109 protein-coding genes and 1 riboswitch (2 of these 110 running past the window's edge) are annotated in these 112419 nt (G+C 65.9%); of the genes, 55 read left to right on the plus strand and 54 right to left on the minus strand.

Features of this window, described 5'->3' with window-relative positions; all coding sequences use genetic code 11:
- The 5 genes from hflX to B5X78_RS14505 all read left to right on the plus strand — a co-directional run.
- Window positions 1–267 carry the end of a ribosome rescue GTPase HflX gene (gene hflX / locus B5X78_RS14485; protein WP_079725209.1) on the plus strand. It extends 1035 nt beyond the left edge of the window, so 267 of the gene's 1302 nt are visible here — the last part of the coding sequence; the start codon falls outside the window, past its left edge; it ends in the stop codon at window positions 265–267.
- A gap of 142 nt (window positions 268–409) precedes the next feature.
- Window positions 410–1546, plus strand: coding sequence for an FtsH protease activity modulator HflK (gene hflK, locus B5X78_RS14490; protein ID WP_079725210.1), 1137 nt, complete (start codon window positions 410–412; stop codon window positions 1544–1546).
- The gene (gene hflC, locus B5X78_RS14495) at window positions 1543–2406 is read left to right on the plus strand and encodes a protease modulator HflC (protein WP_079725211.1); all 864 of its coding nucleotides are present in this window, start codon (window positions 1543–1545) and stop codon (window positions 2404–2406) included. Before hflK ends, hflC begins: the two co-directional genes overlap by 4 nt.
- A gap of 410 nt (window positions 2407–2816) precedes the next feature.
- Complete coding sequence (locus B5X78_RS14500; protein WP_079726213.1) at window positions 2817–4109, plus strand: adenylosuccinate synthase; 1293 nt, start codon at window positions 2817–2819, stop codon at window positions 4107–4109.
- A gap of 229 nt (window positions 4110–4338) precedes the next feature.
- Entirely contained in the window at window positions 4339–4611 is a 273-nt protein-coding gene (locus B5X78_RS14505; protein ID WP_079725212.1) for a hypothetical protein, read from the plus strand.
- A 31-nt stretch (window positions 4612–4642) separates the two neighbouring features.
- Here the strand turns inward: B5X78_RS14505 and B5X78_RS14510 are convergent, their stop codons facing one another.
- Window positions 4643–4918 (minus strand): hypothetical protein, encoded by a 276-nt coding sequence (locus B5X78_RS14510; RefSeq protein WP_079725213.1) that lies wholly within the window; start codon window positions 4916–4918, stop codon window positions 4643–4645.
- Complete coding sequence (locus tag B5X78_RS14515; RefSeq protein ID WP_079725214.1) at window positions 4915–5217, minus strand: hypothetical protein; 303 nt, start codon at window positions 5215–5217, stop codon at window positions 4915–4917. Before B5X78_RS14515 ends, B5X78_RS14510 begins: the two co-directional genes overlap by 4 nt.
- 300 nt (window positions 5218–5517) lie before the next feature.
- Between B5X78_RS14515 and B5X78_RS14520 the strand changes: the two genes are divergently transcribed.
- The 3 genes from B5X78_RS14520 (at window position 5518) to B5X78_RS14530 (ending at window position 6858) form a co-directional block, all read left to right on the plus strand.
- A complete protein-coding gene (locus B5X78_RS14520; RefSeq protein WP_079725215.1) occupies window positions 5518–5724 on the plus strand; it encodes a DUF3606 domain-containing protein in 207 nt (68 codons plus the stop codon).
- Between the two features lie 103 nt (window positions 5725–5827).
- Window positions 5828–6316, plus strand: coding sequence for a pyridoxamine 5'-phosphate oxidase family protein (locus B5X78_RS14525; RefSeq protein WP_079725216.1), 489 nt, complete (start codon window positions 5828–5830; stop codon window positions 6314–6316).
- Between the two features lie 230 nt (window positions 6317–6546).
- Complete coding sequence (locus tag B5X78_RS14530; protein ID WP_139381576.1) at window positions 6547–6858, plus strand: hypothetical protein; 312 nt, start codon at window positions 6547–6549, stop codon at window positions 6856–6858.
- Window positions 6859–7022: 164 nt separating this feature from the next.
- Here B5X78_RS14530 and gcvP read toward each other — a convergent pair whose 3' ends face one another.
- Window positions 7023–9911 (minus strand): aminomethyl-transferring glycine dehydrogenase, encoded by a 2889-nt coding sequence (gene gcvP / locus B5X78_RS14535; protein ID WP_079725218.1) that lies wholly within the window; start codon window positions 9909–9911, stop codon window positions 7023–7025.
- A 50-nt stretch (window positions 9912–9961) separates the two neighbouring features.
- A riboswitch (glycine riboswitch) is annotated at window positions 9962–10082 on the minus strand.
- A 258-nt stretch (window positions 10083–10340) separates the two neighbouring features.
- On the opposite strand from gcvP, the gene B5X78_RS14540 reads away from it, so the two are divergent.
- Both B5X78_RS14540 and B5X78_RS14545 read left to right on the plus strand, forming a co-directional pair.
- Window positions 10341–11597 (plus strand): multidrug effflux MFS transporter, encoded by a 1257-nt coding sequence (locus B5X78_RS14540; RefSeq protein ID WP_079725219.1) that lies wholly within the window; start codon window positions 10341–10343, stop codon window positions 11595–11597.
- Between the two features lie 17 nt (window positions 11598–11614).
- Complete coding sequence (locus B5X78_RS14545) at window positions 11615–12037, plus strand: hypothetical protein (RefSeq protein ID WP_079725220.1); 423 nt, start codon at window positions 11615–11617, stop codon at window positions 12035–12037.
- Here the strand turns inward: B5X78_RS14545 and B5X78_RS14550 are convergent, their stop codons facing one another.
- The gene (locus B5X78_RS14550) at window positions 12038–12442 is read right to left on the minus strand and encodes a winged helix-turn-helix transcriptional regulator (RefSeq protein ID WP_079725221.1); all 405 of its coding nucleotides are present in this window, start codon (window positions 12440–12442) and stop codon (window positions 12038–12040) included.
- Window positions 12443–12545: 103 nt separating this feature from the next.
- Between B5X78_RS14550 and B5X78_RS14555 the strand changes: the two genes are divergently transcribed.
- Window positions 12546–13427: an SDR family oxidoreductase gene (locus tag B5X78_RS14555; RefSeq protein WP_079725222.1), complete on the plus strand. Its 882-nt coding sequence runs from the start codon at window positions 12546–12548 to the stop codon at window positions 13425–13427.
- Window positions 13428–13567: 140 nt separating this feature from the next.
- Here the strand turns inward: B5X78_RS14555 and B5X78_RS14560 are convergent, their stop codons facing one another.
- The 7 genes from B5X78_RS14560 to B5X78_RS14590 form a co-directional block, all read right to left on the minus strand.
- The gene (locus B5X78_RS14560) at window positions 13568–15559 is read right to left on the minus strand and encodes a M2 family metallopeptidase (protein WP_079725223.1); all 1992 of its coding nucleotides are present in this window, start codon (window positions 15557–15559) and stop codon (window positions 13568–13570) included.
- 42 nt (window positions 15560–15601) lie between these two features.
- Window positions 15602–16234, minus strand: coding sequence for a YrbL family protein (locus B5X78_RS14565; protein WP_176140878.1), 633 nt, complete (start codon window positions 16232–16234; stop codon window positions 15602–15604).
- 60 nt (window positions 16235–16294) lie between these two features.
- Entirely contained in the window at window positions 16295–16807 is a 513-nt protein-coding gene (locus tag B5X78_RS14570) for a hypothetical protein (RefSeq protein ID WP_079725225.1), read from the minus strand.
- A gap of 69 nt (window positions 16808–16876) precedes the next feature.
- On the minus strand, window positions 16877–17131 hold the full coding sequence (gene minE / locus B5X78_RS14575; protein ID WP_079725226.1) for a cell division topological specificity factor MinE: 255 nt from the start codon (window positions 17129–17131) through the stop codon (window positions 16877–16879).
- A 3-nt stretch (window positions 17132–17134) separates the two neighbouring features.
- Window positions 17135–17944: a septum site-determining protein MinD gene (minD, locus tag B5X78_RS14580; protein WP_079725227.1), complete on the minus strand. Its 810-nt coding sequence runs from the start codon at window positions 17942–17944 to the stop codon at window positions 17135–17137.
- Window positions 17945–17987: 43 nt separating this feature from the next.
- Window positions 17988–18824: a septum site-determining protein MinC gene (gene minC / locus B5X78_RS14585; RefSeq protein WP_079725228.1), complete on the minus strand. Its 837-nt coding sequence runs from the start codon at window positions 18822–18824 to the stop codon at window positions 17988–17990.
- Between the two features lie 8 nt (window positions 18825–18832).
- Window positions 18833–19429: a GNAT family N-acetyltransferase gene (locus tag B5X78_RS14590; RefSeq protein WP_079725229.1), complete on the minus strand. Its 597-nt coding sequence runs from the start codon at window positions 19427–19429 to the stop codon at window positions 18833–18835.
- Window positions 19430–19611: 182 nt separating this feature from the next.
- On the opposite strand from B5X78_RS14590, the gene B5X78_RS14595 reads away from it, so the two are divergent.
- The 5 genes from B5X78_RS14595 (at window position 19612) to B5X78_RS14615 (ending at window position 24097) form a co-directional block, all read left to right on the plus strand.
- Window positions 19612–20853, plus strand: coding sequence for a sensor histidine kinase (locus B5X78_RS14595; RefSeq protein ID WP_079725230.1), 1242 nt, complete (start codon window positions 19612–19614; stop codon window positions 20851–20853).
- Window positions 20850–21491 (plus strand): response regulator, encoded by a 642-nt coding sequence (locus B5X78_RS14600; protein WP_079725231.1) that lies wholly within the window; start codon window positions 20850–20852, stop codon window positions 21489–21491. The genes B5X78_RS14595 and B5X78_RS14600 overlap by 4 nt, the downstream gene beginning before the upstream one ends.
- Before the next feature lie 278 nt (window positions 21492–21769).
- The gene (locus B5X78_RS14605; protein WP_079725232.1) at window positions 21770–22921 is read left to right on the plus strand and encodes a polyketide cyclase; all 1152 of its coding nucleotides are present in this window, start codon (window positions 21770–21772) and stop codon (window positions 22919–22921) included.
- A gap of 124 nt (window positions 22922–23045) precedes the next feature.
- Window positions 23046–23414, plus strand: a complete 369-nt coding sequence (locus B5X78_RS14610) for a DUF423 domain-containing protein (protein WP_079725233.1) — start codon at window positions 23046–23048, stop codon at window positions 23412–23414.
- Between the two features lie 8 nt (window positions 23415–23422).
- Complete coding sequence (locus tag B5X78_RS14615; protein WP_079725234.1) at window positions 23423–24097, plus strand: DNA-3-methyladenine glycosylase family protein; 675 nt, start codon at window positions 23423–23425, stop codon at window positions 24095–24097.
- 92 nt (window positions 24098–24189) lie between these two features.
- Here the strand turns inward: B5X78_RS14615 and B5X78_RS14620 are convergent, their stop codons facing one another.
- The 6 genes from B5X78_RS14620 to B5X78_RS14640 all read right to left on the minus strand — a co-directional run bounded on the left by B5X78_RS14620 (window position 24190) and on the right by B5X78_RS14640 (window position 28321).
- Window positions 24190–25647, minus strand: a complete 1458-nt coding sequence (locus B5X78_RS14620) for an FAD-binding oxidoreductase (protein ID WP_079725235.1) — start codon at window positions 25645–25647, stop codon at window positions 24190–24192.
- Window positions 25637–26455: a M15 family metallopeptidase gene (locus B5X78_RS14625; protein ID WP_079725236.1), complete on the minus strand. Its 819-nt coding sequence runs from the start codon at window positions 26453–26455 to the stop codon at window positions 25637–25639. Before B5X78_RS14625 ends, B5X78_RS14620 begins: the two co-directional genes overlap by 11 nt.
- 9 nt (window positions 26456–26464) lie before the next feature.
- Entirely contained in the window at window positions 26465–27004 is a 540-nt protein-coding gene (locus B5X78_RS14630; RefSeq protein ID WP_079725237.1) for a PH domain-containing protein, read from the minus strand.
- A gap of 32 nt (window positions 27005–27036) precedes the next feature.
- Window positions 27037–27132, minus strand: coding sequence for a DUF4177 domain-containing protein (locus tag B5X78_RS18490; RefSeq protein WP_139381577.1), 96 nt, complete (start codon window positions 27130–27132; stop codon window positions 27037–27039).
- Between the two features lie 105 nt (window positions 27133–27237).
- Entirely contained in the window at window positions 27238–27420 is a 183-nt protein-coding gene (locus tag B5X78_RS14635; protein ID WP_079725238.1) for a type II toxin-antitoxin system antitoxin, read from the minus strand.
- Between the two features lie 19 nt (window positions 27421–27439).
- The gene (locus tag B5X78_RS14640; protein ID WP_079725239.1) at window positions 27440–28321 is read right to left on the minus strand and encodes an SPFH domain-containing protein; all 882 of its coding nucleotides are present in this window, start codon (window positions 28319–28321) and stop codon (window positions 27440–27442) included.
- A 192-nt stretch (window positions 28322–28513) separates the two neighbouring features.
- On the opposite strand from B5X78_RS14640, the gene purT reads away from it, so the two are divergent.
- Both purT and B5X78_RS14650 read left to right on the plus strand, forming a co-directional pair.
- Entirely contained in the window at window positions 28514–29698 is a 1185-nt protein-coding gene (gene purT / locus B5X78_RS14645; RefSeq protein ID WP_079725240.1) for a formate-dependent phosphoribosylglycinamide formyltransferase, read from the plus strand.
- Window positions 29699–29708: 10 nt separating this feature from the next.
- Window positions 29709–30002: a hypothetical protein gene (locus B5X78_RS14650; RefSeq protein ID WP_079725241.1), complete on the plus strand. Its 294-nt coding sequence runs from the start codon at window positions 29709–29711 to the stop codon at window positions 30000–30002.
- A 60-nt stretch (window positions 30003–30062) separates the two neighbouring features.
- Here B5X78_RS14650 and B5X78_RS14655 read toward each other — a convergent pair whose 3' ends face one another.
- Together B5X78_RS14655 and B5X78_RS14660 are read right to left on the minus strand one after the other, a co-directional pair.
- Entirely contained in the window at window positions 30063–31271 is a 1209-nt protein-coding gene (locus tag B5X78_RS14655) for an endonuclease/exonuclease/phosphatase family protein (protein WP_079725242.1), read from the minus strand.
- Between the two features lie 41 nt (window positions 31272–31312).
- Window positions 31313–32038, minus strand: coding sequence for an arginyltransferase (locus B5X78_RS14660; RefSeq protein ID WP_079726214.1), 726 nt, complete (start codon window positions 32036–32038; stop codon window positions 31313–31315).
- Between the two features lie 216 nt (window positions 32039–32254).
- On the opposite strand from B5X78_RS14660, the gene B5X78_RS14665 reads away from it, so the two are divergent.
- Window positions 32255–32863, plus strand: a complete 609-nt coding sequence (locus B5X78_RS14665; protein ID WP_079725243.1) for an EF-hand domain-containing protein — start codon at window positions 32255–32257, stop codon at window positions 32861–32863.
- Window positions 32864–32951: 88 nt separating this feature from the next.
- Here the strand turns inward: B5X78_RS14665 and B5X78_RS14670 are convergent, their stop codons facing one another.
- The 5 genes from B5X78_RS14670 to B5X78_RS14690 all read right to left on the minus strand — a co-directional run bounded on the left by B5X78_RS14670 (window position 32952) and on the right by B5X78_RS14690 (window position 37598).
- A complete protein-coding gene (locus B5X78_RS14670) occupies window positions 32952–34097 on the minus strand; it encodes an RNA polymerase sigma factor (RefSeq protein WP_079725244.1) in 1146 nt (381 codons plus the stop codon).
- 65 nt (window positions 34098–34162) lie between these two features.
- Window positions 34163–35410, minus strand: coding sequence for an RNA polymerase sigma factor (locus tag B5X78_RS14675; RefSeq protein ID WP_079725245.1), 1248 nt, complete (start codon window positions 35408–35410; stop codon window positions 34163–34165).
- 67 nt (window positions 35411–35477) lie between these two features.
- Window positions 35478–36038 carry a hypothetical protein gene (locus tag B5X78_RS14680; protein ID WP_079725246.1) on the minus strand — a complete coding sequence of 187 codons (561 nt, stop codon included), beginning with the start codon at window positions 36036–36038 and terminating at the stop codon, window positions 35478–35480.
- 11 nt (window positions 36039–36049) lie between these two features.
- Entirely contained in the window at window positions 36050–36964 is a 915-nt protein-coding gene (gene tesB, locus B5X78_RS14685) for an acyl-CoA thioesterase II (protein WP_079725247.1), read from the minus strand.
- Between the two features lie 52 nt (window positions 36965–37016).
- Window positions 37017–37598, minus strand: a complete 582-nt coding sequence (locus B5X78_RS14690; RefSeq protein ID WP_079725248.1) for an N-acetylmuramoyl-L-alanine amidase — start codon at window positions 37596–37598, stop codon at window positions 37017–37019.
- Window positions 37599–37725: 127 nt separating this feature from the next.
- Between B5X78_RS14690 and B5X78_RS14695 the strand changes: the two genes are divergently transcribed.
- From B5X78_RS14695 to B5X78_RS14710, 4 genes are all read left to right on the plus strand, one after another.
- Complete coding sequence (locus tag B5X78_RS14695; RefSeq protein WP_079725249.1) at window positions 37726–38217, plus strand: MOSC domain-containing protein; 492 nt, start codon at window positions 37726–37728, stop codon at window positions 38215–38217.
- Window positions 38214–38741 carry an alpha/beta fold hydrolase gene (locus tag B5X78_RS14700; protein ID WP_079725250.1) on the plus strand — a complete coding sequence of 176 codons (528 nt, stop codon included), beginning with the start codon at window positions 38214–38216 and terminating at the stop codon, window positions 38739–38741. The genes B5X78_RS14695 and B5X78_RS14700 overlap by 4 nt, the downstream gene beginning before the upstream one ends.
- A gap of 49 nt (window positions 38742–38790) precedes the next feature.
- Entirely contained in the window at window positions 38791–40929 is a 2139-nt protein-coding gene (rlmKL, locus tag B5X78_RS14705) for a bifunctional 23S rRNA (guanine(2069)-N(7))-methyltransferase RlmK/23S rRNA (guanine(2445)-N(2))-methyltransferase RlmL (RefSeq protein ID WP_079725251.1), read from the plus strand.
- 73 nt (window positions 40930–41002) lie between these two features.
- On the plus strand, window positions 41003–41758 hold the full coding sequence (locus B5X78_RS14710; RefSeq protein ID WP_079725252.1) for an energy transducer TonB: 756 nt from the start codon (window positions 41003–41005) through the stop codon (window positions 41756–41758).
- A 27-nt stretch (window positions 41759–41785) separates the two neighbouring features.
- Here B5X78_RS14710 and B5X78_RS14715 read toward each other — a convergent pair whose 3' ends face one another.
- The gene (locus tag B5X78_RS14715; RefSeq protein ID WP_079725253.1) at window positions 41786–42523 is read right to left on the minus strand and encodes a DNA-formamidopyrimidine glycosylase family protein; all 738 of its coding nucleotides are present in this window, start codon (window positions 42521–42523) and stop codon (window positions 41786–41788) included.
- A gap of 158 nt (window positions 42524–42681) precedes the next feature.
- Here B5X78_RS14715 and xth point away from each other — a divergent pair, with 158 nt between their 5' ends.
- Window positions 42682–43512: an exodeoxyribonuclease III gene (gene xth, locus B5X78_RS14720; protein WP_079725254.1), complete on the plus strand. Its 831-nt coding sequence runs from the start codon at window positions 42682–42684 to the stop codon at window positions 43510–43512.
- Between the two features lie 72 nt (window positions 43513–43584).
- Here xth and B5X78_RS14725 read toward each other — a convergent pair whose 3' ends face one another.
- The 3 genes from B5X78_RS14725 to aptA are packed head-to-tail and all read right to left on the minus strand — an operon-like array spanning window position 43585 to window position 47670.
- A complete protein-coding gene (locus B5X78_RS14725; protein WP_079725255.1) occupies window positions 43585–45078 on the minus strand; it encodes a CoA-acylating methylmalonate-semialdehyde dehydrogenase in 1494 nt (497 codons plus the stop codon).
- A gap of 53 nt (window positions 45079–45131) precedes the next feature.
- On the minus strand, window positions 45132–46247 hold the full coding sequence (ald, locus tag B5X78_RS14730; protein ID WP_079725256.1) for an alanine dehydrogenase: 1116 nt from the start codon (window positions 46245–46247) through the stop codon (window positions 45132–45134).
- 46 nt (window positions 46248–46293) lie between these two features.
- Complete coding sequence (aptA, locus tag B5X78_RS14735; protein WP_079725257.1) at window positions 46294–47670, minus strand: omega-aminotransferase AptA; 1377 nt, start codon at window positions 47668–47670, stop codon at window positions 46294–46296.
- A 120-nt stretch (window positions 47671–47790) separates the two neighbouring features.
- Between aptA and B5X78_RS14740 the strand changes: the two genes are divergently transcribed.
- A complete protein-coding gene (locus tag B5X78_RS14740; RefSeq protein ID WP_229730739.1) occupies window positions 47791–48351 on the plus strand; it encodes a cupin domain-containing protein in 561 nt (186 codons plus the stop codon).
- Between the two features lie 87 nt (window positions 48352–48438).
- Window positions 48439–49938, plus strand: coding sequence for an aldehyde dehydrogenase (locus B5X78_RS14745; protein ID WP_079725259.1), 1500 nt, complete (start codon window positions 48439–48441; stop codon window positions 49936–49938).
- A gap of 72 nt (window positions 49939–50010) precedes the next feature.
- On the opposite strand, the gene B5X78_RS14750 is transcribed toward B5X78_RS14745, so the two are convergent.
- Window positions 50011–50982: a TolB-like translocation protein gene (locus B5X78_RS14750; RefSeq protein ID WP_079725260.1), complete on the minus strand. Its 972-nt coding sequence runs from the start codon at window positions 50980–50982 to the stop codon at window positions 50011–50013.
- A 257-nt stretch (window positions 50983–51239) separates the two neighbouring features.
- Here B5X78_RS14750 and B5X78_RS14755 point away from each other — a divergent pair, with 257 nt between their 5' ends.
- From B5X78_RS14755 to B5X78_RS14765, 3 genes are all read left to right on the plus strand, one after another.
- Entirely contained in the window at window positions 51240–51752 is a 513-nt protein-coding gene (locus tag B5X78_RS14755) for an HIT family protein (RefSeq protein WP_079725261.1), read from the plus strand.
- A 128-nt stretch (window positions 51753–51880) separates the two neighbouring features.
- A complete protein-coding gene (locus tag B5X78_RS14760) occupies window positions 51881–52771 on the plus strand; it encodes a hypothetical protein (RefSeq protein WP_217698679.1) in 891 nt (296 codons plus the stop codon).
- Window positions 52772–52856: 85 nt separating this feature from the next.
- Window positions 52857–53870 carry a hypothetical protein gene (locus B5X78_RS14765; RefSeq protein WP_139381580.1) on the plus strand — a complete coding sequence of 338 codons (1014 nt, stop codon included), beginning with the start codon at window positions 52857–52859 and terminating at the stop codon, window positions 53868–53870.
- A gap of 79 nt (window positions 53871–53949) precedes the next feature.
- Here B5X78_RS14765 and mddA read toward each other — a convergent pair whose 3' ends face one another.
- The 5 genes from mddA to B5X78_RS14790 form a co-directional block, all read right to left on the minus strand.
- On the minus strand, window positions 53950–54684 hold the full coding sequence (gene mddA / locus B5X78_RS14770; protein WP_079725264.1) for a methanethiol S-methyltransferase: 735 nt from the start codon (window positions 54682–54684) through the stop codon (window positions 53950–53952).
- Window positions 54685–54700: 16 nt separating this feature from the next.
- Window positions 54701–54973 carry a DUF4242 domain-containing protein gene (locus B5X78_RS14775; protein ID WP_079725265.1) on the minus strand — a complete coding sequence of 91 codons (273 nt, stop codon included), beginning with the start codon at window positions 54971–54973 and terminating at the stop codon, window positions 54701–54703.
- 63 nt (window positions 54974–55036) lie between these two features.
- Window positions 55037–55402 carry a DUF4242 domain-containing protein gene (locus tag B5X78_RS14780; RefSeq protein WP_079725266.1) on the minus strand — a complete coding sequence of 122 codons (366 nt, stop codon included), beginning with the start codon at window positions 55400–55402 and terminating at the stop codon, window positions 55037–55039.
- A 105-nt stretch (window positions 55403–55507) separates the two neighbouring features.
- Entirely contained in the window at window positions 55508–58093 is a 2586-nt protein-coding gene (locus tag B5X78_RS14785; protein ID WP_079725267.1) for an ATP-binding protein, read from the minus strand.
- 116 nt (window positions 58094–58209) lie between these two features.
- Window positions 58210–58482, minus strand: a complete 273-nt coding sequence (locus B5X78_RS14790) for a hypothetical protein (RefSeq protein ID WP_079725268.1) — start codon at window positions 58480–58482, stop codon at window positions 58210–58212.
- 177 nt (window positions 58483–58659) lie between these two features.
- On the opposite strand from B5X78_RS14790, the gene B5X78_RS14795 reads away from it, so the two are divergent.
- Window positions 58660–59943, plus strand: a complete 1284-nt coding sequence (locus B5X78_RS14795; protein ID WP_079725269.1) for an MFS transporter — start codon at window positions 58660–58662, stop codon at window positions 59941–59943.
- A gap of 3 nt (window positions 59944–59946) precedes the next feature.
- On the opposite strand, the gene B5X78_RS14800 is transcribed toward B5X78_RS14795, so the two are convergent.
- The 3 genes from B5X78_RS14800 to B5X78_RS14810 all read right to left on the minus strand — a co-directional run bounded on the left by B5X78_RS14800 (window position 59947) and on the right by B5X78_RS14810 (window position 63212).
- Window positions 59947–60411, minus strand: coding sequence for a bacteriohemerythrin (locus B5X78_RS14800; RefSeq protein WP_079725270.1), 465 nt, complete (start codon window positions 60409–60411; stop codon window positions 59947–59949).
- A 123-nt stretch (window positions 60412–60534) separates the two neighbouring features.
- Window positions 60535–61815 (minus strand): NAD(P)/FAD-dependent oxidoreductase, encoded by a 1281-nt coding sequence (locus tag B5X78_RS14805; RefSeq protein ID WP_079725271.1) that lies wholly within the window; start codon window positions 61813–61815, stop codon window positions 60535–60537.
- A gap of 2 nt (window positions 61816–61817) precedes the next feature.
- Window positions 61818–63212 carry a glutamine synthetase family protein gene (locus B5X78_RS14810; protein WP_079725272.1) on the minus strand — a complete coding sequence of 465 codons (1395 nt, stop codon included), beginning with the start codon at window positions 63210–63212 and terminating at the stop codon, window positions 61818–61820.
- A 212-nt stretch (window positions 63213–63424) separates the two neighbouring features.
- Here B5X78_RS14810 and B5X78_RS14815 point away from each other — a divergent pair, with 212 nt between their 5' ends.
- The 10 genes from B5X78_RS14815 (at window position 63425) to B5X78_RS14860 (ending at window position 75146) form a co-directional block, all read left to right on the plus strand.
- A complete protein-coding gene (locus tag B5X78_RS14815) occupies window positions 63425–64243 on the plus strand; it encodes a gamma-glutamyl-gamma-aminobutyrate hydrolase family protein (protein ID WP_079725273.1) in 819 nt (272 codons plus the stop codon).
- Window positions 64244–64290: 47 nt separating this feature from the next.
- The gene (locus B5X78_RS14820; RefSeq protein WP_079725274.1) at window positions 64291–65679 is read left to right on the plus strand and encodes a glutamine synthetase family protein; all 1389 of its coding nucleotides are present in this window, start codon (window positions 64291–64293) and stop codon (window positions 65677–65679) included.
- Between the two features lie 110 nt (window positions 65680–65789).
- Entirely contained in the window at window positions 65790–67154 is a 1365-nt protein-coding gene (locus tag B5X78_RS14825; RefSeq protein WP_079725275.1) for an aspartate aminotransferase family protein, read from the plus strand.
- Between the two features lie 91 nt (window positions 67155–67245).
- Window positions 67246–68373, plus strand: a complete 1128-nt coding sequence (locus B5X78_RS14830; protein ID WP_079725276.1) for a polyamine ABC transporter substrate-binding protein — start codon at window positions 67246–67248, stop codon at window positions 68371–68373.
- 66 nt (window positions 68374–68439) lie between these two features.
- The gene (locus tag B5X78_RS14835; protein WP_079725277.1) at window positions 68440–69576 is read left to right on the plus strand and encodes a polyamine ABC transporter substrate-binding protein; all 1137 of its coding nucleotides are present in this window, start codon (window positions 68440–68442) and stop codon (window positions 69574–69576) included.
- A gap of 80 nt (window positions 69577–69656) precedes the next feature.
- Window positions 69657–70799, plus strand: coding sequence for an ABC transporter ATP-binding protein (locus B5X78_RS14840; protein ID WP_079725278.1), 1143 nt, complete (start codon window positions 69657–69659; stop codon window positions 70797–70799).
- 26 nt (window positions 70800–70825) lie between these two features.
- The gene (locus B5X78_RS14845; RefSeq protein WP_079726215.1) at window positions 70826–71710 is read left to right on the plus strand and encodes an ABC transporter permease subunit; all 885 of its coding nucleotides are present in this window, start codon (window positions 70826–70828) and stop codon (window positions 71708–71710) included.
- A complete protein-coding gene (locus tag B5X78_RS14850) occupies window positions 71707–72549 on the plus strand; it encodes an ABC transporter permease subunit (protein WP_079725279.1) in 843 nt (280 codons plus the stop codon). The genes B5X78_RS14845 and B5X78_RS14850 overlap by 4 nt, the downstream gene beginning before the upstream one ends.
- 221 nt (window positions 72550–72770) lie before the next feature.
- Window positions 72771–74132 carry an NAD-dependent succinate-semialdehyde dehydrogenase gene (locus B5X78_RS14855; RefSeq protein WP_079725280.1) on the plus strand — a complete coding sequence of 454 codons (1362 nt, stop codon included), beginning with the start codon at window positions 72771–72773 and terminating at the stop codon, window positions 74130–74132.
- 153 nt (window positions 74133–74285) lie between these two features.
- Complete coding sequence (locus B5X78_RS14860) at window positions 74286–75146, plus strand: pirin family protein (RefSeq protein ID WP_079725281.1); 861 nt, start codon at window positions 74286–74288, stop codon at window positions 75144–75146.
- 114 nt (window positions 75147–75260) lie between these two features.
- Here B5X78_RS14860 and aqpZ read toward each other — a convergent pair whose 3' ends face one another.
- The 4 genes from aqpZ to B5X78_RS14880 all read right to left on the minus strand — a co-directional run bounded on the left by aqpZ (window position 75261) and on the right by B5X78_RS14880 (window position 78637).
- Window positions 75261–75980 (minus strand): aquaporin Z, encoded by a 720-nt coding sequence (aqpZ, locus tag B5X78_RS14865; RefSeq protein ID WP_079725282.1) that lies wholly within the window; start codon window positions 75978–75980, stop codon window positions 75261–75263.
- Window positions 75981–76092: 112 nt separating this feature from the next.
- The gene (locus B5X78_RS14870; protein ID WP_079725285.1) at window positions 76093–76953 is read right to left on the minus strand and encodes a pirin family protein; all 861 of its coding nucleotides are present in this window, start codon (window positions 76951–76953) and stop codon (window positions 76093–76095) included.
- Window positions 76954–77037: 84 nt separating this feature from the next.
- Window positions 77038–78000 carry a DNA ligase gene (locus B5X78_RS14875; protein WP_229730740.1) on the minus strand — a complete coding sequence of 321 codons (963 nt, stop codon included), beginning with the start codon at window positions 77998–78000 and terminating at the stop codon, window positions 77038–77040.
- Between the two features lie 115 nt (window positions 78001–78115).
- Entirely contained in the window at window positions 78116–78637 is a 522-nt protein-coding gene (locus B5X78_RS14880) for a SixA phosphatase family protein (RefSeq protein ID WP_176140879.1), read from the minus strand.
- Between the two features lie 112 nt (window positions 78638–78749).
- On the opposite strand from B5X78_RS14880, the gene B5X78_RS14885 reads away from it, so the two are divergent.
- Complete coding sequence (locus B5X78_RS14885; protein ID WP_079725291.1) at window positions 78750–80315, plus strand: phospholipase D family protein; 1566 nt, start codon at window positions 78750–78752, stop codon at window positions 80313–80315.
- Between the two features lie 11 nt (window positions 80316–80326).
- Here B5X78_RS14885 and map read toward each other — a convergent pair whose 3' ends face one another.
- Together map and B5X78_RS14895 are read right to left on the minus strand one after the other, a co-directional pair.
- Window positions 80327–81103 carry a type I methionyl aminopeptidase gene (gene map, locus B5X78_RS14890; protein WP_079725293.1) on the minus strand — a complete coding sequence of 259 codons (777 nt, stop codon included), beginning with the start codon at window positions 81101–81103 and terminating at the stop codon, window positions 80327–80329.
- The gene (locus B5X78_RS14895) at window positions 81100–81312 is read right to left on the minus strand and encodes a ParD-like family protein (protein WP_079725294.1); all 213 of its coding nucleotides are present in this window, start codon (window positions 81310–81312) and stop codon (window positions 81100–81102) included. Before B5X78_RS14895 ends, map begins: the two co-directional genes overlap by 4 nt.
- Before the next feature lie 181 nt (window positions 81313–81493).
- On the opposite strand from B5X78_RS14895, the gene B5X78_RS14900 reads away from it, so the two are divergent.
- Window positions 81494–82783: an amidohydrolase family protein gene (locus tag B5X78_RS14900; protein ID WP_079725296.1), complete on the plus strand. Its 1290-nt coding sequence runs from the start codon at window positions 81494–81496 to the stop codon at window positions 82781–82783.
- Window positions 82784–82880: 97 nt separating this feature from the next.
- Window positions 82881–83546 carry a glutathione S-transferase family protein gene (locus tag B5X78_RS14905; protein ID WP_079725297.1) on the plus strand — a complete coding sequence of 222 codons (666 nt, stop codon included), beginning with the start codon at window positions 82881–82883 and terminating at the stop codon, window positions 83544–83546.
- 248 nt (window positions 83547–83794) lie between these two features.
- Here B5X78_RS14905 and mfd read toward each other — a convergent pair whose 3' ends face one another.
- The 3 genes from mfd to B5X78_RS14920 all read right to left on the minus strand — a co-directional run bounded on the left by mfd (window position 83795) and on the right by B5X78_RS14920 (window position 89225).
- Window positions 83795–87331: a transcription-repair coupling factor gene (gene mfd, locus B5X78_RS14910; protein WP_079725302.1), complete on the minus strand. Its 3537-nt coding sequence runs from the start codon at window positions 87329–87331 to the stop codon at window positions 83795–83797.
- A 187-nt stretch (window positions 87332–87518) separates the two neighbouring features.
- Window positions 87519–88574, minus strand: a complete 1056-nt coding sequence (locus tag B5X78_RS14915; protein ID WP_079725305.1) for a class I SAM-dependent methyltransferase — start codon at window positions 88572–88574, stop codon at window positions 87519–87521.
- 99 nt (window positions 88575–88673) lie between these two features.
- Window positions 88674–89225: a GNAT family N-acetyltransferase gene (locus tag B5X78_RS14920; protein WP_079725307.1), complete on the minus strand. Its 552-nt coding sequence runs from the start codon at window positions 89223–89225 to the stop codon at window positions 88674–88676.
- 113 nt (window positions 89226–89338) lie between these two features.
- Here B5X78_RS14920 and B5X78_RS14925 point away from each other — a divergent pair, with 113 nt between their 5' ends.
- From B5X78_RS14925 to B5X78_RS14935, 3 genes are all read left to right on the plus strand, one after another.
- The gene (locus tag B5X78_RS14925; RefSeq protein ID WP_079725309.1) at window positions 89339–90256 is read left to right on the plus strand and encodes a cation diffusion facilitator family transporter; all 918 of its coding nucleotides are present in this window, start codon (window positions 89339–89341) and stop codon (window positions 90254–90256) included.
- Window positions 90257–90259: 3 nt separating this feature from the next.
- Window positions 90260–90625, plus strand: coding sequence for an MmcQ/YjbR family DNA-binding protein (locus tag B5X78_RS14930; RefSeq protein WP_079725310.1), 366 nt, complete (start codon window positions 90260–90262; stop codon window positions 90623–90625).
- Window positions 90626–91160: 535 nt separating this feature from the next.
- Window positions 91161–94394, plus strand: a complete 3234-nt coding sequence (locus tag B5X78_RS14935) for an autotransporter family protein (protein WP_176140880.1) — start codon at window positions 91161–91163, stop codon at window positions 94392–94394.
- On the opposite strand, the gene B5X78_RS14940 is transcribed toward B5X78_RS14935, so the two are convergent.
- On the minus strand, window positions 94382–95245 hold the full coding sequence (locus tag B5X78_RS14940; protein WP_079725313.1) for a 23S rRNA (adenine(2030)-N(6))-methyltransferase RlmJ: 864 nt from the start codon (window positions 95243–95245) through the stop codon (window positions 94382–94384). The two genes, B5X78_RS14935 and B5X78_RS14940, sit on opposite strands and share 13 nt — an antisense overlap.
- A 21-nt stretch (window positions 95246–95266) precedes the next feature.
- Between B5X78_RS14940 and creB the strand changes: the two genes are divergently transcribed.
- Both creB and creC read left to right on the plus strand, forming a co-directional pair.
- Window positions 95267–95974 (plus strand): two-component system response regulator CreB, encoded by a 708-nt coding sequence (gene creB / locus B5X78_RS14945; protein ID WP_079725315.1) that lies wholly within the window; start codon window positions 95267–95269, stop codon window positions 95972–95974.
- Between the two features lie 3 nt (window positions 95975–95977).
- A complete protein-coding gene (gene creC / locus B5X78_RS14950; protein ID WP_079725316.1) occupies window positions 95978–97408 on the plus strand; it encodes a two-component system sensor histidine kinase CreC in 1431 nt (476 codons plus the stop codon).
- A 50-nt stretch (window positions 97409–97458) separates the two neighbouring features.
- Here creC and B5X78_RS18495 read toward each other — a convergent pair whose 3' ends face one another.
- Entirely contained in the window at window positions 97459–97764 is a 306-nt protein-coding gene (locus B5X78_RS18495) for a hypothetical protein (protein ID WP_139381582.1), read from the minus strand.
- 251 nt (window positions 97765–98015) lie between these two features.
- Here B5X78_RS18495 and B5X78_RS18645 point away from each other — a divergent pair, with 251 nt between their 5' ends.
- From B5X78_RS18645 to B5X78_RS14985, 7 genes are all read left to right on the plus strand, one after another.
- Window positions 98016–98159 carry a hypothetical protein gene (locus tag B5X78_RS18645; protein WP_176140881.1) on the plus strand — a complete coding sequence of 48 codons (144 nt, stop codon included), beginning with the start codon at window positions 98016–98018 and terminating at the stop codon, window positions 98157–98159.
- A 63-nt stretch (window positions 98160–98222) separates the two neighbouring features.
- Window positions 98223–98987, plus strand: a complete 765-nt coding sequence (locus B5X78_RS14955; protein WP_079725318.1) for a hypothetical protein — start codon at window positions 98223–98225, stop codon at window positions 98985–98987.
- A gap of 281 nt (window positions 98988–99268) precedes the next feature.
- A complete protein-coding gene (creD, locus tag B5X78_RS14965) occupies window positions 99269–100663 on the plus strand; it encodes a cell envelope integrity protein CreD (RefSeq protein WP_079726217.1) in 1395 nt (464 codons plus the stop codon).
- Window positions 100664–100670: 7 nt separating this feature from the next.
- The gene (locus B5X78_RS14970) at window positions 100671–101144 is read left to right on the plus strand and encodes a hypothetical protein (protein ID WP_079725321.1); all 474 of its coding nucleotides are present in this window, start codon (window positions 100671–100673) and stop codon (window positions 101142–101144) included.
- Window positions 101078–101713: a GNAT family N-acetyltransferase gene (locus B5X78_RS14975; protein ID WP_079725323.1), complete on the plus strand. Its 636-nt coding sequence runs from the start codon at window positions 101078–101080 to the stop codon at window positions 101711–101713. Before B5X78_RS14970 ends, B5X78_RS14975 begins: the two co-directional genes overlap by 67 nt.
- Window positions 101710–102594, plus strand: a complete 885-nt coding sequence (locus tag B5X78_RS14980; protein WP_079725325.1) for a carbon-nitrogen hydrolase family protein — start codon at window positions 101710–101712, stop codon at window positions 102592–102594. The genes B5X78_RS14975 and B5X78_RS14980 overlap by 4 nt, the downstream gene beginning before the upstream one ends.
- Before the next feature lie 289 nt (window positions 102595–102883).
- A complete protein-coding gene (locus B5X78_RS14985; protein ID WP_229730782.1) occupies window positions 102884–104458 on the plus strand; it encodes a M20/M25/M40 family metallo-hydrolase in 1575 nt (524 codons plus the stop codon).
- Window positions 104459–104509: 51 nt separating this feature from the next.
- Here the strand turns inward: B5X78_RS14985 and B5X78_RS14990 are convergent, their stop codons facing one another.
- The 6 genes from B5X78_RS14990 to ppk1 form a co-directional block, all read right to left on the minus strand.
- Window positions 104510–105061, minus strand: coding sequence for a phosphatase PAP2 family protein (locus B5X78_RS14990; protein WP_079725326.1), 552 nt, complete (start codon window positions 105059–105061; stop codon window positions 104510–104512).
- Complete coding sequence (locus B5X78_RS14995; protein ID WP_079725327.1) at window positions 105039–106181, minus strand: glycosyltransferase family 4 protein; 1143 nt, start codon at window positions 106179–106181, stop codon at window positions 105039–105041. The genes B5X78_RS14990 and B5X78_RS14995 overlap by 23 nt, the downstream gene beginning before the upstream one ends.
- Window positions 106182–106262: 81 nt before the next feature.
- Window positions 106263–107264, minus strand: a complete 1002-nt coding sequence (locus B5X78_RS15000; RefSeq protein ID WP_217698680.1) for an aldo/keto reductase — start codon at window positions 107262–107264, stop codon at window positions 106263–106265.
- Window positions 107265–107288: 24 nt separating this feature from the next.
- Entirely contained in the window at window positions 107289–108542 is a 1254-nt protein-coding gene (locus B5X78_RS15005; RefSeq protein WP_079725331.1) for a sensor domain-containing phosphodiesterase, read from the minus strand.
- Window positions 108543–108740: 198 nt separating this feature from the next.
- The gene (gene ppx, locus B5X78_RS15010) at window positions 108741–110270 is read right to left on the minus strand and encodes an exopolyphosphatase (RefSeq protein ID WP_079725333.1); all 1530 of its coding nucleotides are present in this window, start codon (window positions 110268–110270) and stop codon (window positions 108741–108743) included.
- A gap of 71 nt (window positions 110271–110341) precedes the next feature.
- Window positions 110342–112419 carry the 3' portion of a polyphosphate kinase 1 gene (ppk1, locus tag B5X78_RS15015; protein ID WP_079725334.1) on the minus strand. It continues 13 nt past the right edge of the window, so only the last 2078 of its 2091 coding nucleotides appear in the window; its start codon lies off the right edge, out of view; the stop codon is at window positions 110342–110344.

The following is a 112419-nucleotide window of genomic DNA, read 5'->3' on the forward strand; positions in this document are numbered from 1 at the left end:
GCGAGCGGCCTGGATCTGCTCAAGCTGGCGCTGGCGCAACAGTTGGGTCTGGAACGGATCGTCGGCACGGTGCATCTGGGCGAACATTCGGCGCGTTTGCGCTCGCGCCTGCATGCGCTCGGCGCGATCAGCGCGGAGCGGCATGACGAGACCGGCTGGCATGTCGATGTCGACATGGCGCTGGCCGATGTGCGCCGCCTGGCCACGCAGGCCGGTGGCCACGCGCTCGACAGCCTGCTGCCGGTGGAACCGCAGGAACACTGGTAATCGCGTGGTCCGGCAGGGAAAAATCCTGTCACGGACCTGCATGGGAATGGCCGCTGCCCTTGTCCGGCTCGCCAAAGTCCCTATCTTGTAGAATCTGGAACGCGTCGGCCAAAGCCCACGCATCATTGACGACGGAGTGGGCATGGCCTGGAACACCCCTGGAAGCGGCGGCTCTGGCAGCGGCGGCAACGGCAACAATGACAATCGACGCGGCTGGAATCCCCGCCGTGGCAACGGCGGCGGTGGCCTGAACGATCTGATGGATCGTTTCCGCGGCAGCATGGACGGCAACGGACCGCTGCGCTGGGTCGGCGTGGCGCTGGTGATCCTGGTGCTTTTCAGCAGCTTCCAACTGATCGGCGAACAGGAACGCGGCGTGGTCCTGCGCTTTGGCCAGTTCTCGCGCGTCATGCAGCCGGGTCCCAACTTCAAATGGCCCTGGCCGATTGAAAAGGTCACCAAGCTCAACGCCACCGAGATCAAGAACTTCAGCAACACGGTTCCGGTGCTGACCCGCGACGAAAACATCGTCACGATCTCGCTCAACGTGCAATACCGCATCTCGGATCCGCGCCTGTACCTGTACGGACCGCAGAATGCCGAGGAAGTGCTCAAGCAGGCCGCGCAGAGCGCGGTGCGCGAGCAGGTGGGCCGCTCGGATCTGGATACCGTGCTCGGTGTGCGTGGTCCGCTGGCCACCGCCGCGCGTGAGCGCCTGCAGGCGGCGCTCAACAGCTATCGCACCGGCTTGTCGGTCACCGAATTGAACCTGCCGGACGCGCGTCCGCCGCAGGAAGTGCAGCCGGCCTTCGACGAGGTCAACAGCGCCCAGCAGGTGCGCGAAAGCCTGGTCAACCAGGCCCAGGCCTACGCCGCCCAGGTGGTGCCGGAAGCCCGCGGTACCGCCGCCCAGCTGCGCACCACCGCCGATGGCTACAAGACGGCCAAGATCGCTACCGCCACCGGTGACGCCGCGCGCTTCACCCTGGTGCAGGAGCAGTACAAGAACGCGCCGGATGTGACCCGCAAGCGCCTGTGGCTGGAAACCGTGCAGGACGTGATGTCGAAGAACCGCAAAGTGGTCGGCGGTGACGGCCGCCAGCTGATCTACGTGCCGATGGCGCCGGCGGCAGGTGCCGCCACCACCACGGCGACCGCACCGGCCACCACGGTGCTGCCGACCGACGTGGTGATGCCAACCGTGGAAAGCAACGCAACGCCGCAGCGCAACAGTGAACGCGACCCGCGCCGGACCGGCCGCGAGGAGGATGGCCGATGAGATTCCCCGTTATTGCCGCCGCGCTCGCGGTGCTCCTGCTGATCCTGATGGGTTCGGTCTACATCGTGCCGGAAGGCAAGACCGCGATGGTTCTGAACCTGGGTCGGGTGGCGCGTTCGGACATCAAGCCGGGCCTGCACTTCAAGGTGCCGCTGGTGGAAACCGCGCGCCAGTTTGATCATCGCTTCCGCATTCTCGACACCACGCCCGAGCGCTACCTGACGCTGGAGCGCAAGGACGTCAGCATCGACTTCTTCGCCATCGGCTACATCTCCGACGTGCGCGCGTTCTATCGCGCCACCGGCGGTGAGGAAAAGGTCGCCAATGATCGCCTGGCCCCGATCATCACCGACTCGCTGAAGAACGAAATCAACTCGCGCACCCTGCAGCAGCTGGTATCGGGTGACCGCAATGAAATCGTGGCGCGCCAGTTGCCGGCGATCAACGAGGGCGCCGCCACGCTGGGCATGCGCATCACCGACATCCGCCTGAAGCAGATTGATCTGCCCACCGACAGCGAAGTGATCAAGCAGGTCTACGAGCGTATGCGCGCCCAGCGCATGCAGGTGGCCAGCAAACTGCGCGCCGAGGGTGAAGAGCAGGCCCGTACCATCCGCGCCCAGGCGGATCGCGACCGCACCGTGCTGGTGGCCGAAGCCGACCGCGACGCCAAGCGCCTGCAGGGTGAAGGCGACGCCGAGGCCGCCCGCATCTATGCCGAAGCGGCCAGCCGGGATCCGGGCTTCTATGCCTTCCAGCGCAGCCTGGATGCCTACCGGGCCTCGTTCCGGGACGGCAACAGCGTGATTGTGCTGGACCAGAACGACCCCTTCCTGCAGTACTTGAAGTCGGACCGATAAAGGCTGAGGTTCTCCCGCGCCTCGCGGGAGAACCCCTGCAGACGGCCCAAGCCGTCCCTTCCCCTGCGCCAGCGGGGGAAGGTGCCCGAAGGGCGGATGGGGGCAAGTCGCCGCAACAAGCAGACGGCCCAAGCCGTCCCTTCCCCTGCGCCAGCGGGGGAAGGTGCCCGAAGGGCGGATGGGGGCGGGGCCACCGGTGAGTCCAGGGGTAGCCCCCTTCACCCAAAACCCGGATAATGCACAAAAGCCGGTCGGGCGCTCGCCAGAGCCAACCCCGCCGGCTTTTTCCGTGTCTGGGTCCGACGTGGCGGGCCGCTCCCCGATGGAGCGCGCCGGCATCTGTCTCGATGGCCCCGGGCGCACCCTTTCCAGCGGCCCCGATGGCCGCCATTTCGCAGGAGTCACCCGTCATGGGTCAGTCAGTTGTCGTGCTTGGAGCCCAATGGGGCGATGAAGGCAAAGGCAAGATCGTCGATCTGCTTACCGAGGAAATCGGTGCGGTCGTCCGTTTCCAGGGCGGTCACAACGCCGGCCACACCCTGGTCATCAACGGCAAGAAGACCGTGCTGCACCTGATTCCCTCCGGCATCCTGCGTCCCGACGCGCTGTGCCTGATTGGCAATGGTGTGGTGATCAGCCCGGCCGCGCTGAAGAAGGAAATCGAAGAACTGGAAGTCAGCGGCATCGACGTGCGCTCGCGCCTGAAGATTTCCCCGGCCGCGCCGCTGATCATGCCGTACCACATCGCCCTGGATCAGGCGCGCGAGAAGGCCGCCGGCGGCAAGGCCATCGGCACCACCGGTCGCGGCATCGGCCCGGCCTACGAAGACAAGGTGGCGCGTCGCGGCATCCGCATCGCCGACCTGCATTACCCGGATCAGCTGGCGGAAAAACTGCGCACCGCGCTCGATTACCACAACTTCGTGCTGACCAAGTACCTGGGCGTGGACGCCGTGGACTACCAACAGGTCTACGACGAAGCACTGGCCTTTGGCGACTACGTGCAGCCGATGAAGTCCGATGTGGCCGGCATCCTGCATGACCTGCGCAAGCAGGGTAAGCGCGTGCTGTTTGAAGGCGCGCAGGGCGCGCTGCTGGATATCGACCATGGCACCTATCCCTATGTCACCTCGTCCAACACCACCGTGGGTGGAGCGCTGGCCGGCAGCGGCGTAGGCGCGGACGCGATCGACTATGTGCTGGGCATTGCCAAGGCCTATGCCACCCGCGTGGGTGGCGGTCCGTTCCCGACCGAGCTGGACGACGAAATCGGCCAGGGCATCCGTGACCGTGGCGCCGAGTACGGTGCGTCCACGGGTCGCCCGCGTCGCTGCGGCTGGATGGACATCGTGGCGCTCAAGCGCGCCGTGCAGATCAATGGCATCAGCGGACTGTGCATCACCAAGCTGGACGTGCTCGATGGCATGGAAAAGCTCAAGGTCTGCATCGCCTACGAATACCGCGGCAAGCGCAGCGAGTACGCCCCGCTGGACGCGCAGGGCTGGGAAGAGTGCACCCCCGTGTACCTGGAATTCCCGGGCTGGAGCGAGAACACGCATGGCATCACCAGCTGGGAAGAACTGCCGCCGGCTGCCCGCGCCTATCTGCGCGCACTGGAAGAACTGGCGGGTTGCCCGATCTCCATCGTCAGCACCGGTCCGGATCGCGACCACACCATGGTCCTTCAGGACCCGTTTGCCTGATTCGCGGGGCCGCTTGACCTGAATGGAAAAGCCCCGCGGATGCGGGGCTTTTTTTCTTCAGCCCGGGTCTGGCATGTGCCTTGCATCATGTTTAACGAGCCCGCTGGCCCGCCCCCCAGGCCGCCAGCCAGAGAAGCAGACCAGGGAGGGATGCGTTGCGTGGAGTGTTTCGAGAATGCTGGAACTTCAAAACCAAGGTGTTACCCCTGATTCCCCCGTCGCCTGGGAGATGCCCGCGCGGCCGATCGTGCAGCCGGCGCGTACTCCCGAGCGACGGAAACCTGTCGCAATCGACGCGGCTGTCCAGCGCGCTGGCCTGACCCCGCCGCAGCTGGCCACCTTGCAGACCATGGAGCAATTCCGCTGGTACCTGCACTTTGTCCGTCGCCCGCTGTTCCAGGCCCCCATCCCGGTGTTGTTCAACCAGGATGCCAGCCGCTTCGTGGTGATCCAGGAAGATGGCACGCTGGACGAGCAGCCGACGCTGAAGCTGCGGGGCTGAATCTCCATTGCCCAGCAAGGGCAGGAAGGCGCTAGTCAGCCATCGTGGTGAACGCACCGATGAGACTGGGTGTCGCCAAGCCAAGATGCAGCGCCATGACCGGACTGATGGCGACACCTGACGCCAGGTAAAGCGAAACGACGCCGCCGCCGGCGAGCACGATAGGCAGTGTCGAAAACCAATAGAAGGGCGACCTGATCCAGTCGGGCCGACGCGCGAGCGCGTGTTTGCGATAGCGATACAACGCATGCATCTCGCTGGTCAGTCCGCCTGCGATGCCCAGCCCGAATGCTTCCCAACCATTCAACGCCAGGTTCCGTATTTCAGACTGTTGACGGCGCGAAAGCCCATCCAAAGATCCGCCAGCAGCGAGACCTTCTTTTTTGCCGCGTACCAGTGGATGCCAGTTGGCGTCAGCACGAACGATCGCCTGATGCACGGACTGGATTCAAGGATCTGCTCTACGGCGCGGGGATTGAGTTGCGTGGCCTGCGCGATGCCAGCCACCGTGTGATAGCGCTGGCTGGACTTCGTGACGGTAGAAAGGACACGGCTGCGCGTGGCATTGCAGACTTCGATGTGATGGGCGACGACAGGGAGAAGCATCGGTTCAGACCTCGACTGATGTGGTCATGTACACGGCACGTACTGCCGGGCTCACGACGATGCTAGGAGCGGCTTGACGCCAGCCGCAAAGTGGTATGCCTATAACTCCCGCACGGTTATTGATTCGTTCAAGCGCCGCTGCCGCTACCCGACGCACAGGGACCGCCCCAGGGCGCCGCCAGCGCGGGAAATACCCCGCCAAGTCATTGAGCCGATTGGATTCCGCTCCGTCAAATACCCGTCTTGACGGCGTCACCACACGCCGGATCGTAAGAAGAGTCCGTCATCAGGAGAACTCCCATGTCGGTCGATTCGCTCGTCTCGCCTTTGGACGCGCCGCGGCGCGTCGATCTGAGTGATCCGCAGGACGTCCAGCACTGGGTGACGACGTTCTGCATTTCCGAACGACAACTGCGCACGGCGATCGAGCAGGTCGGCGATTCCGCCGACACCGTCGAGCGTTGGCTGAAAGTGAGCACGGGCTCGTCGCAGCACGTGGCGATGTAATCCACTCATCCGCCGCGCGCGTGACGAATCGGATAACCCGAACTTGACAGGCACATGACGTGACCACGCTTACGGTGAAGCTTCACTCATCGGGAGCGAACCCATGCATACGCCGCAGGAACTGGAAGAAAAATTGTGGAAGGCGCTGAAGTCCGACATGACCGTCATGCTGGGGCTGGACGGTGCCGAAGATGGCCACACGCGGCCGATGACGGCGCAGTTCGAGGAAAAGGGCCATGGGCCCATCTGGTTCTTCACGTCCACCGACAATGCGTTGGTCCAGCGCGTCAGCGCACCTGAGCGTGCCATTGCCGCGTTCGCCTCCAAGGGCCATGACCTGTTCGCAAGCATCAATGGCTCGCTGGTGCAGCACACCGATCGTGCCGTCATCGAGCGCTTGTGGAATCCCTTCATCGCCGCCTGGTACGAAGGCAAGGATGATCCCAAGATCGCGCTGCTGCGCTTTGATCCGGAAAAGGCGGAAGTCTGGCTCAACGAGCATAGCCTGGTAGCCGGGGTGAAGATGCTGTTCGGCGCGGATCCCAAGAAGGACTACAAGGACAAGGTCGCCGAAGTGAACCTGCGGCACTGAGGGCGCACGTCACGCCAACGGGGGCCGGCGCGGCGATCGCCATGCCGGTTCGATGCAATGCGCCCCGGCCTGAACAGGGCGGCTGATTCGTTCAGCCGCCACAATGCCGCATGACTGATGGCAGGGAACCGCGGTGGGGCTGGCCGCTGGCATGCGGCCGCTGCGTGAGAGCAGACAAGCCATCGCGTGACAGGGGCGGATGGCATCCCTCTCAGTGAAGATCGTTGCTCATGCTCATGTATTCGGACGCGCAGATAAAGAATTGCCTCAGTCGCCTGGAGGCCACCGATGCCCGCGCCATCGGCCAGCTCGAAGCCTTGACCGTCTGGCTGGCGGCCATGGTCCAGACCCATCCCGATGGCGAACAGCTGCGCACCGTGGCGCACAAGCTGTCCGCACGCAATCCGTTCCGCAGCGCCTGCAGCTTCCAGGAAGAAGTGGCGGCCTACGACGCGGTGTTCTGCCAGTTCAGTGCACTCAGCGACGACAATTTGCCCGCCGTGCCGGTGGAACTGGAACGCCGTCGTCCCCCGCGCGTGTAGCATGGCGCGGCATGACGACTGACATCGAACTGATCCCGATGACCGAGGCGTACTTTGTGAACACGCTCAAGTCGTTGTAGGTCGCACGCAAATGTAAAGTCGATAAGGCAAAGAAAAGCCCCGCATTCGCGGGGCTCGTCTTACGCACGCCGAAACGGCCATGCTTACATCACGTTGGGTTCGCTGAAGGCTTCAATTTCGCCGGCGAACGCTTCCACCGGAATGCAGCTGCAGAACACGTTCTTGTCGCCGTGCACGTTGTCCACGCGCGCCACCGGCGGCCAGTACTTCTGCTGCTTCAGGCTGGGCAGCGGGAAGGCCGCCAGCTCACGCGGATAGGCGTGGGTCCATTCGCTGGCGCTGACCTGCATCGCGGTGTGCGGTGCGTGCTTGAGCGGATTGTCCTCGCGATCCAGGCGACCGTCTTCGACCGCGCGGATTTCCTCGCGGATCTGGATCATCGCGTCGATGAAGCGATCCAGCTCATGCAGCGACTCGCTCTCGGTCGGTTCGACCATCAGCGTGCCGGCCACCGGGAAGCTCAACGTGGGCGCGTGGAAGCCGAAATCGATCAGGCGCTTGGCCACGTCCTCGGCGCTGATGCCGGTGACGTCCTTGATCGGGCGCAGGTCCAGGATGCACTCGTGCGCCACCAGACCGTTGCGGCCGGTGTAGAGCGTCTCGTAATGCGGCGCCAGGCGCTTGGCCACGTAGTTGGCATTGAGCAGCGCCACCTGGGTGGCCTTGCGCAGGCCGGTGGCGCCCATCAGGGTGATGTACATCCAGCTGATCGGCAGGATGCTGGCGCTGCCGAAGCTCGCCGCCGAAACCATGCCCACGTCACCTTCGGCACCGTAGGTGCGCGGCAGGAACGGCGCCAGGTGCGACTTGACCGCGCACGGGCCGACGCCGGGACCACCGCCGCCATGCGGAATGCAGAAGGTCTTGTGCAGGTTGAGGTGCGAAACGTCCGAACCCCAATGACCTGGCTTGGCCACGCCGACCAGGGCATTCATGTTGGCGCCGTCCGTGTACACCTGGCCACCATGCTGATGGACGATCTTGCAGATCTCCACCACGTCCTCTTCGAACACGCCATGCGTGGACGGGTAGGTGATCATGATCGCGGCCAGGCGATCGCTGTACTTCTCGGCGGCGCGGCGGATGTCTTCCACGTCCACGTTGCCGTTGCTGTCGCACTTGGTCACCACCACCTGCATGCCGCACAACTGCGCGCTGGCCGGGTTGGTACCGTGGGCGGATTCGGGAATCAGGCAGATGTCGCGCTGCGGCTCGTTGCGCGCGCGGTGGTAGGCGCGGATGGCCAGCAGGCCGGCGTACTCGCCCTGAGCGCCGGAGTTGGGCTGCAGGCTGACCGCGTCATAGCCGGTGCACTCCACCAGCATGGCTTCCAGGCCTTCGATCAGCTCCTTGTAGCCCAGCGCCTGATCGGCCGGCGCCAGCGGGTGCAGGTTGCCGAACTCCGGCCAGGTCACCGGAATCATCTCGGCGGTGGCGTTGAGCTTCATGGTGCAGCTGCCCAGCGGGATCATCGTGCGATCCATCGCCAGATCCTTGTCGGCCAGCGAGCGCATGTAGCGCAGCAGTTCGTGTTCGCTGTGGTGGGTGTTGAACACCGGGTGCGACAGGAAGCTGCTGGTACGCAGCAGGGAGGCGGGCAGGGCGTCGGCGGTGCTGGCATCCAGTGCGTCGATGTCGTCGATGCGGGCGCCGAACACGGCGGCCAGCGCGATCACGTCGGCGCGGGTGGTGGTTTCGTCCAGGCTGATGCTGACGCGGCCGGCGTCGATGGCGCGCAGGTTGATGCCGGCGGCCTGGGCCCTGGCGTGGATGGCGGCGGCATCGATGCCGCTGACATGCAGGGTGTCGAAGAAATCAGCGTCCACCTGGACGTTGGCGTTGCGCAGCACGCTGGCCAGGATCGCGGCCAGGCGATGGGTGCGGCGGGCGATGCGGGTCAGGCCTTCCGGACCGTGGTACACGGCGTACATCGAGGCCATTACCGCCAGCAGCACCTGCGCGGTACAGATGTTGGACGTGGCCTTCTCGCGGCGGATGTGCTGCTCGCGGGTCTGCAGGGTCAGACGGTACGCCGGCTTGCCATCGGCATCGATCGACACGCCGATCAAACGGCCCGGCATCGAGCGCTTGTAGGCGTCGCGGCAGGCCATGTAGGCCGCATGCGGGCCGCCAAAGCCATACGGCACGCCGAAGCGCTGGGTGTTGCCGACCACGATGTCGGCGCCCCATTCACCGGGGGCGGCGATCAAGGTCAGCGCGAGCAGATCCGCGGCCACGGCCACCAGGCCCTGGCGTGCATGCACGGCATCGGCCAGCGCGCGGTGATCGGCCACGTGACCAAAGCTGTCCGGGTACTGGATCAACACGCCGAAGCTGTCGGTATTCAGTGCTTCTTCGGCGCTGCCCACCTGCACGGTCAGGTTGAGCGGCTCGGCGCGGGTGCGCAGCACTTCCAGCGTCTGCGGATGCACGCCGTCGAGCACGAAGAACACATTGGACTTGGATTTGGCCGAACGCTTGGCCAGGGTCATCGCCTCGGCCGCGGCGGTGGCTTCGTCCAGCAGCGAGGCGTTGGCGATTTCCATGCCGGTCAAATCCGACACCAGGGTCTGGAAGTTGATCAGCGCTTCCATGCGACCCTGCGAGATCTCCGCCTGGTACGGCGTGTAGGCGGTGTACCAAGCCGGATTTTCCAGGATGTTGCGCAGGATCACCTTGGGCGTATGCGTGCCGTAGTAGCCCTGGCCGATGAAGCTGCGGAAGACCTGGTTGCGGTCGGCCACGCTGCGGATCTTGGCCAGCGCTTCTTCTTCGCTGATGGCCTCGGGCAGGGCGAGCTGGGCGGCGGACTTGATGCTGGCCGGCACGATCGCATCGGTCATGGCCTCCAGCGAATCATGGCCAACGATGCGCAGCATGTGCGCGATCTCGGCGTCGTTGGGACCGATGTGGCGCTCGATGAAAGCGTCGTGGTGCTCGAGGGCGCGAAGCGAAGACGGAGTCTGAGACATGGGCAGGGGCGTCCGGAAAAGGCATGAAGCCGGGCGTGCGGATGCACGTGGGGCGCCCCTCTGTCCTTTTGCCTGAGAGTTTGGAAGCGGCGGACGAGGTCGCCTGCTTCGTGCCCCTTCGGCGCCGGCGCGCCCGCTTGCGCGGTGGCCGATCTCTCCAGAGTGTTTGTAGCTGCGGTGGTATCGAGCCTGAGCGATTACGGGCGTTTGCGCCTTCGGCAGCGGGTTGCCCCGCTTCTCCCACCAGTTGCGGGAGCGATTATAGCGATTGCCCGCTGGGGGCGGGCGCGCTTTTGCCCTAACATGGCGCCCTTCGACCCTGTTCATCCCCCGCTGCGGCCCGTCAGCGCGCGCGCCGGGCCGTTTTGCCGCTCCAACAGGGCCTCGCCGCCGCCGCGGCCCTTGCCAGCCATCCGAATCGACCCGCCCATGACCGCGCCCAGCAAGCCGCTCTCGCACCGCCGCCTCGCCCTGTTGCTGGGGGGATTGGCGATGTTCGGGCCGTTCTCGATCGACACCATCTTCCCGGCTTTCCCGGCGATGGGCGCCCAGCTGGGCGTGGACAAGCTGGCCATGCAGCAGGTCATCAGCGTGTACCTGCTGACCTACGCGGTGATGAGCCTGGTGCATGGGCCGTTGTCGGACGCGTTCGGGCGGCGTCGGGTGATCCTGGGCGGCCTGGGCGTGTTCCTGCTGGCCTCGGTGGGCTGCGCCCTGGCCACCGACATGACCACGCTGTTGCTGTTCCGCGCGCTACAGGGATTTTCCGCCGGCGTGGGTTTCATTGTCGGACGCGCGGTCATTCGCGATGTCCTGCATGGCGACGATGCGCAGCGGTTGATGAGCCAGGTGTCGATGATCTTCGGCATCGCCCCGGCCATCGCGCCGATCATCGGCGGCTGGATCCTGGGCTACAGCGCCTGGCCGGTGATTTTCTGGTTCCTGGCGGCGTTCTCGCTGTTGCTGCTGGTAACGGTGGGCGTGTGGCTGCCGGAAACCCATCCGCCGCAGGTGCGCGCGCGGGTGGCGCCGAAACATCTGCTGCGCGATTACTTCGCCATCGCGCTGAATCCGCGTTTCCAACGCCTGGCATTGGCCGGCTCGTTGAGTTTTGGCGCGCTGTTCCTGTACATCGCCTCGGCGCCGGCCTTCGTGATGGATTTGCTGCACCTCAACGAACAGCAATTCGCCTGGTTGTTCCTGCCGACCATTGGCGGCATGACCCTGGGCGCGTTCGTGTCCGGCCGCGCGGCGGGGCGCATCAGCGGCAACCAGCTGACCCGGATTGGCTTCATCTGCATCGGCCTGTCCAGCGTGGGCAATGTGGCCTACAACGCCTGGGTCGGTGATGCGATCAGCATTCCCTGGGCGGTCTTGCCGATGTGCCTGTCGGCATTTGGCGTGGCGCTGATCTTCCCGATCCTGACCCTGGCGATCCTGGACATGTATCCGCGCCAGCGTGGTGCGGCATCGTCGCTGCAAGCCTTCAGCAACCTCGTGGTAAATACCATCCTGGCGGGCGTGGTCTCGGCCCTGCTGAGCCACCATGGCCTGCACCTGGCCCTCGGCGCGGCCGTATTGAGCGCTGCCGGCTGGGCCATGTGGCGGTGGGAGATGAGCATGAGCAAACGCGCCGTGCCATGTCCGGAACAACCGGCCGCGCTGGAACCGACCGACCAGATTTGATTGAACAGGTAACCCTCATGTCCACGAATTCGAAAGCCCGCCGCGACGCCAAGAAGCGCAGGGCCATCAAGGAACGCAATGCCGCCCGCGCCGATGCCCCGGCGATCGAGCCGCACGCCGAACTGCGCAATCCTGCCGGGGAGCTGCTGGCCGGCATCGTCCGCCAGGCGGGCGTGTGGGTGCTGGGCATGGATGGCCGCATCGTCGGCAGCTCCGACAGCGCCGCCGAAGTGTTTGCGATGATCAAGCGCGCCGCCGCCCTGCACGAGGCCAAGGGTCAGCCGGTGCGGTTGATGTTCTCCGATGAGCTGCGCGATACCGCGGTGATCGAAGCGGCGGCGCAGGGCATGAGCCTGGAAGAGTTTGACAAGAAGCAGGCTGAGGACATGTCAGCCAAAGCCAGCGAAGACGACGCGCCAGCCATTTCGCCGCTGCACTGACTACGCCGCCGCGGCAGTATCAAACTGCCGCCGCGCGGCATGGATGCGCGCATGGTTGGCTTCAGCCCAGCGCAACAATCCGGCCAGTGGTTCCAGCAAATCCTCGGCCAGCGGCGCCAGCGTGTACTCCACGCTGGGCGGCTTGGTCGGATAGACCTCGCGCACGATCATCCCGTTGCGTTCCAGGTTGCGCAGCGTCTGCGTCAGCATGCGCTTGGACACATCGGGCACGGCGCGCTGGATGGCGCTGAATCGGCGTGGCTGGCCCACCAGCGAGAGCAGGATCAACACGGTCCACTTGTCGCCAATCTGATCGAGCACGTCACGCACCGGGCACAGGTTGGAATCGAACTCGGCCTGTTGCCATTCGGCAAAACGGGCGGCCAGCAGGGTGTGGGCGTTCATGAGGTTCCTTGCAGGTAACCAAGGGTGGAAAAACTGCCTCCTTGTGGATTTGGAGGAGGTCTCAATAATAGACCATGCCTTTATCTGAGACCAAGGAGTCCTCATGTCCACTTTCACCGGCAAAATCCTGGTGACCGGCGCCAGCGGCCAACTCGGCGCGCTGGTGATTGCCGCCCTGTTGAACGAAGTTCCGCCGGCACAGCTCATCGCCACTGCGCGGAATCCGGCCAAGCTGACCGACCTGGCGGCGCGTGGCGTCGACGTACGGCAGGCCGACTACACCAAGCCTGCAAGCCTGGACGCCGCATTTCAGGGCGCGGATCGCCTGCTGCTGGTTTCGTCCAGCGAAGTCGGTCAGCGCCTGCCGCAGCATCGCAACGTCATCGAGGCGGCTCAGCGGGCAGGGGTGAAGTTGCTGGCTTACACCAGCATCCTGCGCGCCGACAGCACGCCGCTGCTGCTCGGCCAGGAACACCGCCAGACCGAAGCGTTGCTGCGCGATTCGGGAATCCCGTTCGTGTTCCTGCGCAATGGCTGGTACAGCGAGAACTACACGGCCGCGTTGGTCGGTGTGATCGAGCATGGTGCCGTGTTGGGCAGTGCAGGCGAGGGCAGGTTGTCCACCGCCGGTCGCGCTGACTATGCGGACGCCGCCGCCGTCGTGCTGGCTTCCAGCGAAGATCCCGCAGGCCGGATCTACGAACTGGCGGGCGATGAAAGCTTCACTCTGGCCGAGTACGCGGCGGAAGTTGCGCGCCAAGCGCACAAGCCGGTGGCTTACCAGGATCTGCCCGAGGCGGACTACAAGGCCGCGCTTCTGCAACTGGGCTTGCCGGCACCGTTGGCCGGCATCCTGGCGCAGAGCGATGCCGCCGCGGCACAGGGTGGTTTGTTCGATGATGGTCGCCAGCTCAGCCAACTGATCGGCCGCGCCACCACGCCGATCAAGCAGAGCATCGCAGAGACACTCGCCAGACTTGCTTAGGCATCGCAATCGACGAATTCCGTCATCGAGCTTAAGGCGCGCCGTGGCCGACCAGCGCACTCGCCTGACCCGCTGCGCCCCACGAGAAAGGCCGGCATTTTGCCGGCCTTTCTTGCTGCATCACTCTGTCCCCGATGGGTTCAGCCCTGCTTGCGCGCCGGCGTGGCCGCTGCCGCGCTGGCGTTCTCCGCCGGCGGTTGCCAGCCGCAGGTCTGGCCTTCGTTCTGCTGCTTGAGCCAGTCCTGCAGCGGAGCGAAGTATTCCAGCACCGCGCTGGCGTCCATCTTGTCGCTGCCGGTGACTTCCTTCAGCGTGTCCTGCCAGGGTTGCGACGCACCCTTCTCCAGCATCGCCCAGTAGCGCTGGCCGGCCACCTTGTTGCCGTAGAAGCTGCAGTTGTACAGCGGACCCTTGTAGCCGGAAGCGTCGCACAGGCCCTTGTAGAACTGGAACTGCAGGATGTGCGAGAGGAAGTAGCGCGTGTACGGCGTGTTGCCCGGCACGTGGTACTTGGCGCCCGGATCGAAGTAGTCCTCGCCGCGCGCCGTCACCGGCGCCACGCCCTGGTACTTGGCCTTCAGATCCCACCAGGCCTTGTTGTAGTCGCCCGTCTTGATCGAGCCATCGAACACGCCCCAGCGCCAGCGATCGATCATCAGCCCGAACGGCATGAACGACACCTTGGCCAAGGCCATGCGCATCTGCGCGTTGATCAGGGCGTCGTGGTTTTGCGGCTCGTCGCCGATCAGGCCGATGGTCTTCTGGTATTCCGGCGTCATCATCGCCAACACCATGGTGTCGCCGATGGCCTCGTGGAAGCCGTCATGCGCGCCATTCTGGAACAGCGGCGGCTGCTTGTTGTAGGCCAGGTAGTAATAGACGTGGCCGAGCTCGTGGTAGATGGTGGTGAAGTCTTCCTCGTTGGGTTTGGTGCACATCTTGGTGCGCACGTCGCCGGCCATGTTCATGTCCCAGGCGCTGGCGTGGCAGACCACGTCGCGATCCAGGGGCTTGATGAACTGGGTCTTCTCCCAGTAGCTCTTGGGCAGGCGCGGCATGCCCATCGAGACGTAGAAATCCTGCGCCCGCTCGGTCATCTGCTTGGCTACGCGCAACTGCGCGGCGCGATCAGCTTCGAACAACTGGGTCGACGTGGGCGAGGGGCCGACCTTGGTCAGTTCCTTGGCGTAATCATCCTGGTACTGGGTCTGCAAGGCGTCGCTGATATTGGCATCGGGCGCATTCTTGTACGGCTGCAGGATGTCCCACAGGTTGCCCCAGTCCTGCTGCCACATGTTGCCGGTCAGGTGCGCGGGTAGCATGCCGTTGACCTGGCCCTTGTCGGCGCCATACGTGGCCTGCAGCTTGGTGCGGGTGTAGCAGTGCAGCTGCTCGTACAGCGGCTTGACCTGGCCCCACAGGCGATCGGTTTCGGCGGACATCTCGGCCGGGGTCATGTCGTAGCCGCTGCGCCACATCTCGCCGGTGTCGGCATAGCCGAGTTCCTTGGCGCCTTCGTTGACCAGCTCGGCGAAGCGGGTGTAATCCTTGCGCATCGGCTGGGCCACGCTGTGCCAGCCCTGCCACGCGTCCAGCTGCGCGTCGTAGTCGCGGCTCTTGCGCAGCACGTCTTCCAACTGGCCCAGGTCGCGGCACTTCTGCGCATCGCCTTCGCCGGTACAGTACTTGCCGGCCCCATACATGCCGCCCATGCGCGAGGCGATCTGGGTGAGTTCCGCGAGCTTGGCGGGATCTTTCGGCGCCGGCATCGACGTCATCAACTTGAGCAGCTGGATGGCGCGCGCGGTCTGCGGCGACATCTTCTGGCCCTCGAACTTGCGTGCCTGCTCGATCCACAGGTTCAGCTGCGCCAGGAAGCGTTCGTTGTACTTGGCTTCCAGCAACTGGCTGTCGTCATTGATGTAGGTGTTTGACAGCCACTGCGAGGCGGTCATCTCCGGATACATGGCCCGGTATTCTTCGTTGACGCGGGCGATGAACTGGTCCGCGGTCTCGCCCTGCGGCGCCGACTTCGCGTCGCTGGCCGGCGTTGGCTCGTCCTTCTTGCAGGCGGACAGGGCAAGCAGGCTGCCGCCGATGGCGATCGCAAGCAGGAGGTGGCGGTGCTTCACTGGACTTCCTCGGGCGGGCGCGCGGGCGCTGGAACCGGAAGGCTAGTGGGCCGGCGAGGGCTCTGCAAGGGCGCGGCGGATGCGCTGGCGCAAGCGCTCGGCGCGGCGCTGGATCTTGCGGCGCATCAAATGCGGTATCCAGCGCGACAGCGGCAACAGTTCCTTGCCGGACAGCGTGGATTTGCCGTCCACGCAGGTCAGGCGTGGATGGCCATCCACGTCGGTGACCACAAAGTTGCCGGCGTTGAGGTCGAACAAAGGGACCTGCCGCGCCAGCAGCCAGGCTTCGATGCGGTCGACTTCCGCGCACAGCGCGCCGGCCGAATACGCGGTGCCCGCAAACAGATGCGAATACAGGCTGCGCGCGGGTTGGCCGTCGGCTTCGCGCACCAGCAGGCAGCGCAGCGCGCGACCCCAGCGCGTCTCCACCAGACCGGTGCATTGCGCGAAGACTTCATGAGTCTGCTCACCCCAGCGGGCGTGCAAACGCCGGTAAGCGCGCAATTCCACCGCGTTCTCGCCGAACGATTCCCAGCGCTGCGCCCAGGCGCGGCGCAGGCGTTCGCGCAGGCTGGCCTGGGTGCGCTCGTGCGCGGCCAGCTCGAACTTCAAGCAGGCAGCTTCGTCAGCGGGATCGCGCACACACAGGCGATTGGCGCCTCGTGCAAGGACCACCAGACCCTGCCAGTGCGGGCCGAGCGGGGGATACGCTGCCAGCGTCTCCGGCACGCGCGCCTAGGCCGCGTGGGAGTGAGGGAAGCGCGGCCGCAGCAAGTCGCGTTCGCCCAGCCACAGGCGCGCGTCCTCGGCATCGCCGGCAAACCAGTTGGCCGTGCTGCCCAGGCGGAACGAGTAACCCCAGGCGTCCATGTCGCTCATCAAGCGATCGCGGCCCACGCCGGGCAAGCCATCGGCGAGCAGGATCTGCAGGTAACAGGTGGCGTCTTCCTCGATGTCCGAATCGGTGGCATCGGTATGCACCGACGCGCGCCGTTCGGGTGTCAGCACGATCAGATGGCAGGCTTCGTGCAGCATCGAATGGATCGGCGTGTCGTCGCGCACGTAGACGTTGTGCGCGATCACGCCGGCTTCCGGCTCGCCCCAGAAACTGCCGGGAATCTTCTCGCCCGCGGCCACGCGATGCAGCTGCAGGCCATACAGCGCCAACAGCGCGGATTGCGCGGCAAAGTCGCATTGGCCGACGCGCAGGACAGAGGCTTCGGCGGCGGAAGTGACAGGATCAGTCATGGCGAGGTCGAATGTCGGCAGTCGACACCGGAGTGCCCGCTCCCGCATGCGGGAGCAGGGCGGTGGTCGTCAGCTCTGCCCTTCAGGCAGCGCCACCGAGATGTCCAGCACGTCGTGCTCGCCGTCCTTGATCACGTCCACCTTGACCGCGTCGGCGTCCACGTTGACGTACTTCTTGATCACTTCCAGCAGCTCGCGACGCAGCAGCGGCAGGTAGTCCGGACCGCCGCGCGAGGTGCGCTCCTGCGCGATGATGATCTGCAGGCGATTCTTCGCGGTTTCGGCGGTGTTCTTCTTGGCTTTGAGGAAATCGAACAGACCCATGCCTCAACCTCCAAACAGCTTGCTGAAGAAACCCTTCTTCTCCAGCGAGGTGAAACGCATCGGGCGATCCTCGCCCAGCAGGCGCGCGACGGTATCGTCGTAGGCCTGGCCGGCGGGCGATTCCAGATCCAGGATCACCGGTTCGCCCTTGTTGGAGGCATTGAGCACGTCGCCCGATTCGGGCACCACGCCGATGGCCTTCAGGCCCAGCACGTCTTCCACGTCCTTGATGCTCAGCATCTCGCCGCCTTCCACACGCGCCGGGTTGTAGCGCGTCAGCAGCAGGTTGGTCTTGAGCGGCTGGCCGTTTTCGGCGCGGCGGGTCTTGGAATCCAGCAGGCCGACGATGCGATCGGAGTCGCGCACCGAGGACACTTCCGGATTCACCACCACCACCGCCTGGTCGGCGAAGTACATCGCCAGGAACGCGCCCTTCTCGATGCCGGCGGGGGAGTCGCAGACGATGAAGTCGAAGCCGTCGTCAGCCAGATCCTTCAGCACTTTTTCCACGCCTTCCTTGGTCAGCGCATCCTTGTCACGCGTCTGCGAGGCAGCCAGCACGTACAGCGTCTCGAAACGCTTGTCCTTGATCAGCGCCTGCTTGAGCGTGGCTTCGCCCTGGGTGACGTTGACGAAGTCGTACACGACCCGGCGTTCGCAGCCCATGATCAAGTCCAGGTTGCGCAGGCCGACGTCAAAGTCGATGACGGCCACTTTCTTGCCACGACGCGCAAGGCCGCAAGCGAGGCTGGCGCTGGTGGTGGTCTTGCCCACGCCGCCCTTGCCGGACGTGACTACGATGATTTCTGCCAACGGTGTTCTCCTGGATTTCTTCTCGGTTGGTCGGTGCGCCGGCTCAGTCGAGCGCGGCAATTTTCAGTTCTTCCTGGTCCAGCCAGATCTGCACGGCCTTGCCGCGCAGTTCCTTGGGTACTTCTTCAATCACCTTGTAGTGGCCGGCGATGGCCACCAGCTCGGCGTGGAATTCGCGGCAGAAAATCCGCGCATCCGTATTGCCCTGTGCGCCGGCCAGGGCGCGTCCGCGCAGCGGACCATACACATGGATCGAGCCGTCGGCGATGACTTCGGCGCCGGCGCCGACGGTGCTGAGCACGGTCAGATCGCGGTTGTCGGCGTAAAGCTGCTGGCCGGATCGGACCGGGGTCTTCTGGACCAGGCCGGGCTTGGAAGCCGGGGCGGCTTTGATCTGTGCAGCTTGCGCAGGAGCGGCTTTAGCCGCGACCGCTTGCCGTGCTGGCGCGTCGGCTGTGGCGGTTGATGTCGGGGCTGAAGCCCCTCCTACGGCCCCTCCTGCAGCGCCGGAGCCGGCAGATGCGCCGACCGGTTCGTACTGGGCGCGGAACTTGGCCAGCAGGGGCAGGCCGAGCTGCTCGGCCAACTGTTCGATCTCGCGGGTGCCGTAGGCCAGCGCCACCGGCAGCACGCCGGCCTGGCGCAGGCCGTCGATCAGGGCTTGTGCCGTGTCGGGGTCGGGTGTGCGGCTGAGGCCACCAAAGTCGACGATGACCGCGGCGCGACCAAACAGCTTGGGCGCACGCTCGACGCGTTCGCGCATCTCGCGGACCAGCTGGGTCACGTCGAGCGTACGCACGCGCAGGTTGGCGATGCCCACCTGGCCAATCTTCAGTTCGCCGGCTTGTTCGTAGTCGAGGGAAGCGGAAGGGCTGCTCATGCGTCCAGTCATGTTCCGGTCGGCCGTTCGGTGCGTGCATCGGCCAGCTGGCGCGTGCGCGCCCAGGGCAGATCGGGAAGGTCGTCGCCGTAGGTCTCGCGCACCCAGGGGTAGCTGCACAGTTCCTTCATCAGCATGCTGGCGCGCACGCCCACTTCCGGCATCAGGTTCTGGCCCACCTCGCGGAAGCCGAAGCTGCCATGGAACAGCAGGGCCGGGTCGGCGCCGTGGTCCAGGAACACTTCGCAGGCCAGCTGCGGATGGCGCAGTTCGGCGAAGCTCTGTACGTCGGCGTAGAACGCGCGGCCGACGCCACCGCCACGACGGCGGCTGGCCACCACGATGCGGTCGATATAGAAAAACTGCGGGTAGCGCTCACGGAACCAGGCGAAGTTGCTGCTGTCGTGATCGGAAGCGGAGCCGAAGCCGACCAGGAAGCCGGCGAGGTTGCCATCGCGTTCGGCAACGCGGAAATACTCGGCCCGCTCGTAGAAGCGGTGCAGTTTGGCCGAATCCAGCGGCAGGATCGCCAGTCCGGCGTTGTTGTTCAGGGCTAGAACGGAATCCAGCTCGTGCTCACGCACGTCGCGGATGACAATCGACATTACTCGGCTCCGGGGCGGGAGGTCTTGCGGGCTTGCAGAGAAGGCCAGCCGCAGAAATCGGCCTGCGCGGGATTATCGCATGGCCGAGCGAGTGTGAGGTTTTTTCCGGCTGGCGCCCGGAAATCCCGGGGCCATGACTTTCGGTGGGCGGCGCGGCGGCGGATTCCGCCTAAGATGCGGTCATGTTGGGACGACTGAGCCACACCCGATTGCTTCGCGCGACCGGCCTGTACACCTGGGCCCTGGTCGGGATTCCGATCGTCCTGAATGTCTGGTTCCTGCCACCGCCCACCGGCGCGGACGGGCAGCAGGTCAACATTCCGCTGACCGCGCTGGCCTACTTCACCTTCGGCATCTGCTACTGGATCGCCACCCGCTCGCTGGGCGCGCGCAGTGCGCAGAACAGCGCCTGGAACATCCCACTGGCGCTGGTATTGACCCTGACCGCGGTGGCGGTGGGTTTCTACAGCCGCACCGGCCTGAGCGCGCTGCTCATGGTGATCCTGGCCGGCGTACTGCCGTGGCTGTTGAGCCTGCGCCTGGCCATCGCCTGGTTGTTGCTGGGGCATGCGCCGCTGGTGTGGTCGTTCATGGCGCTGGAAGACTTCAACTTCTGGGAAGCCCTGTTCCAGTCGGCCTTTTACGTGGGCTTCGCCGCGTTCGTGCTGATCACCGCGTATGTGGCCCGGCAACAGGCCGAGGCGCGGGAAGAACAGCGACGGCTCAACGCCGAACTGCGCGCCACCCGGGTGCTGCTGGCCGAAAGCGCACGGGTCAACGAGCGCACGCGCATCTCGCGCGAACTGCATGATCTGCTCGGCCATCACCTGACCGCGTTGAGCCTGAACCTGGAAGTGGCCGGTCACATCACCGAAGGTCGCGCGCAGGAACATGTGCGGCAGGCGCATACCCTGGCGCGCCTGCTGCTGACCGATGTGCGCGAGGCCGTCAGCCAGCTGCGTGACAGCGGCGCCATCGACCTGGGCGCGGCCCTGCTGCCGCTGGCCGAAAAGGTGCCGGCGCTGGCCATCCACATGGACATCGAGGAGCCGCTGATGCTCGATGACCCCCAGCGCGCCCATGTCCTGCTGCGCTGCACCCAGGAAATCATCACCAATGCGGTGCGCCACGCCGGCGCGCGCAACCTGTGGGTCCATTGCCGCCGCCAGGGCACACACATCCTGATCGACGCACGCGACGATGGCGCCGGCGCCGACCACCCTGTCGCCGGCAATGGCCTGCGCGGCATGCGTGAACGGCTGGCCCAGTACGGCGGCGAGTTGACCCTGGAAACCCGGCCCGGGAAGGGTTTCAGCCTGGCCATACGTCTGCCTTTAGTTGAAAACGCCGGCGGCATCCTGCCGCTGCATGCCGAATCCTTCCCCGAATCGCTGTCCGAGACAGTCCCTGGAGGTAGTCCGTGATCCGTGTTTGCCTGGTCGATGACCAAACCCTGGTTCGCCAGGGCATCCGTTCCCTGCTGGCGCTGGACGATGGCATCGAGGTCGTGGCCGAAGCCGGCGATGGCAAGCAGGCGGTGGAACTGATCCCGCAGATCAAGCCCGACGTGGTGCTGATGGACATGCGCATGCCGGTGATGTCCGGGCTGGAGGCGCTGCAGGCGCTGGCCCGCACCGGCCAGCTGCCGCCGGCGATCATCCTGACCACCTTTGACGACGATCAGCTGGTGCTGGCCGGGCTCAAGGCCGGCGCCAAGGGCTATCTGCTGAAGGACGTGTCGCTGGAACAGCTGGTGGGCGCCATCCGCACCGTGGCCGACGGCGGCTCGCTGGTGCAGCCGGCGGTGACCCAGCGCCTGCTGTCCGGCCTGGAGCACATGCGCAACGACTTCGTCAGCCTGGATCGGCCGGACCCGCTGACCGATCGCGAGACCGAGATCCTGCGCCTGATGGCCAGCGGTTTCTCCAACAAGGAAATCGCCAATTCCCTGGGCGTGGCCGAAGGGACAATCAAGAACCATGTCTCCAACATCCTGTCCAAGCTGGGCGTGCGCGATCGCACCCGGGCCGTGCTCAAGGCTTTCGAGTTGCAGTTGGTCTGAACGTCGTGGCGGGGCAGGCCGCATGCCGCGCAGCAGCGGCATGCCCGGCTCGGCCCGGTGAGCAGAAACCGGCCCTGCCAAGCACAGGCCGCCTGCCTCTCGCAAGCCTCCACGCCCCGATTTTCGCGGCGAGTGGCGTGAAAATAGCGTTCAATCGCCGCTTCGATGGCACGATGTCATCGACCGCGAAAACGGGCTGCCCTGAACGGTTCAAGCCTGATAGGATGCGCGGTGCACATTTTCAATGGCCGAGGCACCGGCCCCCGGAGACTCCCTGAATGACCCGTTTGATCGAGTTCCTGATTGCGTTGGCGCTGGTCCTGGCGCTGTTTCTGGTAATCGGCCTGGTGTTGCCTTCCAAGCGTTCGCTGGAAGAAAGCGCCGAGACCAACCGCCGTATGACCATCGTGTTCGACACGCTGAACAACGTGCGCCGATTGAAGGACTGGAACCCGCTGATTCCGCATGCGGCCAATGAGCTTTCCTATTCCGGCGGCGATGAAGGCCATGCCGGTGTCGGCGCCCGCGTCGACTACACCTCCACCGGCGCCTGGGGCAAGGGCAGCTGGGAAATCGTCGAAAACGAGCGTCCTGCTCCCAACGGCGGCACCGGCAAGATCGCGTATGCGATCACCGACAGCAAGCTGGGCACCGACAAGAAGACCGTCTTCAACCTCGAGCCGACCGGCAAGAACCACCGCAACGTCAAGGTCACCCAGTCGTATGAAGTGACCTATGGCTGGAACCTGGTCGGCCGTTACGCCGGCATGTACGTCAGCCGCCACGTCGGCGACGCGGTCAAGGCGGGCCTGTCCAAGCTGACCAACATGCTGGCCACCGTGCCGAACTTCGACTACCGCACCGAAGGCAGCAAGCTGACCGATCTGAAGATCGTCGACGTGCCGGCCGAGGATCTGCTGGTGGTCAACGCCGGCAACATCGACCGCACCAACGAAGCCATCAAGGCCTCGATCAAGTCGAACCAGGAATGGATCAAGCGCGTGATGGAGGCCAATGGCCTGGAAGCCGCCGGTCCGCTGCGCATCGTCACCACCGACTTCGGCACCGAGAAGTACGCCTTCGACGTGGCCCAGCCGGTCCGCAAGGCAGGCAGTGCGCCGAAGAACGCCGAAGGCGAAGAGCCGCCGGTCGCCGTGCCCGCCGCTGCCGCCAGCGCCGGCACCCTGAAGGTCACCATTCCTTCGGGCGCCCCGGTTACCCACGTGGTCGGCAAGGAACACCGTTCGGCCACCGCCAAGTACACCGGCTTCGTCGCCGAACTGGATGCGCAGCGCAGCGCCATGCGTGCCTGGGCCGTCACTAACGGCTACGAAGTGGTCGAGCGTCCGTACGAATCGTGGAAGAGCGGCGTTGACCCGTCCTTCGACAGCGGCACCGCCGAGTTCGATCTGTACTGGGCCATCAAGTAAACCGGCGGCGGTTCTCCGCATGCTGACAAAGACAGCGCGTCGCTTCCTGCGGCGCGCTGTTTTTTTATGCCCGCTGTTTTCGTGCCGCACACCCTGACCGCGCCCCGCCGGAGAACCCGCGCCGATGCACTACGACCGCCGTCAACGCAAACCTTCTTTCCTGGCCCTGTGCGGCGGCTTGCTGGCCGGCATCGCCGTGGGCCTGTCGGCCTATGCCGCGCACGGCCTGGCGGACCCGCTGATGCAGTCACGGCTGCAGAACGCCGCCCTGTTCGCGTTCGGCCACGGACTGGCGCTGGCGGCGCTGGCGCCCAGCACCACGCGGCGACTGGGCAGCCTTGGCCTGTACATGCTGTTGCTGGGCACGCTGCTGTTTGCCGGCAGCCTGACGGCGGCCGTGTTCCTCGGCACACCCACCACGTTTGCCCCTTACGGCGGCACGGCCTTGATGTTGGGTTGGCTGGCCTGGGCCATTGACGCCGTGCGACGGTAAGTGCCGACATGCCCCGATATACGCGCGGATTCGATACCGAAGCGGCCTACGATCATCTGAGCCGGCGTGATCGCAAGCTCGGCACGTGGATGAAGCGGATTGGCTACCTGGAACCGCAGCCGACCTGGAAGAAGGCTTTCGATCCGGTCGATGCGCTGGCCCGGGCCATCCTGTACCAGCAGCTCAGTGGCAAGGCCGCGGCCACGATCGTCGGCCGCGTGGAAGCCGCCATCGGCAGCACCCGCCTGCACTACGACACCCTGGGCCGGATTGACGATGTCGCCCTGCGCGCCTGCGGCGTGTCGGGCAACAAGAGCCTGGCCCTGCGCGATCTGGCCGCGCGCGAACAGCGCGGCGAGATTCCCAACCTGCGGCAGATGTCGACGATGAGCGAAGACGCCATCGTCGAGGCGCTGGTGCCGATCCGCGGCATCGGCCGCTGGACGGTGGAAATGATGTTGATGTTCCGCTTGGGCCGGCCGGATGTGTTTCCCATCGATGATCTGGGCGTGCGCAAGGGCGCGCAGTTCGTCGACAAGCTCGAGGTCGCGCCCACGCCCAAAGAACTGCTGGCGCGCGGCGAGCGCTGGGGTCCGTATCGCACCTACGCGGCGCAGTACCTGTGGCGGATTGCCGACTTTGGCAGCGACGCGAAGGAAGCTACCAAGCGTTCGCAGGATTGATCGGCGCGCCGCTCGCCGGATTCAGGCCGGGCTCGCAGGTTCTTCCGTCACTGCCGTGATGCGCGCAAGCGTGGGGGCCGCCACGGTGCCCGTCAAGTCGGCAGGTACGTGTCCCACAACTGGTTGCGGAAACGCCGCTGCGGATCCAGTTGCCGCTTGAGCGTGGCAAAGGCCTGCGCTTCCGGATAGGCGCGCAGGAATTGCTCGCGCGTGGCATGCAAGCGGTAAGGCAGGTAGTAGCGGCCGCCATGCAGCAGCGCCGCGTCGATCAAGTGCCGGGTCCATATGCCGGCCCTGTCATCGGCTGCCTGTCCGGCGTCCTGCTTGTGGTACAGCACGAAGGAAAACACCTCTTCTCGCGCCCACGCCAGCAGGCTGTCGCGGTCGGCCGGAGAATGCCGGATGGAAATGTTCAAGGCCTGCACACGATGCTGTTGCAGGATGGCGGTCATCGAGCGCGCGAACGAGCCGAAGCCGGCCACCGGGATGAAGTACTCCTGCAGCAGATAGGTCGAGAACTGGCGGGTGCGCGGTTCCAGCGCGGCCGCATCCAGGCTCGCCTCGCGGTTGCGCAGCTGCACCATCGGCTCGTGCAGCAGCCGTTCGGTCTGGAAACGATCACGCAGCAGGCCACCGGCGGGCAGCTCGGACACCGCCCAGATCAGGTTCCGCTCACGGTGGTAGTCCAGGCCGCGCGCGATCAGCCGCTGCGGATGCGTCAGCGCGGCTTGGCTGCGTCGCCAACTGATCGCCAGCGGAGCGTCGAAGTGGGGCGGCACCAGATCGGCGTTGTGCATCAGCACGTCCGCGCGACCGGCCACCTGGCTGCGGAAGTAATCGGGATAGTCGGCCAGCGGCAGGCGTTCGACATGGCGCTGCATGCGCTGGTTCTCGGCCAGATCCAGTTCCACCTCGGTGACGACACCCAGGCCTCCGTAGCCGCCAATGACTGCCGCAAACAGTTCCGGAGATTGTTGGCGATCCAGTTCATGCACGCTGCCGTCGGCGCTCACCAACTGCAGCGCACGCAACGAATGCGCGAGCGGACCGGCGCCGACGTAGCGGCCATGGCAGTTCACCGCCACCGACCCGCCAATCGAAAAATTGCTGTAGCTCTGCATGATCCGCGGCGACAGATCATGCGGGTCCAGATGATCCAGCAGGTCGCGCCAGCACATGCCGGCCTGTACCCGCACGCGTTGGCGCGCCGGATCCAGCCAGATCAAGCGGCGCATGCCACGCATGTCCAGATGCAGCGAGTCGCGTGCGGCGATCTGTCCGCCCATGCTGTAGCGCGCACCGCCGATGCTGATCGCGCTGTCGGCAGAGCGCACTGCCGCCTGCACGCTGGCGGTGTCGGAAGGGCGGACTATCCGGGCGACCGGCATCGGCGCGATCCGCGCCACGTCTTCCACGAACGCCGGCGCCGTGGCGTCGTTGGAGTCAGCGCAGCCGCTCAGCAGGCCAAGGCCGGCCAGACCGAGCGTGCGCAAGGCCTCGCGGCGCGCGCTGGAAGCGGGTATGCCTGCGTGATCGGACTCAGCCGTCATGCCCGGCGTAACGCCAGTGCCAGGGTTCGTAGACGATGCCGTGCGGATTGCCGCGCGGGTAACTCATGACGAAACCGGCCGCGCCGGCATGCTCGCTCAGCCAGGCAAAGGCGGCGGTGCCTTCAAAGGTTTCTTCTGCGGGCGGCTCGCCCGGCGTGCCGATATCCAGCGCGCAGCCGCCATGATGCTCGCTGTAACCCGGTGCGGCATTGACGGTCAGGATTTGCTCCACCGTCTGCCCACGCGCCAGCTTGCGTTCGAAGATGCCCAGTTGGTAATCGTGGCTGCGGTAGCCGGAGATCGACTCCAGCACTACGCCGTCGCGCGCGGCCGCTGCACGCATCGCCAGCCAGGCGCGCGCTGCCGACACTTCCAGCCACAAGGGGCGGCGATAGCGATCGAAATCCGCAAACACCAGCGTATCCGGCTCGGCCACCAGATCCAGGCCGGTGCGCTCACCGTAGCTGTCATCCAGGCCCAACGCATGCAGGCGATCTCGCAAGCCATCCAGCGGCAGGTCGGCGGCGTGCCACTCGGGCACGGCGGCCGCCTCAATCTGTTCCAAGCGATCCATCGCCGCTTCCAGGCCCGGTTCGCGGGGCAGGGAGGGCAGCAACGGCATCACGCCGCTGTCCAGCACCGCCGCCAGATAGCGGCCGTCGCGCTTGCGGCGCAACACCCAGCGTGCGCGCGACAGGATGCGCGCGTCGCCATTGCCGCGCGCGCGCAGCAGCCGCGCAGGCCACAGTTCAATGGCGCCGGTGTTGAACAGGGCGGTCTTCAGCGGAACGGGGGGCAGGGCGCGCATCGGCGCAGCTTAGCGAGCCGGGCGTTGGCCTGCCAGTTCAAGCAACTGATCCAGCAGCTCGCGCGGCTTCTCCGGACTGAGCAGCAGGGTCAGTCCATCGCGCAGCGGCAGCACCAGCACGCGCGAGCGATCGGTGACCAGGCAGAACGCCTTGGCCAGGTTGCGCATGCGGTAGTGACCGGCGGAAAAGCCGGGCAGGGTGAAGCCATTGGTCTTCACCATCGGCCGCAGTTCGGTGTGCTCGTCCAGGCTGACCACGCGCGCGTTGTCCAGGTCGATCGCTTCGACCGGTACCTGTTTGCGGTACAGGGTCGCGGTGATCTGCAGGTCGCGATTGGACAGCACGATGCGGCGCCTGCGGGCGGCCCAGCTCAGTCCGGCGCCGATCACGATCAGCAGCGGCAGGGCGAGCAGCAGCCCGTGCGCCGGCGTGGTCTGGGCGGGCATGACCGCCACGCCGATGATCACGCCCGCAGCCAGCAGCATCGGCAACCACAGCCCGAGCCAGGCGATGCCGGCCAGCGGTGCGACCGGGATGTCCTTCTGCATGTCAGTTCCCCTTGGGTGAGCACGCCATGCCATCAGGCCTGGCGTTTGAAGATCAACGTCAGCCCGTAATAGGCGGCGGGCACCACGGTGTTGACCAGTTCCCAGCCCTGCGAGCCCTGGCGGTTCATTCTTCCTGCAGGGCCTTGGGATCCAGTCCGCCAAAGGTCTTCAGCTTGAACTCGACCACCTGGTAATTCCAGCGCGTACTCATGGCGTGCTCCCGGTCTTGAAGCTCAGGGTGTTTCTTCGTCGGAGGCGGCGTCCTGCCTGGGCAGGCGCCCCGCCTTGCGCAGGGCGTCGCGCAACACGTACTCAATCTGCGCGTTGAGCGAACGCAGTTCGTCGTCGGCCCAACGCTGCACGGCGCTCAGTACATCGGCGTTGATGCGCAGCGGGTAGGCTTTCTTCTCGGCCACGATCCGGTTCCGTGCGGACTCAGTACAGCGAGCCGGTGTTGACGATCGGCTGCGTACCGCGCTCGCCGCACAGCACCACCAGCAGGTTGCTGACCATCTGCGCCTTGCGTTCCTCGTCCAGGTTGACCACGCCGTTCTTCTGCAGCTCGGCCAGGGCCATTTCCACCATGCCCACCGCGCCGGCCACGATCCGCGTGCGCGCCGCGATGACCGCATTGGCCTGCTGGCGCTGCAACATCGCCTGGGCGATTTCCGCCGCGTAGGCCAGGTGGCTGATGCGGGCGTCCAGTACTTCCACGCCGGCATGGGCCAGGCGCTCGGCCAGTTCATCCTTCAGGTGCTGCGAAATCTCGGTGGCGTGACTGCGCAGGGCCAGTTGACCTTCTTCGTGCTGGTCGTAAGGGTAGCTGGTGGCCATCGCACGCAGCGCCGACTCGGACTGGATGTGCACGAAGTTCTCGTAGTCGTCGACGTTGTAGACGGCTTCGGAGGCATCCACCACCTGCCAGACGATCACGGCGGCGATTTCAATCGGGCTGCCATCCAGCTCATTGACCTTGAGCTTGCCGCTTTCGAAGTTGCGCACGCGCAGGCTGATCTTCTTCTTGGAATAGAAGGGGTTGTTCCAGCGCAGGCCGTTGTCCTTGACCGTGCCGACGTACTTGCCGAACAAGCTGAGCACTGCCGCCTGGTTGGGCTGGACCGTGTACAGGCCGGTCATGCAGAACAGGGTCACGAAGAACAGGCCGATGCCGGAGAGCAGGCGGGCGACGTCGGGAATCCCGGTCGCGGGACCCTTCTGCACGCCGGTCACGAACAGCCAGATGGCCAGGGCGAGCAGGGCGAACAGGACGAGCAGGAAGGGAATGCCGGTCAGCGAAGGTAGGGACTTCTCTTTCATGGGTCGATCCTCTGGGTTCGAGGGAACGATATCAGATTGATATCAGGTTGCAACAGCCGGTTGTCGGGTCAGCCCGCCCGCCAGGCCCGCCCGGGCACCGCTGGATTCCCCCACGGGCCCGACCGCCCCGGCCGAGCCGGCAAAGGGACCGGCTAGAATTTCGTCCTTACTTGCTGACGGCCCTTGCCCCCCATGACCACGATTGGAACCCCGCTCACCGCCCATGCCACCCGCGTCCTGCTGCTCGGCTCGGGCGAACTGGGCAAGGAAGTGGCGATTGAGCTGCAGCGGCTGGGGGTGGAGGTGATCGCGGCGGATCGCTATGCCGATGCGCCGGCGATGCAGGTGGCGCATCGTTCGCATGTGCTGGACATGCTCGACCCGGCGGCGGTGCGTGCGTTGATCGCGCAGGAGCAGCCACACCTGATCGTGCCGGAGATCGAGGCCATCCATACCGAGACCCTGGTGGCGCTGGAAAGCGAAGGCGTGGCGCGGGTCATTCCGACCGCGCGCGCGGCGCGCCTGACCATGGATCGCGAAGGCATCCGCCGGCTGGCCGCAGAGACGCTGAAGCTGCCCACCTCGCCCTATCGTTTTGTCGACAGCGAAGCCGAATATCGCCAGGCCGTGGCGGAGATAGGCCTGCCGTGCGTGGTCAAGCCGGTGATGTCATCGTCGGGCAAGGGCCAGAGCACCTTGCGCAGCGAGGCCGACATCGGGCCGGCGTGGGAGTACGCGCAGACCGGCGGCCGTGCCGGCGCGGGTCGCTGCATCGTCGAAGGCTTCATCGATTTCGACTACGAGATCACCCTGCTGACCGTGCGCCATGCCAATGGCACCTCGTTCTGCGAGCCGATTGGTCATTGGCAGAAGGACGGCGACTATCGCGAAAGCTGGCAGCCGCAGCCGATGACGGACCTGGCCCTGCAACGCGCGCAGGACATTGCCGGCGCGGTCACCGATGACCTCGGTGGCTGGGGGCTGTTCGGCGTGGAGTTGTTCGTCAAGGGCGACGAGGTGTGGTTCAGCGAAGTCTCGCCACGCCCGCACGATACCGGCCTGGTCACGCTGGTCTCGCAGGATCTGAGCGAGTTCGCGCTGCATGCGCGCGCGATTCTCGGCCTGCCGATTCCGGTGATCCGCTCGCAGGGGCCATCGGCCTCGTGCGCGGTACTGGCGCATGGCCATGGCGTGCCGGTGTTCTCGCAGGTGGATGCGGCGCTGACCGCACCGGATACGGCGCTGCGCCTGTTCGGCAAGCCGCGGGTCGAAGGCCATCGCCGCGTCGCGGTGACGCTGGCACGCGCCGCCGATATCGAAGGCGCGCGTGCCATCGCCCGTGACGCCGCCGAAGCCCTGCAGATCGCACTCAAATAAGGACACCGCCATGAACGGCAACGAAGGTTATGCGGTGTTCTTCTTCCCGGAAGCGCTCAACGCGCTCGGCGAGATAATCAAACCCTACCTGGTGCAGGCCGAAGGCAAGGAGCCGCACATCCTCTGCCGCGAAATCGACACCGCCGGCGCCTTGATCGAGATGACCCTGGAAGGCCTGGCGCCCGACGGCAAGACTGTACAGATTGAACTGATGGTGCCCGGCAGCATGGTCAAGATGATTGTCTCGGCGCGCAGCGACGGCAATATCGGCTTCAGTCCGCGCACCACGGTGCTGGGCGGGTAAGACGACAGGCGCGTCCACGACAGGCGCGTCGATGCGCCGCGTCCGACGACGCGGCCCGGCTCAGGGCTGCAGATCCACCCACACCAGATGATGATCGCTGCCGTCGGCGATGGCGGCGTCGGGGTCGCTCTTCTTCGGCCAGAACACGCCATTGCCGATCAGCGCGAAGCCGGTGGAGGGCAGCACGTAGTCCAGGCGCATGGCGCCGTTGCGCGGGCCGAAGTCGCCGGTGACATGCGCGGGCGCGCCGCGATGCTCGATGCCGGCAGCGGCGTAGGTGGTCGCCGTTTCCTCGCCGCCTTCGCTGCGCGGCGTCGCCTGGCGCAGCACGCGCGGGTGTTCCAGCAGTTCCAGGATGGCGTCGTGGTGGCCGTCGCCGTCGACGGGGTCGTTGTTCAAATCGCCGGCAATCACGAAACGCTCGCCTGCGGCCAGCCCCCCGCACACGCCTTGGTCATCGCAGATCCACGCCGCCTTGTCTGCGCTCAGGTAGTCATGCCACAAACGGATTTCGTCATGGTTGCGCGCGCCATTGCGATCTTCCGGACCATCGAACACCGGCGGCGTGGGGTGCGAGACCAGGAAATGCACCGTCGTACCCGCGATCTGCACGGGTACATCCCAGTGCGACTTGGATGACAGCCGCAACTGCGACCACACCTCATCGCGGTACCAGGACTTGCCGGTGGCCGGATCCATCGGCCGCTTCGCACCCGGCATCTGGCTCCATCGCAGCAACTGGAACGTGCGCACCTGCGTCGCATCGATGGGGAAGCGCGACAGCACCAGCATGCCGTATTGACCCGGATGCAGACCGTAGCCCCAGGCATCGTTGCCGCGTGCGCGGCCGTCACCGCCGGCGACGCCGTTGTTGTCCAGATCCAGGCCGCTGGGCACACCGGTGTTGACCGGCGCCAGGTAGCGATAGGGATACGTCAGTGCTTCGCCGCCGCCCGGCTGCGCCACCGCCAGATAGCGCTGCTGGAACAGATCCGCGGCGCGATGGGCATCGTCGTAATCGAACTCGTTGAGCAGCACCAGATCCGGCCGCACCTTCTGCAGCACCGCGGCGATCTTGCGCGCGTGCGCGCTGTCGCCTGCCAGCTCGGCGATGAGGCCACCAGCGTCGTCCGAGTACAGCGAGGTGTTGTAGGTAGCCACGCGCACGGTCTGCGCGGAGGAAGATTCGGTCACGGGTGCGCTCACGCAGGCAGTCAACACGGCGGTGGGGAGCAGCAGGGCCAGCCAGGGCAGGAGGATTCGGCGCATCGGCAAATTCTCGCACGCCCGCATGACTGCCGTGCGACGCACTACATCCGTGCCGGCACCCATTGGCGGCCATTGAACTGTTCCAGCGGGCGGAAGCGTCGCTTGTAATCCATCTTGCGGTGGCCGTCGATCCAGTAGCCCAGGTAGATATGGCTCAAGCCGTCGCGACGCGCCCATTCGATCTGCCGCAGGATCGCCAGCGTGCCCAGGCCGCGCTCGACCAGCGCCGGATCGTAGAACGTGTACACGGCCGACAAGGCCTGCGGCAGCAGATCCGTCACCGCCACCGCCAGCAGCCGGCCTTCTTCGCGCAGTTCGACGAAGCGGCCGCGCGCCCAACTGCCAATCAGGAACTGATCAAACTCGATGGCGCCGTGATCATCCATGCCGCCCAGTGGGTGGCGCGCGCTCAGGTAACGCCGGTACAAGGCCAGGTGTTCTTCGCTACGCACCGCGGCCACGATGCGCGTGTCGACATGCGCATTGCGCTGCGCACATCGGCGCTGGCTGCGATCCGGCTGGAAGCTCGCCACCGGAATCCGCACCGCCACGCAGGCCTGGCAGCCCAGGCAGTGCGGCCGATAGACGATGTCGCCGGAGCGGCGGAAGCCCCAGCTCAGCGCGGTGGGATAGAACGAAGGCAGCCGCGCGTCGCGCGGATCCAGCACCAGATCGCGCGCATTCCGCTCCGGCCAGTAACCGCACGGATGCTCGCCGGTATGGAACAGGCGCAGGTCGTCGGCCGGCACGGGGCTGTCATTGCCCATCGCCTGGCTCCCGCCCATCACGTGCGCATAGGTAACTCATGTACCGAGCATACTGCGCGGCGCGTGTTCGTGCGTACGGCCCGCCCGGGCAGGGCGCGCCGGTGGCGCTGCTGCCGGCTGTTGCCTGAACGCGCGCGGCTACGGGTCAACCGCTGCCGGTCGCGGACGTTTTCCCTGGCAGTGGCGCAACCGCGCCGCCTGCACCGGAGACAACACATGAACCGCAACAAGACCTTGCTGACGCTGACCATCCTGGCGGCCCTGGGCGCGGGCTCGGCCTTCGCCGCCACCCAGTCGTCGGCGGACCCGGACACCCGCCCCGCGCGTGCCTCTCTGGACGTCAATGGCGACGGCGTGATTGATCGCACCGAAGCGGCCGCGCATCCGCGTCTGGCCGAGCATTTCGACACGCTGGACAAGAACAAGGACGGCAAGCTCAATGCCAACGAGCGTCCGCAGCACAAGGGCGGCCGCCATGGTCGCGGACCGCGCGGCGAAGGCATGGCCCGCTTCAGGCAGCTGGACAAGGACGGCGATGGCCGCATCAGCCAGGCCGAAGCCGCCGCCGAGCCGAAGTTCCAGCAGCGCTTCGCCGACATGGACGCGAACAAGGACGGCTTTGTCGATCGCGCCGATCGCGAGCTGCGCGGCAAGCAGCGCCGTGACCAATGGTTCGCGCAGGCCGACACCGACAAGGACGGCAAGCTGAGCCGCGCCGAGTACGACCAGGCCGCAGCGAAGCGTGGCGAGGATTTCCGCCGCAAGTTCGATGCCCGCGGCGATGGCAAGCGCGCGACCGACGTGAAGCCGCAGACCCAGCAGTAAGCCGCAAGCCCGTAGTGAAGTAATCCTGTCGTGGACCTCTCAAGGTCCCTTGTCCCTCCTTCGATGTTTCGGAGGAGGGATTTTTTTTTCAGAACACCAGGCGACCGCTGAGAATCAGCCCGACCACCAGGCCGATCGTGGCCAGCACCATGCCCAGCACCAGGCCAATCCGGCTGCGGATGCGTTGGCGACGCAACAGCGCGGCGGTGCCGACGGGATCGCGCAGCATGTCGCGCGCGCGGCGACGCGCCAGGATCCGCGGCAGCCACTGGCCACAGGTCAGGCTGATACCCAGCATGTAGGCCAAGGTCACCGCCAGGTGCGGCTGCCAGCCCGGTACGCGCGCCAGATAGCTGATGCCCACCACGAAGGCCAGGATCAACAGCGTGTTGGTCGCGCCGTACTTGAGCAGTGATTGGCGCTCCTGCTCGTCGAGCGGATCCCGCAGGTACTTGCGGATGCCGTACCAGACCGAGCCGACGCCGGCGATCACGCCAAAGGCGATCGCGCCGAACGAGGCGCCCATCACCTTCAGCAGGCCCTTGCCGGCAATGGCGGTGCCGGTGCTCAGCACCGCCGCCGCTGCGGTCGGCGGCGCAGCCATCGCCAGCGCGCCGATCACCACCGAGGCAAACGCCGCGCCCGGCGCGCTGCTGCGGGCGAAATCGCTGAAGTGCTTCATCAATTCGTCGCGCACCGTGCCGCGTGCGCGTGACAGGCGCTTGCGCACCGCCGCGTCGGTCAGGCCGAGCAACTGCGCCACCTGCTGCGAGCTCTGGCTTTCGCGATAGAACAACAGCAACAGTTCGCGGCTGTCTTCGGGCAGGGCGGAGATGATGTCCGCCGCCACCTGCTCCTGTTCGGTGCGCAACAACAATTCCGCCGGCGTCGGCGCGCTGTCGGCGGCCAGGCTGATCGCCACTTCCGCGCTTTCGCCGGACAGCGGCCGGTACTGCGCGGCGCGCAGATGATCGCGGGCCAGGTTGCGGGTGATCTGGCGCAGCCAGGGCAGCAGGCTGTCGGGGTTCTTCAGGCTGCCCAGGTGCTTCCAGGCTTTCAGGAAGGCTTCCTGGGCGATGTCCTCGCTGGCCTGCACGTCGCGGGTGATCGCCAAAGCGATGGCGGTGATCGCGTTCTGGCAGGCCAGCACGATGCGGCCATAGGCGTCGCGGTCACCGCGCTGGGCGGCGGGAAATTCCTGGCGCAGGGTCAGTTCGAGGGTGGCGGCGGTCATGGCGTCGTGTTCTCCCGGTGGCTATGGAAACACAGACGCGCGGGCAGGGGCCATGTGACAGGCGCTCAGAGCCGCCCGGCCAGCCGCAGCGCGAACAGCAGCGCCACCAGCACGAACAGCGACGCCCAGACCACGCCCAGCCAGCCGTACAGGCTTTCGTAGCACCAGTGGATTCGCTTGCCGGGTTGGCCGCGGCGGGCGGCGCGGCGCGCCAGCAGCGGCAGCATCAGCCGGCGCAGCGGCACCAGGCACTGGTAGTTGACGATCGCCATGCCCACCACGGCCACGCCAAAGACGGCCAGCCAGCCGGTGGTCAGCAGCACGGCCAGGTTGAGCGCGATGCCGACCAAGGCGGCGGTGCTGGTGTTGATCAGCACGAAACGGCGCAGCGCGCTGCGTTCGGCTTCGGTGTCGGCGTAGCTCAGCAGATAGCGGCCACCGGCGTAGGCGCCCAGCGCGCCGCCGATGATCGAGCCGAGCACGGTGCCGGTGGCGAAGCCGGCGTTGAAGCTGGCCTGCGCGCCACTTTCCTGCAGCACGCCAAACACGCCGGCAAAGGATCCAAAGGCGGTGCCGCCGGTCGCGGACACCGCCCCCAGGCCACTGGCGCCCAGCTTGCCGCCGCCCACGGTGGCGGCGGTCGCGCCAATCGCGATGGCCGCGCTGGCCACCGGCGCGGTGGTCATCAGGCTGGCCGCCACCAGTACGGTGAAGGCGGTGCCCGGCGCGCTGCGGCGGGCGAAGTCGCCGAAGCGGCGCAGCATCTCCTCGCGCACCAGGCCGCGCGCGCGCGACAGGCGCTTGCGCACCGCGGCATCGCTCAGCCCCAGCAGGTCCGCCACCTGTTGCGAACTCTGGCCTTCGCGGTAGTACAGCAGCAGGGTTTCGCGGCTGTCTTCCGGCAGTGCGGAGATGATGTCGGCGGCGGCGATTTCTTCTTCGGTGCGCAGCAGCTGTTCTTCCGGCGCCGGCGAAGGATCGGCGGCGATGCCGATGGCAAGCTCGGCCGCTTCGCCCGACAACGGCTTGTGGTGCTGCGTGCGCAGATAGTCGCGCGCCAGGTTGCGGGTGATCTGGCGCAACCACGGCAGGAAGCTGGTGCTGTTCTTCAGCCGATCCAGCCGCTGCCAGGCGCGCAGGAAGGCTTCTTGCGCGATGTCCTCGCTGGCCTGCACATCGTGGGTGATGGCCAGCGCGATGGCGGTGATGGTGTTCTGGCAGGCCGAGACGATCCGGCCATAGGCTTCCTGGCTGCCGCGCCGTGCCGACGGCAGTTCCTGCGCCAGCATCAGTTCCAGCGGTTGTGCGCTCATGGCGGTGTGCTCGAGGAGAGGATGTCTCCTCGACGAGATCCGCCAGGAAATGTGACCGCGCCGGAATTCAATGCGTTGGCGTGGCGGGCTGGATGCGCACGCGCTCGCTGTCGTCCTGCTGTTCGGCGGGTTGCGCCGGCGTGGCAGGCGCGGTGGCTGGTGCCGCTGCGGGCGGCGTGGCCGGATCGGACGCCGGCGCAGTGACCGGCGTCGCCACCGGCGGCGCCGCGGCTGGCTTGGCCTGGCGGTGACGCATCACCGTCACGAACGCGGCCACCGCAATGATGATCAGCAGCACCACGCGGATCCGCCAGGCCCAGGCGCCACGCTTGGGTTCGTCTTCCTGCGTGCTGCTGAAGGCCAGGGTCGGACCCGCACCCGGGCGGGTGGTTTCCAGCAGGCCGGCCTCGCGCAGGATTTCGCGCGCGCGCGGCTGATCTTCCGGATGGCGGATCCACACCGACGGCTGCAGGCCCTTGGGCAGCGGCTCGGTATAGCGGAACTGGCTGTTGCGCTGGCCGCGATAGGAGCGCGCATTGGCCACGTGCACGTCGATGCCGGCGTCGGTGAGCATCTTGGCCACGCCTTCCACGGTTTCCATGCGTTGGCTGGTGAATATCTGGCGCATCGTCGTAGCCCTCAGTCCTTGGCCGGCACCAGCGCGGCGGCTTCGGCATCCGGCACGACCCGGATCAAGCCTTCCTGCGCGGTGCTGGCGACCAGGCGGCCATGGCGATCGAAAATCTGCCCGCGCGCCAATCCGCGCGAACTCTGCGCGCTGGGGCTGTCGATGGAATACAGCAGCCAGTCGTCGGCACGGAACGGGCGATGGAACCACAGCGCGTGATCCAGCGAGGCCATCTGCACGTTGGGCTGGTAATAGCTGATGCCATGCGGATAGGTCGCCGTGCCGAGCAGCTGGAAATCCGAGGCATACGCCAGCAGGGCGCGATGCAGCTCGGGCGAATCGCCGACCTTTTCCGCCAGCCGGAACCACACCTGCTGGAACGGCGGGCGCTTGGGCGGATTGAGTTCGTCGCGCGGATACACGTGGCGGAACTCGAACGGCCCGCGTCGCGACAGCCAACGCTGCACCTTGATCGGCAGGGTCGCCATCACTTCGGCCGGCACCTGCGGCGAAGGGTCCACGTCTTCCGGCTGCGGCACTTCCGGCATGCCCAACTGGTGCTCGGCGGAGGGTTCTTCGGCCTGGAACGAGGCGGCGCAGAAAAACACCACCCGCCCATGCTGGATGGCGGTGACCCGGCGCACCGAGAAACTGCCGCCGTCGCGGGTGCGGTCGACCTCGTAGACGATCGGCGCTTCGATATTGCCGGCGCGCAGGAAGTAGGCGTGCAGCGAATGCGCGCGGCGCTCGCCTTCACCGGCCACCGTGGCCTGCGCGGCCGACAGCGCCTGGCCCAGCACCTGCCCGCCAAACACGTACTTGGTGCCGATGTCGCGGCTCTGGCCACGGAACAGGTTGTCTTCCAGGCGCTCCAGCGAGAGCAGGTCGATCAGCTCGCTGACTACGGGTTCAGGCGTCGGGGACACGGCGGCTCGCAGCGAAGGGAATGGCCCGGATTATAGAGGTCCGCGCGACCCGCTATCGCGACGGCAGGCGGCCGCGCTGCAGATCCGTCGCCGCCAGCACCTGCGGCCAGGGGAAGTGCGGACCCGGATCCAACTTGCGTTGCACCTGCACCGAGGGGTCATCACTGGCCGGCTCGGTGGTGGTGTCCAGATCCTCGTGGCCCTCGATATGGCGCAGCGAGGGATAGCGTTCGCACAGCCAGCGCAGCAGGGCAATCAGCGCCTGGATCTGGGCGTCGGGATAGGTTTCGTCCATCTGCTGCGCATCCCGCGCCAGCCAATTCGGGCAGCGCCCGCTGTTGACCAGCTCGATGCCGATGGCGCGCGGGTTGTAGCCACGCACGTGGTGGGCGATGAAGGCCGGGTCCACGTACTGGTGCAGGCTGCCGTCGCGATCGATGTAGTAGTGGCCGCTGTTGCCGGTGCCGGAGGGGTAGCGCACTTCCTCGCCAAACTGCCGCGCCATCGCCAGGTCGGGCAGCTCGGTGCAGTGGATGACCACCAGATCGATGCTGGCGGGATCGCGCGGCTCCAGTCGATCCTGGTACGGCAGCGGATCCACGTGCAGCGGCAAGGACAGGGCAGGCTCGGGCATGGCCGAATGCTAGCAGGGCGCCGACGTACCCTCATCCGCCCCTGCGGGCACCTTCCCCCGGGGGGAGAAGGGGGCGTCGCAGCGGGTCCGGTAAACTTGCGGCCCGCCTCCCGTCGCGTCCAAGCCCATGCCACTCAATCCCGAATCGCCCCTGGCCAAGCTGATGGCCGAACTGCCGCGCCAGGGCCAGGTGCTGTGGATTGGCCTGCGGCCGTCGCGCGAAGCGCCGATGGTGGCGGTCGAGCAGGTGCAGGCCCATGGTGGCGGCGGCCTGGAAGGCGACCGCTACAAGGGCAGCAATGGCAAGCGTGGCATCACCCTGATCCAGGCCGAGCACCTGCCGGTCATCGCCGCGCTGGCGGCGCGACCGGATCTGCAGCAGGCCTGGCTGCGCCGCAACGTGGTGGTGTCGGGCATTCCGCTGGTCGCGCTCAAGGGTCGTCGCTTCCGCATTGGCAACGTGGTGCTGGAAGGCACCGAAGACTGCGACCCCTGCTCGCGCATGGAAGATGCGCTCGGCCCGGGCGGTTACAACGCCATGCGCGGCCACGGCGGCCTGTGCGCGCGGATCATCGAAGGTGGCGACTTCCGCATCGGCGATCCGGTCGAGGCGCTGTGATGCGCGGCCACTGCATCCTCTCGCATGGCTTTGAAAGCGGCCCCGACGCAACCAAGGTCACCGCGCTGGCCGAAGTGGCCGAGCGCCTGGGCTGGACCCACGAGCGCCCGGACTACACCGATCTGGATGCGCGCCGCGACATCAGCTCGCTCGGCGATGTGCCGGCGCGGCTGGAACGCCTGCATGCCCTGGCCAGCGCCGCCGCCGCGCGCGGCCCACTGGTGCTGGCCGGCTCCAGCCTGGGCGCCTACATCGCCGGACGCGTGTCGCTGCAAGTGCCGGTGCATGGCCTGTTCCTGCTGGCGCCGCCGACCACCATGGGGCCGCTGCCGGATCTGGATGCCGCGCCCATCCCGATCTCCATCATCCATGGCTGGGATGACGAACTGATTCCCGCGCAGGCCGTGGTCGACTGGGCGCTGCCGCGCCGCGCGCGCCTGCTGCTGGTGGATGACAGCCATCGCCTGTCCAGCCATGTCGAAGCCTCCGCACAGCTGTTCTCGCAGTTGCTGGCCTCGCTGTAAGCCACCTTTTTCGCCCGTCGCTGCCGACGGGCCCTGTATCGGAGTTGTCGTGAAGTTCTTTGTCTCCTGCGCCAAGGGTCTGGAATACCTGCTCGCCGACGAGCTGCAAGCCTTGGGCGTGGCGCGTGCCACCGCGACCATTTCCGGTGTCAATGCCGAAGGCGAACTGGCCGACGCCCAGCGCGCCGTGCTGTGGTCGCGCCTGGCCAGCCGCGTGCTGTGGCCGATCGCCGACTTCGACTGCCCCGACGAGCAGGCCATGTACGACGGCGTGTTCGCGATCGCCTGGGAAAAACACCTGCGCCCGGAACTGAGCCTGGTCGTGGATGCGCATGTGTCCGGCGAGGCCATCACCCACGCGCGCTATGCCGCGCAAAGGATCAAGGACGCGGTGGTGGATCGTCTCCGTCAGCAGGGCCTGGAGCGGCCTTCGGTGGATGTGGACCAGCCCGATGTGCGCATCAACTTCTCGCTGCGCAAGGGCCGCGCCACAGTCTCCATCGATCTCGGCGGTGGCCCCATGCACCGCCGCGGCTGGCGCAAGGATCAGACCGAAGCACCGTTGAAGGAAAACCTGGCCGCAGCAGTGCTGATGCGCGGTGGCTGGCCGGCGTTGTATCGCGAAGGCGGCGCGCTGCTGGATCCGATGTGCGGCAGCGGCACCCTGCTGATTGAAGGCGCGCTGATGGCCGCCGACGTCGCGCCTGGCCTGCAGCGGCATGGCAACGTGCTGCCCAGCCGCTGGCTGGGCTTCGACGTCGACCGCTGGCGTGAGCAGTTTGCCGAGGCGGTCGCGCGCGAGTCGGCGGGTCGCGCGGCGCTGCGTCCGGCGTTCTTCGGCAGCGACATTGACAGCCGCGCCATCCGCGCCGCCAACGAAAACGAAGTGCTGGCCGGACTGGCCGGACAGATCCAATGGCAGACCCGCGACATCGCGCAACTGGCTGCACCGGTGGCCGATGACGTGCCGGGCCTGGTGGTCTGCAATCCGCCCTACGACGAACGCCTTGCCGCCGATGCGGACCTGTACCGCCTGATCGGCGATGCGCTCAAGCGCGCGGTGCCGCAATGGCGCGCCAGCCTGTTGTGTGGCAACGCCGATCTGGCCTATGCCACCGGCCTGCGCGCGCAGAAGAAGTACCAGCTGTTCAATGGCACCATCGAGTGCTCGCTGATTGTCTGCCAGCCGATTGCACCGCCGCAGCGCGAGCGCAGCGAGCCGCGCGTGCTCAGCGAAGGCGCGCAGATGGTCGCCAATCGCCTGCGCAAGAACTTGAAGAAATTCAAATCCTGGCGTGCCCGCGAAGGCGTGGACTGCTATCGCGTCTACGATGCCGACCTGCCCGAGTACGCCGCGGCGATTGACGTCTACCAGCAGGAAGGCGAGGGCGCGGTTTATCTGCATGTGCAGGAATACGCCGCCCCGGCGACGATTCCCGAAGCCGATGTGCGCCGCCGATTCAGCGAGCTGCTGGCCGCGGCGCGCGAGGTGTTCGGTCTGCCGCAGGAACAGGTCGCCATCAAGTCGCGTGCGCGCGGCAAGGGCGGCAGCAAGTACGGCCGCTTCGACGAACGCGGCCAGGCGCTGTGGGTCAACGAGAACGGCGCGCGGCTCAAGGTCAACCTGTTCGACTACCTCGACACCGGCCTGTTCCTCGATCATCGCCCGCTGCGCAGGCGCATGGCGCAGGAAGCGCGCGGCAAGCACATGCTCAACCTGTTCTGCTACACCGGCGTGGCCAGCGTGCAGGCGGCGGTGGCCGGTGCGGCCAGCACCACCAGCGTGGACCTGTCGGCCAACTATCTGGAATGGTGCGCGGAAAACCTGAAAGGCAATGGCCTGACCGGCACCGCGCACGAACTGGTGCATGCCGATGCCATGCGCTGGCTGGAAGCCGAACGCGCGCAGTTCGATCTGATCTTCTGCGACCCGCCGACCTTCTCCAACTCCGCGCGCGCCGAGGACTTCGACGTGCAGAAAGAACACGTGCGCCTGCTGCGCGCGGCGGTCAACCGGCTCGCGCCGGGCGGTGTGCTGTACTTCAGCAACAACTTTCGCCGCTTCCGCCTGGATGAGAATGCCGTGGCCGAGTTCGCCCGCTGCGAGGACATCAGCGCACAGACCATCCCGCCGGATTTCGAGCGTAATGCGCGTATCCACCGTTGCTGGAAATTGCAGCGCTACTGAGCCGGGCCCGGCACTTGAAAGCCGACCCCGGCCTTGCAACCATGCGGGCCGGGGAAGCCACGGAAGCAAGCGCATGAAACGGATCAGTCTGTTTTGCCTGTTGTGGGCAGGCGCCACCGCGCACGCCGCCGAGCCGGCACCGGCGCAGCGCCCACCTACCGTGCTGAACCTGCCGCTGGACGTCGGCGTGGACGCACAAGGCAAGGTCACGGACGTGGTGCCGGATGCGACCGTGCCGGAACCCCTGAAGCCCGGGCTGGTGCGGCGCGCCAGTGAGTGGCAGTTCGCCCCGCCGATGTGGCAAGGCCAACCTGCTGCCTTGCGCGGTCGGGTGCTGGTGCGGGTGCAGTTCGCCGCCACCACCGATGGCAAGACCGTGGCGCAGATTGTCGACGCCAAGGGCAGCGAGCCCATCAAAGCCTTCCTGGGCACCGAGGTGCCGCAATTTCCGCAGTCGGCCGCCAAGCGTGGCGTCGGCGGAACGTTCGTGCACACCATGCGACAGGGAGCGGACGGCTCCCTCAGCGACATGCAACTGCTGTGGTCCGGTGGCGAAGGCAGCAAGAAGAAATGGGCGACGCAGTTCGACGGGTCCCTGCGCGAGGTATACGCCAAGGCGCGGCGACAGCCGGTGATCATCAACGGTCAGCCCATGGCCTGCCACGGGCAGCTCACGTTCCACTTCAGCGCCATTGGCCCCCAGGAGCCGCCGGAGCCGGCCAGCGAACGCGAGGCACGCGAAGCCGCGATCGCGGCATGGCGTGCGGCGACGCCGGACGAATGTCCGATGCTGACCTTGACCACCGACGTGTCCGGTCAACTGCTCTGAGCGCAGCCGCGCAGCCGCGCAGACGCTTTACTCGAACTTTGGCTGGCAGATCGGGCAGTAGAAGCTGCGGCGATGGGTCTTGCCCAGATGCGCCCGCACCAGCTTGCCGTGGCCCTTGGCGCATTGGCCCTTGTTGTGCACCAGCCAGTGTTTGCGCAATACGTGCGCCTGCTTCCAGGCCAGTGAGTCGAAGGCGTACTGGCGGGCTTGGGTGATCAGTTCCGTCAGCTTGCGCGCTGGCAATGCGCCGACGCGGCTGCAGGGATGTACGCCGATGCGATACAGCACTTCGTTCTTGATGTAGTTGCCGACGCCGGAAAAAATCGACTGGTCGAGCAGGGCGTCGCAGGCCCAGGCGTCGGGCAGCTTCTTCAACTTGCGCCGCGCCAGCGCCGGATCCCAGGCATCGGACATCACGTCCACGCGCCAGTCGTAGACCTCGTCCAGCGGCTCGTCGATGAAGCGCAACGAGCAGGCGTAGAAGTTGAACTCGCCGTTGTCGAACACCAGGCCGAGTCTCAGCCGGGACGGCGGCGGCCGGCGTTCGTCGATGCGATAGCTGCCGTACAACATGAAATGCACGCGCAGGGTGAAATTGGAGAACTCAATCAGCAGGTGCTTGCCCCAGGTGCGGAGGGCGACCACCTTGCGCCGACGCATGCGCTGGATGTCGATGCTGCTGTTGCCGCCCACCTCGCGCACCGTGCGGCCGACGAACTTCGCCGCTTCCTCGCGGACGATGATGAGAGAGGGGCCTTCGGGCATGGAGTGAAAGACGCGCGGGGGGAGAAGTCAGACTGCCCGCTCGGCTGCGGTGCCGTCGTGAAGCCGCCGGGATGACGAGCCCGGCCGTATTGGTGCTTCACCCGTGGCTGATGGCGTGATCGCTAGGCTGGCCGCAACGTTCCCGATGCGGCCTTGCCATGCCCCGGCGCAGCACGCTTTCCATCGCCACCTTCAACGTCAACGGCATCCGCTCGCGCCTGCCGCATCTGATTACCTGGCTGCGCGAAGAGAAGCCGGACATCGCCTGCCTGCAGGAACTGAAGTCGGTCGACCAGGGATTTCCGCGCTCGGATCTGGAGGCCGAGGGTTATCACGCGCGCTGGGTCGGGCAGGCGTCATGGAATGGCGTGGCGGTGCTGGTGCGTGGCGAGGAATCCAGCGAAGTGCGGCGGGTGTTGCCAGGTGATCCGTCTGACTCCCATGCGCGTTATCTGGAAGTGGATGCGCTTGGCCTGCGCGTGGTCTGCATCTACCTGCCCAACGGCAACCCGCAGCCCGGCCCCAAGTTCGACTACAAGCTGAAGTGGTTCGACCGCTTCAATCGCCACGCCAAAAAGTTGTTCGCGCTGGACACGCCGGTGGTGATGGCGGGCGACTACAACGTGGTGCCGACCGACTTCGACATCTACAACCCGCGATCGTGGTTGAAGGATGCATTGCTGCAACCGGAGAGCCGCGAGCGTTACGCCAAGTTGTTGAAGATGGGCTGGGTGGATGCGATTCGGGAGCTGTATCCGGAGGAGCAGATTTACACCTTCTGGGATTACTTCCGCCAGCACTGGGAGCGGGATGCCGGCTTGCGCATCGATCATCTGCTGCTCAACGAAGCCGCCGCAAAGCGCCTGAAAGAGGGTGGCGTGGATCGGTGGGTGCGCGGCCTGCCCAAGCCCAGCGATCACGCGCCGACGTGGGTCAAGCTGAAGCACGTAGCCATGGCGAAGAAGCCTGCAAAGAAATCGGCGAAGTGATGTATGTGGGACTTCAGCCCCGACCACACGCGTTACTTCCACCATTGAGCCAGCGCGTGACGAAGCGGCGCATCACTTCATCGTCGGCATCACGAACTCGGCGTGGCGTGCGCCCTCGGGCCAACGCGCGGTGATGGTCTTCAGCCGCGTGTAGAAGCGCACGCCATCGGGACCATGCACATGCAGCGGGCCGAACAGCGAGCGCTTCCAGCCGCCGAAGCTGTGGAAGGCCATCGGCACCGGAATCGGCACGTTGATACCGACCATGCCGGCCTGCACCCGATGGGCGAATTCGCGTGCGGCGCCGCCATCGCGGGTGAACAAGGCGGTGCCGTTGCCGTATTCGTGTTCGTTGACCAGCGCGAGCGCGGTCTCGAAATCCGGCACCCGCACCACGCACAACACCGGGCCGAAGATCTCTTCCTGGTAGATGCGCATGTCCGGGGTGACGAAGTCGAACAGGCAGCCACCCAGGTAGAAACCGTCGGCATGATCGTCGATGGCCAGGCCGCGGCCATCGATCACCAGCTTCGCGCCTTCCTCCACGCCGAGATCGACATAGCCCTGCACCTTGGCGCGATGGGCGGCGGTGACCAGTGGCCCCATTTCCGGATCCTTCGCGCCCGGGCCAATCTTCAGCGCGGCAACCTTGGGCGCAAGCTTCTCCACCAGCGCATCCGCGGTGGCCTCGCCCACGCACACCGCCACCGAGATCGCCATGCAACGCTCGCCGGCCGAGCCGTAGCCCGCGCCCAGCAAGGCGGCGACGGCGCCATCGATATCGGCGTCCGGCAGCACCACCATATGATTCTTGGCGCCGCCCAGCGCCTGCACGCGCTTGCCGTTGGCGCTGCCGCGCGCGTAGATGTATTCGGCGATCGGCGTGGAGCCGACAAAGCTCACCGCCTGCACGCGCCGATCATCGAGCAGAGCGTCCACCGCTTCCTTGTCGCCATGCACCACGTTGAACACGCCATCCGGCAGGCCGGCCTGCTTGAGCAGATCCGCCATCAGCAGCGACGCCGAGGGATCGCGCTCGGACGGCTTGAGCACGAACGTGTTGCCGCAGGCCAGCGCCACCGGAAACATCCACAGCGGCACCATCGCCGGAAAATTGAACGGGGTGATGCCAGCGCAGACACCCAGCGGCGCGTATTCGGTCCAGGAGTCGACCTCGCGGCCCACGTTCATCGAATGCTCGCCCTTGAGCAGATGCGGGATGCCACAGGCGAACTCCACCACTTCCAGACCACGGGTCACTTCGCCGCGTGCGTCGGACAACACCTTGCCGTGTTCGTAAGTGATGCGCAGCGCGACATCGTCGGCGTGGCGTTCCAGCAGTTCCTTGAAGCGGAACAGCACGCGCGCGCGATTGAGCGGAGTGGTCTCGGCCCACGCGGGAAAGGCGGCGTGGGCGGAGGCGACGGCGTGTTCCACTTCCGGCCGCGAGGCCAGCGGAACGAAGGCGCTGACGTGGCCGGTGGCGGGATCGAACACCTCGGCCGAGCGCCCGCTGTTGCCGGCGATGGGATGGCCGTTGACGTAGTGATGGAGAGGTTCGGGCATCGGGGGAACCCTTGAAAGCCCCTGGCATTCGCGCAGGGGCGGTGGTGCGGGAATCAACCCAGCGCTTGCGCTGCGGGAACGTAGGGGTAGCCAAGGTCTTCTGCGACGGCGCGGTACGTCACCTGGCCCGCATGCACATTCAGTCCATTGAGCAGATGCGGGTCGTCCAGCAGGGCGCGGCGTGCGCCCTTGTTGGCCAGCTGCACGGCAAACGGCAGGGTGGCGTTGGTCAGCGCGAAAGTGGACGTTCGCGCCACGCCGCCGGGCATGTTGGCCACGCAGTAGTGGATGATGCCGTCGACTTCGTAGGTGGGATTCTGGTGGGTGGTGGCCTTGCTGGTTTCGAAGCAGCCACCCTGATCAATGGCCACGTCCACCAGCACCGATCCCGCACGCATGGACTTGAGCTGCTCGCGCGAGACCAGCTTGGGCGCCGCCGCGCCGGGAATCAGCACCGCGCCGATCACCAGATCCGTGTAGGGCAGGCGCTCTTCAATCGCATCGCGGGTGGAGTAGATGGTGGTCAGGCGATCGCCGTACAGCTCGTCGATGTATTTGAGCCGGTCGATGGAGCGATCCAGGATGGTCACGTGTGCGCCCAGGCCCATCGCCATGCGTGCGGCATTCAGGCCGACCACGCCGCCGCCAATCACCAGCACTTCGGCTGGCTTCACGCCCGGCACGCCGCCGAGCAGGATGCCGGAGCCGCCCTGCGCCTTCTCCAGCGCATGCGCACCGGCCTGGATCGACATGCGGCCTGCCACTTCGCTCATCGGCGCCAGCAGCGGCAGACCGCCACGGCTGTCGGTGACGGTTTCGTAAGCGATGGCGGTAACGCCGGAAGCGAGCAGGGCGCGGGTCTGATCCGGGTCCGGTGCCAGGTGCAGGTAGGTGTAGAGCACCTGGCCGGAACGCAGCATCGCGCACTCGGCCGGCTGCGGTTCCTTGACCTTGATGATCATGTCGGCGCGGCGGAAGATTTCCTCCGCCGTGTCGACGATCTCCGCGCCTGCGCGCTTGTACTGATCGTCGGTCAGGCCAATGGCCTTGCCGCCATCCTTCTGCACCATCACCTGGTGGCCGTGCGAGACCAGTTCGCGCGCACCGGCCGGGGTCAGGCCGATGCGGTACTCGTGGTTCTTGATCTCCTTGGGAACGCCGATCAGCATGGTTCTCTCCGTTGCGGGTTGGGTGCGCGTGGGGAGCGCCGGGCGGTCAGGCAGTGGTGCGGATGATGTCGCTCAGGATGCCGAAGATCTGGTCGATGTGCTGGCGCTCCACAATCAATGGCGGCGACAGGGCAATCACGTCGCCGGTAACGCGGGTCAGCAGATTGCCTTCGTGGAAGGCGCGGGTGAACACCTCGTAGGCGCGCGTGCCGGGAGCGCCGGGCCGCGGCGCCAGTTCAATTGCGCCGACCAGGCCGAAGTTGCGGATGTCGATGACGTTGGGCAGCCCGCGCAGGCTGTGGATGGCGTCTTCCCAGTAATCGCCCAGCTCGATCGCGCGATCGAACAGGTTCTCTTCGGCGTAGGTATCCAGCGTCGCCAACGCGGCGGCGCAGGCCAGCGGATGGCCGGAGTAGGTGTAGCCGTGGAAGAGATCGATGGCGCCGTCCGGGCCATGGGTAAACGCATCGTGGATCTTCTCCGAGACAAACACCGCGCCCATCGGCACGCAGCCGTTGGTGATGCCCTTGGCGGCGGTGATGATGTCCGGGGTGACATTGAAGCGTTGCGAGCCAAACGCGTGGCCGACGCGGCCGAAGCCGGTGATCACTTCATCGAAGATCAGCAGGATGCCGTACTTGTCGCAGATTTCGCGGATGCGGCGCAGGTAGCCGTCCGGCGGAATCACCACACCGGCCGAACCGGAGATGGGTTCGATGATCACCGCCGCAATCGTGGAGGCATCATGCAGCGCGACCATGCGTTCCAGATCCTCGGCCAGCTCGATGCCTGACGGCGGCAGGCCGCGCGAGAACGCATTGCGCTCCAGATCCAGCGTATGCCGCAGGTGGTCCACGCCCGGCAACAACGGACCGAACCACTTGCGGTTGTTGGGCAGGCCACCGACCGAGATGCCGCCGAAGCCGACGCCGTGGTAGCCCTTCTCGCGGCCAATCAGGCGGGTGCGCTGGCCTTCGCCGCGCGCGCGGTGGTAGGCCAGGGCGATCTTCAAGGCCGAGTCGACCGACTCGGATCCGGAGTTGGTATAGAACACATGATTGAGATCGCCGGGCGTCAGTTCGGCCAGGCGCTCGGCCAGCACGAACGGCAGCGGCGAACTCATCGAAAAATTGGGGGCGAAGTCCAGTGTCTCGATCTGCTGCTTCACCGCTTCCACGATGCGCGGACGCGCATGGCCGGCATTGCAGCACCACAGCCCGGCGGTGCCATCGAGCACCTCGCGGCCATCGACCGAGCGGTAATGCATGCCCGAGGCGCTGGCCAGCAGACGCGGCGCGGCCTTGAACTGCTTGTTGGCGGTGAAGGGCATCCAGAAGGCCTTCATCGAATCCGGCGCCGCCTGGGCTTGGGCGCTGTAATGCTCGGCCAGGGCGCGGGAGGAGGGAGAGGCGTCTGCGCTCATGGCGACTCCGGTTGGCGGGGGTGGGGGCAGCTTACCTCGTTGAATAAACTTTACAACCGGCGCGACAGGGCTATCAATGCCGCTGCCTCGGTGTAAAGTATCCGCAACATTCGCAGCGGTATGCCTATCGGGATGGACATCGGCGCGCGCCTGCAACTGGTCCGGAAATCCAAGCAACTGAGCCAGCGCGAGCTGGCCAAGCGGGTCGGGGTGACCAACAGCACCATTTCCCTGATCGAGCAGAACAAGGTCAGCCCCTCGGTCAGCTCGCTGAAGAAGGTGCTGGACGGGATTCCGATCTCGCTGGCCGACTTCTTCACCCTGGATCTGGATGTCGGCCTGCCCGACAACCCGTTCTACCCGGCGGCGGATCAACCGGACGTGGGCAGCAATGGCGTCCACTATTTCCTGGTCGGCCAGCACCGCCCGCAACGGCAGATGTGCATCCTGCGCGAAGTGATGCCGCCCGGCACCGACACCGGTGAGACCATGCTGCGCCACGACGGCGAGGAAGGCGGCGTGATCATCGCCGGCCATGTCGAGGTGACGGTGGGCGAGCAGATGCGCGTGCTCGGCCCCGGCGAGGCGTACTACTTTGAAAGCCGGGTGCCACACAGGTTCCGCAATATCGGCGACATCGACGCGGTGATAGTCAGCGCCAACACGCCGGCCACGTTCTGAAGATTCCTTCCCCCGCTTGCGGGGGAAGTCCCCCGAAGGGGGGATGGGGGCAACCCCGCCATGCCCAATCAAGTGGAGTCCACACCGATGAACGCCCCCCGCACCTTCGACGACTGGCAAGTCCACGCCGCCATGCTGGACTTCCGCAGCCAGGCCTTCATCGACGGCCAGTACGTCGACGCCGCCAGCGGCAAGACCTTCGATTGCATCAGTCCGATTGACGGCAAGGTGCTGGCGCAGGTGGCCGAAGGCAGCAGCGAAGACATCGACCGCGCCGTCGCCGCCGCCCGCCGCAGCTTCGAAGACGGTCGCTGGGCCAGCGCCAAGCCGACCCACCGCAAGAAGGTGCTGCTGAAGTTCGCCGCCTTGATTGAACAGCATGCCGACGAACTGGCCCTGCTCGAAGCCCTGGACATGGGCAAGCCGGTCAGTGACGCGCGCAATGTCGACGTCGCCGCGACGATTCGCTGCGTCAGCTGGACCGGCGAAGCGCTGGACAAAATCTACGGTGAAGTGGCCTCCACCGGCCCGGACGAACTGGGCCTGGTCACCCGTGAGCCGCTGGGCGTGATTGGCGCGATCGTGCCGTGGAATTTCCCGATGCTGATGGCGGCGTGGAAGTTCGCCCCGGCCTTGGCGATGGGCAACTCGGTGGTGCTCAAGCCATCGGAAAAATCGCCGCTCAGCGCCATCCGCCTGGCGGAGCTGGCGCTCCAGGCCGGCATCCCGGCCGGCGTGTTCAACGTGGTGCCCGGCTTCGGCAAGGAAGCCGGCGAGCCGTTGGCCCTGCATATGGATGTGGACGGGCTGGTGTTCACCGGCTCGACCGCGGTCGGCAAGCGCCTGCTGCAATGCGCCGGCCTGTCGAACATGAAACGCGCCTACATGGAATGCGGTGGCAAGAGCCCCAACCTGGTCTTCGCCGACGCGCCGGATTTGGCCGCCGCCGCCGAAGCCGCCGCCAGCGGCATCTTCTACAACCAGGGCGAAGTCTGCACCGCCGCCTCGCGCCTGCTGGTGGAGCGATCGATCAAGGAGGAATTCGTCGCCCGCGTGGTGGAAGCCGGCCGCCGCATGCAGCCGCGCCATCCGCTAGACCCCGGAGCACCGATGGGCGCGATGGTCGATGAAGGCCAGACCCAACGCGTGCTCGGTTACATCGAAAAGGGCGTGGCCGAAGGCGCGCAACTGGTGCTGGGTGGCAAGCGCGCCGACACCGTCAGCGGCGGCTGCTATATCGAGCCGACCGTGTTCGACGGCGTGGCCCACGAGCACACCATCTCGCGCGAAGAGATCTTCGGACCGGTGCTGTCAGTGATCGCCTTCGACAATGAAGAGCAGGCACTGCGCATGGCCAACGACACCGAATACGGCCTGGCCGCCGGCGTCTGGACCCGCGACATCAGCCGCGCCCACCGCGTCGCCCGCAAACTGCGCGCCGGCAGCGTCTGGGTGAACTACTGGGACGGCGGCGACATGACCGCGCCGTTTGGTGGTTACAAGCAGTCGGGCAACGGACGCGACAAGTCGCTGCATGCGTTTGACAAATACACGGAGATCAAGGCGACCTGGATCAACTTGGGGTGAGGGCGTGCTTCGCGAGCGCGGCCTCGCCCGGTGTTGCAAGAAGAGCAACGATCGTTGCCTTGTGAGCAACATCTACAGCGCGACCCGATACAACCCCCCACCAAAATGCACGTACCAGACACCCTGCAGGTACGCGCTGCCGGTGCCTTCCGCATACGGTGCGACGAGAACCGGGGTGGCGCCGGGTCGGGCCAGGTACAGATAGCCCTTGCTCACGTACATCACCTGTCCGCTCCACGCGGCCAGGATGTAGGCGTCGACGCCTGCCGGCGACACGGTCGTCACCTGGCCCGAGGGCGAGCGCTGATAGATCCGCCGGTAGGAGGTGCCCGTGGGCACGGCAGGGCGGGTGAAGGCGACCCAGCCATTGCTGGGAAAGTAATCGAGGTGCGGGCTGAAATAGTCCGAGCTGGTATCGCGCAGCACCACTTCGCCCAGCGTGTCGTTGTACATGACGATTCGCCAGCTCGAGTCCGTGACCTGCTTGCGGTAGACCACATTGATGCCATCGGTCAGCGGATTGAAGTGGTGCGACCCGTCATTGGTCAGCTGCACGGTCTGCCCGTTGCGGTAGCGGAATATGTTGTAGGGCGCGGGTCCCTCGCTAAACACCACTTCGCCCGAGTCGGTGACATCGGCCGTGTCGATCACCTTGCCGCTGCCGATCAAGGTGTCCTTGTAGTCCTGCACGTCGCGCAGGTTCAGATAGCGGCCCGGGCGCCAGGTCGGCCAGATGACGTAGCGTTTGTTGTTGGGACTGACGAACATGCCGCGCGGCGTGCCGTCATTCCATATGGGCGCTGTGCCGCCGTTCCACTCATAGACGGAGTTCTCATCGTCTTCGGTGACGCCGTAGACGATGCCGCGCGCGGTGAGCTTTTCGTAGCCGGGCGTATGGCCGGTCTGGTCAGGCACGGTGCGCAGGCTGCCGGTCACGCGGTTGTAGACCCGCAATACCGGCCGCCCATCCTCGACCACGAAAAACAGGATGCGCTGCGAGGTCACGTCGGTGATGGTGCCGTCCACCCCCGTGACGTACTCCAAGTGCGCCGCCTTGCTGGGGAAGGCAGTGGCCGCAGCCAGAACACAGAGGACGAGAGCGAAACCACGGGCCTTGCGATGAGCGGCGACAGTTTGCATGACGGACTCGGCGGCAGCGTGTAATGGAAGCCGAGCGTGTGTGCGCATTTGTGAAACCCACGTCAACCTTCTCCGGGAAGACCGCCTGCGAGGGATAACGTAAGATCCCGCTGGCGGCCTCAACGTGTAGAACGCGCGAAAGCAGCCACCTCGGAGGACAGATGATTCAACTTCCCACCAGAGATCCTTGTGACCTGTGCGAAGTGACCGCGCGCGAGGAGACCTGGAAGGTCATCGAAGTGGGCGAACACACCCTGACGATCATCAACCCCTGGCAGTTCGAAGTGGGCCAGTGCTGCGTCATTAGTCGCCGGCATGTGGCGACGCTGCTGGATCTTTCCGATGACGAATGCAGGGCCATCATGATCGCGGCCAAGCGCGTCGCCGAAGCATTGGTGAAGTCCTACCAGCCACTGGGCATCCTGACCTTCCAGAACAACGGCGTGTACAGCGGGCAGGAAACGCCGCACTTCCACTTCCACGTGGTGCCGCGGCAGCAGGGCAGTGACTGGGGGATTGGACCACCGCAGCTGGCGACGTTTGAGGGTGCGGGGCGGGAGCGCGGGACGACGCACGATGCGGGTGGCGATGCGCAGCGGCGCGAGCGGGTCAGAGCTTCGGTCGAGCAGATGACTGAAAGGGTTGAGTTGATTCGATCACACCTGCCGGGATAGCCAGATATTTTCATTTAGCTGGGAAGGAACCCTCTATGTCACAGCATCACAAGAATTCGCGATCCAGCAGCTCGCCGCCATACCTTTGGCAGCCTGGTGTCGGCCCCGATACCCGCTGCCTCGAGACGATGCGCGATCATTTCCGACGCCCGGCTGAGCCGATGGGCGAAGCCTGGTTCATGGCCGATAGGCGGCGGGTGTTCGATGACCTGCGTGGAAATCTCGATGATTGCTCGCTCGAGCAACTGACCCGGCCGCTGGGGGAGATCGCGTCAGGAAACAGCTGCTTTGGCCCGATGCAGGAGTGGACGCTCTGGTATCGCTACCTGTTGGCGCAGCTCATCCCCCGCCATGCGGAACGATCCTACGAGAGCCTGTTCCAGCACTTGGTCGCCGCGTTCATTGCCGTGCATCCTCGTGGCATTGAAGGGGGGTATGCGGGGTTTGCGGATGACGCGATGCAGACGTTGGGCCGGTGCCTCATGGATCCTTCGCGCTGGAAAGGCGATCAGCTGGCAGTACCGGCGCCTGAGGATCCTTTCGCCGGCGGAAGAGATGCTGCCTTCGAGTGGCATGTGGCCTGCGGAGATTCTTCTGCGGCCATGTTCCTGTGCGCGAAGTACCTGCCTGAGGACGACCTCGACAGCTGGCTCGGCTCAGTCTTCGCCATACGCTGCCCGAAATGGACTACGCAGATCTACTGCTGGCTGCTGGACGCTTACCCGTTGCTCTCGGGACGGGTCCTGGAGTTGGCCAAGCTGGTAACCGACGCGCAATCCGAAGTTGTCTGGCATGGCGCGCTCGTGCTGCAGGGAGACTACTCCGGCATCTACACGCCCGACCGTCAGCCTCTTCCCCTGTTGTCGCCATCGCGTTGTGACGCCGTGCTTGCGGCGGCGAAGAGACATGTGTCGGAAGCCAGCTACTTCGCCTGGCTGGATGGGATCAAGCAGTACGCGTACCTGGAGACTTCGCTAGGTGACAAGCCGATTCGTTTCGCAGAGCTGCTTGCGATGTAGGGGCGCGGCTTCGGGGAATCGCTGGAACCGTTGAAACGATGCATCAGGAAGTGCTTGCAGTTCAACCAACTCAGGGGGAGTCGCGATGAAAGCCTTGTTGCTCGCAGTTTGCACCGCCGTGCTCGTCTGTCTTGCCGGCACTGGCCATGCGCAAGACGCAAAACGGGTTGCCTACACGGATATCCGAGTTGCACAGTTCCGTCCCGGTAGCCACATATCGAGTGACCACCCCTGGACGAACGTGCCCATTGCCGAGCAATGCCGCGCTGCGCCACCCGGAACACCCACCACCTCGACGCCGCCGGTGGCGCCTCTGGTGGCCGCTGTCGGCGGCATCATCATCACCTGGCTGTTCGAACGCGCGGTAGGTGCCGTCAGCAAGCGGGCGAAGGAGGCGATCAAGAAGTACACGGCCACCTCCGCCAATGAACCGGTCTACGCCAACATGCTCGATGGGCGCTTGTGGAAGGACGGCGAGTCCTGTGTCCTGATGCAGCGCGTCCATTGCAGCGCCCCAGCGGCTGATGTTGAAGCCGGGCGCGCGCGGTGCCTGGATGGCAAGGTGGGATTGACCCTGGGCCTGCGGCTGAAACAGCAAGCCGACTACCTGCGCGTGCTGCCGTATGCCGAGGAACTTGCCGGGCTGCAGCCAGGCAAGCCGGCACATGACGGCGGCGATGTCTCGCTCGCCGCGACTTTCAGGATCGAGGCCTTTGGCCGCAATGCCGACGGTTCCGGCACGCCGTGGAAATCTCCTGACCTGGTGGTCGCTTCGATCGACTGCGACACCCCCGGTGACCGCGAGCGGCGCAAGAGTCGCAAAGATGCCAAGGACGTGGACACATTCCGCGCGGTGACCACGACCTGTGCCAAGGATCACCTGCAGGGCCTGAGCTGGGAAGACAGGTGGAAGTACGCCCACCTGGTCCTGCCGAATCCGCCGGCGACAGAGCAGGCGTTTGTCTTCACGCTCGCCGAGGTGGGCAAGCCATCGCGTGGTCTGAAGTATCTTGATGAGTTCCTGGATGCCTCTGGGTCGGACGTGTCCGCCGCCTTGAGCGAGGCATTGCAGAAAAAGGTCAAGTTGAAGGAAGAGTAGGGTGCTGCCGAAGCGCGGCCCTGCCTTGCACAGGGCCGCGCAGACGGGCGTTTGACGGGTAGCGTTGCTTGCTGACGATCTAGCGACGCTTGATGCCCGGCACCAGCATCGGCACCGTCCGCTGATACTCCCGATACGCCTCCCCATGCGCGGCCACCAGGTCGCGCTCCTCGAGGAACTTCACCGCCACGAAGATGTAGCCGGTGACCACGCCTGAAAACAGCAGATGCCCCAGCGTCATGGACGGCGTGGCCCAGAACGCAATCAGGAAGCCCAGCATCAACGGATGGCGCACAATCCGGTACATGGCGCGAAGTACGAAGGGTTCATCCTTGGCCTCGCGCCCACGCACGAACAGCCACACCTGGCGCAAGCCGAACAGTTCGAAGTGGTTGATGGTGAACGAACTGGTCAGCACCATCAGCCAGCCGAGCAGGGAGACGGCCATCAGCGACCATTCCGCCCAGCCGGGCTGTAGCTGCCAGACCACCTGCGGCAGCGGACGCCATTGCCAGAACAGCAGCAGCAACACCAGGCTGCTGACCAACACGAAGGTGCTGCGTTCAATCGCCTGCGGTACGAAGCGCGTCCACCAGCGCTTGAACGCGGGTCGCGCCATGCCGCTGTGCTGCACGGCAAACAGGGTCAGCAGGGCGAGGTCCACCGCCAACGCGGCCAGCAGCGACGCGCTGGCCCCGTTGTCGATGTGCTTGGGCACGCCCACGCCCGCAACGAAGGCCATGGCATACAGGAACGTGGCCAGGAATATCGCGTAGCTCGCGCTGCCATAAAGCAGGGTCAGTAAGCGGGACATGATCGTGGCCTCGGCGTCAGCGGTAGAAGTAGGGCGCCAGCACGTTCACCTGGGTGATGCGCTCCAGCGGCAGGTTGTTGTCGCCGGCCGCGCGGCGGATGGCTTCGGGATCGGGACCGTCGTAGACGCAGAAGGTGCTGGACTTGTCCGTGCTCACGTAGGAGTGCACCCAGGTGACGCCTTCCTTGGCATTGGTGGCGACCACGCCCAGGCAGGCGCGGGCGCCGACTTCGTTCATGGGGATGTTGAGGCCGGTGGGGAATTTGCGTTCGATGATGTAACGGGGCATGGGAATGTCTCCGGAGAAAATGTCGGAAGGTGGCGCGACCTTGCGGTCGCGCACCGGGTCGGCTCAGTGGGATTCGAGGGTGACGGGGACTTCGGTGATGGTGTCGACCGGCAGGTGGTTGGCCTTGGCGGCCAGGCGGATTGCTTCTTCGGTCGGGCCTTCGTAGATGCAGAAGGTCTTGGTCTTGTCGCCATTGGCGAAGGACATCAGCCACTTCACGCCGAAACGGGCGTTGGTCTGGTTGACCTGGGCCTTGGCATCGGCGTCCAGGCCGTCCAGCGCGCCGGCGGGGAAGCTGCGCTCGATGACGTAGCGGTGGGTGGCGTTGGCCGCCAGGGTGGAAGCGCTGGCGATGGCCAGGCCGCCCAGGGCGGCGGCGCACAGGGCGGCGCAGGCCAATGCGCGCAGGGGATTGATGGAGATGTTCATGAGGGATTTCCGTAGTGGTCACAGCGGATTGCTGTGCCGAAAAGGTTACGGAGACCCCTTCTGCGCCGCGTCGGCGGCTTTGCCCAGATTGGGCGCGGCCGCTACCTATTTTCTGGCGACGATGCCCAGCGCCAGCGCGGCGGCCATGGCTTCGGTGCGGGTGGCCACGCCCAGCTTGGCGAAGACAGCGGCGACGTGGTGATCCACCGTGCGCACCGAGCGTGAAAGGCGTTCGGCAATCTGCGCGTTGCGCAGGCCACCGCACAACAGCTGCAGGATTTCGATCTCGCGCGCGGTCAGACCGTGCGGATTGGCCTGGGTCGACGCACGCTGTCCGCGCGGCACGCCACGCGCGCCGGATTCGCGCAGTTCGCGGCGCAGGCGCGCGACCATGGGGCTGGCGCCCAGACCCTCGAAAATCTGCAGCGCGCTGCGTTGAGCTTCCTCATCGCCTTCGGCCAGCGCGCGGGCCTGCTCATACGGACAGCCCAAGGCCCGCCATACCTCGGCAGCTTCACGCCACTGGCCGGCCAGCTGCAAGGCATAGGGTGCAGCGCGTACGGAAGGTTCGTCGTCGATCGGGGTCTGACCCACGTAGTACGAAATCTCGCCGTTCAACCAGCGGTGGTAGCGGGATCGGGAATGGGTCGATACCAGTGAGGCGGTGGCTTCGATGGCGCGCGCATCATCGCCCTTGAGCCAGGCCGCCTCGACCTGCGCGGCCACCACTGGCGCAATGCGCAGGAAGGACTGTGTGGGCAAGGCAAGCGCCAGCACTTCTTCGAGCAGGGGCAGGGTATCCGGGTCGCCGCGTCGAACCCGCACATGCGCCAGCACGGTGAGCGCCATGATGCGGCTGATGGGCGCCAGGTGCGGCGTGCGCAGCAGATGGGTCGCCTGGCTCGCCGCCAGTTCCCACTCGCCCATGGCGAAGCGGGCGGTGGCCTGCATGCCGGCCAGGTAGCCGGTCCACGCGTCCAGATCGCGCGCTTCGCAGTACGCCAGGCCGCGTTCGAGCCAGTCCTGCGCGGCGGCGAAGCGTTTGCACATCACCGCGTCCCAGCACAGGTTCACGTAGGCGCGCGCGGCATGCTCCTCGAAATCGTTGGCCAGGGAATCCTGCAGGCTCCTTTCCAATGCGATGGCGCCCGCCTCGTCGTCGCCATCGAGCTGTGCGGTGCCGATGTTGTTCAGCGCATGGACTTCAATCGCCTTGTCACCCAGCTCGCGCGCCAATGCCAGAGCGCGATGGCCCCAGTCGACCGCCTCGCTGCTGGTCCCCTGCAACATGTGTAGTTGTGCGCGATTGCTGTAGGCCATGGCCAGTTCGCGACCCGGTGGCAGCTCGGCGAGCAGTTCGACGGCTACATCGGCATACGCCTGCGCCGGCGCGGTCTGGCCGTTGTACCAGCTCAGGCGCGAGAGCCAGCGGGTGGCATCGCCTTGCTTGCGCCCGTCGCCCAGCTGGCGCCAGAGCGCGCACGCGGCCTGGCGTGCCTGCAGCGATTCGGCAATCTGGTCGGTCAGGTAGGATTCGTAGGACAGGCGTTCCAGCAACTCGGCGCGGTCCGATTCCGGTTGCTGCCCGGCATGCTCCAGCGCCGTGCGCAAGTGCGCCGCCGCTTCTCGATGTGCGCCGCGTCGCTGGGCTTCCTCTGCCGCCGCGGGCGCCAAGCGCAGCACGGCCTCGCCATTGCCGGCACGCGCCGCATGATGCACGCGCCAGGCCAGCGGCGCGCGGGTTTCGGACTCCTGTTCCAAGGCGGCGAGTACGCGCGCGTGCAACTTCTGCGCGCGCGGGCCGGACAGCGAACGTTCCACCGCCACGCGTGCCAGCTCATGCCGGTACGCGAGCACGCCCTGGCGTTCGATCAGCAGGCCCGCGTCCAGGCATTCCTCGATGGCGCTGACCGACGGCGCAAGCACGGCGTCCATCAGCCAGCCCTGGATATGCCGGGGCACGATGGCGGTCAGCTGCGCCACCTCCTGCGCTGACGGGCCCAGTTTGGCGAAGCGCGCCAGCACCAGATCTTCCACGCCGTGCGGCACGACTTCCGTTCCCCGTTGCAGCATTTCACTGACAAAGAACGGGTTGCCCTGGGTGACTTCGTACAGGCCCTCGTGCGCGTGCAGAGCGCCTTGCGCCATGGCTTCCACTGCGTGCAGGCTCAGGCGCGGCAGTTGCATGCGGGTGGCGCAGGCGCGCGGCAGATCGCCCATCATCTTGCGCAGCGGATGCTGCGCGGAGATCTCGTCATCGCGATAGGTCACCACCAGCAGGCAGGACACGGCCTGCAGGCGCCGGCCGAGGAACCTGAGCAGATCCAGCGTCGCCTCGTCGGCCCAATGCGCGTCTTCGACCACGAACAGGGTCGGCGCGGCCTGCAGCTCGGCGAGCACGGCTTCGAAGAGCGGCATGCGCGCCAGCGTGTCGATGCGCGCACCAAAGCTGACCGGCTGGTTGCGCACGATGTCGTGCAGCGGCGCCAGCGGATGCGGCGTCTGCAAGGCATCGCAGCCACCCCACCACAGCGCCATGCCGCCGCGTTGCTGTGCCAGCGCGGTGACCAGGCTGGTCTTGCCGATGCCGGCCTCGCCACCGATCAGCACGACGCTGCCGGTCCCGCCTTGTGCGCCTTCAAGCAGGCGCTGCAGGGACGCAAGCTGGGTTTCGCGTTCGAACAGGTTCAAGGTGTGGCGTCCGCGTCGACGGGCCGGAGGATCCGGCGGGAGCTTCCCAATGCGTCAACAACAACGCACAGCGGCGGCGGCCCCGGACACGCGCGGAGACGTCTGCACGCCACGCGTCAGTCTTCTCCAAACTCCTTGCCATTGCGCGGCGCCTCCGGCAACTGCGCATCCAGCGATTGCCGATAGCGGATGCAGCCACGCAGGAACTGCGGCCACTCGGGCACGCTCGGACGCGGATCGGATTTCTCCGGCAGCAAGGCCCACAGATCCGGATGGTGCCAACACAGCTCATGGCCGCTGCTGTCACGATGCACGCGGATGCCGGCGCGCAGGCGCTGGACTTCGACGATCAGTTGATCGCGGGTGAGGCTTTGCAGGTCTTCGTCCACGGGGGCGCTCCTGGTCCGGCGGGCGGGCGCCATGCTAGCGCTTGTGCGGTGGGGGCGGAGTCAATCCATCGCGTCCGTTGCACGGGGCTGGATTGCGGGGATCGCGTGGCGGGCGGGCCCCTAGCTTCGGGGCTGAAGCCCCTCCTACAATCGGGCGGTCAGCTGCCGAAGGTCCTTATGCCCGCCACTGCCCTGGATTCGCCCAAGCCGCTCAATTCGCCCGGACGCGTGCTGTTCGCCAGCCTGATTGGCACCACCATCGAGTTCTTCGATTTCTACATCTACGCCACGGCGGCGGTGCTGGTGTTTCCGCACCTGTTCTTCCCGGAAGGCAATGACCAGGTCGCCACGCTGCAATCGCTGGCCACCTTTGCGCTGGCGTTCTTCGCCCGCCCGGTGGGCTCGGCGGTGTTTGGCCACTACGGCGATCGCATCGGCCGCAAGGCCACGCTGGTGGCGGCGTTGCTGACCATGGGTCTGTCGACGGTAGCCATTGGCCTGCTGCCGACCTACGCGCAGATCGGGATTGCCGCGCCCATCCTGCTGGCGGTGTGCCGGTTCGGCCAGGGCCTGGGCTTGGGCGGCGAGTGGGGTGGGGCGGTGCTGTTGGCGACCGAGAACGCGCCGCCGGGCAAGCGCGCCTGGTACGGGATGTTTCCCCAGTTGGGGGCGCCGATTGGCTATCTGTGTGCCAGCGGCATTTTCCTGCTGCTGGCCGAACTGCTCAGCGATGCGCAGTTCCTGGCCTGGGGCTGGCGCATTCCGTTCGTGGCCAGCGCGGTGTTGGTGATCGTCGGATTGTGGGTGCGCCTGACCATCACCGAGACGCCGGCCTTCCAGAAAACCCTGGAGCGCGAAGAGCGCGTGCGCATGCCGATGATCAGCGTGATCACCCAACATCCGCGTGCGCTGATCGCCGGCACCTTCGCGGCCATGGCCACGTTCGTGCTGTTTTACCTGATGACGGTGTTCTCGCTCAGTTGGGGCACCAGCCAACTGGGTTACTCGCGCCAGGAATTCCTGCTGCTGCAGATGATCGGCGTGCTGTTCTTCGCCGCCGGCATTCCGATATCGGCGCTGTATGCGGACAAGCGTGGGCGCCGCCGCGCGATGATCATCGCCAGCCTGGCGATCATCGGCTTCGGACTGGTGCTGGCGCCGCTGTTCGGTTCCGGCAGCACCGCCGGCGTGATCGTGTTCCTGGCGCTGGGCCTGGGCATCATGGGCCTGACTTACGGACCCTGCGGCACGATTCTTTCGGAAATGTTTCCGACCGAAGTGCGCTACACCGGCGCGTCGCTGTCTTTCAATCTGGCCGGCATCTTCGGCGCCTCGCTGGCGCCGTTGCTGGCCACGCATCTGGCCTCGCACTACGGCCTGGCCTCGGTAGGCGGTTACCTCAGTGTCGCGGCGGTGCTGACCCTGCTGGCGCTGCTGTGGATGCCGCCACCCCAGCAGTAGGTTTCAGCCGCCAAACAGGCGGTGCACCGTGCGTCGCAACCAGCCCCCTTGCTGGTGCTCGCGGGCAAACACATTGAGGTGCCGCCTGACCGCCTCCGAGTAGGCCTTGTCGTCGTTGCGGATGTGGTTGAACAGCCAGCGCGACAACATGCTGCGCAGCTCGTCGACGATGTCCTCGCCGGCCTCGAAGCGCAGACGGTATTCGCCCACGCGCTTGGTGAAGACCTCATGCACGCGCTTGTGCGCGGCGCTGAAGGGATAGCCGGCTTCCTTCATCAGCTCTTCTTCGAAAGCGAAATGCGAGAGGGTGTAGTCGATCAACTCGTCAATGACCTCGGCTACGGCCATGCGCTCCATCATCTTGTTGCTGACGTGCAGGCGATTGATCATCTCGACGATGCGCTGGTGCTGCGTATCGATGATGTCGATGCCCGTGTTGAGATCGTCCTGCCAGATGAGCAGCGCCATGGTGAATCCCTCCCGCGCCGCGTGGTGGGCGCGCGAGGCCAATCTAGGGGGCGGGGGGAACTGTCACATTGATCGCGATCAATACGCGCCGGGAAGGAGGGTGCGACCGGTTGCCTCAGGCGATCACCACAACACGTCGCGCAGCTTGTACCAGGCCATTGCCGCGACCAGCATCGGTGTGCGCAGCAGGCGGCCGCCGGGGAAGGGCCGATGCGGAATGCGGGCGTAGGCATCCAGCCGCTCGGCCTGGCCGCGAATCGCCTGCGCGATCACCTGGCCGGCCAGGCCAGTAGACGCCACGCCATGGCCGCTGAAGCCTTGGGCGAAGTACACGTTAGGTTCCAGCCGGCCCCAGTGCGGGGCGCGGTTGAGCGAGATGTCGACGTAACCACCCCACACATATTCAATGGCGACATCGGCCAGCTGCGGAAACACCCGTCGCATGCGCCGGCTCATGGTGCCGCGCAGGTTGGGCGGCGGCAGGGTGGAATAGCTGGCGCGACCGCCGAACAGCAGGCGGTGATCGCGGCTGAGGCGGAAGTAATCCAGCGCCCAGTTCACGTCGGCCACCGCCATGTCGTTGCGGATCAGGTCGCGTGCGCGTTGCTCGCCCAGCGGCGTGGTCGCGCCGATGTAGGTGCCGACCGGCATGATCCGCGATTCCAGCTCCGGTGCGATGCCGTGCAGCCAGGCATTGCCGGCCAGCACCACATAGTCCGCCTTCACCTGCGCCTGCGCGGTATGCAGCACCGCACGCGCACCGCGTTGCAGGCGCGTCACCGGCGAATGTTCGTGGATCACCACGCCCGCGGCGAGTGCGGCGCGGGCCAGACCGAAGGCGTAGTCAAGCGGATGCAGATGGCCGGACTGCGGATCGAATACCGCGCCCAGATAGCGATCACTGGCCAGTTGCGCGCGCAGTTGATCGCGGTCCCACCACGCCATCGGGTAGTCGTACTGCTGCTGCATGTGCGCCTGCCACTGGCGCAGCTGGCGTTCCTGGCGCGGCTTGATCGGCACGCTGGCATGGCCGTCGCGCCAGTCGCATTCAATGGCGTGGCGCTGGATGCGGTCGCGCAGCAGCTGCATGCCCTCGCGCGACCAGTCGAACAGCCGGCGCGCATCGTCGCGGCCGACCAGCTGTTCCAGCGTGTCCACTTCGCAGCCGTAACCGACGATGGCCTGGCCGCCGTTGCGTCCCGACGCGCCCCAGCCGATCCGCTCGGCTTCCAACAGCACGACCTTGAAACCGGCTTCGGCCAGTTCCAGCGCCGCACTCAGGCCGGTGTAGCCGGCGCCGAGGATCGCCACGTCGGCCTGGATGTCGCCGCGTGCCGGCGCCTGTTCCGGCAGCGGCGAGGCGCTGGCGGCGTACCAACTGGGCGGGTAGGGGGAAGCGGCCATGCTTACACCGCGCGCAGGTACCAGTCGTATTCCAGGTTGCTCACCTCGGCATAGAAGCTGTGCATCTCCTTGAGCTTCTGCTGGCCGTAGATGTGCTGGAACCTGGCGCCGAACTGCGTTCGGATGAAATCGCTGGCGAGGAAGTCGCGGATCGCCTCGCGCCAGAACGGCGTGCGGTTCTCGGTTTGTTCGTAGGCGTTGCCGGTAATCGGCGGACCGGGATCGCGCTGTTGTTCCAGCCCTTCCAGCATGCCGGCCAGCACCGCGGCGGTGACCAGGTAGATGTTGGCGTCGGCACCGGCGATGCGATGCTCGATGCGGGTATTGGCCTCGTTGCTGTGCGGAATGCGCATGGCCACGGTGCGGTTGTTGTAGCCCCAGCATTCGTTCAACGGCACGAACGCGTTGAGCACGAAGCGCCGGTAGCTGTTGGCATGCGGGGCGAACAGCAGCAGGCAGTCGCTGGCGTTGTGCTGCAGGCCGCCGATGGCGTGCTTGAGCGCCTCGGCCGGCGCATCCACTGGCGAAGCAAAAATATTCTTCCCTTCGCGATCCAGCACGCTGACATGGATATGCATGCCGCTGCCGGCCTGGTCGACCCGCGGCTTGGCCATGAAGCTGGCCATCGCGCCCTGTTGCTGCGCCACCGCCTTGATCGCGCGCTTCAGATACACCGCGTCATCGCAGGCCTGCAGGGCGTCATCGCGGTGCTTGAGGTTGACCTCGAACTGGCCGGGCGCGTACTCGGCTACCGCGGTGTCGGCGGGAATCTTCTGCGCGCGGCAGGCGGCTGCCACTGCGTCGGTGAAACCGCGGTAGTCGTTGAGGTCTTCCATGTAATAGACCTGCGTGCTGCGGTTGCGCACGCCAGTCACCGGATTGATCGTGGCCTCGGGGCGGCCGTCGCTGTCGGGGCGCTGGTCGAACAGATAGAACTCCAGTTCCACCGCCACCACCGGGGTCAGTCCGCGCTCGGCATAGCGGGCCAGCACGCGCCGCAACACTTCGCGCGGGTTGGCTTCGAACATGCCGCCGTCGGCGTCTTCCATCGCCAGCAACACCTGCGCCATCGGCCGCGGCGACCACGGCACCGCGCGCAGCGATCCGGGCACGGGCCGGCAGATGCGATCCTCGTCGCCGATGTCGTAACCCAGGCCGGTTTCTTCCACCGTGTTGCCGGTGATGTCGGTGGCGATCAGCGACATCGGCAGGCACACGCCGTCGCTGTAGACCTTTTCCAGCGCATCGCGGGTGATGCGCTTGCCGCGCAGCAGGCCATTCATGTCGGGCAGCAGCAGGTCGACCATTTCGCAGCCGTCGATGGCCTGCACGGTGGCCGCGTCTTCAACGGGAATCGCGGCAACGGCGGCAGTGTCGGCGGTCGGGCTGGGGCGCATGATGGGCTTCCGGGGAGGGCCGGCGGCAGCTTATCAGAGCCGGGCCAGTGTCAAGAATACTCAACGAAGTTGGGCCCATCCGGCAAGCCCGTCGCCTGATAACGGTGCATTTGTGCACCCGGGCGGGGCGTGCGCCGGATCACTGCAGGCTCGTGTTGTAAAAATAAAACGGCCGGGTTAAGTTGGCCGCACGTCCTCCCGAGTCCCCTCGCATGGCCAGCCTGCCGCTGGTCGGACTGCCGACCGATCACAAACAAATCGGCGCGCACCCCTTCCTTGCCGTGGGGGAGAAGTACGTCCGCGCCGTGGTCGACGGCGCCGGCGCGATGCCCCTGCTGCTGCCCACGCTGGAACCGGCGCTGCCGCTGCGCCAGTTCCTCGAAGGCGTGGACGGCGTGCTGCTGACCGGTTCGGTGAGCAATATCGAGCCGCATCATTACAGCGACGAGTCCAGTTACGAAGGCAACCTGCTGGACCCGCGCCGCGACGCCACCAACTTGGCGCTGATTCCGCTGGCGGTGGAGCTGGGCGTGCCGGTGCTGGCGATCTGCCGCGGCTTCCAGGAGGTCAACGTGGCCTTTGGCGGCAGCCTGTATCAGAAGGTGCATGAGCAGCCGGGGTTGATGGATCACCGCGAGCGCCCGGAGGATCCGCTGGATATCCAGTACGGCCTCGCCCACGACCTGGCGCTGACGCCCGGTGGCCTGCTCGCCGGCATGGCGGGAACGACGTCGGTGCGGGTCAACTCGCTGCATGGCCAGGGCGTGAAGCGCCTGGGCCGCGATCTGATTGTCGAGGCCACCGCACCGGATGGCTTGATCGAAGCCTTCCGCCACGATGGCCCGGGTTTCCTGCTCGGCGTGCAGTGGCATCCGGAATGGAAGGTGCGCGAGAACGCGTTCTACCTGGCGATCTTCGAAGCGTTCGGCGCCGCCTGCCGCGCGCGCATGCAGATGCGCCAGTTTGTCCCTCGGCAACCGGGCACGGGAACGGAACAGCGGCTGGAACCGGATCGTCCTCCTCCACAGTGAGGGCGTTGCGAGTTTCCGCCATACCTTTCCGACCTCCCGAGCCGACCATGACCCAGCCCCGACGAAAACCGAGCAAAGCCAAGACCGCGCAGACCGAAGAACACGCCCTGCGCCGCTGGCTCAAAGAACGCCGCATCACCGAAGTCGAATGCCTGGTGCCGGACATCACCGGCAATGCGCGCGGCAAGATCATCCCCGCCGACAAGTTCTCGCATGACTACGGCACGCGCCTGCCGGAAGGCATCTTCGCCACCACCGTCACCGGCGACTATCCGGACGACTATTACGATCTGACCTCGCCGTCGGACTCGGACATGATGCTGCGGCCGGATCCCGACACCGTGCGGATGGTGCCCTGGGCCACCGATCCCACCGCGCAGATCATCCACGACTGCTACACCAAGGCCGGCCAGCCGCACGAGCTGGCGCCGCGCAACGTGCTGCGCCGGGTGCTGGCCGAGTACGAGGCCATGGGCCTGCGCCCGGTGGTGGCGCCGGAGCTGGAATTCTTCCTGGTGCAGAAGAACACCGACCCGGATTTCCCCTTGCTGCCGCCGGCCGGTCGCTCCGGGCGTCCGGAAACCGCGCGCCAGTCGTACTCCATCGATGCGGTCAACGAGTTCGATCCGATCCTGGATCTGATGTACGACTACTGCGAGGCGATGGAGCTGGACGTGGATACCTTGATCCACGAATCCGGCGCCGCCCAGCTGGAAGTCAATTTCACCCACGCCGATGCGCTGTCGCTGGCCGATCAGGTGTTCCTGTTCAAGCGCACCATGCGCGAGGCGGCGATGCGCCATGGCATCTACGCCACCTTCCTGGCCAAGCCGATGGAGAACGAGCCCGGCAGCGCCATGCATATCCACCAGAGCGTGGTGGACAGGAAGGGTCACAACGTCTTCGCCGGCAAGACCGATGGCAAGTTCACGCCCATCTTCGGCCACTACCTGGCCGGCTTGCAGAAGTACGTGCCGATGGCGATGGCGTTCTTCGCGCCCAACGTGAATTCCTACCGCCGGCTGATGTTCGGCGAGGTCTCGCCCAGCAACGTGCAGTGGGGTTTCGACAATCGCACCTGCGGCCTGCGCGTGCCGATGGACACGCCGGAAAACCAGCGTGTGGAAAGCCGCTTTGCCGGTTCCGATGCCAATCCTTACCTGGCCATGGCCGCCACCCTGGCCTGTGGCCTGCTGGGCATCCGCGAAAAGCTGAAGCCCACCGCGCCGATTTCCGGCAGCGCCAAGGAAACCGGCTACGACCTGCCGCGTTCGCTCGGCGAGGCGTTGGATGGCCTGGAAGGCTGCGCGCCGCTGCAGGACATGCTCGGCCCGCGCTTCGTCCGCGCCTACGTGTCGGTCAAGCGCAAGGAATATGAAACCTTCTTCCGCGTGATCAGTTCGTGGGAGCGGGAATTCTTGTTGTTGAACGTCTGAAGCAAGAGTTGGGCGCAAGCGGACGGATGACCGGCCGGCTTGCCCCCATCCGCCCTTCGGGCACCTTCCCCCGCAAGCGGGAGAAGGGGACTTACGCATCGAGGAATGTCATGACCCAGCTTGATTACAAAACCCTGCAGAAACTCGACGCCGAGTACCACCTGCATCCGTTCAACGACAACGCGGCGCTGGCCAAAAAGGGCACGCGCATCCTCACCCGCGGCGAGGGTTGCTACGTGTGGGATGCCGAGGGCAACCAGTTGCTCGATGCCTTCGCCGGCCTGTGGTGCGTCAACATTGGCTATGGCCGCAAGGAACTGGGCGAGGCGGCGTCGAAGCAGATGACCCAGCTGGCCTACTACAACAGCTTCTTCCAGTGCACCACCGAGCCGACCATCGAACTGGCGGCCAAGCTGGCCGAGCTGGCGCCGGCCGACATCAACCATTCGTTCTTCGTCAATTCCGGTTCCGAGGCCAACGACACCATCCTGCGCATGGTCCGCCACTTCTGGGCGGTGCAGGACCAGCCGCAGAAGAACATCTTCATCGGTCGCCATGACGGTTACCACGGCACCACCATGGCCGGGGCCAGCCTGGGTGGCATGAAGGGCATGCACAAGCAGGGCGGGCTGCCGATTCCGGACATCCACCATATCGATCCGCCGTTCTGGTTCGCCGATGGCGGTGATCTGTCCGAAGACGAGTACGGCCTGCTGGCCGCGCGCCGGCTGGAAGCGAAAATCCTGGAACTGGGCCCGGAGCGGGTGGCGGCCTTCATCGGCGAGCCGATCATGGGCGCGATCGGCGTCTACATCCCGCCGCGCAGCTACTGGCCCGAGATCGAACGCATCTGCCGGCAGTACGACGTGCTGCTGGTGGCCGACGAAGTCATCTGCGGCTTCGGCCGCACCGGCCAGTGGTTCGGCTCGCAGTATTTCGGTTTCACCCCCGACATCATGACCGTGGCCAAGGGCATCACCTCCGGTTACATCCCGCTCGGCGCGGCGATGTTCAACGACCGCGTGGCCACCGTGCTGAAAGAGCAGGGCGGGGAACTGGCGCACGGCGCCACCTACTCCGGCCACCCGGTCTGCGCGGCGGTGGCGCTGGAGAACATCCGCATCCTGCAGGAAGAGAAAATCGTCGAGCGCGCCAACAGCGAAGTCGCGCCGTACCTGGCGCAGCGCTGGGCCGAGCTGGGCGAGCATCGCCTGGTCGGGCAGGCGCGCATCGCCGGCATGGTCGGCGCGCTGGAACTGGTGCCGGACAAGCGTAAGCGCGCGTTCTTCCCCGAGCGCGGCACGGTCGGGCCGGTATGTCGCGACTTCGCGCTCAAGCACGGGCTGATCCTGCGCGCGACTTGGGATGCGATGTTGCTGTCGCCGCCGCTGATCATCAGCAAGGCACAGGTGGACGAGTTGTTCGACAAGACCTGGAAGGCGCTGGAGGAAACCGCCGGAGCCCTGGGCCTGTGACCACCACGCGGATCAGCCTGCGACGGGCTTCCCGGATTCACATCGGGGCGTATCATGATGCCTATCCCCCTTCGGTTTCAGGAGAAACCCCATGAAGCTTCGAACCCTGGCGGTTGTGATGGCAGCGTGCACCGTGGCGGCCTGCGGCGGCGGCGGCAAGGAAGACAAGGCGGCGGCGCCGAAACAGTCGGCCGAGAAAGTCGTCAATGTCTACAACTGGTCCGACTACATCGCCGAAGACACCATTCCCAACTTCACCCAGGCCACCGGCATCAAGGTGACCTACGATGTGTTCGACAGCGACGAGATGGTGGAAACCAAGTTGCTGACCGGTTCGACCGGCTACGACGTGGTGGTGCCCTCGTTGAGCTTCCTGGGCCGGCAGATCCAGGCGGGCGTGTTCCTGCCGCTGGACAAGTCCAAGCTGCCCAACCTGAAGAACGTGGATCCGGAACTGCTCAAGCGCATCGCGCTGCAGGATCCGGGCAACCAGTTCGCCGTGCCGTACCTGTGGGGCACCAGCGGCATCGGCTACAACGTGGACAAGATCACCGCCGTGTTCGGCAACACCGACGTCACCCAGAGCTGGGACCTGGTGTTCAAGCCGGAGAACCTGTCCAAGCTCAAGGACTGCGGCGTGACCGTGCTGGACACGCCCTCGGAACTGATCCCGATTGCGCTGAACTACCTGGGCGAAGACCCGCACAGCTTCGATCCCAAGGTGATCGACAAGGCCGCTACGCTGCTCAAGACCATCCGGCCCTACATCCGCAACTTCCATTCCTCGTCCTACATCCAGGACCTGGCCAACGGCGACATCTGCCTGGTGGTGGGCTGGTCGGGCGACATCATCCAGGCCCGCGATCGCGCTGCCGAAGCCGACAACAAGGTGAAGGTGGCGTACTCCATTCCCAAGGAAGGCGCGCCGCAGTGGTTCGACATGATGGCCATCCCCAAGGATGCCCAGCACGTGGACAACGCCTACGCCTTCATCAACTACATGCTGGATCCGAAGGTGGCCGCGGCCAACACCAACTTCGTGACCTATCCCAACGCCATCCCCAGCTCCAAGCCGATGGTCGACCCGGAAATCGCCAACGATCCCACCATCTATCCGCCGCCGGAAGTGGACGCCAAGTTGTTCACCTTCGCGGTGCTGCCGCCGGAAATCGATCGCCAGTACACCCGCATCTGGACGGAGTTGAAGACCGGTAAATAAGCGCGAAACGCTACAACGGATTAGATCGCACACCTCATCACTGTCGTATCACCTGGAGAGAGATTGATGAAACTGCGTACCCTGGCAACCGCCGTCTTCCTCTGTAGCGTCGCCACCGCCTGCGGTGGCAAATCCGACGCGGACAAACCTGCCGACGGCGCCGCAAGCGCCGACGGTTCCAAGGAGGTCAACGTCTACAACTGGTCGGACTACATCGCCGACGACACCGTGCCCAACTTCGAAAAGAAGACCGGCATCAAGGTCACCTACGATGTGTTCGACAGCAACGAAGTGGTGGAAACCAAACTGCTGGCCGGCTCCAGCGGCTATGACATCGTGGTGCCGACCCTGAACTTTCTGGGCCGGCAAATCCAGGCCGGGGTGTTCATGCCGCTGGACAAGAGCAGGATTCCCAACTACGCCAATCTCGATCCCGAGCTGATGAAGCGGATCGAGACCCAGGATCCGGGCAACCAGTACGCCATTCCCTACATGTGGGGCACCACCGGCATCGGCTACAACATCGACAAGGTTCAGGCGGCGTTCGGCAACACCGAAATCGCCAACAGCCTGGACATCGTGTTCAAGCCGGAGAACATCGCCAAGCTCAAGGACTGCGGCGTGACCCTGCTGGACACGCCCTCGGAAATCATCCCGCTGACCCTGAACTACCTGGGCGAGAATCCCAACAGCACCGACCCCAAGGTGATCGACAAGGCGGCCGCGCTGCTCAAGTCCATTCGCCCGTACATCACCAACTTCCACTCCTCGCAGTACATCGACGCCATGGCCAATGGCGACACCTGCCTGGTGGTGGGCTGGTCGGGCGACATCATCCAGGCCCGTGATCGCGCCGAAGAGTCCGACAACGGCGTCAAGATCGCCTATGCCATTCCCAAGGAAGGCGCGCCGCAGTGGTTCGACATGCTGGCCATCCCCAAGGATGCCAAGCACGTGGACAACGCCTATGCCTTCATCAACTACCTGCTGGATCCGCAGGTGATGGCCAACAACTCCAACTTCATCCATTACCCCAACGCCATTCCCAAGGCCAAGGCGCTGATGGAGAAGGCGATCGTCGAGGATCCCACCGTGTATCCGCCGCCGGAAGTGGCCGCGAAACTGTTCCCGCTGGCCATCGTGCCACCGGAAACCGATCGCCAGTACACGCGTATCTGGACCGAGCTCAAGACGGGCAAGTGATCCACCTGCAGCGGGAGCGGCCGATGCCGCTCCCGCTGCGCATTCCCACCCCATTGCCAACCCACCTCGCAGGAATCCGCATGCCGCCCGACAACCCGAGCAACGGACAGAATGGCAATGGCGCCAAGGACAGCACGGACTCGTACCTGCGCATCGTCGACGTGCGCAAGGAGTTCGACGGCTTTGTCGCCGTCGACGACACCAACCTGACCATCCGCAAGGGCGAGATTTTCGCGCTGCTCGGTGGTTCGGGCAGCGGCAAGTCGACCCTGCTGCGCTGCCTGGCCGGCTTCGAGAAACCCACCGCCGGCAAGATCTACCTGGACGGGCAGCTGCTCAACGACCTGCCGCCCTACGAGCGTCCGCTCAACATGATGTTCCAGTCCTATGCGCTGTTCCCGCACATGACGGTGGAGCAGAACATCGCCTTCGGCCTGAAGCAGGACGGCCTGTCCAAGGAGGCCGTGAAGAAACGCGTGCAGGAGATGCTGGCGCTGGTGCAGCTGGGCAAGCTGGCCAAGCGCAAACCGCATCAGCTCTCCGGTGGCCAGCAACAGCGCGTGGCGCTGGCGCGTTCATTGGCCAAGGGGCCCAAGTTGTTGTTGCTGGATGAGCCGATGGGCGCGCTGGACAAGAAGCTGCGCTCGCAGATGCAGCTGGAGCTGGTCAACATCATCGAGAAATCCGGGGTGACCTGCGTGATGGTCACCCATGATCAGGAAGAGGCCATGACCATGGCCACCCGCATCGCGCTGATGGACCAGGGCTGGATCCGCCAGGTCGGCACGCCCGACGAAATCTACGAACAACCGACCAGCCGCTTCGCCGCCGAGTTCATCGGCTCGGTCAACCTGATGGACGGCGTGGTGGAAGAGGATGAAGCCGACTACGTCACCATCCGCAGCAAGCAGCTGCCCGACGCCATCTACATCGGCCACGGCATTTCCGGCTTCGAAGGCCAGGAAGTGTCCTTCGCCGTGCGCCCGGAAAAGCTCGGCATCGGCAAGCAGGAGCCGGAGCAGCAGCACAACAAAGCCAAGGGCGTGATCGAGGACATCGCCTACTTCGGCAGCCATTCGGTCTATCACGTGCGCCTGCCCAGTGGCTACAAGTTCATGGCCAACTTCGCCAACGTGCAGCGCTGGGCCAGCGAGGCGCTGACCTGGAATGACGAAGTGTGGGTGTGGTGGGGCGACAACGACGGCGTGGTGCTCACCTCATGAAACTGCGCGAACTGCTCAAGAAGACGATGCCCGGATCACGCTGGGCCGTGATCTCGGTCCCTTACCTGTGGCAGCTGCTGTTCTTCGCGATTCCGTTCCTGATTGTGCTGAAGATTTCCTTCAGCAAGCTCGCCATCGCGATGCCGCCATACACGCCCATCCTGGAGTACGTGGACGAGGCGCTGACGCTCAAGCTCAACCTGGGCAACTACGCGGCGCTGGTCACCGACTCGCAATACGTGCAGGCCTACCTGAGCTCGATCAAGATCGCCGCCATTTCCACCCTGCTGGCGCTGCTGATTGGCTACCCCATCGCCTACGTGATTGCGCGGATGCCGCCTTCCAGCCGCAACATCGCGATGATGCTGGTGGTGCTGCCATCGTGGACTTCGTTCCTGATCCGCATCTACGCGTGGATCGGCATCCTCAAGAACAACGGCCTGCTCAACAACTTCCTGATGAAGCTGGGCATCATCGATGCGCCGCTGCAGATTCTCTACACGCCGATGGCGGCCTACATCGGCATTGTCTATGCCTACCTGCCATTCATGGTGCTGCCGCTGTACACCAACCTGGTCAAGCACGATCAGCGCCTGCTGGAAGCGGCTTACGACCTGGGCGCCAAACCGTGGAAGGCGTTCTTCACCATCACCTTGCCGCTTTCGCGCGCGGGCATCATCGCCGGCTGCATGCTGGTGATGATTCCGGCGGTGGGCGAGTTCGTCATCCCGGAACTGCTGGGCGGACCGGACACCCTGATGATTGGACGGGTGTTGTGGAACGAGTTCTTCAACAACCGCGACTGGCCGGCGGCGTCGGCGGTGGCCATCGTGATGCTGATCCTGCTGATGGTGCCGATCCTGATCTTCAACCGCGTGCAGCAGCGTGAGCTGGAAGGCAGGCTGACATGAAGCGACTGCGCCAACGCAGCCTGACCTGGCTGGTGCTGGGTTTCGGTTTCGCTTTCCTGTACCTGCCGATCCTGATCCTGATGGTGTACTCGTTCAACGAGTCGCGCCTGGCCACGGTGTGGTCGGGCTTCTCGGTGAAATGGTATGGCGAGTTGTTCCGCGATCAGCAGATGCTGGCCGCAGCCTGGGTGAGTCTGAAAATCGCCTTCTGGACCGCCAGCGCGGCGGTGGTGCTGGGCACGCTGGCCGGTCTGGTGATGACGCGGATGCGGCGCTTCCCCGGCAAGACCCTGTTCGGTGCCTTGATCACCGCGCCGCTGGTGATGCCGGAAGTGATCATCGGCCTGTCGATCCTGCTGATGCTGGTCTCGCTGGGGCCGCTGCTGCACCTGCCGTCCAAGGGCGTGGTGGCGATCCTGATCGCGCATATCACCCTGACGGTGTCGTTCGTGACGGTGGTGATCTCCTCGCGCCTGCAGGAGCTGGACAAGTCGCTGGAAGAAGCGGCGATGGATCTGGGCGCCAACCGGATCAAGGTGTTTTTCTTGATCACCTTGCCAATCATTGCGCCGGCGCTGGTGTCGGGCTGGCTGCTGGCCTTCACCTTGTCGCTGGATGACGTGGTGATCGCCAGCTTCGTCGCCGGGCCGAGTTCCACTACGCTGCCGATCAAGGTGTTTTCGTCCGTGCGCCTGGGTTTGAGCCCGAAGATCAATGCGCTGGCGAGTTTGATGATTGCGGTGGTGACGGTGGCCGCGATCATCGGCTGGTGGCTGATGTACCGCGAAGAGAAGCGCAAGCAGCGGGATATGCAGTTGGCGCTACAGGACAACGGCTGACGGCGCTGGCCCTCACCCCGGCCGGAACCCCTTCTCCCGCATGCGGGAGAAGGTGCCCGCAGGGCGGATGAGGGCAGGGCAGCACGTACACGCGACCGCTTGCGCCACTTGCCCCCACCCAACCCTCCCCCGCAAGCGGGAGAGGGCTCAAGCGCACGTCGTCCCGGCATTAACACGATCGCGTGCAGACTCCATCCGTTGCACTACATGCAGAGCAAAAAATGAACGTCGACACCGTGAACCCCGCGACCGGCCAGGTCGAACACTCGCAGAAGCTGATGGACTCGGCAGAGATAGAAGCCATCCTCGCCGCCACCCAGCCCGCCTTCAAGGCCTGGGCCGCGCGGCCGCTGGAGGAACGCGGCCATCTGTTGCGCAATGTCGGCGCGGAACTACGCCGCCGCCGCGACGACATCCAGCGCACCATGACCGCCGAGATGGGCAAGCTGAAGAAGGAAGCCCTGGCCGAAGTCGACAAGTGCGCCGGCGCCTGTGACTACTACGCCGACCACGCGGCCGATTATCTGAAGGACCAGCCGATCAGCACCGATGGCAGCCGCAGCTATGTGCGCTTCGAGCCGATCGGTTGCGTGCTGGCGGTGATGCCGTGGAATTTCCCGATCTGGCAGGTGTTCCGCTTCCTCGCACCGGCACTGATGGCCGGCAACGTGGCGGTGCTCAAGCACGCCAGCAACGTGCCGCGTTGCGCCGACATCATCGCCGACGTGCTGCACGAAGCCGGCATTCCGGCGGGCGTGTTCGCCGCCCTGCATATCGACAACGACCAGGCCGCCGCAGTGATCCGCGATCCGCGCATCGCCGCGGTCACCCTGACCGGCAGCGAGCGGGCAGGGCGCTCGGTCGCCGGCAATGCCGGCCAGCAGTTGAAGAAGTGCGTGATGGAACTGGGCGGCAGCGACGCCTTCGTGGTGCTGGAAGATGCGGACCTGGACAAGACCGTGGCCGGCGCCATCGCCTCACGCTTCGGCAACGCCGGCCAGACCTGCATCGCCGCCAAGCGCTTCATCGTGGTCGATGCAATCGCCGACAAGTTCGTCGAGCGCTTCAAGCAGGCGGCGGCCAAACTGGCGCTGGGTGATCCGGAAGCCGAGAGCACCACGCTGGCGCCGCTGGCACGCCAGGATCTGCGCGACGAGTTGCACAAGCAGGTGCAGGCCAGCATCGCCCTTGGCGCCTCGGCGCTGCTGGGCTGCGCGCCGGACGCGTCGCATGCGGGCTATCCGGCTTCGATTCTGGATAACGTCGCCCCCGGCATGCCCGCCTACGAAGAGGAACTGTTTGGCCCGGTCGCCAGCATCCTGCGGGTCAAGGACGAGGCCGAAGCCGTGCAGGTGGCCAACGACACCAACTTCGGCCTGGGCGGCAGCGTCTGGACCGGCGACAGCGAACGTGGCAATCGCGTCGCCCGGCAACTGCAGGTGGGCGCGGCCTTCGTCAACGCGATCGTGCGCAGCGATGTGCGGCTGCCGTTTGGCGGCACCAAGCGCTCCGGCTTTGGCCGCGAGCTGGCCGAACACGGCATCCACGAGTTCATGAACATCAAGTCGGTCTACGTGGCATAGCCGGCGGCTGGATGTGGCCCCTCGTACAGGAAGCGCCATCCGGGGACCGACGCTGCCCCAGCTTTCCAGCTCTGGAACAGATCGGTGTAGCGCCCCCGGTTTTGTTCCCGAGTCGCCGATGCCATCTTCTTCGCTTCCAAGGGAGAACCTGCCATGACCACTTCAATTGCCTCTTCGCCGGCCCGCATCGCGCGCAAGGTGCGCGGGCGCGCCACCTCCGACGGCGCCGGGGTCAAGTTGACCCGCGTCATCGGTGGCCCGGATCTGCCGGATCTGGACCCGTTCCTGCTGCTGGACGAATTCGGCACCGATCGTGCCGAAGACTACATCGCCGGCTTCCCGGAACATCCGCATCGCGGCTTCGAGACCGTGACTTACATGCTCGATGGGCGCATGCGCCATCGCGACAACCATGGCAACGAAGGCCTGCTGACGCCCGGCTCGGTGCAGTGGATGACCGCCGGCCGTGGCCTGATCCATTCGGAAATGCCGGAGCAGGAATCCGGGCGCATGCGCGGCTTCCAGCTGTGGGTGAACCTGCCCGCGCGCGAGAAGATGACCGAGCCCAAGTACCAGGAATTCGCGCCCGACCATCTGCCTGTCGCCACCCCGGCCAAGGGTGTGTCGGTAAAGGTCATCGCCGGTCGCGTGGGCGACACCGTCGGCCCGATTTCGCAGCCGGCCACCGATCCGGTGTATCTGGATATCGCGCTGGAACCGGGTCAGGCCTGGGACTACACCTTGCCGGACGGACACAACGCGTTTGCCTACGTGTTCGAAGGGGCGTTGAGCCTGGGCGAGGGCGACGAGGCGCGTGCGCTGGAATCGCAGGAGATGGCGGTGCTCGGTGGCGGCAACCAGGTGGTGTTGCGCGCGGGTAGCCAGCCGACCCGGGTGATCCTGGTGGCGGGGCGTCCGTTGCGCGAGCCGGTAGTGCGGCATGGTCCGTTTGTCATGAACAGCAAGCAGGAAATCATGCAGGCGTTCGTGGATTTCCAGGAAGGGCGGTTCTAAACCGGCGCTTCCCGATCCTGCTGCAGCGTACTGCCGCACCTCTTCATCACGCTGGAAAAACAACGGTCGCGCAAGGCGACCGTTGTTGTTTGCAGCGATGACGGGTGCAGCGCGTCAGTCGTCCTTGCCCAGCCATTTGTAAATCTGGCCGCCGATCATGCCGCCCAGGATCGGCGCGACCCAGAACAGCCACAACTGGCCGAGGGCGCCGGAGCCGGCAAACACCGCCACGCCGGTGGAGCGCGCCGGATTGACCGAGGTGTTGGTGACCGGAATGCTGATCAGGTGAATCAGGGTCAGGCCCAGGCCGATGGCGATGGGCGCAAAGCCGGCCGGCGCACGGCTGTGGGTGGCGCCCATGATGATCAGCAGGAATACGGCGGTCAGCACCACTTCGGTCAGGAATGCCGATGCCGCGTCGTAACCCCCCGGCGACAGTTCGTTGTAGCCATTGGTGGCGAAGGCCCCGGCCGCGCCCGGGTCGATGACGAAGGTGCCGGTGCCCTTGGCGATGTTGAGCAGGATGAAACCGGCGACGATGCCGCCCAGTACCTGGGCGATGACGTAGGGCGCCAGATCGCGCGCCGGGAAACGTCCACCGGCCCACAGGCCGAAGCTGACGGCGGGATTGAAATGTCCGCCGGAGATATGGCCGAACGCATACGCACCGGTCAGCACGGTCAGGCCGAAGGCCAATGCCACGCCGACGAAACCAATCCCCAGTGGATTGCCGTCGCCGCCGAACTTGGCCGCCAGCACGGCACTGCCGCAGCCACCCAGAACCAGCCAGAACGTACCCAGAAACTCCGCCGTCAATCGTTTTGCAAGACTCATAAACACTCCGTTGTTGTCACCGCGCTCGGGCGGCGGGCAGGAATCTACGCTATGAGTTGCTGGAAGTATCGCTGTAACTTCGAACAGGCAGCTTAAGTAAAGTTACTGAGCGTCAGTGATCGGGCAGGGGAATGAACTCGGTCTCACCTTCGATCTTGCCGAAGCGATCATTGAGCCAATCCTGTTTGGCCTGCTCGATGCGCTCCTGCGAACTGGAAACGAAGTTCCACCACATATGCCGCGGCGCATCGAGCGGTTCGCCGCCGACCAGGATGGCCTTGACGGCCGTCTTGGCGCGCAGCTTGGGCTGGGTGCCGCGATCCAGTACCACCAGATGCTTGTCGGGGATATCCACGCCATCCAGTTGCGCATCACCTTCCAGGACGTAAAGCGCACGTTCGACGGCCGTGCCATCGATCACGTGTTCGGCGTCCGGTTCCAGATCCAGCGCGACGTTGAAGGTGTCGGCGAACACCCGCACCGGCGATTCCTCGCCGTAGCCACGGCCGGCGATCACGCGCAGCCACACGCCCTTGTGGTTCTGCTGCGGCAGGGTGGCGGCCTTGTGGTGATGGAACTCGGGCGCCACTTCCTCGAATTCGCGCGGCAGTGCCACCCAGGTCTGCATGCCATGCAGCGGATGCGGATGCGCGCGCACGTCCGGTGGCGTGCGCTCGGAATGGGCGATGCCACGGCCGGCGGTCATCCAGTTGACGTCGCCGGGCAGAATCACCTGGTCATAGCCCAGGGTGTCCTTGTGCTTGATCGCGCCGCTCCACAGGTACGTGACCGTCGCCAGGCCGATATGCGGATGTGGACGCACGTCCACGCCGCGTCCTTCGTCGAAGGTGGCCGGCCCCATATGGTCGACGAACACGAACGGGCCCACGCTGCGCGCCTGCAGGCTGGGCACGGCGCGGCGAACCTGGAAACCGCCCAGATCATGGACGCGGGGGGAAACGATGAGGGTCATGGCGGCAGCTCCGGGCGAGGTGGCCGCAGCATCGCATGGTTGCGTGCCACTGGTGTGCCAGGCCATGGAACGATGCGGTCCGCCTCAGGGTGGCCGCAGCGGCTCCTCATCGCGCACGCGCAGGAAGCGGGCGAAACGCGGAAGCCCCCGCCGGGTCAGGCCGTCGTAGCGATACGTGACCACGCTGCCGAGGGGCGGCGGCTGCGCGCGCTGCGCATCGCTGAAGCCACTGCCCAGGCGGAACCGGCGTCCATCGCTGGCCTGCACCGACAGCGCGCCCAGCATGCCGGCGTACTTGCCCTTGCCGGGCACATGGCCGACCACCCGCGCGTCGCTTTCCAGATGCGGCTTGAGCTTGAGCAGGTGCAGACTGCGCCCGGCCACATAGCGGCCTTGCGCGTGATGCAGCATCAGGCCTTCGCCGCCTGCGCCCACCACCTCGCGCAGCTTGGCCTGCAACTGCGCCATGTCTGCCAGGCGATGTTGCGGGATGACCTGCAGCCAGGGCACGCGCGCCGTCGTGACCGCGCGCTGCAAACGACGCAGACGCACATCGAACACCTCGCGCTGTGCAGGTGCATCGAACACCATGAACTTCATCTGCCGCCAAGCCGCAGCGTCTTCGCGATAGCGGCGCACCAGGCCACTGGTGGCCTCAAAGCGGCCGCGCCCCAGCCACAACTCCCCATCCAGTGGCAGATCGGGCCAGCCCCGCACGAACCACGCCGGTACGCTGATGCGCGCGCCGCCGCGGGTGATCAGCTGACGCCCGTCCCAGCGCGCCCGCACGCCATCGAGTTTCTCGCTGATCCAGTAATCGCGCACATCAATGCCGCCGCGCATCGGCGTGGCCAGCATCATCCCCGGTGCTGCCGGCTGCCGCGCCTCGCCGGGCCCGAGGGTCTCCTGCAGCAGCCGCATGGCCGGCAACCGGTCACTTGAATGCGCCTGCAAAAGCGCCATCGCGTCGGCCGCGCGCACGCCGGGCAGCCCCGACAGCATCAGCGCCAGTCCGCCGAACAACATCCACCCGCCACGTACCCGCATGATCCTTCTCCCGCGCCGCACATCGGCGCAGGGAGCAGGTTAGAAAGACGTCAAGCCACGGCGTGTCGCGACAATCCTCGCTGCAACGTAGGAAAACGCCGCATTCGCGGGTAGGTCAATACCGACCGATCTCGACACGGGCCGTGCCGTCCGCCGCCATGTGGATGCGGGTCAGGCGATCGTATTCGCTGTCCGGCATGGGGTCGGCGAGTTGACCCGACAGCGCGCTGACGATATCCGGCACCGTATTGCTGTGCCCCACCACCAGCACCGTGCCGCGCTGATGCGCCGCCTTCAACTGCGCCGCCACTTCCGCCGCCGGCCCTTTGGCGTAGTACGGGCGGATGGCCACACGATGCGCGTCGGCGGTCGGTTGCCCGGTCTGCCGCGTGCGCTTGTACTCGGTGGCGTATACCGCCACCACCGGCGCCGTGGCCAGCGCCTGCGCCAAGCGCTGCGCACGCGCCCGGCCCAGCTCGGACAGATCCGGATCCTCCGGGTCGTTGGTGGCCTTTTCCGCATGCCGCACCACCACGAAGGTGAGCGCATCGCCGCTGGCCGCCGGGGGCGTGGTGCCGCAGCCGCCCAGCAGGCCGAGCGTGAGCAGGGCAAGGACAAACAAGCGCAAACGGGTCATGGCCATCAATCCGTGGAAAAACCGGCGCCCAGCATAAGGCCTGCGTGCGGCTGACGGTCATGACGGCGTCATCGCGGCCGGGGTGGCTAGAATCCACCCAGCTACCCGGAAATTGTCCATGGCGCGAAAGCTTCGCTGGTTTGGCCTGATCCTGTTGACGCTGGCGGTGGCCAGCTTTGTTTCCGTCTTCAGCTATGGGCGCTTTGCCGCGCGCGTGCACGGCCCGCCCTCGCACGCGCTGGCGCTGCAGCCGGCGCAGACGGTGCTGGACCGCAGCCTGTCGCCTCTCACCCAGGGCCGTGGCCAGCGCAGCGGTATCACCCTGCTGTCCGACAACCTGGACGCCTTCGCCATCCGCGCGCTCACCGCGCAGGCCGCCGGGCGCAGCCTGGATCTGCAGTACTACCTCTGGCACGACGACTTCACCGGCCAGCTGCTGGATCGCGAACTGCTGCGCGCGGCCGATCGCGGCGTGCGCGTGCGCCTGTTGCTGGATGACATGAATGGTCATGGCAAGGATTCGTTCCTGGCCGCGATGGACACCCACCCCAACATCGAAGTACGCCTGTTCAATCCCACCCGCAACCGCGCCGGCGTGCTGGGTCGCGGCGTGGAGATGCTGCTGCGCGGCTTCAGCCTCAACCGGCGCATGCACAACAAGGCCTGGATTGCCGACGGCCGTGTGGCGGTGGTGGGTGGGCGCAACGTGGGTGATGAATATTTCGACGCCGCCACCGATACCAATTTCCTGGATCTGGACGTGGCCCTGCTCGGTCCGGCAGTGCAGCAGACCGAAGCGATCTTCGATGCGTTCTGGAACAGCCAGGCGGCGATTCCGCTGGGCGCGCTGGTCAAGGTCGAGCCGGACGCGCTGGTGGAACTGCGCACGGAAGTGGAGAAGTCGGTGGCCTCGCGTCGCGCCGATCCCTATCTGGCGCGGCTGGCGCAGTCGCCTTCGGTGCGTAGCATGGTGGCGGGCGAAGCGCCGTTGTACTGGCTGGATCACGCGCAGGTGGTGTCCGACCCGCCGGCCAAGCTGGCCGGCGAAGGCCAGGAGCAGTGGCTGATGTTCAAGCTGTTCCCGGCGATGTCGGCGGCCAAGCGCGAGCTGCGCATCATCTCGCCGTATTACGTGCCCGGCGATCGCGGCGTGCAATGGGCAGCGCAGTTGCGCGCGCGCGGGGTGAAGGTGGGCGTGCTGACCAACTCGCTCGCCGCCACCGACGTGATGGCCGTGCACAGCGGTTATGCCCCGTATCGGGTGCCGCTGCTGCGTGCGGGGGTGGAGCTGCACGAACTGATGCCGCAGGGGCAGCAGGATGGCGGCAGCCTGTTCGGATCCAGCGGCGCCAGCCTGCACACCAAGGCCTTTGCGGTGGATGGCGAGACCGGCTTCATTGGTTCCTTCAATCTGGATCCGCGCTCGATCAACCTCAACACCGAGATGGGCATCCTGTTCAAGGACAAACAGGCCACCGCACAGTTGCTGGCGCGCTACCGCGAAAAGAGCGGGCCGGAACAAAGCTACCGGCTGGCGCTGCTGGATGACGGCAGCCTGCGCTGGCACGAAGACGCGCACGTGCCGCCGCGCGTGTGGGAACACGAACCGGGCGTCGGTTTGTGGCGGCGCAGCGCAGTAAAAGTACTGGAGTGGTTACCGCTGGAGTCGCAGCTGTAGCGCAGTGGCGGCTATGGCCGCGCCGCCTGATCCACTTCACCGGCACGCAAGGTCAGCACCCGCGCACCGTCGCGGGTCACCGCCACCGTGTGCTCGAACTGCGCCGACAGCTTGCCGTCGCGGGTGTAGACCGGCCAGGTGCCGGGCTCGGATCGGATCGCCGCGCGGCCCTGGTTGATCATCGGCTCGATGGTGAACACCATGCCTTCCTGCAGTGCCAGGCCGGTGCCCGGCCGGCCGTAGTGCAGGATCTGCGGTTCTTCATGCATCTGCCGGCCAATGCCGTGTCCGCAGTATTCCCTGACCACGCTGTAGCCCTGCGCGCGTGCGTAGTGCTCGATGGCGTGGCCAATGTCGCCCAGGCGTGCGCCGGGGCGCACGGCGGCGATGCCTTTCCACATCGCGTTGTAGGCCGATGCCACCAGCCGGCGCGCGGGGTAGGCGACATCGCCGACGAGGTACGTGGTGCTGGAATCGGCGATATAGCCGTTCTTTTCCAGGGTGATGTCGAAGTTGACGATCTGCCCGCTGCGCAGCACGTCATCGGCCGATGGCACGCCGTGGCAGACCACATCGTCGATGGACGCGTTCAACGCAAACGCATAGTTGTATTGGCCGATGCTGGCCGGGCGCGCCTTGAGCTCATCGACGATCATGCGCTCGACGAAGGCGTTGATCGCCAGCGTGCTCATGCCTTCCATGGGCAGCTGGCCCAGCGCCTGAAAGACTTGGGCCAGCAGCGCGCCGGACTGCGCCATCAGCTCCACTTCGTCGGGGCGTTTGATCACGTGCGCGCGGCCTGCAGCGGTTTGGGCCGCACGCCCGCCGAACGCAGCTGCTCGGCCACGACCTCCTGGAAGGTCAGCCCGGGATTCATTTCGCAGAGCATGCCGACCTTGATCCAGAAGTTGGCCTGGGCATTGATGGAGCGGCTGGTGACGGTGCAGGCACGGCGAAGCTGGTCGTGCAGTTCGTCGTCGATGTTGACGATGCCCATGGGATGGCTCGAATCGGGGGAGGTGGCAGTATATATGCGGCATATATGATACGTATACATCGGCATCACGCGGAGCGGTCCGCGAGAGCGGGCGTGGCAACGTCATTGGCTCCGTGACTTCCGGCGCTTCTTCAGCTTGTCTGCGTCGCACACGATGCAGCCTTCCGACGGAGTAGACCGCATGCAAAGCGTATTGCCGACCCTGCGCGCCGCGGCCGGCGTGCTGCTTGCGATGGTGACCTTCGCCGCCGCCGCGCAGGATCTGGCCGTGGTGGGCGCACGCGTGTATCCCTCGCCCGAAGCGACGCCCATCGACGATGCCACCGTCTGGATTCGCGACGGCCGCATCGCGGCGGTGGGTGCGCGCGCCGACGTCACGCTGCCTGCGGGCGTGCGCATCATCGACGGCCGCGGCATGAGCGTGACCACCGGTTTCTGGAACAGCCACATCCATCTGATCAAGCCGCCGTTCCATGAGCCGGATGCGCAAGCGGCAGCGACCTTGTCGGACGCATTACGGGATCGCTACAGCCGCTGGGGCTTTACCACGCTGTTCGACATCGCCTCGCTGCCGGGCGATGCCCGTGCGCTGCGCGCACGCATCGGCTGCGGCGAAGTCCAGGGCCCGCAATTGCTGACCGTGGACATGCCGTTCTTTCCCGAGCACGGCACGCCGATCTACGTGCGTGAGCTGTGGCAACAGACACACGCGCCCAGCGCCGAGGTGACGACGGCGCAACAGGCACGTGCGCGGGCCGAAGCGCAGATCGCCGCCGGCGCCGATGGGGTCAAGCTGTTCACCGGCGCCATAACGGGCGGGCCGAATGAAGTGGTGCCGATGTCCGTGGACATCGCCCGCGCCACCGTCGAAGCCGCGCATGCGCATGGCAAACCGGCGTTCGCGCATCCGACCAACCCGGCGGGGCTGGCGATCGCCGTGGACAGTGGCGTGGACGTGCTGGTGCATGCAGCGCCGGAATCAGGCGAGTGGACGCCGGACTTCGTGGCGCGGCTGAAGGCCGATGACATGGCGCTGATTCCCACGCTGACCCTGTTCTCTGCCGAACTGCTGCGCGAAGGTGTACCCGAGGCAGTGGTACGCGAGCTGGTGAAGAATTCGCAGCAACAGTTGCAGGCGATGTCGCAGGCCGGCGGGCAGATTCTGTTCGGCACCGACGCCGGTTTTCACGAGACCTACGACACCCATCTGGAATATCGCCTGATGGCGGAGGCGGGCATGGACTGGCGCGCCATCCTGGCCAGCCTGACCACCGCACCGGCGCAGCGCTTCGGCCAGGCGAGCGGGCGCGGTCGATTGCAGGCAGGGTACGCGGGCGATCTGGTTGTGCTCGGTTCGGACCCGCAAGCGCAGCCGGAGGCATTTGCCGATGTCAGGCTGACCGTGCACGACGGCCGGGTGCTGTTCGATGCCACGCAGGCGCCTGCGTCGGAGGCGGCGGGCAGCGACTGAGCCCGACGCCGTCAGCGGCGGATAATCCGTTGCACCCGCGTGTCGAATCCGCGCCCTGCCATTCGTCGATCAAGACAACCGCCACCGGAGTCCGCGCATGATCCCCACCATTACCGCCTTTGAATCCTCCCCCGATCGCGGCCGCGGCCTGGCGCGCGACATGCGCGTGCGCTGGGCGCTGGAAGAGGTGGGCCAGCCTTACGACGTGCGCCTGCTGTCGTTCGCCGAGCTCAAGCAGCCGGCGCATCGCAAGTTGCAGCCGTTCGGGCAGATTCCTACCTACGAGGAAGATGATCTGGTGCTGTTCGAGTCCGGCGCCATCCTGCTGCATCTGGGCGAACGCCATGGCGTGCTGTTGCCGAAAGACGCGAATGCGCGCCTGCGCGCGATCAGTTGGATGTTCGCGGCGCTCAACACCATCGAGCCGCCGGTGTTCGAGCGTTCGATGATGCAGGTGCTGGAGCGCAAGGAGCCGTGGTTCGAGGCGCGCTCGGCGATGGTTGACCAGCGCGTGCGCCAGCGCTTCGGCGAACTGGTGCAGCACCTGGGCGATGCCGACTGGCTGGACGGCGAGTTCAGCGCCGGCGACTTGATGATGGTGACGGTGCTGATGCGCGCCGACGCGCTTGGCTTTGTCGAGGAATTTCCTGCGCTGGCCGCGTACCTGGCGCGTGGCAAGGCGCGGCCGGCGTTCCAACGGGCGTTCGAGGCGCAGGCATCGGTGTTCCAACTGGCACAGGCGCGCGAGAACGCAACAACCTGATACGTCGACAGTGTCGCCGATCACCCCCTCCCCCGTTTACGGGGAGGGTTGGGGTGGCACGTTTGCTCCCTCTCCCGTTTACGGGGGAGGGTTGGGGTGGGGGCAAGCCGGAGCCGTGATATCTGGGCGTCGACGTGAGTTGTTGAAATCGAATCCTTCAGGCGAATTGGCGGCTGCAACATTCCGTCTTCGTTCGGCCCCCACCCCAGCCCTCCCCCGCAAGCGGGAGAGGGGCATAAGGCCGGCGACTACGCCGCCTTCAAGGTCGTCAACAAACCCTTGGCCGCATTGAACCTGTCCGCCGCCTCCGGCAGCGGCACCTTGACCCGCAGCTTGTCCGGGCCGTCCATGGTGTAGAGCTTGGGCTGCTTCTGGATCAGCTGGATCACCGCCATCGGATCGATGTTGGGCTTGCTCTCGAAGACGATGCGGCCACCGGCTTCGCCCAGGTCCAGCTTGCGGATCCCCAGTGCGGTGGCGGTGAGCTTGAGTTCGGCGGTGGCGAACAGGTACTTCACCTGGTCCGGCAGCAGGCCGAAGCGGTCGATCATCTCCACCTGCAGGTCGCGCAGCTCGTCGACGTCACGCGCGCTGCTGATGCGCTTGTACAAGGTCAGGCGCGTGTGCACGTCGGGCAGGTAGTCATCCGGAATCAGCGCCGGCACATGCAGTTCCACTTCGGCCCCGCGTGATTCCTGGCCCAGGTCGGCGTCAGGCAGCTTGCCCTGGCGAATCGACTTGACCGCGCGCTCCAGCAATTCGGTGTACAGGCTGAAGCCAATCTCGGCCATCTGCCCGCTCTGATCCTCGCCCAGCAGTTCACCGGCGCCGCGGATTTCCAGATCGTGGGTGGCCAGCATGAAGCCGGCGCCCAGTTCGTCCATCGCCGCGATGGCGTCCAGCCGGCGCTCGGCGTCGGCGGTCATGCTGCGCTTGTCCGGCACCACCAGGTAGGCGTAGCTGCGGTGATGCGAGCGACCGACGCGGCCACGCAGCTGGTGCAGCTGGGCCAGGCCGAAGCGATCGGCGCGGTTGATGATGATCGTGTTGGCGTTGGGAATGTCGATGCCCGATTCGATGATTGTCGTGCACAGCAACACGTTGAAGCGCTGCTTCTGGAAGCCGAGCATCACCTGTTCCAGTTCGCGCTCGGGCATCTGCCCATGCGCCACGCCGATGCGCGCCTCCGGCACCAGCTCCTGCAGATCGCGCTGCATGCGGCCGATGCTTTCCACGTCGTTGTGCAGGAAGTAGACCTGGCCACCGCGCGAGAGCTCGCGCTGGAACGACTCTTTCAACAACGGCCCATCCCAGGGCGTGATGAAGGTCTGCACCGCCATGCGGTTGGCCGGCGGGGTGGCGATGATCGACAGATCGCGCAGGCCGGCCATGGCCATGTTGAGCGTGCGCGGAATCGGTGTGGCGGTCAGGGTCAGCAGGTGGACGTTGGCGCGCAGTGCCTTCAGCGCTTCCTTCTGGCGCACGCCGAAGCGCTGTTCTTCATCGACGATGACCAGGCCCAGGTCGCGGAACTTCACGTCCGGCTGCAGCAGGCGATGGGTGCCGACGATCACGTCCAGCTTGCCCTCGGCCAGCTTCTCCAGTTCGGCCTTGATCTCCTTGGCAGTCTTGAAGCGCGACAGCACTTCCACCCGCAGCGGCCAGTCGGCGAAGCGATCGCGGAAGTTGCGGTAGTGCTGTTCGGCCAGCAACGTGGTCGGCACCAGCACCGCGACCTGCTTGCCGGCGCTTGCCGCCGCGAAGGCGGCCCGCAGCGCGACCTCGGTCTTGCCAAAACCCACATCGCCGCAGACCACCCGATCCATCGGCTGGCTGCTGCCAAGATCGCGCAGCACCGATTCAATCGCGTGGTGCTGGTCCGGCGTTTCCTCGAACGGAAAGGCGGCGGCGAAGGGCTCGTACATGCCGCGATCCACCGGCAACGCCAGTCCGGCGCGGGCCTGGCGACGGGCCTGGATTTCCAGCAGTTCGGCGGCCACGTCGCGGACCTTTTCCGCGGCTTTCTTCTTGGCCTTGGTCCACGCTTCGCCACCGAGCGAATGCAGCGGCGCGGTTTCCACCGAGGCGCCGGAGTAGCGGCTGATCAGGTGCAACTGCGCCACCGGCACGTACAGGCGGTCGCCCTTGGCGTATTCGATTTCCAGGTATTCGCCGGGCAGGCCACCGGCTTCGAGCACGATCAGCCCGCGGTAGCGGCCCACGCCATGATCCTCGTGGACGATCGGCGCGCCTTCGCTCAGTTCGCCCAGATCGCGGATGATGCTTTCCGGCTCGCGCACGCTGCGCTTGCGCCGGTTGGGCTGGGTGGCGCGATCCGGGAACAGCTGGCGCTCGGTGAGGATGACGAGCTGCGGATCGTCCAGGGCAAAGCCGTCTTCCAACGGCGCCACGGCAATGGCGAAGCGAGGTAGCCCGTCTCCCGACGCTGCCGCACCTTCATCCGGCGCTTCGCGCCCCCTTCTCCCGGAGGAGGAAGGTGCAAAGCTGGCGAAGTCCGGGACGACTTCGGGTTTCAGCTCGGCCGACTGCAGCACTTCCAGCAGCGCCTCGCGACGACCGGCCGAGTCGGCGGCAATCAGCACGCGACCGCGATAGCTGTCGAGGAAACTGCGCAGCGCCACGCCGGGGGTGTGGTCCTTCTGCGCAATCGGCAGCGCGGGGGCCGGTTGCTCGCCCAGTGCCAGGGCCTCGGCATGGCGCGGGTGATCGGGCGCGCAGAGTTCCACCCGCGGCTGTTGGTTCAGGCGTTCGCGCAGGGCTTCCGGTGACAGGTACAACTCATCCGGTGGCAACAGTGGCCGCTCGACATCATGGCGGCGCTGTTCGTAGCGATTGCGGGTGGTGGCCCAGAACGCTTCGGCGCAGGCATCGGCGCCGTCGGCCAGCACCGGCAGCACGCGATCGCCCAGGTAGTCGAACAGGGTGGCGGTCTGCTCGAAGAACAGCGGCAGGTAGTACTCCACACCAGCCGGCGCCAGGCCGGATTTCAAATCCTGGTAGAGCGCGCTGCGGCGGGTATCCACGTCGAACCGGTCACGCAACTGATCCATCGCGCGTGCCACCGAGGTCTCGTCGAGCGGCACTTCGCGGCCGGGCAGCAATTGCACGCTGGCGATGCGATCCAGCGAGCGCTGGCTTTCGGGATCGAATGCGCGGATGGAGTCGATGGTGTCGTCGAGCAGTTCGATGCGCAGCGGCGCGGACGCGCCCATCGGATACACATCGAGCAGGCCACCGCGCACGGCGAAGTCGCCCGGGTCCAGCACCTGCGGCACATGGCGGTAGCTGGCCGCTTCCAGCCGGCGCTTTTCCGCATCGAAATCCAGCACCTGGCCGGTGCGGTAGTCGAAGCTGCCGCCGACGATGTGGCGCAACGGTGGCAAACGCTGCAGCAGCGTCTGCACCGGCACCACCACGATGCCGCGCGCCAGCGTGGGCAGGCGATGCAAGGCGGCCAGCCGCTGCGAGACGATGTCCGGGTGCGGGCTGAATTGATCGTAGGGCAGGGTTTCCCAATCCGGGAACGGCAGCACCGGCAGATCCGCACCGGCGCCCAGCAAGGTATGCAGGTCGCCTTCAATCTGATGCGCGTGATGGTTGTCGCGCGCGATGACCAGCAGCGGGCCCTCGTGCTGGCGCGCCGCGCGAATCAGGAACCACGGCAGCGCCGTGACCGAAGCCGGCGCGCGCCACCAGGCGCGGGTGTGCGCGCCTTGCGGCAGCAGGGAGGGGGAAGTAGCGGGAGGCGTAGGATTCTTGGGCATCGGTCCACAAAACAACAGCAGCGCCGGCGACCGTGAAGCCGCCAGCGCAAGGGAGGTCAGTTTAACGTGGGGCCGATGCGAGGCGAGTCAATGCGCGCCGGCCCTGGATGTCCTCCGTAGGAGGCACTTCAGTGCCGACCCTGTCAGTCGGCACTGAAGTGCCTCCCACACCAGCGCCACCGCCCTTTCAGGGCCGGGCCTCGAACACCAGGTTGAACGGCGTCTGCGTGGCGCGACGGAACTGCTTGAAGCCGCCCGCCCGCATCACCGCGCCCAGCCGCGCTTCGCCGGCCTGTGCGCCCAGCGCCGGACCCTGCCGCGCCAGCGACACCGGCACGCAGATCTGCGATGACGCGCCGTAGTACACGCGGCCGACCGGGTTGAGGTTCTCTTCCACCTTGTCACCGGCGAAAGGCTCCACCAGCAGGCAGTGGCCATCGGCCTTGAGCGCGCGTTGGGCGTGGCGCGCCGCACCTTCGGGATCGGCCATGTCGTGCAGGCAATCGAAGAAGGCCAGCAGATCGAAATCGCGATCCGGATACGAGTTGGCGTCGGCCGCTTCAAAACGCACATTGGTCAAGCCGGCCTGTTCGGCGCGTTCGTTGGCTACCCGCACCGAGTCGGCGTGGTAGTCGTAGCCGATGAACTGCGAACGGGGAAACGCCTGCGCCATCAACACCGTGCTGGCGCCATGGCCGCAGCCCACGTCCGCCACCTTGGCGCCTTGCTTGAGCTTGTCGACGACGCCATCCAGCGCCGGCAACCACTCGCTGATCAGGTGCGCGTTGTAACCGGCACGGAAGAAGCGCTCGGTGCCATGGAACAGGCAGGCATGGTGATCGCCCCATTCCATGCCGGCGCCACTGCGGAAGTTGGCCACGGTGCGGTCGAGTGCATGGAACACCGCCTCGACAATGTAATAGGCGCCTGCCAGATCCACCGGGCTGGACGGGTTGGCCAGGCACAGCGCCTGCTCGGGTGACAGCTGGTAGCGACCGCTGTCGGCGTCGTACTCCACATAGCCGCCGGCGGCCTGGTTGCCCAGCCACTCGCGGATGTAGCGTTCATGGGTGCCGGTGCGGGTGGCCAGCTCGGCGGGCGTGGCCGGGCTGTCGGCCAAGGCGCGATACAGGCCCAGCCGATCCCCGGCCAGGATCAAGGTGGCGCTGATCGCCGCGCCGAGGTCGCCCACGGCATGGCCGAGGAATTGGTTGAGGCGGGTTTCGTCGATTGCTGCGTTCATGGGAGCCGCTCCGTCGCCGCGGCACCGCTTGCCGCCAGCTCCCCATGTCCGTCATTACGCCACGCAGCAGGACCGACGGCCGTCCGTCGGTCGGCCGGTTTACTCGGGCTGGTTCAGGTCCAGCACCACCCGCACCAGGTTGGGCGAGGCATCCTGCTCGCGCACCTGGCGGAAACCCAGCGACTCGGCCAGTTGCAGCATCGGCAGGTTGCTGTCGAGCACATCGCCGTACAGCCGGTCGAGCTTCTTGGACTTGGCCCATTTGACCAGCCGGCGCATCAGGTGCCGGCCCAGGCCCTGGCCGGCGATGAAGTGGCTGACCAGGATGGCGAATTCGGCCTCGCGCGAACGCGACACCACCGACACCCGCGCCACCGCACCCACCAGCGCCTCGCCGGGCGGCAGGGTCTCGGCCGCCACCAGCGCAAACTCGGTCTGCGGGTCGGGCTGGCTCAGGCGCTGGGCCATTTCCGGGGTCAGCTCGCGCAGCGCGTACAGGAAGCGCTGGCGGATTTCTTCCGGACCCAGCAGGGTGAAGGCGCCCTGGATCGGACCGGCATCCTCCGGGCGGATCGGACGGATCAGCAGTTCACGGCCGCTGGGCAGGCGGAAGTGCTCATGCCAGGGCGGTAGTCGTTTCGGCGCGGTCATAGCGGGCGGCAGGTTCCCATGTCGGCGGTGAAGGTAGGCTCTAGTCGGCAATGACGCCAGTGCGCAGGGGTCCCTTGCTAGACTGCCGGCCTTTCCCTATTCAAGGATGTGTCATGGCGGGTGGTGGCGATTCTACGCGCGCAATCCTGTTTGCGCTGGGGGCCAACTTCGCCATTGCGGTGGCCAAGGGCGTGGCCGCCTTCATCACCGGATCCAGCGCCATGCTGGCCGAAACGGTGCACTCGCTGGCCGACTGCGGCAACCAGCTGCTCCTGCTGCTGGGCCTGCGCCAGGCCAGGCGCCCGGCATCGACCGAACACCCGCTGGGTTACGGGCGCGCCATCTACTTCTGGTCGTTCCTGGTGGCGGTGATGCTGTTCACCATCGGCGGCATGTTCTCGGTCTACGAAGGCGTGCACAAGCTGCAGCATCCGGAACCGCTGCAGCAGTGGTGGTGGGCGGCCGGCGTGCTGGTGTTCGCGATCATCGCCGAAGGCGTGTCGATGCGCGCCTGCCTGGAAGAAGTGAACAAGTCGCGCGGCGACCGCAGCATCTGGCGCTGGTTCCGCGAGAGCCGCCAGGCCGAGCTGGTGGTGATCTTCGGCGAGGATCTGGCTGCGCTGCTGGGCCTGGTGTTTGCGCTGGGTGCGGTGATGCTGTCGGTGGTCACCGGCAATCCGCTGTGGGATGCGGTGGGCACGGTGATGATTGGCGTGCTGCTGATCGTGATTGCGGTGCTGGTGGCGATCGAGGTCAAGTCGATGCTGATTGGCCAGAGCGTGGACCCGCAACTGGAACAGCAGCTCACCGGCTGGCTGCGCGCGCGCCCCGAGGTGACCCATCTGATCCACGTCATCACCCTGCAGCAGGGCAACGACGTGGTGGTCTCGGTGCAGGCGGTGATGCGCGAAACCCAGGACGTGCGCGTGCTGCTGGATGACATCAACCGGGTCGAGGACGAACTGAAAGTCGCCTATCCGGCAGTGCGCTGGACGTTCTTCGAACCCGATCTACCCAAGTCGGAGCGCTGAGCCATGGCAAAGAAAGCGAGCCAACGCGATCTGGACAGCTGGCTGGGGCGTCTGCCCGGGGTCAGCACCGATGTGAAGTGGGGCGCGGACCTGTGCTATCTGGTGCGCGACAAGATGTTCTGCGTGTACTGCCTGGAAGGCGAGGGCAAGGGCAGCTTGAGCTTCAAGGCCGGCGAAGATCGGTTCCTGGAACTCACCGACCGCCCGGGCTTTGTACCGGCGCCCTATCTGGCGCGCGCGCACTGGGTGAAGCTGGATGACACCTCCGTGCTGCCACGCGAGGAACTGCAGGCGCTGCTGCGCCAGGCTTACGACCTGATCGTCGCCAAGCTGCCGAAGAAGGTGCAGAAGGAATTGGCGGCCGGATAACCGCCACGTTCGCAAACCTCTGCCACCCTGTGCGCGCGCCTGTGCCGGGCGCGCCTGGTGTTTTTTCGTCGCGCAGATTGTGCGCAAGAGCGGGGTGATTCCTGCCTCAGCGGGTTGGCCTCGCTGCGTTGTTACCGATTCCTTCAGCCTGACTTTCGCCCATCGATTTGCCTGTGGCTGGCGAATCGAGAGAGGACGCTTGCACGCGATGCATGCGCGTCACGGCGACTGGCCGTGGCTGTTGCGAAAGGAATTTCTATAAAGCCGCAACTCAATCACCTTTATAGACATCCGGCTGAGAGCCTCAGTATTCTTTTCACACTGCGGGGCCGGCCATTGCAGAGGTGAAAACTGGTCGGTAGGACAGGCATCTCTGTCCTGCCAAGACGCCTCAGCAATGAAATCTCTCTGTTGTCCGCGGCCCATTTTCCCGGGTACTTTCTCGCCGTCGCCGGCAACGGACCGGCATCCCCCGCACTCGCCACGCGGCGTTCCAGTGGCCCGCCGACAGGCAGGAAAAAGCCATGCCCTTGCCTTGGCCATAGCTGTAAATCTATGGGGCTTGCATGGCGACCTGGAGGCCAGGGACCTGCACGGTGCGCAATACGTGGGCCCGGGCGAAACGCTGACGCTGGTCAAGGGCGACAGTCTGGACTACGAGGGTTGGGATGCGGCGTTGACGGTGACGGGTGCTGACGCCGTGGCGACGGGCCAGCAGGTGACGTTCAAGCTCGGTGGCCGTCCCTACGGCGTCGCCATCGGCCTGCAGGCACTTGGCGGTGGCCGGGTGGAGCTGGAGAAGGGTTCGATCAATTCCAATCTCAACGACCGGCGGGTCTTCGAGACCCTGCAGGTGCAGGGCAGGGATGCCGCCGGCGTGGTCAGCAAGATGCGCCTGGCCGGCGTCGACATCAACGCCGGCTACAATGGCAACGGCCAAGGTGCTTTTGCGGCCCGCGACGGCGGCAGTCTGCATTTCACCGATGGCCGCATCGCGGGCGGCAACGTCGGAAAATACTTCGGTTTGTTTACTGTCGATGGCACGGATAGCGAAATCCGCGCCATACGCACCGCCATTTCCCTGACCGGCAATGCCGGCCTGGGAGTGGCGGCGGGCGGGAAACTGACCCTGCAGCAGATGGAGATCGCCACCAGCGACGGCTACCTCAACATGCTGATCACCGGCGAAGGCTCGCAGGCCAGCACCACCGCGCTGGTGTTGAGCAATGCACGTTACGACATCAATGACGGCGCGCAGGCCCACGTCGTCAACGGGACCATCGTCAATGGCGCGCAACCGGCCTTCCGCGTGAGTGGCGGAAACACCGCATCGAGCGTGAACGTCGATCAGGGCAGCTACAGCGCCAAGGGGAGCTACCTGGCCGAGATCCAGCACGACGGCCAGTTCACCGCGACCGACGCCGACTTCAAGGCCAGCGACGTGCAGGCCGCGTTCCACACCAGCAGCAGCAGCGCCGAACTGACATTGAAGAAGAGCGCCATCGAGACCTCGGGCAACGAGGGCAGCCATGGCGTGGACATTCTCGGAGGGGTCGCCACGCTGGAGAGCCTCCGCCTGGATACGTGGGGCAATGAGGCCCATGCACTGCGCGGCACCCAGAACAACGAGACCACGCTGTCGCGAATCTCCCTCAAGGACAGCCAGGTGGAGGTGCACGGCAGCGGCGGCGCGGCGCTGTACGTGGCAGGTGACAAGGTGGAAGCCACCGTCGCCGCTTCACAGATGACGTCGCTGGAGACGGACGCGCATGGCTTTGTCCAGGTGGACCGTGCTCAGTTGGACGTGCGCGACTCGCAGATTGACGTGCAGGGCGCGCGCGGCAGCACCTATGTGAGCCGGGTCAACACCCGTGGCAATGGCGGCAACAGCGCGCGGATCGCCACCAGCGTTATGCGCGCCATGAAGGGGCCCGCCCTGTGGTTTCTGGGCGATCAACACAAGCTGATTCTCAACGAGTCGCGCGTGCTGTCCGGCGAGGTCGATGGCGCGCCCGGGGTACTGATGCAAGTCGACGACGCGATCCTGGACAACCAGGACACGCTGGCTGCGGGCCGCATCACCCTCAACGCGCGCGATTCGGAACTGTTGGGAGACGTGCGCGTCGACAGCGCCACCGCCGAAGTGAATCTGGACCTGACCGGCGCCTCGACGCTGCAGGGCGCCCTGCTGTCCGAGGCGGGCCGACAGGTGGCGGAGCTGGGTCTGATGGAGAGCAGTACGTGGATGGTGACCGCGCACTCGGGACTGACTCAATTGATTCACCGCGGACTGCTGCAGTTCGCGGCGCCCGCCACCGCCAGCGACTTCAAACGCGTGCAGGTGACCGGCAACTACGACATCGGCGAAGGCACGCTGGAGTTCAACACCCGCCTGGAAGGCGATGACTCGGCCACCGATCGTCTGCTGGTGCAAGGCAATGCAACAGGCGTGGGCAGCGTGCGCGTGGTCAACGCCAAGGGCGCGGGCGCCGCCACCGTTGAAGGCATCCGCCTGGTACAGGTGGACGGCGAGTCGAGCGCGACCTTGAGCCTGCTCGAGCGCGTCGTCGCCGGCCCGTACGAGTACACCCTGGTGCAGGGCAGCGTCAGCGCGCCGGACGACGGCGACTGGTACCTGCGCTCCAGCCGGCCACCACCGGTGAAACCCGACGACCCGGTGCAGCCGGACGAGCCGGACAAGCCCGACGAGCCGGTGAAGCCGGACGAGCCCGACCAACCCGTCAAGCCCGATTCTCCGGACGATCCCACCCCCCCAATCACGCCGGTCGACCCGCCATCGCCATCGCCTCCGGAACCACTGTGGCGTCCGGAAGTGGCGGCGTACCAGGCCAACCAATGGGCGAGCATCAGTCTGTTCTCGCACAACCTGCACGATCGCCTGGGCGAACCGGTGTACGCCGAGCGCCAACGCGATGGCTCAGGCGGCCAGGCTTGGGTGCGCAGCCAGCGTCAGCAACACGATCTGCGCACGGAGAACCGGCAGCTGGCTTCGGCCACCGATGCGACGATGCTGCAAGCCGGCGCCGAACTGACCCGTTGGCAGCCGCGCGATCACCGCCTGCATCTGGGCATGATGGCCGGCGCGGCGCAGGCGCAGAGCCACGTCGGTTCCGCACTGACCGGCTACCACGCCAAGGGTTCCGTGCGCGGACACAGCTTCGGCCTCTATGGCACCTGGTTCTCGCGCGCGGGCACTCCAGGCGGTGCTTACCTGGATGGCTGGGTGCAACACGGCCGCTTCCACAACCAGGTGCAGAGCGACGGCCTGCGCAGCGTGCGCTATACCTCGCGCAGCTGGACCGCTTCGCTGGAAGCCGGCTATGCATGGAATGCGTGGACCAGCGCGCGCGCGCGCTGGATGCTGGAACCGCAACTGCAGTACGTGTATGTGCAGCACTCCGCTGATCGCGTGCGCGAAGCCAACGGCACGCGCATCGATGCCAGCGCCGGTGCGGGCGTGGACCGGCGCCTGGGGCTGCGGATGTACCCGCAGGTGCTGGACCTGCAGGTGATGCGGGTGCAGCCCTACCTCGCGGTGCACCGCGAGGACTATGCCGCGCGTCGCGGTGTGCGGTTCGAGGGCACCGCCATGAACGGCAGCCTGCCGCGCCGCATCGATTCCATGCAGGCCGGAGCGGATGCCGAGTTGGGTGGTGGCTGGACTGCGCGCGGCTTCATCACCCTGCGGCGTGGCGCCGGCCACTACCGCGAGGTCAGCGGCCAGGTCGGGCTGGGTTACCGCTGGTGAGCCATCTGCAACCACTCCAGGCGCGTGCTGGCGCCGGCTTCGCCCAGCGCTTTCTGCAACGCCGGCAGCGCGGGGGCGATGGCCTGTTCGATCTGGAAGGGGGGATTGAGCAGCAACATGCCGCTGCCATTCAGTCGCAGCGGCGAGTCATCGGGGCGGATCTGCAGTTCCGCCAGCAGCGCCGACTTCGCGGGCAGGGCCGCGGCCTTGCGCAAGAACGGCTGCAGGCTGCGCCGCTGCTTGATCGGGTACCAGACCGCGTAACAGGCGTTGGGCCAGCGCTCCATGGCGTCGCGCAGCGACTTGATGATCTGCGGGTACTCGGCGTCCTGCGCTTCGTACGGCGGATCGATCAGCACCAGGCCGCGGGCGATCTTCACCTCGCCCACACGCGGCGGCAACAGCGCATGCAGCGCGACATAGCCGTCGCGCGCATGCACGCCGACGCGCTTGTCATGGGCGAACAGGGCCTTGAGTTCACTCGCCTCTTCGGGCTGCAGCTCGCACGCCGCCAGGCGGTCCTGCTCGCGCAGCGCCTGCGCGGCCAACAGCGGCGAACCGGGATAGGCCACCAGTGCGCCGACCGGGTTGGCGGCCTGCACGGCCCGCAGATAGTGTTCCAGCACCTCGGGCAGGGCGGGCTGGTCGAACAGCCGGAAAATGCCGGATTCAGCCTCGCCGGTCTTCTGGCTCTCGCTGCCCCCCAGCAGATAGCGGCCGCGGCCGGCATGGGTATCGAGCACGAAGAAGGGGCTGTCCTTGCGCTTGAGCGCGGCCAGCACGGCCAGCAGGATCATGTGCTTGAGCACGTCGGCATGGTTACCGGCGTGGAAGGCGTGGCGATAGTTCATCCGCACAGCATAGTCGCAGCGATGGACCACGGCTATGCTGTGGGCATGCCGCTGATCCTGCTTGCCGAAGACGAAACCGCCATCGCCGACACCGTCGTCTATGCCCTGCGCAGCGAGGGCATGGAGGCCGAGCACGTATTGCTGGGCGGACTGGTCGAACCGCGGGTGCGCGCCGGCGGGGTGGACGTGGTGGTGCTGGACATCGGCCTGCCGGACATCAACGGTTTCGATGTCTGCAAGCGCCTGCGCAGCTTCAGCGACGTGCCGGTGATTTTCCTGACCGCGCGCAACGACGAGATTGACCGCGTGCTGGGCCTGGAATTGGGCGCGGACGACTACGTGGCCAAACCCTTTTCGCCGCGCGAGCTGGTGGCGCGCGTGCGTGCGCGCCTGCGGCGTGCACCGGTGGCGCCGCCGGTGGCGGTGGCCGGTTGGGATCGCCATGGCGAGTTTGCGATTGATCGCGACGGTCACCGCATCCATTACCGCGGGCAGGCGCTGGACCTGACCCGTTACGAGTACGCACTGCTGGCGGCGTTGTTGCAGCGCCCGGGCGCCATCCTCAGCCGCGCGCAGCTGATGGATCGCGGCTGGGACAGCGATGCCGAGAGCATGGACCGCACGGTGGACACCCACATCAAGACGCTGCGCGGCAAGCTGCGTGCGGCGGGCGCGGACCCGGATCCCATCCGCACCCATCGCGGCCTGGGTTACGCCCTCGAGGTCTGACCCATGCGAATCGGCCTGCGCCTGTTCATCGCCTTCTTCCTGATCGTGGGGCTGGCGGCGTTCTTCGTGATGCGGGTGTTCGTCAATGAGGTGAAGCCGGGCGTGCGCCAGGCGATGGAGTCCACGTTGGTGGATACCGCCAACGTGTTGGCGGTGATGGCGGCGGACGACATGCGGGCCGGCCGGATCGCCGACGGCGATTTCGCCCGCGACATCGCGCAGGCCGGGCAACGCGACTTGAAGGCTCGGGTGTGGCGGTTTCCCAAGGATCGCATCGACTACCGGGTGACCATCACCGATGCGCGTGGCGTGGTGGTGTACGACTCCACCGGCCAGGACATTGGCCGCGACAATTCGCGCTGGAACGATGTCTACCGCACCCTGCGCGGTGAGTACGGCGCGCGCTCCAGTCCGGAAACGCCCGGGCAGACCGAGCGCACGGTGATGCACGTCGCCGCGCCGATTCGCGATGGCGACCGGATCATCGGCGTGCTGACCGTGGCGCAACCCAACCACAGCATCGAACCCTTCATCACCGCCAGCCAGCAGAACATCATGCGCCGCGGCGCCTGGTTGATTGGGTTGTCGGCCTTGATTGGCCTGTTGATTACCTGGTGGCTGGTGCGCGGCATCAACCGCCTCAACCGCTATGCGCAGGCCGTAGCAGCGGGCGAACCGGTGCCGCCGCCCAAGCCACGCAATGACGAGATTGGCGACTTGGGGCGCGCGCTGGAAGCGATGCGGCGCAAGCTGGAAGGCAAGGCCTACGTGGAGCAGTACGTGCAGTCGCTGACCCACGAGATGAAAAGCCCGCTGGCGGCGATACGCGGCGCGGCCGAGTTGCTGCAGGAGCCGATGGCCGATGATCAGCGCCAGCGTTTTGCCCACAGCATCCTCAGCCAGCAGCAACGGCTGACCGAAACCATCGACAAGCTGCTGATGCTGGCCGAGGTGGAACAGCATGGCTGGTTGCAGAAGCGGCAACCGGTTTCCGTGGATGCGTTGATGGCGCAGGTGGTGGAGGATGCCGCGGGTTCGGCGCAGTCTTTGGAGGTGACGCTGACCGCGAGCGCCGAGGATGCCGGATTGGTGGTGCAGGGCGATGCGTTCCTGCTGCGGCAGGCGCTGGGCAATCTGGTCGACAACGCACTGGCGTTTTCGCCGCCGCAGGGCGCGGTGCAGGTGCTGGCGCAGCAGCAGGGCGATCTGGTTCGCCTGTGCGTGCGTGATCAGGGGCCGGGCATACCGGACTATGCGCGTGAGCGGGTGTTCGAACGCTTCTATTCGCTGGCGCGGCCAGCGACCGGGCATCGCAGCTCGGGCCTGGGCCTGCCGTTCGTGCGCGAGGTGGCGCGCCTGCATGGCGGCGAGATCAGCCTGGAACCGCGTGCGGAAGGCGGGACCGATGCGGTGCTGACGGTGGCGGTGGGCTAGCGCTGGGCTAGCAGGCCGGCATCGTTCCCTGCCGGCCTGCCACGGGTGACTCAGGCGGTTTCGAATTCTTCGGTGGCCTCCAGGGCCGTGGCCAGTTGGGTGCTGAGCAGGTGCAGGCAACCGCTCCAGGCCTCGGGTGCGACGATGGGGTCATCGTTGCGCGACAGCGTGAGCAGGTGCAGCAGATGCAGGGTTTCCTGCACGGTCCAGAGTTGCTGGCGGGCGGATTCGCGGGGCGACTCGCCGATGGGGGGCGAGGGCGGGGCGCGTGGCGCCGGTGGAGCGGGCGGCAGGAAGTGGATGGCGCTGTCGGTGGAAGGGGTGGGCGTGGTGCTTGTAGGATTGAGGCTAGCCATAACTGGTATCCATGTTGTACTGGTTTTGGTTAGCGGGCCGGTCTGAGTCGCACGCTCAGACGGTCCGCGCTTTTGTCTCGCAGCTGGGGAGTGGAGCGGGGCGCTGCGGGAGGGGGATGCCCTGTAGCAAAACCTAGAACTTGTTGCGTGGAAATGCACCTATATTGCGGAGGAAATTTGATCTGCAACGTGTGCGGTGCGGGGCGGGGGAAACCAGATGGGCGAGCATCAACCAAAGGGACGGGTTGGATATGCACAGCATTCATTACCGGAAGGCGCTACGGCTGATGGCGCGCGAGGACAACGCCAACAAAGCCTATCCCTTGCTGCTCGCCGCCATGGACGAGGGCGACTTCCGCTTCGGCCGGTACAACACTGGCTTCCCTTATTCCTAGCGCAAATGGCGCCCATCAGACGAAGGCCCTAGTCTTGTCAGCATCAAACGCGCGGGGGTGCGCATGAATCGCTTGCTCTTCGGTGCCGCAGCCATAGCGGCCTTGGTCATTCTGCAGTTCGCTTTCGAGTACTACACAACCGATGGCGTGACTTTCGTTCATCCCGTCACTTGGTTCATGGGGCTGGAAGAGGATGAGAGAGCTGCCTGGATGCAAGCCTGGTTTAGCGTGCTGGCGATTGCGGTCGCGGCAGGCATTGGGTTGCACCAGGCAGCGGACGCAAGGAGGGTCGCAAAGGACGCTGCCGCGGCTGAAGCAATTCGCCAGGGAAAGATCAGAGGTGAGGCGAAGCTTGCGCAGATGCTGGAGACCAACTACCTGCTGATGGAGTTGGCGCAGGATGCTGAGCGTCTTAAGAGGGCATGGGCAGTGATTAACGCTGGAGAGGACGTAAACCCAGAGCAGGCACTCGGCGAAGCGGGGAAGCGATACGCGGCCACGTTCGGCACGATGACTTTGGATCGTCCGCTGGACGGGTATCTTGGCGACCGAGATCTGTACGTTCCTGCGCATCTTGAAAGCATTCGCCAAGCCGAACTCTCCAACCGCAACTATGACCGGGCGATTCGCCATATCGCAACGTTCTTGGCTGCGACAGATGTCACCGTCGGCCAAGTAATGGAGTGGAAGGACGCCCGCTTGATTGAGCTGGATCGTGTCCACCGTTTCAGCGTGGAAGCGATTGACGCGATTGCCGAGGCTTACAACTTCCGACGCTACGCCGAGCTGTTCAAGCAGGATTTGGGCAACCAAGAGGCCCGCAACTAGGTAAGTCACCGAGCGCTCGGCGGTTTTGCATTCACTTGCAACGCGGACACCCGGCTGTGCAGCTGGTCGTGGCGGAGCCATTGGACCTGGCTGGCCGTGAACATGTGGGTGATGAAACAATCGGTGTTTAGAAGCACGGTTAGCTCGACTGGCTGTGTTGGATAGCGGATTCCGACTGCAAGGACCTCGCCGCTCAACTTCACCCCCACTTCAAACTCCCCACCTTCCCCCTCCACACCCCGCGCCCACCATGCCCGCCACTTCCCGGCATGGAGCAAGGCGTGAAATCCCTCAAACTGTTGTTGCGATTCCTGACCGTTGGCGGTCTGGTGCTGTTGTTGCTCATCCCCCTGATGATGGTGCGGGGCCTGATTTCGGATCGCGAGTTCTACCAAGCCAAGGCCGTGGATCGCATTTCCCAGAGCATGGCTGGCCCGCAGCAGGTGGTGGGTCCATTGCGCGTGGTGCCCTGGCAGGAACTGCGCAGCACCACCGTGGTAGGCGAAGACGGCCGGCCGACCACGCGCCAGGACACCGTGCAGGGCTACGCCTTGCAGACGCCGTTGAGCCTGAGCGCCAGCGGCACCCTCAAGCCCAACCTGCGCCGCATTGGCGTGTACGAAGTGCGCACCTTCGAGTGGGGCGCCAACGTGTCGGCCGAGTTTGCGCCGCTACCGCTGGCGCCGGTGGCGGGCCGTACTTACGGCCAGCCGTATCTGGTGCTGGGCCTGGCCGATGTGCGCGGGCTGGTGGGTACGCCATCGTTGAGCCTGGAGGGTCGCCCGCTGCTGATCGAGAGCGGCACCGGTGCGCTGGGCGAGCGCATGAGCGGCGTGCATGCCAAGTTGCCAGAAGCCAAGTCCGACGACGGCACCATCCGCCTGCCTGCCAGCAAGCTGCAACTGCGCTTCGTGCTGGCCGGCACCGAGTCGCTGGGCATCGCGCCGATTGGCGACAGCAACCACATCCAACTGCAATCGAGCTGGCCGCATCCGCTGTTCGGTGGCCGCTACTCGCCGCATGACAGCAAGGTGGGCGATGCCGGCTTCACGGCGCGCTGGGAAATCTCCTCACTGGCCAGCGCCACGCAGGCGCAGCTGGGCGAGAAGGGCAAGACCGATCTGACCCAGCGCAGGCGCCTGTCCGAAGCGGGCGGTTACGAAGCGGCCGGCGAAGACGGCAAGCTCTCGGCCATCGACAGCCTGGACGTGCATTTGGTGGATCCGGTCGACACCTACACCCAGGTCGATCGCGCCAGCAAGTACGGCATCCTGTTCGTGGTGCTGACCTTCGTGGCGTTCGGCTTGTTCGAGCTGATCAAGCGCCTGAAGATCCATCCGCTGCAATACCTGCTGGTGGGCCTGGCGCTGGCGATCTTCTTCCTGCTGCTGCTCAGCCTGTCCGAGCACATCGTCTTCTGGCAGGCCTACCTGATCTCGGCGGCGGCGTGCATCGGCCTGCAGTTCTTCTACCTGTCCGGGGTATTGCAGGGCTGGTGGCGCGCGGCGGGTTTCGCGACCATGCTCACCGCCTTGTATGGCGTGCTGTATGCCTTGCTGCTGTCGGATGACAACGCGCTGCTGATGGGCTCCCTGCTGCTGTTCGGCATCCTGGCCACCATCATGTTCGTCACCCGCAAGGTCAACTGGTACGAACTCGGCAACGAGTTGCGCTGAGATCGCCATGCTCGATCAGGCCACCTTGCATCGTCGCGCCAGCCGCGTGTTGCCCGCCAGCCTGCGCACACGCGGCCTGTTGACCGAAGCGCAGTCCACTGCCGACCTGGCCGAGTTGTTGCTGCCACTGTGGCATCGTCCACGCGGCAGCTTGTGGTTCCGCCTGGACGAGGTCATCGCGCAGCGCTTGCGCGATGACCCGCTCGCCTGCCTGCGCGAGGCGCCCGTCGCCCGCGCAGGCCTGGCGCGGCACGCACCGCCCAGAACATACGAGGCGTGGCAGCCGGTGGCTTCCACGCCGCAAGCCATCTACGCGGCACGCTCGCAGGATCAGCACGCCTGCCTGTGGCTGCTGCCGGCGGCGGCGCTGCTGATCTACGCCTGGGACGATGCGCCCTGCGCTACAGTGCACGCATGCAGCACGCGCACGCCATCCAGACGTTTCGAGGTCCTGCCATCCAGCCCTGGCTGGACGATGTAGCCCGGCTGCGGGTCGCGGTGTTCCGCGACTGGCCGTATCTGTATGCAGGCGACCTGGCCTACGAGCGCGAATATCTGGCGGCGTATGCCGAGTCGAATGACAGCGTCTTCGTGCTGGCGGTGGACGAAGGCCGGGTAGTCGGTGCGTCCACCGGCTTGCCGCTGCTGGATGACAGCGCCGAGTTCCGCCAGCCGTTCCTGGCATCGGATATCGATCCGGCCCATGTGTTCTATTTCGGCGAGTCGGTACTGCTGCCGACATGGCGCGGACGCGGCATTGGCCATGCCTTCTTCGATGCGCGCGAGGATCATGCGCGTGGCCTGGGCGATTACCGCTGGACGGCGTTTGCGGCGGTGGATCGCGATGCGCACGATGCGCGCAGGCCAGCGGATTTCCGTGGCAATGACGATTTCTGGCGCAAGCGCGGCTACAGCCGCCAGCCGGGCATGACGATGCAACTGCATTGGAACGAGATTGACCAGGGCCCGATGGCGCATGCGCTGACGTTCTGGACGCGTCCGCTGGAATGGGGGCCGTTGCGGCGCGAGCCGAAGGAGGGCGTGGCATGAAAGTGGCCGTGGCCAAGTATCCGATTCAACAGCCGCGCGATTTCGCGGCGTTTTCCGAACGGGTGTCGCGCCTGCTTGGTGAAGCGCGTGCCGGCGGTGCGCGGGTGGCGGTGTTGCCGGAATACCTGTCGCTGGAGCTGGCGGGTGTCTTCGAGCAGGCGGTGTATTCGGATCTGCCGGCATCGCTCGCTGCCACGCAGGCGCTGCGTGGCGACTGGTGTGCGTTGTTCCAGCGGCTGGCGCGCGAGCATCAGGTGCATGTCATTGCCGGCAGTTTCCTGCTTGCGGTGGCGTCGGAGCGGTATCGCAATCGCAGTGACTGGTTCTCGCCCGACGGCGGCCATGGTTGGCAGGACAAGTTGCAGATGACCGGTTTCGAGATGGCCACGGGGATGATCGAAGGCGGCGATGCGCTGAAGGTGTTTGCCGTGGATGAGGTGCGCAGCGGGATATCGGTCTGCTACGACAGCGAGTTTCCGTTGCCGGTGCGGGCGCAGTACGAGGCGGGGGCGCGGTTGCTGGTGGTGCCCAGTTGTACGGATACGGAAGCGGGGGCGACGCGGGTGCGGGTGGGGTGTCTGGCGCGGGCGCTGGAGAATCGGTTCTTCGTGGCGCAGGCGGTGACGGCGGGCGTGGCGGCGTGGAGTCCTGCGCTGGATATCAATACGGGCGAGGCGGCGATTTTCGCGCCGATGGACCGAGGGTTTCCGGCGGATGGGGTGTTGGTGCAGACGCGGGGGGATCAGGTCTGGGCCATGGCCGATGTGGACCTTTCGGCGTTGGAGGCCAGCAGGAGTACGGCGCAGGTGGCCAATGATCGGGATTGGGTGGGGCAGGGGATGCCTTCCTTGCAGCGGGCCTCGGTGGAAAAGCTTGGGTGATGCGTTTCTGCGTGTGAGTGGGAGCAGGCCCCGCGGAATAGGGATCGGAAACGCTCCCTCAGCTGATGGAGGGTGGCCTAGTCGCGATCCTCACCCTATTCCGCGGGGCCTGCTCCCACTCTCTGTTTCTCTCACGGCGGATCGGAAAGCAGTGATGCGCGTGCTCTTAGCCATTACTTTTGGCGGGGGGACTTACGGTCTTGCCTGACTAGACTCGAACGTTTGTGCTGACGGGGATTTCCCGGGGGATGAAGGCGTGAACTTAGGGGTCGGAAGGAAGCTGGGCATCGTGCTGTGTGTGGGCCTGGCCGCTGCGGTGCAGGTGCAGGCGCAGAGCAGGGAGTCGGTGGATCTGGATATGGTCAGCCGTATCCGTCAGGAGGCGTTCCATCGTTCGCAGGTGATGGCCACGTTTGGTCATTTGACCGAGCAGATCGGTCCGCGCCTGACCAACTCGCCCAACATGGCCAAGGCCAATGCGTGGACGCGTGAGCAGATGACGGCGTGGGGCTTGTCGAACGTGCATGACGAGGCGTTCGATGACTTTGGTCGTGGTTGGCTGTATCGCAGCGCCAGCGTGGATCTGCTGGGCCCGCGCCAGTTGTCGTTGCATGCGGTGCCCAAGGCGTGGACGCCGGGTACGCAGGGCGCGGTGGAAGGCGAGGCGATTGCGGTGGTCATCAAGACCAAGGCCGATCTGGACAAGTACAAGGGCAAGCTGAAAGGCAAGGTGGTGTTGCTCAGCGAGTTCCGTGAGTACAAGGCCGGTACCGAAGCCGACTCCAAGCGTTATGACGATGCGGGGCTGACCGCGCTGCTCGATTACGCCGTGCCCAAGGACGCCAACCCGGCCGATCGCAAGAAGCGCGCGAGCGAGTACGTGCAGCGGCAGGAGCTGAGCCAGGCTTTGAACAAGTTCCTGGTGGAAGAAGGCGCGATTGCCGCGTTGAGCATCAGTGGTTGGGACAACGGCATCATCCGCGTCGGTGGTGGTGGTTCGCGTCGCGCCGGTGAGCCGGTGGGCGTGCCGGAGCTGGCCGTGGCCGCGGAGCACTACAACCCGCTGCTGCGTTCGCTGGAACGCGGGGAAAAGGTCAACCTGCGGATCAACGTCGATGCGCAGTTCACCAGCGAAACCAATGACCCGGGCTACAACACCATTGCCGAGATTCCAGGCAGCGGCAATGAAGTGGTGATTATCGGTGCCCACATGGACTCGTGGCACGCCGGCACCGGCGCGGCCGACAACGCCGCCGGCGTGGCGGTGATGATGGAGGCCATGCGCATCCTGAAGACGCTGGGCGTCAAGCCGCGCCGCACGATCCGCATCGCTTTGTGGAGTGGTGAGGAGCAGGGTCTGATTGGCTCGGGCGCGTACGTGGCCAAGCACCTCGCCGAGTATCCCGAATCCACCGATCCGGAGCAGAAGAAGCTGCCGAAGGGCTTCCAGGAACGCGGCGGTCCGCTGCAGAAGAAGCGCGACTACGACAAGGTCAGCGCCTATTTCAACCTGGACAATGGCTCGGGCAAGATTCGCGGCATCTATGCGCAGGAAAACCTGGCGGCCATGCCGATCTTCGAAGCCTGGCTCAAGCCGTTCAACGACGTGGGCGCGACGATTGTCACCCCGCGCAACACCAGCAGCACCGATCACATCTCCTTTGATCGCATCGGCGTGCCCGGCTTCCAGTTCGTGCAGGATGGCCTGGACTACGGCACCAACGTGCACCACAGCGACCTGGACACCTTCGATCACGCCAGTGCGGAAGATCTGAAGCAGGCCTCGGCGATCATCGCCGCCTTCGCCTACCATGCCGCCACGCGCGAACAGAAACTGCCGCGCAAGCCGCTGCTGGAAAACTGACGGACAAAAGCAGCAGGCAAAAGGACGGGGCGAATTCGCCCCGTTTTTTTTTCATGCAAACAACGAAACCCCCGGCACGATCCACAGCGACAACCCCGCCAACCCGGATCCAATCGCCGTCGCAGCCAACACATCACTCGGATAGTGCAAGCCCAACACCACCCGCGAAATCCCCACCGCCGCCGCAAACGGAATCAACACCGGCGCCAGCACCGGATAATGCGCCAGCGCCACCAGCGTGAACGCCACCGCATGCAGCGTATGCCCGGACGGAAAACTGAACTCGTCCAGCGGCGCAATCCACGCGCGAATCCGCACATCGGCCGCAAACGGCCGCGGCCGCCGCGTCCAGCGCTTTAGCAGCTTGTACAGGGTCAGCGCAATCACCCCGGTCGCCGCCAGATGCGCCGAGGCCGCCAGTCCCTGCAGCCCGTCGAAGGCAATCAGCGCGCCCATCAGCACATACCAGAACACGCCATCGCCCAAGCGGCTGATGACCGCGAAGAAGCGCCGCACACCCTGCCACTGACCCAGGCGATTGGCGCGCAGGCACCAACCGGCATCACGTCCACGCCAGGGATTACGCGGTTGCAGGATTCGCATAAGACCTCCGGGTAGCGGCCAGATCGGCCAACAGCACATCGAAATCGGCGGCCACCTGATCCGGCCGCAGGGCGCGCACGGCCTCGGCCGCATTGCCGCCCATCAGGCCACGCAGGGTCGCGTTGTCGCCCAACTGCACGGTGGCGGCGACAAAGGCCTCGTCGTCCTGCACTGCCACGCCGTGCACGCCGCTGCGCAGATGTTCGCGCGCCGCGCCGTAATCGAAGGCCACCGTCGGCACGCCGCTGGCCATGGCTTCCAGGGTGACGTTGCCGAAGGTCTCGCTGTGGCTGGGAAACAGGAACAGGTCGCCGCTGGCAAAGTGCCGCGCCAGCGCTTCGCCGCGCTGGATGCCGCAGAACACGAAGTCCGGATTGTCCTGCGCCAGCTTCTCGCGCGCCGGGCCATCGCCGACCCAGACAAAGCGCGCGTCGGGGCGCTTGCCCTGCAACTCGCGGAAGGCGCGCACGGCCAGGCCCAGGTTCTTTTCCGCCGCGATGCGGCCCACGTAGATGGCGACGGGCGTATCCGTGCGCGCACCCCACAAGCTGCGCAGCGCGCTATCGCGCAGGGCAGGCGAGAACTGCGTGCTGTCGACCGCGCGCGCCAGCCGCACCACGCGCTCGAAGCCCTGCGAGGCGAGGAAATCCTGCAGCTCGCGCGTCGGCACCAGGGTGGCGTCGGCGCGGTTGTGGAAACGCCGCATCCAGCGCATCGCCGTCTGCTGCAGGAACGCCGCGCCGTAGTCGCGCATGTACTCGTCAAAGCGGGTGTGGAAGCCAGTCGCAACCGGAATGCCCAATCGCTTGGCGGCGCGCACCGCTGACCAGCCCAGCGGGCCTTCCGTGGCCACGTAGATCGCGTCCGGCGGCGTGTTCGTCCACAAGCGGGTCAACCGGCGCGTCGCCGGCAGACCGAATTTCAGGCCCGGATAGCGGGGCAGGGCCGCACCCCGCACCAGCATGGTGTCCGGCAGGTCGGCGACATCGCTGTCCTGCCGCGGCCGCACCAGCGACACCGCATGCCCGCGTGATCGCAATCCCTGTTCCAGTCCCTGCACGGTCAACGCAACCCCGTTGACCTCCGGCGGATAGGTCTCGGTGACGATGGCGTAGCGCATGCATGGCTCCCGGTTTTGCGAAGGATGCGCGCCGGGCATGAAGCAAACATGGCAGTCAGTTGACTGCGGTGTGACAGGTGTTTACGGCACCGGCGCACCCCGCGCCGCCGTGAACAGGTCGTACCAATCCTCGCGATCCAGTTCGATGACATCGGCGGCGCTGGCCGCCAGCAGGCGCTCCGCCTGGGTGGTGCCGACGATGGGCTGGATGCCGGCCGGATGCCGCAGCAGCCACGCCAGCAGGATCGCTTCGGCGCTGACGCCGTACTTGCTGGCGAAATGCGCAACCCGCTCGGCGGTCGGACGCAATCCGGGCTCGGCCGTTTCCGGATGCGACAGGCGACCACCGGCCAACGGCGACCATGCCTGCACCAGGATGTCGTGCTGCCGGCAGTAGTCCAGCGTCCCGGCCGAGGCCGTATACGGCGTGCCAGGGATTGCCGCGACCACGCCTTCGTTGATCAGGTGATGGTGCAACAGGCTGATCTCCACCTGGTTCACCACCAGCGGCTGCGCGACGCTCTTCTGCAGTAACGCGATCTGCGCACCGGTGTGGTTGCTCACGCCGAAGTGCAACACCTTGCCGCTGCGCTGCAGGTCATCGAAGGCGCGCGCCACTTCGTCCGGATGACCCAGCGGATCGGGCCGATGCAGCAACAGCAGATCCAGCCGATCCGTCTGCAGGCGCTGCAGGCTGCCTTCCACGGAGCTGATGAGATGCGCATGGCTGAAATCGTAGCGCCCCGGCGATGAGGCATGCGGCTCGTGCGCGAAGCGGATGCCGCACTTGGACTGCAGCACCATGCTGTCCCGCAACGAAGGCGAGGCGGCCAGCACTTCGCCGAACAGCCGTTCGGATTTGCCACGCGCATAGATGTCGGCGTGATCGAACAGGGTGATGCCGCGTTCCAGCGCGGTATCCACCAGTGCGCGTGTCTGCAGTCGCTCCGCCTCGGTCAGGGGCGAGTTGTCCCACGCCCGGCTCAGGTGCATGCAGCCCACGGCGATGCGCGAAGCGCGCAGGTGGGTACCGGGAATCGCGAATGTCTGCATGGTCGCCACGCGCAGGGAACAGGCCGGCATGATGCCAGAGGCCGGCCGCGACGATCAGTGCAGGCGGGTCTCGCCGGGATTGAGCAGGCTGCTCAGGTCGGGCAGGGCCAGGGGCCGCGACAGGAAATAGCCCTGCGCGTGCTCCACGCCCAGCGCCTTGAGCGCGGCCAGTTCCTCGGCCGTCTCCACGCCCTCGGCAATGATTTCGGTATGCGTCTGGCGGGCGAACGCAATCAGCGCGGCGGCCAGGGCGCGGCGCGGCGAATCGCTGTCGATGCTGCGGGTCAGGGTCATGTCCAGCTTGATGATGTCCGGGCTAATCGCCAGCACATGACGCATGCTGGCGTAGCCGGCGCCGGCATCGTCCACCGCCACCCGCACACCCTGCCGGCGCAGGGGAGTCAGTTGCTCGCGCAAGGCGGCGTAGTCTTCCACATGCGCGTGCTCGGTCAGCTCCAGCACGACGCGATCCAGCGGCAAGGCATCCAGATAGCCGGCCACCTGTCCGCTGATGATGGTCTGCGGCGAGACATTGAGCGACACGTAAAAACCGCCCAGCAGATGGCGCAGTCCATCCATGGCGGTGAGCATGGTGTTGAGCTCCAGGCGCACGCCCAGACCGATCTCGCGCGCCTCCCGGAACCACAGATCGGCCGGGCGCGGCGGATTGAGATCGAACCGTGCCAGGCATTCCACGCCGATGATGCGATCGTCCTTGAGCCGGTAAATAGGCTGGTAGGCGATGCTGGGCTGGCCGAGTTCGAGCACGGCATTGATCCGCTCGACTTTTTCCTCGTGCACGCGCAGCGCATCCAGATCACCGTCGATCTGATAGGCCAGCAATTCGGCGAAGGCACGCATCATCTGCATGTCGCGTTCGCTCAGGGACAGGTTGGGGCGCAGGCTGAAACAGCAGAACGTGCCGAAGATGCGGCCGTCACTGAGCTTGATCGGCACCGACAGGTGCGCGCCAATCGGCACGGCGGCGGTATCGGGAATGTCGGCCAGCACCGGCACGGCGCGGGTGTCGGGAATCAGCTGGGGAATGCGGCCATCCACCACGCGCAGGCAATAGCCTTCTTCCAGCGGCATCGAGTCGCCCGGTTTCAGCGGCATCGGTTCCAGCGCGCCCACCACGTGGCGAAAGGTCCGTTGCCGGCCGCTGAATTCGGAAATGAAGGCCACGTCCATGCCCAAGTGCGTGCGCACGGCATTGAGTATCCGATCGACGTTGCGGCCTATCGCCAGCGCGCCCGGTCCATCGGTGGCCAGCAGCTCATTCCATGGTGCGTCTTTCGGTCTCTGCATTGATCCCTCCTGGACAAGCGGGAAGCGACGCGGGCGGCCAGCGGCTTGCATTGAGTTGCCGAGAGCCCGCGTGAGGCGCGCGAACCCGGTGGCGGGCCTGCCCGAATCGTTCCCGGACCCGAGTCTAGCCTTAGTAACGCCGGTTTTGCATGAGGACGCTGCGAAGATGCAGCCGCCCTCGCGCCGTAGCGATGCGGCTCAGGCCACGAACGGCTTGAGGGTGATGCCCAGGCCCTGCATGTCTTCCGGCTCGCCAATCAGATCCGACTTCAGCAGCGGACGCGCTTCAATCCAGTCGCGATCCACCACCAGGCGCAATTCGTCGTCGATGGCGGTCAGGTCCAGGCGCGGAATCGGGTCGGCCTCGTGCGCGCGGTGCAACAACACTGCCAGCCTCAACAATGCGGCCTTGCGTTTGGCCGACAGCAGCAGGCGATCAGGCAGGGCATCGAAAGCGGTCTTGGGCACCCCGCGACGGTGCGTGCGTACCAGCGAGGCCAGCACCTGCTGCTCCTGCCGCGAGAAACCGGCGATGTCGGAGTTCTCCAGCACGTAGGCGCCATGCTGGTGGTACTGGCTGTGCGCGATGACCAGGCCCAGTTCGTGCAGGCGCGCGGCCCAGCCGAGCATGCGTGCATCGTCGTCGCTGAGCTGCCAGTCTTCGGCGACCTGCTCGTGCAGGCGCTGGGCGGTGGCCTCCACCCGCGAGGCCTGCACCTCGTCGATGCCGTAGCGCTGGATCAGCGATGCGGTGGACAGGTCGCGCGGATCGTTGTCGCTGCCGCGGCCCAGCATGTCGAACAGGATGCCTTCGCGCATGGCCGCCTTGCTCACCATCAGTCGCTGCAGGCCCAGGGCTTCGAAGGCGGCCTCCAGTACCAGCACGCCGCCGGCGATGATCGGCCGGCGATCATTGGACAGGCCGGGCAGGTCGATGTCGTCGATGCGTTCGGCCTGCAGCAGCCGGTCGCGAACCTGCGGCAGGGCCTCGGCAGTCACCGCGCCCTTGGTCAGTTTCATCGCCGCGCAGATATCGCCAATCGCCTTGTTGGTACCGGAGGAGCCAATGGCTTCCTGCCAGCCCAGGGCGCGATAGAGCTTGGCGAACTGCTGGAACTCGGCGCCGATTTCGGTCAGCGCATCCTTCCAGCGTTTCTTGGTGAGCTTGCCACCGGGAAAGAACCGCCGCGTGCTGGCGATGCAACCGGCCTGCAGGCTTTCGCGCTCCAGGGTCTGCATGCCGCGGCCAATGATGAACTCGGTGGAGCCGCCGCCGATATCGATCACCAGTCGTTTCTGATCCGCCTTGGGCGGCTGCGAGTGGGCCACGCCCAGGTAGATCAGGCGGGCTTCCTCACGCCCGGACACCACTTCGATCGGCTTGCCCAGCGCGGCTTCGGCCGGCATCAGGAAGCCCATCGGGTCGCGCAGCTGGCGAACCGTATTCGTGGCCAGCGCACGCACGCGTGCGGTAGGTACGTCACGGATACGCTGGCCGAACCGCGACAGGCAATCCAGGGCGCGCTCGCGCGCCGGTTCGGACAGGCCACCCTTGCCGTCCAGGCCATCGGCCATGCGCACGGTCTCGCGCAGGCGATCCACCACGCGCAGCTGGCCCAGCGTGTAGCGGGCCACGATCATGTGAAAGCTGTTGGAGCCCAGGTCGATCGCGGCGAGGTGTTCGCCGTCACGGGGGGGCGGCGAAGCGGGGGCGGAGGCGGGCGACATGCGCGCAGACTAGTGGCAGCGACCGGCGCTTGGCAACGCGCCATTCGTCGCATCAAGGACTTGCACCGGTTTTAGACCCCGGCCAACAGCAGCGCCTGCGCCGAATGCGGGGTCTGGCCCTCGGCCGGCTCGGCCTTGTGGTACACGCCATCGGCATCCAGCAACCAGGCGTTCTGGTTGTCGTCCAGGTAGTTCTGCAGGCCGTCGCGGAAGACCTTGTCGGCCAGCGCCGGCTCCAGGATCGGGAAGCAGGTTTCCACCCGGTGCAGCAGGTTGCGCTCCAGCCAGTCGGCGCTGGCGCAGTACAGCTCGGGGTGACCATCGTTGCCGAACCAGTAGATGCGGCTGTGTTCCAGGAAGCGGCCGACGATGGAACGCACGCGGATGTTGTCCGACACGCCGGGCACGCCCGGTCGCAGCGAGCAGGCGCCACGCACGATCAGATCAATCTGCACGCCGGCCTGCGAGGCGACATAGAGCGCGCGGATGATCCGTGGCTCGTTGAGCGCATTGATCTTGGCGATGATGCGGCCCGGCTTGCCGGCGCGCGCCAGCTTGGCCTCGCGCTCGATCTTCTTGATCAGACCGGCATGCAGGGTGAAGGGGGATTGCAGCAGGCGCTTGAGCTTGGTCGATGGCGCCAGGCCCGACAGCTGCTGGAACAGCAGGTGCACGTCGTTGCCGACGTCCGGGTCGGCGGTGATCAGGCCGATGTCGGTGTAGGCGCGGGCGGTGCCGCTGTGATAGTTGCCGGTGCCCAGGTGCACGTAGCGGCGCAGTTTCTTGCCCTCGCGGCGCACGATCAGCAGCATCTTGGCGTGGGTCTTGTAGCCGACCACGCCATACACGACCTGCACGCCGGCTTCCTGCAGCCGGTCGGCCACGCCCAGGTTGGCGTCTTCATCGAAGCGCGCGCGCAGTTCCACCACCACGGTGACGTCCTTGCCGTTGCGCGCGGCCTGCACCAGCGCATCGACAATCGCCGAGTTGTTGCCGGTGCGGTACAGGGTCTGCTTGATCGCCAGCACGTTGGGGTCGATGGCCGCCTGCTTGAGCAGATCCAGCACCGGCGTGAAGGCGTCGAAGGGGTGGTGCAGCAGCACGTCGCCATCGTCGACGCGTTCGAAGATGGTGTCGCTGTCGCGCAGCAGGCGCGGGGTGAATACCGGGTACTTCAGTTCCGGGCGCTGGGCCAGGTCATAGACCTGGATGACCCGGTTGAGATTGACCGGGCCGTCGATCAGATAGACCGCGTTGTCGGGCAGGGCGAAGTTCTGCAGCAGCGTGCGGATGATCGGCTTGGGACAATCCTGGGCTATCTCCAGGCGCACCGCCGGACGATAGCCGCGGCCGACCAGTTCATCGCGCAGTGCCAGCGCCAGGTTTTCCACTTCTTCCTCGTCCACCACCACTTCGGAGTTGCGGGTGACGCGGAACTGGTAGGAGCCCTTGACCTCCATGCCCGGGAACAGCTCATCGACGAATGCCGACAGCACCGAGGACAGCAGCACGAAGTCGTTCTCGCCGCCGGACACGCGCTGCGGCAGGTGGATGATGCGCGGCAGCGAACGTGGCGCGCGCACGATCGCCAGGTGGCCGGCGCGGCCAAACGCGTCCTTGCCCTTCAACACCACCACGATGTTGAGCGACTTGTTGAGGATCTTGGGGAAGGGATGCGCCGGGTCCAGGCCCAGCGGCGAGAGCACCGGCATGATCTCGTTGCGGAAGTAGGCGCGCAGCCAGCGGGTCTGGCGCGGGCTCCAGGCGCCGCGGCCAAACACGCGCACGCCGGCTTCGTTCAAGGCCGGGCGCAGTACCTGGTTCCAGCATTTGTATTGCGCGTCCACCAGTTCGGCGGCGCGATCGTGGATGCGGTTGAGCACCGTGGTCGGGCTCATGCCATCGGCGGCCGGCGGCAGGCCGAAGTCCTGCGCATGGCGCACGGTGGCGGCGCGGATTTCGAAGAACTCGTCCAGGTTGGTGCAGGAGATGCACAGGAAACGCAGCCGTTCCAACAGCGGCACGCTGGGATCCTGCGCCTGCGCCAGTACGCGGAAGTTGAAATCCAGCTGCGACAGTTCGCGGTTGAGGTAGAGCGCGGGATCGCGCAGCCGCTCCTCGTTGCTCACGGCGTCCGGCGTGGTGGCGT

Source organism: Pseudoxanthomonas indica (genome assembly GCF_900167565.1).
In the GTDB taxonomy this organism is placed as follows: domain Bacteria; phylum Pseudomonadota; class Gammaproteobacteria; order Xanthomonadales; family Xanthomonadaceae; genus Pseudoxanthomonas_A; species Pseudoxanthomonas_A indica.

What these genes read in the sequence shown, in the direction of transcription:
- B5X78_RS14915 (WP_079725305.1), bottom strand. Translation starts at nt 88,574, where the DNA reads ATGAACGCAGCAATCGACGAAACCCGCCTCAACCAATTCCTCGGCCAT.
- B5X78_RS14995 (WP_079725327.1), bottom strand. Translation starts at nt 106,181, where the DNA reads ATGCGCTACGCCATCGTCACCGAGACCTATCCGCCGGAGGTCAACGGG.
- B5X78_RS14905 (WP_079725297.1), top strand. Translation starts at nt 82,881, where the DNA reads ATGATCCCCACCATTACCGCCTTTGAATCCTCCCCCGATCGCGGCCGC.
- minE (WP_079725226.1), bottom strand. Translation starts at nt 17,131, where the DNA reads ATGGGTCTGTTCGATTTCCTCAAAGCCAAGAAGAACACCGCCGAAACC.
- B5X78_RS14975 (WP_079725323.1), top strand. Translation starts at nt 101,078, where the DNA reads ATGCAGCACGCGCACGCCATCCAGACGTTTCGAGGTCCTGCCATCCAG.
- B5X78_RS14825 (WP_079725275.1), top strand. Translation starts at nt 65,790, where the DNA reads ATGACCCAGCTTGATTACAAAACCCTGCAGAAACTCGACGCCGAGTAC.
- aqpZ (WP_079725282.1), bottom strand. Translation starts at nt 75,980, where the DNA reads ATGAGTCTTGCAAAACGATTGACGGCGGAGTTTCTGGGTACGTTCTGG.
- B5X78_RS14990 (WP_079725326.1), bottom strand. Translation starts at nt 105,061, where the DNA reads ATGCGAATCCTGCAACCGCGTAATCCCTGGCGTGGACGTGATGCCGGT.
- B5X78_RS14550 (WP_079725221.1), bottom strand. Translation starts at nt 12,442, where the DNA reads ATGAACGCCCACACCCTGCTGGCCGCCCGTTTTGCCGAATGGCAACAG.
- B5X78_RS14650 (WP_079725241.1), top strand. Translation starts at nt 29,709, where the DNA reads ATGAACGGCAACGAAGGTTATGCGGTGTTCTTCTTCCCGGAAGCGCTC.
- B5X78_RS14540 (WP_079725219.1), top strand. Translation starts at nt 10,341, where the DNA reads ATGACCGCGCCCAGCAAGCCGCTCTCGCACCGCCGCCTCGCCCTGTTG.
- B5X78_RS14500 (WP_079726213.1), top strand. Translation starts at nt 2,817, where the DNA reads ATGGGTCAGTCAGTTGTCGTGCTTGGAGCCCAATGGGGCGATGAAGGC.
- B5X78_RS14740 (WP_229730739.1), top strand. Translation starts at nt 47,791, where the DNA reads ATGCCTATCGGGATGGACATCGGCGCGCGCCTGCAACTGGTCCGGAAA.
- B5X78_RS14855 (WP_079725280.1), top strand. Translation starts at nt 72,771, where the DNA reads ATGAACGTCGACACCGTGAACCCCGCGACCGGCCAGGTCGAACACTCG.
- B5X78_RS14665 (WP_079725243.1), top strand. Translation starts at nt 32,255, where the DNA reads ATGAACCGCAACAAGACCTTGCTGACGCTGACCATCCTGGCGGCCCTG.
- B5X78_RS14555 (WP_079725222.1), top strand. Translation starts at nt 12,546, where the DNA reads ATGTCCACTTTCACCGGCAAAATCCTGGTGACCGGCGCCAGCGGCCAA.
- gcvP (WP_079725218.1), bottom strand. Translation starts at nt 9,911, where the DNA reads ATGTCTCAGACTCCGTCTTCGCTTCGCGCCCTCGAGCACCACGACGCT.
- B5X78_RS14680 (WP_079725246.1), bottom strand. Translation starts at nt 36,038, where the DNA reads ATGCGCCAGATATTCACCAGCCAACGCATGGAAACCGTGGAAGGCGTG.
- B5X78_RS14840 (WP_079725278.1), top strand. Translation starts at nt 69,657, where the DNA reads ATGCCGCCCGACAACCCGAGCAACGGACAGAATGGCAATGGCGCCAAG.
- B5X78_RS14755 (WP_079725261.1), top strand. Translation starts at nt 51,240, where the DNA reads ATGATTCAACTTCCCACCAGAGATCCTTGTGACCTGTGCGAAGTGACC.
- B5X78_RS14900 (WP_079725296.1), top strand. Translation starts at nt 81,494, where the DNA reads ATGCAAAGCGTATTGCCGACCCTGCGCGCCGCGGCCGGCGTGCTGCTT.
- B5X78_RS14940 (WP_079725313.1), bottom strand. Translation starts at nt 95,245, where the DNA reads ATGAACTATCGCCACGCCTTCCACGCCGGTAACCATGCCGACGTGCTC.
- B5X78_RS15005 (WP_079725331.1), bottom strand. Translation starts at nt 108,542, where the DNA reads ATGCAGAGACCGAAAGACGCACCATGGAATGAGCTGCTGGCCACCGAT.
- B5X78_RS14620 (WP_079725235.1), bottom strand. Translation starts at nt 25,647, where the DNA reads ATGACGGCTGAGTCCGATCACGCAGGCATACCCGCTTCCAGCGCGCGC.
- B5X78_RS14760 (WP_217698679.1), top strand. Translation starts at nt 51,881, where the DNA reads ATGCGCGATCATTTCCGACGCCCGGCTGAGCCGATGGGCGAAGCCTGG.
- B5X78_RS14955 (WP_079725318.1), top strand. Translation starts at nt 98,223, where the DNA reads ATGAATCGCTTGCTCTTCGGTGCCGCAGCCATAGCGGCCTTGGTCATT.
- B5X78_RS14800 (WP_079725270.1), bottom strand. Translation starts at nt 60,411, where the DNA reads ATGGCGCTGCTCATCTGGCAGGACGATCTCAACACGGGCATCGACATC.
- B5X78_RS14605 (WP_079725232.1), top strand. Translation starts at nt 21,770, where the DNA reads ATGACCCGTTTGATCGAGTTCCTGATTGCGTTGGCGCTGGTCCTGGCG.
- hflC (WP_079725211.1), top strand. Translation starts at nt 1,543, where the DNA reads ATGAGATTCCCCGTTATTGCCGCCGCGCTCGCGGTGCTCCTGCTGATC.
- B5X78_RS14745 (WP_079725259.1), top strand. Translation starts at nt 48,439, where the DNA reads ATGAACGCCCCCCGCACCTTCGACGACTGGCAAGTCCACGCCGCCATG.
- B5X78_RS18495 (WP_139381582.1), bottom strand. Translation starts at nt 97,764, where the DNA reads ATGGCTAGCCTCAATCCTACAAGCACCACGCCCACCCCTTCCACCGAC.
- B5X78_RS14695 (WP_079725249.1), top strand. Translation starts at nt 37,726, where the DNA reads ATGCCACTCAATCCCGAATCGCCCCTGGCCAAGCTGATGGCCGAACTG.
- B5X78_RS14660 (WP_079726214.1), bottom strand. Translation starts at nt 32,038, where the DNA reads ATGGGCAATGACAGCCCCGTGCCGGCCGACGACCTGCGCCTGTTCCAT.
- B5X78_RS14925 (WP_079725309.1), top strand. Translation starts at nt 89,339, where the DNA reads ATGGCGGGTGGTGGCGATTCTACGCGCGCAATCCTGTTTGCGCTGGGG.
- B5X78_RS14530 (WP_139381576.1), top strand. Translation starts at nt 6,547, where the DNA reads ATGCTCATGTATTCGGACGCGCAGATAAAGAATTGCCTCAGTCGCCTG.
- B5X78_RS14795 (WP_079725269.1), top strand. Translation starts at nt 58,660, where the DNA reads ATGCCCGCCACTGCCCTGGATTCGCCCAAGCCGCTCAATTCGCCCGGA.
- B5X78_RS14715 (WP_079725253.1), bottom strand. Translation starts at nt 42,523, where the DNA reads ATGCCCGAAGGCCCCTCTCTCATCATCGTCCGCGAGGAAGCGGCGAAG.
- ald (WP_079725256.1), bottom strand. Translation starts at nt 46,247, where the DNA reads ATGCTGATCGGCGTTCCCAAGGAGATCAAGAACCACGAGTACCGCATC.
- B5X78_RS14595 (WP_079725230.1), top strand. Translation starts at nt 19,612, where the DNA reads ATGTTGGGACGACTGAGCCACACCCGATTGCTTCGCGCGACCGGCCTG.
- B5X78_RS14505 (WP_079725212.1), top strand. Translation starts at nt 4,339, where the DNA reads ATGCCCGCGCGGCCGATCGTGCAGCCGGCGCGTACTCCCGAGCGACGG.
- B5X78_RS14815 (WP_079725273.1), top strand. Translation starts at nt 63,425, where the DNA reads ATGGCCAGCCTGCCGCTGGTCGGACTGCCGACCGATCACAAACAAATC.
- ppx (WP_079725333.1), bottom strand. Translation starts at nt 110,270, where the DNA reads ATGTCGCCCGCCTCCGCCCCCGCTTCGCCGCCCCCCCGTGACGGCGAA.
- hflK (WP_079725210.1), top strand. Translation starts at nt 410, where the DNA reads ATGGCCTGGAACACCCCTGGAAGCGGCGGCTCTGGCAGCGGCGGCAAC.
- mddA (WP_079725264.1), bottom strand. Translation starts at nt 54,684, where the DNA reads ATGTCCCGCTTACTGACCCTGCTTTATGGCAGCGCGAGCTACGCGATA.
- B5X78_RS14830 (WP_079725276.1), top strand. Translation starts at nt 67,246, where the DNA reads ATGAAGCTTCGAACCCTGGCGGTTGTGATGGCAGCGTGCACCGTGGCG.
- B5X78_RS14775 (WP_079725265.1), bottom strand. Translation starts at nt 54,973, where the DNA reads ATGCCCCGTTACATCATCGAACGCAAATTCCCCACCGGCCTCAACATC.
- B5X78_RS14930 (WP_079725310.1), top strand. Translation starts at nt 90,260, where the DNA reads ATGGCAAAGAAAGCGAGCCAACGCGATCTGGACAGCTGGCTGGGGCGT.
- B5X78_RS14970 (WP_079725321.1), top strand. Translation starts at nt 100,671, where the DNA reads ATGCTCGATCAGGCCACCTTGCATCGTCGCGCCAGCCGCGTGTTGCCC.
- B5X78_RS14625 (WP_079725236.1), bottom strand. Translation starts at nt 26,455, where the DNA reads ATGCGCGCCCTGCCCCCCGTTCCGCTGAAGACCGCCCTGTTCAACACC.
- purT (WP_079725240.1), top strand. Translation starts at nt 28,514, where the DNA reads ATGACCACGATTGGAACCCCGCTCACCGCCCATGCCACCCGCGTCCTG.
- B5X78_RS14570 (WP_079725225.1), bottom strand. Translation starts at nt 16,807, where the DNA reads ATGACTGATCCTGTCACTTCCGCCGCCGAAGCCTCTGTCCTGCGCGTC.
- B5X78_RS14670 (WP_079725244.1), bottom strand. Translation starts at nt 34,097, where the DNA reads ATGACCGCCGCCACCCTCGAACTGACCCTGCGCCAGGAATTTCCCGCC.
- B5X78_RS14875 (WP_229730740.1), bottom strand. Translation starts at nt 78,000, where the DNA reads ATGCGGGTACGTGGCGGGTGGATGTTGTTCGGCGGACTGGCGCTGATG.
- B5X78_RS14710 (WP_079725252.1), top strand. Translation starts at nt 41,003, where the DNA reads ATGAAACGGATCAGTCTGTTTTGCCTGTTGTGGGCAGGCGCCACCGCG.
- aptA (WP_079725257.1), bottom strand. Translation starts at nt 47,670, where the DNA reads ATGAGCGCAGACGCCTCTCCCTCCTCCCGCGCCCTGGCCGAGCATTAC.
- B5X78_RS14725 (WP_079725255.1), bottom strand. Translation starts at nt 45,078, where the DNA reads ATGCCCGAACCTCTCCATCACTACGTCAACGGCCATCCCATCGCCGGC.
- B5X78_RS14895 (WP_079725294.1), bottom strand. Translation starts at nt 81,312, where the DNA reads ATGGGCATCGTCAACATCGACGACGAACTGCACGACCAGCTTCGCCGT.
- B5X78_RS14810 (WP_079725272.1), bottom strand. Translation starts at nt 63,212, where the DNA reads ATGCGCCCCAGCCCGACCGCCGACACTGCCGCCGTTGCCGCGATTCCC.
- minC (WP_079725228.1), bottom strand. Translation starts at nt 18,824, where the DNA reads ATGAGCAGCCCTTCCGCTTCCCTCGACTACGAACAAGCCGGCGAACTG.
- B5X78_RS14805 (WP_079725271.1), bottom strand. Translation starts at nt 61,815, where the DNA reads ATGGCCGCTTCCCCCTACCCGCCCAGTTGGTACGCCGCCAGCGCCTCG.
- B5X78_RS14980 (WP_079725325.1), top strand. Translation starts at nt 101,710, where the DNA reads ATGAAAGTGGCCGTGGCCAAGTATCCGATTCAACAGCCGCGCGATTTC.
- mfd (WP_079725302.1), bottom strand. Translation starts at nt 87,331, where the DNA reads ATGCCCAAGAATCCTACGCCTCCCGCTACTTCCCCCTCCCTGCTGCCG.
- B5X78_RS18490 (WP_139381577.1), bottom strand. Translation starts at nt 27,132, where the DNA reads ATGAACCGCCAGGGCTCGCAGGGCTGGGAACTGGTCAACACCGTGGTG.
- B5X78_RS18645 (WP_176140881.1), top strand. Translation starts at nt 98,016, where the DNA reads ATGCACAGCATTCATTACCGGAAGGCGCTACGGCTGATGGCGCGCGAG.
- B5X78_RS14615 (WP_079725234.1), top strand. Translation starts at nt 23,423, where the DNA reads ATGCCCCGATATACGCGCGGATTCGATACCGAAGCGGCCTACGATCAT.
- B5X78_RS14525 (WP_079725216.1), top strand. Translation starts at nt 5,828, where the DNA reads ATGCATACGCCGCAGGAACTGGAAGAAAAATTGTGGAAGGCGCTGAAG.
- B5X78_RS14880 (WP_176140879.1), bottom strand. Translation starts at nt 78,637, where the DNA reads ATGACCCGTTTGCGCTTGTTTGTCCTTGCCCTGCTCACGCTCGGCCTG.
- B5X78_RS14590 (WP_079725229.1), bottom strand. Translation starts at nt 19,429, where the DNA reads ATGTCGATTGTCATCCGCGACGTGCGTGAGCACGAGCTGGATTCCGTT.
- B5X78_RS14630 (WP_079725237.1), bottom strand. Translation starts at nt 27,004, where the DNA reads ATGCAGAAGGACATCCCGGTCGCACCGCTGGCCGGCATCGCCTGGCTC.
- B5X78_RS14545 (WP_079725220.1), top strand. Translation starts at nt 11,615, where the DNA reads ATGTCCACGAATTCGAAAGCCCGCCGCGACGCCAAGAAGCGCAGGGCC.
- B5X78_RS14820 (WP_079725274.1), top strand. Translation starts at nt 64,291, where the DNA reads ATGACCCAGCCCCGACGAAAACCGAGCAAAGCCAAGACCGCGCAGACC.
- B5X78_RS15000 (WP_217698680.1), bottom strand. Translation starts at nt 107,264, where the DNA reads ATGCCGGCCTGTTCCCTGCGCGTGGCGACCATGCAGACATTCGCGATT.
- creB (WP_079725315.1), top strand. Translation starts at nt 95,267, where the DNA reads ATGGACCACGGCTATGCTGTGGGCATGCCGCTGATCCTGCTTGCCGAA.
- B5X78_RS14515 (WP_079725214.1), bottom strand. Translation starts at nt 5,217, where the DNA reads ATGCTTCTCCCTGTCGTCGCCCATCACATCGAAGTCTGCAATGCCACG.
- B5X78_RS14850 (WP_079725279.1), top strand. Translation starts at nt 71,707, where the DNA reads ATGAAGCGACTGCGCCAACGCAGCCTGACCTGGCTGGTGCTGGGTTTC.
- creC (WP_079725316.1), top strand. Translation starts at nt 95,978, where the DNA reads ATGCGAATCGGCCTGCGCCTGTTCATCGCCTTCTTCCTGATCGTGGGG.
- B5X78_RS14860 (WP_079725281.1), top strand. Translation starts at nt 74,286, where the DNA reads ATGACCACTTCAATTGCCTCTTCGCCGGCCCGCATCGCGCGCAAGGTG.
- B5X78_RS14675 (WP_079725245.1), bottom strand. Translation starts at nt 35,410, where the DNA reads ATGAGCGCACAACCGCTGGAACTGATGCTGGCGCAGGAACTGCCGTCG.
- B5X78_RS14655 (WP_079725242.1), bottom strand. Translation starts at nt 31,271, where the DNA reads ATGCGCCGAATCCTCCTGCCCTGGCTGGCCCTGCTGCTCCCCACCGCC.
- B5X78_RS14765 (WP_139381580.1), top strand. Translation starts at nt 52,857, where the DNA reads ATGAAAGCCTTGTTGCTCGCAGTTTGCACCGCCGTGCTCGTCTGTCTT.
- B5X78_RS14520 (WP_079725215.1), top strand. Translation starts at nt 5,518, where the DNA reads ATGTCGGTCGATTCGCTCGTCTCGCCTTTGGACGCGCCGCGGCGCGTC.
- B5X78_RS14870 (WP_079725285.1), bottom strand. Translation starts at nt 76,953, where the DNA reads ATGACCCTCATCGTTTCCCCCCGCGTCCATGATCTGGGCGGTTTCCAG.
- xth (WP_079725254.1), top strand. Translation starts at nt 42,682, where the DNA reads ATGCCCCGGCGCAGCACGCTTTCCATCGCCACCTTCAACGTCAACGGC.
- B5X78_RS14610 (WP_079725233.1), top strand. Translation starts at nt 23,046, where the DNA reads ATGCACTACGACCGCCGTCAACGCAAACCTTCTTTCCTGGCCCTGTGC.
- B5X78_RS14920 (WP_079725307.1), bottom strand. Translation starts at nt 89,225, where the DNA reads ATGACCGCGCCGAAACGACTACCGCCCTGGCATGAGCACTTCCGCCTG.
- B5X78_RS14835 (WP_079725277.1), top strand. Translation starts at nt 68,440, where the DNA reads ATGAAACTGCGTACCCTGGCAACCGCCGTCTTCCTCTGTAGCGTCGCC.
- B5X78_RS14780 (WP_079725266.1), bottom strand. Translation starts at nt 55,402, where the DNA reads ATGAACATCTCCATCAATCCCCTGCGCGCATTGGCCTGCGCCGCCCTG.
- B5X78_RS14845 (WP_079726215.1), top strand. Translation starts at nt 70,826, where the DNA reads ATGCCCGGATCACGCTGGGCCGTGATCTCGGTCCCTTACCTGTGGCAG.
- B5X78_RS14690 (WP_079725248.1), bottom strand. Translation starts at nt 37,598, where the DNA reads ATGCCCGAGCCTGCCCTGTCCTTGCCGCTGCACGTGGATCCGCTGCCG.
- B5X78_RS14640 (WP_079725239.1), bottom strand. Translation starts at nt 28,321, where the DNA reads ATGAAAGAGAAGTCCCTACCTTCGCTGACCGGCATTCCCTTCCTGCTC.